Genomic DNA, 115,343 nt, shown 5'->3' on the forward strand with positions numbered 1-115,343 from the left:
TTAGCTTAGATGGACTTGGATATGAAATTTCATTTTCAATGCAAAGCTTAAAAGCTAAGATGAATGAATATATATTAAAAGCAATTTAAGGAGATTTGATGAAATTTAAAGCAGATGAAATTAGTTCTATTATAAAAGAAAGAATTGAAAAATTTGACTTTAATCTTGAAATAGAAGAAACCGGTAAAATTATTTCAGTTGCCGATGGTGTTGCTAAGGTATATGGCCTTAAAAATGCTATGGCTGGAGAGATGGTTGAATTTGAAAATGGCGAAAAAGGAATGGTTCTTAACCTTGAAGAATCAAGTGTTGGTATTGTTATCTTAGGTAAGAGACTTGGATTTAAGGAAGGAAGCTCAGTAAAAAGATTAAAAAAACTTTTAAAAGTTCCAGTTGGAGATGCGTTGATAGGGCGTGTTGTAAATGCTTTAGGTGAGCCAATTGATGCTAAAGGTGTAATTGAAGCGAGTGAATATCGTTTTGTGGAAGAAAAAGCAAAAGGCATTATGGCTAGAAAAAGTGTTCATGAACCATTACACACAGGTATTAAAGCAATTGATGCTTTAGTTCCAATTGGTAGAGGACAAAGAGAATTGATTATTGGTGATAGACAAACTGGTAAAACAACTGTGGCAATTGACACTATCATTAGTCAAAAAGGTAAAGATGTTATTTGTATTTATGTTGCAATTGGTCAAAAACAAAGTACTGTAGCTCAAGTAGTTAAAAAACTTGAAGAATATGGTGCAATGGATTATACTATAGTGGTGAATGCGGGTGCATCAGATCCTGCTGCATTACAATATCTTGCGCCATATGCTGGGGTAACTATGGGTGAATATTTTAGAGATAATTCAAGACATGCATTGATCGTTTATGATGATTTAAGTAAACACGCTGTTGCATATCGTGAAATGTCTTTGATTTTACGTCGTCCTCCAGGTCGTGAAGCTTATCCAGGAGATGTGTTCTATCTACATTCAAGGTTGCTTGAAAGAGCAAGTAAATTAAGCGATGAGCTTGGCGCGGGAAGCTTGACTGCACTTCCTATTATTGAAACTCAAGCAGGGGATGTTTCAGCTTATATTCCAACTAATGTTATTTCAATTACAGATGGTCAAATTTTTTTAGAAACAGATTTATTTAACTCAGGTATTCGCCCTGCGATTAATGTTGGTTTATCTGTATCTCGTGTTGGTGGTGCCGCGCAAATTAAAGCAACAAAACAAGTTTCAGGTACATTAAGACTTGATTTAGCTCAGTACAGAGAACTTCAAGCTTTTGCACAATTTGCAAGTGATTTGGATGAAGCTAGTAGAAAGCAACTTGAGCGTGGACAAAGAATGGTTGAAGTTTTAAAGCAACCTCCATATTCTCCACTTTCACCAGAAAATCAAGTTGTGATTATTTTTGCGGGTACTAAAGGTTATTTAGATGATGTTGCAGTTTCAAAAATTGGAGAATTCGAAGCAGCTTTATATCCATTTATTGAGGCTAAGTATCCAGAAATTTTTGAGCAAATTAGAACTAAAAAAGCTTTAGATAAGGATTTAGAAGAAAAATTAGCTAAAGCATTGAGTGAGTTTAAAGCAAACCATATATAAGGTTTTTAAATGTCTAATTTAAAAGAAATCAAAAGAAAGATAAAAAGTGTTCATAACACACAAAAGACAACCAATGCGATGAAGCTTGTCTCTACTGCTAAATTAAGAAAAGCAGAAGAGGCAGCTAAAAAATCAAAGGTTTTTGCTCAAAAAATTGATGAAGTTTTGTCAGAAATTGCGTTTAAGATCAATCAATACGAAGGGCTTGATGATAAACTTCCATTTTTTAGAAAAAAAGATAATATAGAAAAAATGGATATTATTTTTGTCACAGCCGATAAAGGCTTGTGTGGTGGATTTAATATTAAAACCATTAAAGCCGTAAATGAAATGCTTGAAGATTGCAAAACAAAAAAAATCAAAGTAAGATTAAGAGCTATTGGTAAAACAGGTATAGAATATTTTAATTTTCAAAATATAGAAATTTTGGAAAAATATTTAGATACAAGTTCAAGTCCAGATTATGATAAGGCTTGTGCTATTATCCAAAAAGCTGTTGATGATTTTGTAAATGGCGTGACAGATAAAATTGTAATCATTCATAATGGTTATAAAAATATGATTTCTCAAGAAATTCGTATTAATGAATTGTTGCCAGTAGAAGCTATTGTTAGTAAAGAAGAACAAAAGTCTGAATCTTTAATGGACTTAGAACCAGAAGATGAAGAAATTTTAAATGATTTGTTAAAAACTTATTTTGAATATAATATGTATTTTTCTTTAGTTGATTCTTTAGCGGCTGAACATAGTGCTAGAATGCAAGCTATGGATAATGCAACCAATAATGCAAAAGCTAGAGTTAAGCAACTTAATTTAGCTTATAATAAAGCAAGACAAGAATCTATTACCACCGAGTTGATAGAAATCATCAGCGGTGTTGAGTCAATGAAATAAATTTAGGAGTGATGATGCAAGGTTTTATTTCTCAAGTTTTAGGACCAGTGGTTGATGTTGAATTTAAAGACTATCTTCCACAAATTAATGAAGCTATTGTTGTTAATTATGAATTAGAAGGAAAAGAATGCAAGCTAGTTCTTGAAGTAGCTGCACATTTAGGCGATAATAAAGTAAGAACCATCGCTATGGATATGACAGATGGTCTTGTTAGAGGTTTAACAGCCGTCGCAACTGGAAATCCAATTAGTGTTCCAGTAGGCGAAAAAGTTCTTGGAAGAATTTTTAATGTAACGGGTGATTTGATTGATGAGGGTGAAGAAATCAATTTTGATAAGCACTGGTCAATTCATAGAGATCCACCTCCATTTGAAGAACAAAGTACAAAAAGCGAAATCTTTGAAACAGGTATAAAGGTTGTTGATTTGCTAGCTCCTTATGCTAAAGGTGGAAAAGTTGGTCTTTTTGGTGGTGCAGGTGTTGGTAAAACCGTTATTATTATGGAATTAATTCACAATGTTGCATTTAAACATAGCGGATATTCTGTTTTTGCAGGTGTTGGCGAAAGAACTCGTGAGGGTAATGACCTTTACAATGAAATGAAAGAAAGTAATGTATTAGATAAAGTTGCATTGTGTTATGGTCAAATGAATGAACCGCCAGGGGCAAGAAATCGTATAGCTTTAACAGGTCTTACTATGGCTGAGTATTTTAGAGATGAAATGGGACTTGATGTTTTAATGTTTATTGATAATATTTTTAGATTTTCTCAATCAGGTTCAGAAATGTCAGCGCTTTTAGGAAGAATTCCTTCAGCTGTTGGTTATCAACCAACCCTAGCTAGTGAAATGGGTAAGTTCCAAGAAAGAATTACTTCAACCAAGAAAGGATCTATTACTTCAGTTCAAGCAGTTTATGTGCCAGCAGATGACTTAACAGACCCTGCACCAGCAACAGTTTTTGCGCACTTAGATGCAACAACGGTTTTAAATAGATCAATCGCTGAAAAAGGTATTTATCCTGCTGTTGATCCACTTGATTCTACTTCAAGAATGTTAGATCCTCAAATCATAGGAGAAGAACACTATAAAGTGGCTCGTGGAGTTCAATCAGTATTACAAAAATATAAAGATTTGCAAGATATTATTGCTATTTTAGGTATGGATGAATTAAGCGAAGAAGATAAATTGATTGTTGAAAGAGCAAGAAAAATTGAAAAATTCCTATCTCAACCATTCTTCGTCGCTGAAGTTTTCACAGGTAGCCCTGGAAAATATATTAGCTTAGAAGATACAATTGCAGGATTTAAAGGTATTTTAGAAGGTAAATATGATGATTTACCAGAAAATGCTTTCTATATGGTTGGTAATATAGATGAAGCTATAGCAAAAGCTGAAACACTTAAAGAGGTTAGCAGAAAAGACGTTTGTTTAGATAATTGTAAAGTGGATAAGGCTAAAAAAGGTTAATTTATGCAAGATTTAATATCTTTAGAAATCATTACACCCCTTGGCATGATTTATCAAGGGGATGCAAGATTAGTAGTTCTTCCTGGAAGTGAGGGTGAATTTGGTGTTTTAAAAGGACATGCATCTTTAATTTCTTCTTTAAAAGCAGGAATTATAGATATAGAAAAATCAGATTCAACTCATGAATTAGTTGCTATTGATTCAGGTCATGCAAAAGTTTCTGAAACTAAAGTGAGTGTTTTAGCAAAAGGTGCTGTATGGGTTGGAGGAAATAGTGATAGCGAAATAGCAAAAAGATTAGAAGAAGCAAAAGATTTAATTAAATCTATGAGTAGTGATAGTATTGCACTTGCTTCTACTTTTGCTAAAATGGATAATAATGTAAGGCAAAAATAGTGGATTTTCAAGCAATTTTTCATTTTTTTGAAAATACAAGCTTAATCACTTATATAGTATTAGCTTGGCTTTCGGTGTATTTCATACTTAGTTTTAGTATATTATTTTCAAGGTTGATGCTTATTAATAAATGGACTCAAAATGAAAGCCAAGCTTTAGAAGCTTTAATGAGAGGCGAAAAAGATTTAAGTCAAAGTGCATCAATTTTAAAAAAATGTGTTGAAGTTGATGAAATAAAGATGAATATTTATAAAAATTCTGTTGAAAAAAAAGCTACAGTAGGGTTAACTTGGCTTAGCATTATCGCTTCAACCTCTCCTTTTATAGGTCTTTTTGGTACGGTCATTTCTATACTTGAAACTTTTGGTGGCTTAGAGATGCAAAATTCTTTAAGTATTATAGCTCCTAAAATCAGTGAAGCTTTGGTGGCTACAGGTTGTGGTATTTTAGTGGCGATTCCTGCATACAGTTTTCACTTGATTATTAAGCGTAAAGCCTATGAATTGATTAATATCTTAGATAGTGAGATCAAAGTATTGGTAAGCTCTACAAAGGCATAGTTAATGTTTTTAGAAGAAAAACCTGAACTCAATATTACACCCTTAGTAGATATTATGCTTGTGTTGCTTGCTATTTTAATGGTAACAGCACCAAGTATCACATATGAAGAAAAGGTTCAACTTCCTCAAGGTTCACAAAAAACTTCAAGTGCGCCAAACATTAAAAGTTTGATTATAACAATTAATGCAAAAAAAGAAATTTTTATAGGAAAAGATAAATTTGATTTTATAAGTTTTGCAGATAATATGAATGCTTTAAAAGTTCAGTATAATACTCAAGAGACAGTTTTTATAAGAGCAGATAAGAATCTAAAATATGATGATGTAATGAGTGTTTTAAGAACAATGAAACATTTAGGTTTCCAAAAAGTTGCCTTGCAAACTGAGTAAAAAATGGAAGAAAATTCTACACACAATCTTAAAGCTTTTATTTATGCAATTTTAGTCTATTTTTTTGTTGTTTTTTTGGTATTTTTTAAGTTGGTTGGGTATAAACCAAAAGCCATTGAATATACTGATGATCCTAATAGTTTTATCAATATAGAGCTTGGAGATAGCATCAATCAAAATCAAGTAAATATGATACAAGAATTACAAAAAGAAAATTTACAAAGTTTATTTGAAGAAAATCTTTTACAAAAATATACTACTAATAAAAACGTTAACACGCAAAATATAGAGCAACAAGCAAGTGTTTTTAATGAGTTGTTTGGTAAAATAGAAGATTACCAAGAAGAAAAAACGACAAAAGTGCAATCTTCCATGCCTTCAAAAAAACCTACTTTTGCCCAAAGAGAACAAATCAATGATTTTTCTAAACAGCTCAATGAAAATTTAAAAATAAATCAAGAATTAGGTCAGTCTGTTATGGAGCAAAAAATAGGGGTTTATGATCAATTCTTAGGCACTGTTAGAAAATACCTTGAAGATCGATGGAGAATTTATAATCCTAGTGGTAATTTAAGTATAGAAGTAGAATTTGTAATTGATAATAATGGTTATTTTTACTTGTTAAACACTACTAGTGCTCATAGTGATAATTTTGACAAAAAAGCAAAAGAATTTTTACAAAATTTAGAAGGAAAATACATAACTTTACCTCCAAATGGTAAAATAAGAAAAATTAAAATGCAACTTAGTGATATAATTGAGTTTAAAACGGAGAAACAATGAAAAAAATACTAGTATTTTTATTTTTTTGTTCAGTATTATTTGGACAAGATGCAACAATATCTGTTGTTAATAAAGGTATGCAATTGCCAAAAATTTACATTAAAGATCAGTCTAAATTGAATGATTTAGATCTTAAAAAAAGTTTTTATAATATGCTTGTTAATGATATAAAAGTAAGTTCAAATTTCGAGATAACTCAAGATGAAAAACAAGGTGATTATATTTTTTCTTATATATTAAATAAAAATGGTAAGCTTTTAGATATTGATGTTGAAATTTTAGCTGCAAATGAAACTAAAACAAGATTTTATGAACAAATTCTTTCTATCGAAGAGTATCCATTTTTAGCGCATAGAAGTGTTGCTCAAATGAATAAAAAATTAGGTTTTGCTCCGGTTGATTGGATGGACCATAAAATTTTAATAGCTAGAACTCAAGGTAGTAAGCAAAGTGATATTTTATTAGCAGATTATACTTTAACTTACCAAAAAGTATTGATTTCAAAAGGCTTAAATTTGTTTCCTAAATGGGCAAATAAAGAGCAAAATGCTTTTTATTTTACTGCCTATGAAGATGAGATTCCAACTCTTTATAAATATAATATGAAAAATAAAAATATAACAAAAATTATTGCTAGCAAAGGTATGATGGTTGCTTCTGATGTGAGTGATGATGGCAAAAAAATTTTACTTACCATGGCTCCAAAAGACCAACCTGATGTATATTTGTATGATGTAGACTCAAAAAATCTGACACAAATTACAAACTATATGGGTATTGATGTAAATGGCAATTTTGTTGATGGTGATAAAAAAATTATATTTGTGTCTGATCGTTTAGGTTATCCAAATATTTTTATGCAAAATTTAGATTCAAATTTAACAGAACAAGTTGTTTTTCATGGTAAAAATAATTCTTCGGTTTCTACTTATAAACACTATATGGTTTATTCTAGTAGAGAAATAAGTCAAAGCGGAGTTTTTAATCTTTATTTGATGTCAACCCAAAGTGATTACATAAGACAACTCACTGCAAATGGTAAAAATCTTTTTCCAAGATTTTCAAGTGATGGAGAAAGTGTTGTGTTTATTAAGTACTTAGGCTCTCAAAGTGCTTTAGGTGTTATTCGAATTAATGCAAATAAAGCTTTTCATTATGGCTTAAAAGTGGGCAAAATTCAATCAATTGATTGGTAAAATACTAAAATCACATTTTTTTTGTTATAATTAAATTATGATTTTTAAATAAATAAAAGGGGAAATCAATGAAAAAAATCATTTTTGCTTCAATTACTGCATTTGCTGTTATTGTAAGTGGTTGTGCTACTAAAAACACTAGTGTTAGTAGTTCAAGTAGTGTAGATGGCTCAAAAGGTAGTGGTGGATCTGATAGATTTGAAAATCTTGAATCTTTAAATTCTGTAGCAAATGTATATTTTGATTTTGATAAATTTAATGTTAGATCAGATATGCAAAAAGTTATTGCAAATAATGCTGAAATCTTTAATAAAGAAGCTGCTAATGCTGCAATAGTAGTTGAAGGAAACTGCGATGAGTGGGGAACTGATGAGTATAATCAAGCTTTAGGTCTAAAAAGAGCTAAAGCGGTAAAAGAATCTTTAGTAGCTCAAGGTGTTAGCGCAGATAGAATTAGCGTTAAAAGCTATGGAGAAACTAATCCTGTATGTACTGAAAGAACAAAAGCTTGCGATGCTCAAAATCGCCGTGCAGAATTTAAATTATCAAAATAAGTTTTAAATAAATGAAATTAAAATTATTATCAGTAGCTCTTTTAGGGGCTACTTTTTTACACGCTGAAATTTCAGCTTTTGATGCAGGAAAAGTAGATACAAAAACACCTTATGGCTTAACTCAAAATGAAAAATTACAATATGAAAATCAAGAACGCCTAAGGGCATTGAATGAATATTATACAAATTTAACAAGTAAAATAAATACAGCAGTAGAGAATATAGAAGGATTGCAAAGTGTAACAGAGGGTTTGAATGCTCAATATTCAAAAGCTAACACAAAATTGCTTTCATTAGAAGAAACTTATCAAAATTTTGATGCAAACATAACTCAAGAAATTCAAAATTTAAGAGCTTATGTGGAGGAAAATAGGCAAATTCAAGAAAAAAATCATCAAGAAATTCAAAAAGTTTTAAGTGAAATTACGACTTTGATTAATAAAATCAATGATGATTATATTTCAAAAGAAGATATGAATAAAACTATAAGTTTTTTTCAATCTGAAATAGCTAGAGTGCAAAATCAAACAAAAATTACTCCAGTTGTTCCTATTGTAAGTGATGATAATAAAACCGAAGAAGTCATTCAAGATGTAAATGAAACTCAAGATGAAGTGATTGAAGTAAAAGATGATAGTTGGAAAAAGTTGCAATCTAGTGAAATTTTGAAAAAAGCGATAGAAGAAACTAATAAAAATCAATTTGAGGATGCAAAAGAAAAATTTGAACATCTAATAAGTATTCATTATAAACCTGCTAGATCTACTTTTTGGCTTGGAGAGATAAGATATAAGCAGCAAGATTACGCAGGTGCTTTGGGATTTTATAAGAAAAGTTCTGCTATAAGCACTAAAGGCGATTATGTACCAAAATTGCTTTATCATACAGCTATTAGCCTAGATAAGGTTGGGGATCCAAAAAGTGCAAATAAATTTTATAAAGCTTTAAAAACGGCTTATCCTGATAGCCCTGAAGCAAAAGTTTCACCAGATAGAAAATAACAAAGGAGATAAAATGGCTATAGAAAAAAATAGTGTAGTTTCAATGTTTTATGAATTAAAAGATGCAAATACCAATGAAGTTTTAGAATCAAATATTTATGCTGAACCTATTTCTTTTATTTTGGGTAAAGGTCAAATTTTAGAAGGATTAGAAGAAGAAATTCAAAAACTTAATGCTCCTTGTAATGCTGATATTGTGATAAAAAAAGAAAATGCTTTGGGTGAATATGATGCAAATGCATTACAAACTTTACCAAAAGAGCAGTTTGCAGGGATTGATTTGCAAATTGGTATGGAGCTTTTTGGCGAAGGTGAAGATGGTAATACGGTAAGAGTAATTGTTAGAGAAATTACTGAAAATGAAGTTACTATTGATTACAATCATGCTTATGCAGGAAAAGACTTGTTGTTTTCAATCAATATCGTAGATGTTAGAGCTGCAAGCGAAGATGAAATTTTAACAGGAATTATTGCAGGTAGTAGAAGTTGCGGATGTGGTGGCGGAGAACATCATCATGATCATCATCACGGACATGGTGGCGGCGGATGTTGTGGAGGCCATGGACATGGTGGCGGCGGTTGCTGCGGTGGTCATTAATGAATAGTGCATTTATTTTCCCAGGTCAAGGCTCTCAAAGTGTTGGCATGGGTTTGAGCTTTTATGATAATTCTAAAAAAGCAAAAGAATTACTAGATAATGCTAGTGATTTTTGTAAAATTGATTTTAAAAATTTGCTTTTTAAAGAAAATGAAAATTTAAATAAAAGCGAATTTACGCAAATGGCCATAGTATTAAACTCGCTAATGGCTTATGAAGCTTTAAAAGAGCAAGTTGATATAGAAGCTAAGTATAGCCTAGGTCATTCACTAGGAGAATTTAGTGCTTTGGCAACTCAAGATGCATTTAGTTTTTTAGATGTTATAGCGCTTGTTAATAAACGCGGTCAATTCATGCAAGAAGATTGCTCTAAAATAGAAGCTGGTATGATGGTGATTTTAGGGCTTGAAGATAAAGTAGTAGAAGAACTTTGTCAAAAAGCATTAAGTGAGCAAAAAAGTATTTTTGCTGCTAATTATAATTGTGATGGGCAAATTGTAGTAGCAGGTTTAAAGCCTAATTTGGCTTCTTATGAGAGTGAATTTAAAAATGCAGGGGCTAAAAGAGCTATGCTTTTAAACATGAGTGTTGCAAGCCATTGTCCATTATTAAAAAATGCATCTTTAAAACTTACAAAAGAATTAGAACCTATTTTAAAAGAGAACTTTAAAAGTGTAGTGTCAAATGTTAATGCAAAAGTGTATAATGATAAAAATCAAGCTCTAATGCTTTTAAGTGAGCAACTTATCAAGCCTGTTCTCTATAAACAAAGTATTAAAGCAATAGATGAAGAAGTAGATTTTTATATAGAATTTGGCGCAAGTGTGTTAAAGGGTTTAAATAAAAAAATCACCCAGAAAGAAACTTATACTTTAAGTAAAATAGAAGACATTGATGAAATTTTAAAGGTAATTAAATGAAAATAGCCATTTTAGGAGCTATGCCTGAAGAGGTTACTCCTTTATTAGAAACATTAAAAGAGTATCAAACAATCGAATATGCAAATAATACTTATTATCTTGCAAAATATAAAAATCATGAATTAATTATCGCTTATTCTAAGATAGGGAAAGTAAATTCTACCCTTAGTGCGACTATTATGATAGAAAAATTTAAAGCTGAAGTTTTACTTTTTACTGGTGTTGCTGGTGCTTTTAATCCAAATTTAGATATAGGTGATTTAATCTATGCTACAAAATTAGCTCAATATGATTTAGATATCACTGCTTTTGGTCATCCTCTTGGCTATGTTCCTGGTAATGAAATTTTTATAAAAACAGACGATAAGCTTAATAATCTTGCTATAGAAGTTGCTAAAGAACTTGGTGTTAAATTACAATCAGGTATTATCGCTACAGGTGATGAGTTTATTTGTGATGAGAATAAAAAAGCAAAAATTAGAGAAATTTTTAATGCTGATGCTTGTGAAATGGAAGGAGCTAGTGTAGCTTTGGTATGTGATGCTTTAAAAATTCCATGCTTAATTTTAAGATCAATGAGTGATAAAGCAGGTGAGAAAGCTGAATTTGACTTTGATGAATTTGTTGAAAAATCAGCTAAAATTTCAGCTAATTTTGTCTTAAAAATTTGTGAGAAATTATGATAAATCTTAGTAAAAAACTAATCAGAGAAGTAGCTAAAGCTAATGCTAAATTTTCTTTAATAGGAGATAATGATAAAGTTTTATTAGGACTTAGTGGCGGTAAAGACTCTCTAGCTTTAGCTCATCTTTTAAAGCGTATGCAAGCGCATGCGCCTTTTAAATTTCAACTCAAAGCAGTAACTTTAAGTTATGGCATGGGTGAAGATTATACAAAACTTCATAATCATTGCAAAGAACATGGTATTAATCATGAAGTGATTGATTCTAATATTTATGAAATTTCAGGTGATACTATAAGAAAAAATTCTAGTTTTTGTAGCTATTTTTCAAGGATGAGGCGTGGTGCTTTATATACTTATGCTTTGGAAAATGGTTTTAATAAATTAGCCATAGCCCATCATTTAGATGATGCGGTAGAGAGTTTTTTTATGAATTTTATTTATAATGGCTCTCTTAGGAGTTTAGCTCCCAAGTATAAAAGTAAAAGAGGCGTAGAGGTTATTCGTCCTTTGATTTTTGTAAGAGAAAGACAATTAAGAGAAAATGCTATTAATAATGAATTAGAAGTAATTGGTAATGAATTTTGTCCTGGCATGAAGTTAAGTGAAAAAAATGTAAAATTTCCTCATGCAAGAGAAGAAGCTAAGCAGCTTTTAGCAAATTTAGAGAAAGAAAATCCAAAATTATTCACAAGCTTAAAAACTGCATTTGAAAATATCCACATGGATAGCTTTTTTATGGTTAAGGATAATGGCTAAGCTTTTAGTTGTTGTTGATTATCAAAATGATTTTATCGATGGTAGCTTGGGTTTTGAAGAAGCTGCCAAGATAAAAGATAATATTCTTGCTCTTTTAAAAAATCATCAAGGTGATATTGTTTTTACTTATGATACGCATGATGAAAATTATTTAAAAACTCAAGAAGGAAAAAATTTACCTATTCGTCATTGTATTAGAGATACTTTAGGTTGGCAAATGCCAGGTGATTTTGATGTGTATTTAAAAAATGCAAAAAAAATATTTTATAAGAATGCTTTTGGTAGCTTAGAATTAGCCAATTTTTTAAAGCAAAATTATTATGAAAGTATAGAATTTTGCGGTCTTGTTTCACATATTTGTGTATTTAGCAATATTATTTTCGCTCAAAGCGCTAGTATCAACTCAAAAATTATATTACATAAAAATGCAACAGCGAGTTTTAGTAAGTCTTTGGAAAATAGTGCATATGAAATTTTGCAAGCTTATGGCATAGAACTTTTATAAAATGCAAGGATATATTTTACACACTCAGAGTGTAAAAGATGAGGACTTAATCGTTTATCTTTTAAGTGCTAAAAAAGTTATTAAAAGTTATAGATTTTATGGCATGCGTCATTCTAATATACTAAGTGGGTATAAGATCGATTTTGAGCTTGAAGAAAGTTCGAGATTTTTACCACGTTTAAAAGATGTTTTACATATTGGTTTTTCTTGGATTTTAGATAGAGAGAGAATGTTTTTTTGGCAGGAGTTTATTAGACTTTTTTATTTGCATTTAAAAGATGTTGAAGAGATCGATAGTTTTTATTTTGAACTTTTAGAAGACTGTGCTAAGCGTTTTGAAAAGCAAGATTGCAAGCGTGTTATAGTGGATGCTTATTTAAAAATTTTAGATTTTGAAGGGCGTTTGCATAAAAGTTTTGTATGTTTTTATTGTGATGAGTATATTCAAAAAAATGTTGTACTAATAAGAGCTTTTTTGCCCGCTCATAAAAAATGCGCTTTTGGTTACGAGTTTAATGCTAAAGATCTTGTAAAATTATATAGGAGTTTTAATTCATCGCATTTTAGCGATGAATATATTGATAATTTATATAAAATTATCAAAGAGGGTTTTTAAGGGTAATATCATACATCATAATGACTTCTTGTCTCAATCTTGCAATGATATTTGCACTATCTTTGTGTATATTTTTTGTGATAGTATCTTGGCTATTTTTAATATTTTCAAGCAAATTTTCAAGTTCTTTTTGAGAGTTTTGTAAACAAGTTTTTATACATTTTGGTTGGGTTTGTTGTAAAACTTGCTCGAAATTTAAACTTTGATTGTTAAGCTTTGAAGCATGTGCTGCTAAATTATTCGCACTTGTTCTAATGCCACCTAATGCTTTGTAAATCCCTTTTGAATTGATATGAGCTGCCATGAACCTTCCTTGTTTTATGGTATCTCTTCATTCATATTGCTTGACAATTTACAAGCAAAAATCATTCCTTATTGAAAAATTCTTGAATATATTTTCGCATAATTTCTGCGTCATTAATGCGATTAACACAATCTCTAAAATTAGAAGCATCATCATAACCTTTAGAATACTCATGCAAATGTTTTCTAAAGATGCTTATGCCTTGTTCTTTATAATGCTTTAACATTTCTTCAAAATGTGCAAAAATGATTTTATTTTTCATAGCTTTTTCGATTTTTTTACCAGTTTTTATCTCATAAAATATCCAAGGTTTTCCTACACTTGCACGCCCTATCATCAAAGCATCACAATTTGTTATTTTAAACACCTCTTTTGCATTATCTTCGCTAATATCACCATTTGCAACTAAAGGAATTTTGATATTTTCTTTGGCTAAAGCTATGGCTTCATAATCAGCATTTCCACTATACATTTGTTTTCTAGTGCGACCATGCATACTGATAAAATCTACTCCAGCATTTTCACACGCTTTAGCGATGGCAATGGGATCTTTTTTATCAAATCCTAATCTTACTTTGACGCTAGTTGATTTTTTATTGCTTGTTTTTTTGATAAGTTCTAAAATTCTTTGTAATTTATCAAGATCTTGTAAAAGAGCGCTACCTGCACATTGTTTTATAACCTTATTCACAGGACAACCACAATTAAAATCAATACCATCTATAAAATCAAAACGATTTAAAATTTCTACTGCTTTGCAAATTACGCTTTCGTCTGAGCCTGCAATTTGAACTATGTAAGGATTTTCAAGTTCGGCTTTTTCTAGCATTTTAAGAGTTTTTGAGCTCTCATATACTAAGGCATTAGAACTTATCATTTCACTAATGGTTACATCAGCCCCAAATTGCTTTACTAAATTTCTTAATGGCAAGTCTGAAAAACCTGCCATAGGAGCTAAAAATAAAGGCTTTTTACTAAAATCTATCATTGTATTAATTTTTCAAGTTCTATTTTTTTATTATGGTCTCTTAAAAAGAGTAAGAGTCTAAAGTCCTTATGTTTATTTTGATCATTTCCTAATTCATTAAGCAATTCATCATACATGCCAAATTCTGCTAAAGTATAAAGATAAGCTCTTAAAGCTTGAGGATGATTATCTTTTAACTTTTTAAACAAAGCAATTAATACTTGAGGTTCTATTTTTTTACAAAGCATTTTAGCACAGCGTAAATATGACTTATCATCTAAAGTATTCATACTAAGTAAAACTTCAATTTCAGCATGATTTAATTCTAAATTTTCTTTTTCAAATCTACCCAAAAGTAATAAAACATCATCTTGTTTTTTTTGAGTTTTTAGTGTTTTAATCTGACTATAGGGTGCATTTTCTAACACCATTTTATAAGCAAAATTTTCTAGCTCACCTGTTAAGATATCTTTGTTTTTGATAAAAGAAAAAGCATAATTGCTATCATTTTGAAAGCGATTTTTTTCATTTAAAATGAAAATTTCATTATTTGAATCTAATTTATATTTTTTTAATTCTACAATTTCTTTTTTTTCTAAGTGCTCAAAAATATCAATAATTTCATCTATTTTAGGATTTTGAATTTTTTCTTTAAAACAAAGAGCTTGCGTATTTTTAGCTATATCTTGAAATTCTTGAGTTTTAAATTTAACCTTGCTTATTTTTTTTAAAAAAATATCAATAATAAAATTTTCATAATTTTTACTATCTTTAATTAGATTTTTATATTGTAAATGTTTTAAAAAGCCATAAAAACTCATATGTGCTAAAGCTAATATCATTAAAAATAAAGCAGGTAAAACAACCCATAAACTAATAGGCAAATTTAATTCAAAGGTGGAAATTTTAAAAGTATAATTTCCTAAATTTAGATTATAAACTAAGGCTGCGATGATTAGAAGATAAACTAAACTTGCAAAGAAAAATAATCTAATTTTCATAGCTCTTTCCTTTTTTCTAAATTTTCACGACAATTGATACAATATTTTGCATGAGGTTTAACCTTAAGTCTTTCAGGATGAATATCATCTTCACAATACTCACAAATACCATAAGTATTGTTATCTATTTTACTTAATGAATGTTTAATTTCTTCTAGTTCGGCTTTTAAATTTTCATTGATTTTAAAATCAATATGAGAACTATTGTCAATTTGTTGTAAGTCAACTTCATCTCTAGGTTCACTATCTTGTAGATTGTGGATATTGTCTATATTACCTTGAAGTTCTTGTAAAATTTCTTTTTGTCTTTGAAGTAATATATTTTTAAATTCTTCAAGATTTAATTCTTGCATAAACGCTCCTATTTGTGATATGGGTGATTTGTATTAATGCAAAATGCACGATAAATTTGCTCTAAAAGCATAGTTTTAGCAAATTTATGTACTAAGGTCATTTTACTAAGAGCTATGCTTGTATGCATTTGTGCGATAAATTCTTGCTCAAATCCATAAGCACCACCTATAAAAAATGTAATTTCATTTTTATCTTGCAATAATTTTGCAAATTCTACGCTTGTAAATTCTTTACCCTTTTCGTCTAATGCTATGCAAAAACCTTTTTTGTAAGGATTTAGTGCATTTGTATAAGATTTCTTTGCTTCTATAGAGTTAGTATTTTGTGCTTGATTAATTTTGTTATTAAAAACACATATTTCATTAAAACTACAAAATTTCTTAATGAGCTTAGTATAATGCTCATCTATCTTACTAAATTCATCATTATTATTTTTTTGAATGCTTAAAAGATTAATTTGCATTTTTAGTTTTTAGAAAAAAATCTTAAAAAGTCTGCTATAAATTTTTTATGTTCACTTCTTTCTACAATTGCATCGATTAATCCATGTTCAAGTAAAAATTCGGCCTTTTGAAAGCCTTCTGGCAAATCAGCTCCTATGGTTTGTTTAATTACCCTAGCTCCTGCAAAGCCTACTAGGGCACCAGGTTCAGCCATGATGATATCTCCAAGCCAAGCAAAAGACGCACTTACACCACCCATGGTTGGATCAGTTAAAACTGAAATATAAGGAAGTTTTTCTTCTGCTAATAGTTTTAATGCTGCACTTGTTTTGCTCATTTGCATTAAAGAATAAGTGCTTTCTTGCATTCTAGCTCCACCACTTGCACTCACTATAACAACAGGGGTTTTTTTCTCAATAGCTCTTTCAATAGCTCTAAGAATTTTTTCACCTTCTACTGAGCCTAAACTTCCGCCCATAAAAGAAAAATCAAAAACAACAAGTTGAGTTTTTATTCCATCTATAGTACATTCTCCGCTTATTATGGCGCTTTTTCTACCTGTTTTTTCTTCATTTTCTGCTAATCTTTTTTTATATGATTTACTATCTACAAATTTAAGTGGATCGATTGCATGTAAGTCTTTATCCATTTCCACAAAAGAGCCTTCATCGCTAAGTAATTCAATGCGTTTTAGAGGGTTTAATCTCATATGAAAATTACATTTAGGACAAACATTATAACAAGTTTCTATTTCTTTATAATACATCAACGCATGACAAGAATTACATTTTACCCAGTGATTTGGAGCTTCGCTTGGAGCGGCTTGCTTGCGTCTTATACTAGAAAAAATATCTAAAAAATTCATTATCTCTACCTAAAATAAAATTTTGAAATTATAGCAAGATTTTATTGCTTTTAAAATCTTGCACCCAACATAAACTCAAATTTACTCAAATCATCTTTTGAATTAGTATTAAATGGTTTAGCAAAAACCAAATTTAAAGCACCTAGCGGGGTTAGCCACTCAAAACCAACACCTGTACTCCATCTTTGAATTTGACTTAAAGAACTCTCTCCTATAGCACCATAGTCAAAAAACACACTACCTCTAAGTTTGATTCTATCAAAGATTGGAAAGCTAAGTTCTACAGAATTTGCAAAAGCCACTGTACCACCTGTCTCATCACCCCAATCGTTTTTAGGGCTAACGCTTCTTCTATCAAAACCTCTAATAGTTCCTATACCACCAAGATATAATTTTTCATTGATAGGTAAATAACCTTGATCCCATACCTTATAAAAACTTGCTTTGTAACGATAAATCAAATCCCAACCTATAAATTCTTCTAAGCCTTGATAATAATTAAATTTAGTAGTAGAGCTTATAAATTCTTGATCTCCTCCTAAACCTGCATATTCAAGCGAAGTTGAGGCGATAAAACCTGATCTTGGTAGATAATAATCATCTGTGTTATTAAACACTATCGAAGGGGTAATAGAACTTTTATAGGTTTTTCCAAGCTTATATCCTTGAGCGATTAAGCGATCACTCAAATGATAAATATCGCTTTGCTCAAGATTATAGGTTAAATCTATGCTAGTATATCTACCTAGTGTTTTTCCTACGCTTATATCAAAACCATAGTTTCTCTCATCATAGCTATCCCATTCTAAACGATCTGAATATAATGTTCCTCCAAGAGAATAATCACTATCATTTACTCTAGGATTTCTTAAAGATACTCTACCAGAAAGTGTATCATCGCCTTTGTCTATACTCACACTTCCTTTCATACCAGAACCTAAGATATTTGCATCAGATAATGAAGCGCTAAGTAAAATTCCATCACTAGTTCCATAACCAATACCACCTGAAATGGCTCCAGTTGAAGCTTCCTTGACTTCTACTATCAAATCAATATGCGTATCATCTACTCTTTGTTCTTTAATATCTACATTTTCAAAATATGCAGTTCTTCTTAGAGCATTTCTTGAGTCTATTAAATCAGTTCTATTATAAAGATTGCCTTCAGTTAAATAAAGCTCTCTACGAACAACTCTATCAACTGTTTTGGTATTACCTGAGATGATGACATCTCTTATATATACTTTTTCATTAGGTATGACTTTAAAAATAATCATAGCTTCATGATTTTCTTTATCTTTTTGTATATCAGGTATAACTTGTACAAAAGCATAGCCCAAATCAGCTGTTTTAGTTTCTATAGTCTTTATATCTTCTCTTAGTTTTTCTATATTGACTATTTTTCCAACACTCAATTTTAAATCATTTGCCAAAGCTTCATTTTCTTCATCACTAAAAATTGGATTAAAAATTTTAATTCCTTTGACCTTATAAACTTCGCCTTCATTGATAAAATAAGTCAAATCAGCTTGATAAGTATCTGTGTAAGTATTTAAAAAAGCAGGAGATACGCTTACATCAAGATAACCTTCTTTTAAATATACATCTGAAATTCTTGAGCTATCATTTGCTAAATCAAAGATTTTAAGCTTACCATCATTAAAACCCCACATCCAGCCTAGGGCTTCTCTTTGTTTATTTGCCACCGCAGGCTCAATATCTGAATAACTTAAATTTTTTGCACCACTTAAATGCACTTTTTCTATGATGATATTTTCCCCACGATTTACAACAAAGGTAAGTTTTAATGAACTTGAATTGCTTAATTTTTCATCTTTGATTTCTACAACAGTATCATAAAAACCTTTGGCTTGATAAAAAAGCTTGATTTTTTCAGCAGCTTCTTTAGCTGAATTTTCATCATATAAAATTCCAGGTTTTAAGCCAACAAGGCTTTCTATTTGTTTTCTATCATTACTTGCTATACCTTGAATATCTATTTTTCCAATGGAAGGTTTTTCTACTACTTTAAAAATTAGCACTCCATTTTTTTCTTCTACTACTATGTCTTTAAAATAATTTCTATCAAAAAGATTTTTAATCGCTGTATCTATACTAGCAGGATCAATTTTTTGTCCTATTTTTAATTTAGAAATCGCAATAGCACTTTCTTTAGAAAGTTGCGATAAGCCTTCAAATTTTATATCTTTAATCGTAGCTGCACATAAAGAACTTGAGAGTGCAAAGAAAACAAACCATTTTTTCATCAAATCTACCTAAATTTTTATATACAAAATCGTTATAATACCAAAATATTTTTAACTAATGCTTTTTAAGGAAAAATTATGAAAGTAGGTATAATCGGACTTGGCTTAATAGGTGGATCTTTAGGTCTTAGCTTAAGAGAGAATAAATTAATAGATTTAGTTTGTGGATATGATATAAACAAAGAATTTGAACAAATTGCACTAGAGCGAAAATTAATAGATAAAATTGTTACATTTGAAGAGTTAAAAAAATGTGATGTGATTTTTTTGGCTATTCCTGTAAGAGCTATTGTAAAAATCTTAAAAGAATTTCAAGGCATTTCTAAAGATTGCACTATCATTGAGCTTGGAAGTACAAAAGAAGAAATTATTAAAAATTTACCTTCTTATTTGCAAAGTCAATTTATCGCAGCCCATCCTATGGCAGGAACTGAAAATAGTGGTCCAAATGCAGCTATAAAAGATTTATATAAAAATGCAGTTTGTGTTTTGTGTGATGTGCAAAATGCTGACCATATCCATCAAAAAAGAGCTATAGAAATTTTTTCAGATTTAGGAATGAAGCTTGTGTTTATGGATAGTATTTCGCATGATCATCATGCTTCTATTATTTCACATTTACCACATGTGATTAGTTTTTCTTTGGCAAATTTTGTGATGAAAGAAGAAAATAAAAAAAATATAGCTCACTTAGGTGGACCTTCTTTTAAAGATATGTGTAGGATTGCTAAGTCAAACCCTCAAATGTGGAGTGGTATTTTTGAGCAAAATAAACAAAATTTATTAAATTCTATTGATTTATTTCAAAAAGAATTACAAGAATGTAAAAAAATGATAGAAAAATGTGATGTAAATGAGCTTGAGACTTGGATTAAAAGTGCAAATAAACTAAGAGAAATTTTATAAAACTTTTTATAATTTACTCTTAATTTGCTAAAGAATAATATATTTTTAAAAATATAGATTGAAAGTGGAAATATGGTTTTTGCGCGTAAAAGATCAAATAAAAAGTGGATTTTTGTAGTTTTTTTAATACTTTTAGCCTTTGTGGTGTTTGTTTTAAATACAAAGCTGTTTGAAAAAAATCCTCCGTTGATTCAAACAAAATCAGATGTAATTTATAGTAATCTAACAGACCCTATATCTATAGAAATAAGCGATGAAAGTGTTTTAAAAGATGTTAAAGTCACGCTATTTAAAGCAAATGAATTAAATGGAGAAATGCTTGTTAATGAGCATGTTAAGGGCAATCAAAAAAGCATTCATTTTGATTTAAAATTACCAAAACCAGCTTATAAAGAAAAAGTCGATTCGTATAAACTTGTAATAGAAGCAAGTGATAGTAGTTTTTGGAATTTCTTTTTAGGAAATCAAGCGCTTAAAGAAGTAAAAGTTATCATTGATACCAAAAATCCATTTGTAGAAATTTTAGATAATTCTTACCAAATCGAGCAAGGTGGAGTAGGTAGTGTGGTATTTAAAGCAAATGATGAGAATTTACAAGAAGTTTATATCACAACCGATAAAGATAAAATTTTTAAAGCAACTCCTTATGTGAAAGAAGGGTATTATGCTGCTTTAATTCCTTGGGAGGCAACTGATGAGCATTTTAGAGCTTATGTAGTGGCAGTAGATAAAGCAGGTAATGTAAACAAACAAAGAATTAGATATTATTTTACTAATAAAAAATACCGTGTATCAAATATAAAAGTAAGTGATAGATTTTTAGATGGCAAGATTGAATTTTTAGCACAAAAATATGCTCCAAAAGATAGAGAATTAAGCAGGCTTGAAAAATTTAAATTTGTTAATGAAGATTTAAGAGCTTCTAATGAAGTTATCATTCATGATATTACAAGTAAAGTTCCTGATACTATGATTAATAATTTTAAAGTTAATCTTTTCAAGCCTTTAAAAAATGGCCAAAAAGTAGCTGATTATGCTGATCATAGATTTTATTCTTATAATAATCAAGCATTTAGTAGCTCTTATCATATGGGGCTTGATTTAGCAAGCATAAAAGAAGCACCTATCATTAGTAATAACGATGGTGAAGTGGTATTTGTGCAAGAAAATGGAATTTATGGATTAAATGTTATAATCTATCATGGTTTTGGGATTTACACTCTTTATGGACACTGTACTAATTCAGATATGAATGTAGGCGATAGGGTAAAAGCAGGCGATGTTATAGGTACTACAGGTACTACAGGCTTAGCACTTGGAGATCATGTGCATTTTGGTGTTTTAGTGCAAGGGGTTGAAGTGCGTCCTGAGCAATGGCAAGATGCAAAATGGATAAAAGAAAATATCTATAATATATTAGAGTCAAGCAAAAAAAGAATTTTGAGTGAATAAAAATGAATCAAACAACAATAGCAAAAGAAGTTAAAGGTATTGGCATAGGTTTGCATAAGGGCGAGCCTATTAGTATAAAATTAGAGCCATTAGAAGCTGGTAGCGGCATAGTGTTTTACAGAAGCGATTTAGGAATTTCTTATGAGGCAAAACCTGAAAATGTCATCGATACACAAATGGCTACTGTAATAGGCGATCATAGGGGTTATGTTTCCACAATAGAGCATTTAATGAGTGCGATTAATGCTTATGGTATTGACAATGTGCGTATAGTTTTAGATGCTAATGAAGCTCCTGTAATGGATGGTAGTAGCATAGGCTTTTGTATGATGCTTGAAGAAGCAGGTATAAAAGAGCTTGATGTGGCTAAAAAAATTTTAGTGATTAAAAAAAGTGTAGAAGTAAAAGAAGGTAATAAATTTGTACGTTTAAGCCCTACGGATATGCCTATTATAAACTATACAATCGAATTTGATAATCCTATTATAGGTAAGCAAAATTATTGTTTTGAATTTAGCAAGCAAAACTACATAGAGCAAATAGCAAGAGCAAGAACCTTTGGCTTTTTAAAGGATGTTCAAGCTTTAAGAGCTATGAATTTAGGTCTTGGTGGAAGCTTAGAAAACGCTGTTGTGATTGATGATAATCGTATTTTAAATCCTGAAGGTTTGCGTTTCAAAGATGAATTTGTACGCCATAAAATTTTAGATGCTATCGGGGATTTAACCTTGCTTGGATGTAGAGTTTTTGGAGATTATACTTCTTATGCAGGTTCGCACAAGCTTAATCATCTTTTAACCAAAGAACTTTTAAAAGATCCTAGTGCGTATGAAGTGGTAAGTTTAGAAAAAAGTACATATAAAGTTTATGAAAAGGTTTTTGCATAAAAAAGGTTACTTTGCTTTTAAATGCCATAGCAAAACCTTTGATGCTTGGTATTTATGAAAATGATGTATTGATAAAAACCATTGAGAGTGATTTAAAAGTTAGTGAGGTTTTGCCAAAAATATTGCAAGATTTACTTTTACAATATGAGCTTGAAAAGCTTATTTATGCGCATGGACCAGGCTCTTACATGGGCATAAAGATTTCTTATGTTTCTTTTAAAACCCTAGCTATAGTTAAAAATATACCCTTAAAAGCTATTAGTGCTTTTGAGCTAAATAATAACACTCCTATAGCTGCTAATAAGCATTTGTGTTTTGTAAAAAAAGATGATGATGAGATTGTCTTAGAAAAGACACAAGCTGGAAGTTTTTTTATGCCCCAAAGTTTAAAAGGTTTAAATTTCAGTCAAGAAAATACACCTTTTTATGTTTTAGATGCGATTAATTAAGGTAAAAAATGAAGATTTTAGTTCCTGCAACAAGTGCAAATTTAGGTCCTGGTTTTGATTGTTTGGGTTTGAGTTTAAAATATTTTAATCAAACCGTAGTTGAAAAATCTAAATTTTTTAGCATTAGCATACATGGAGAAGGTGAAAATAATATCTATCTTAAAAAAAATAATAGTTTTGTTAATATTTTTTATGAAATTTATCAAAGACTTAGTGGTAAAAAAGATAATTTCCGCTTTGTTTTTCAAAATAATATCCCTTTAGCTAGAGGCATGGGAAGCTCTTCTGCTGTCATAATTGGAGCCATTGCTTGTGCTTATGAATTAAGTGGGTTTAAAGCGGATAAAAATACCATTTTAAATGAAGCTTTAAAATATGAAAACCATCCAGATAACATAGCCCCAGCAGCACTTGGGGGTTTTGTATGTGCATTAACTCATAATGAAAAAGTTCTAGCTATAAAAAAAGAAGTGGATAAAGACTTACAAGCTGTTATAACCATACCAAATGTAGCGATGAATACTCAAAAATCAAGAGCAGTTTTAGCTAAAAAAATCAACCTAGAAGATGGTGTTTTTAATCTTTGTCATGCTTCATTTTTAACTGCTTGTTTTTTAGAGAAAAAATATGATTTATTAAAATATGCAAGTTTAGATAAACTTCATCAAAATCAAAGAATGAAGCTTTTGCCCGAGCTTTTTGAGGTGCAAAAGCTAGCTTTAGATAATAATGCTTTTATGAGTACACTTTCAGGCTCAGGTTCGAGTTTTTTTACTCTTGCTTATAAAGATGATGCTAAAAAAATCAAAGAAAAAATCAAAAATAAATTTGCTAAATTTAGAGTCGAGCTTTTAGAATTTGATGATGAGGGCTTTAAAATTTGCTAAAAATTCCAAAAAAAAGATATAATTTTGAAAAATCATATACCCATTAGAATGTGCATTGTTTGCAAAGGCCGTTATGAAAAGCAAAGTTTGCATCAATTCCAAATAAAAAATTCTCAAATTATCACTAAAGTGGAATTTGGCAGGAGTTTGTATATTTGTAATTCATGTTTTGATAAAGATGAAAAAACATTGCAAAGGGCTTTTATGAGAGCTTGCAAAGGCAATTTTCATGGTAATATAAATCAGCAGGATTTAAAGGAGATATTTTTTAATGGCAGATGTAAAGATTAGCGAGATTGCTCAAGAGTTAGGATATACAAGTAAAGAAATTATAGAAAAAGCCAATGAAATGGGCTTAGAAGATATCAAATCCCCTAACAAAAAAGTATCTTCTGAAATCGCAGAAGCGATTTATCAATATGTTCAATCTGGTGAAATACTAGATGTGGTAAAAAAAGTAGCCAAGCCTAAAAAAGAAAGTACGGCAAAAAAAACTACTAAAAAAGATGAAGTAAAAAAAGAAGAGAAAAAAACTACTACTAAAAAAGAAAGTAAAAACCCTGCTAAAGCAGTGAGTGAAAAAAAAGATGAAGTAAAAAAAGAAGAAAAACAACCTGAAAATCCTATAAAAAATGAAGTATTAGAAGAGAAAAAAGAAGAAATTAAACTCGATGAAAAGCTAGGTTCTAATTTAAATTTAGCCAAAAGAAGAGGCTTGGTCATCGTTAAAAAGAAAAAAGAAGAAAGCAAAGAAATTCAAATAAACAAAGAAGAAAAACTTAGTACACAAACTACTCAAGGTTTAAGTCTTAGTATGATTTTTTCAAATTCAGATGAGAATTTAAAAAGAAAGAAAAAAGAAAAGAAAAATCATCCTGTAGCAAGCAAAAAAGAAAGCACTACTAAAATGGATCTTTTGGGAGATAAAGACTTTGCTGATATTTCTTTAGAAGATGATGATATGGTGGTTTTACCTGATTTTAGTGTAAAAGAAAATAAACCAGCACAACCAGCAAATAAAAAACAACCAAATATCTTAAAGCAATCTTTAAATAATTCTATCAATCCATTTGGCGAGGGTGGTATACAAAGAAGAAGTCGTAAAAAACCACCTAAAAAGGTAGAAAAAAAAGAAAGCGAAGCGATCACAAGTGTAAGTATACCTAAAGAAATTCGTGTGTATGAATTTGCTGAAAAACTTGGTAAAAACACCGGAGAAGTTATCTCTAAACTTTTCATGCTTGGTATGATGACGACTAAAAATGACTTTTTAGATGAGGATGCTATAGAAATTCTTGCTGCTGAATTTGGAGTGGAGATTAATATCATCGATGAAGCTGATGAGTTTGATTATGTAAAAGATTATGATGAAAATCAAACAGAAGAAAATTTAAGCCAAAGAGCTCCGGTTATCACTATCATGGGGCATGTGGATCATGGTAAGACTTCTTTGCTTGATTATATAAGAAAATCACGTATTGCAAGTGGTGAAGCGGGTGGGATCACTCAGCATGTTGGTGCATATATGGTAGAAAAAAATGGTAGAAAAATCACTTTTATCGATACTCCAGGCCATGAGGCATTTACTGCTATGCGTGCAAGAGGTGCCAGTATAACGGATATTGTTATTATCGTAGTAGCCGCAGATGATGGGGTAAAACCACAAACTAAAGAAGCGATCAATCACGCAAAAGCAGCTAATGTGCCTATAATCATAGCAATTAATAAAATGGATAAAGAAAATGCAAATCCAGATATGGTAAAAACTCAATTAGCTGAAATGGAAATCATGCCAGTAGAATGGGGCGGAAGCCATGAGTTTGTGCCAGTTTCAGCTAAAAAGGGTGATGGTGTAGAGGATTTACTTGAGATTGTATTATTACAGGCTGATATTTTAGAGCTTAAAGCAAATCCAAAAGCCCATGCTAAAGCAAGTATTATAGAATCTTCAGTGCAAAAAGGTAGAGGTCCTGTGGCCACTATCATCGTGCAAAATGGTACTTTAAGAGTGGGAAATACTGTTGTAGCAGGGGAAGCTTATGGTAAAGTGCGTGCTATGAGTGATGATCAAGGCAAAGCTTTAAAAGAAATAGGCCCAGGCGAGTGCGGGGTGATTATAGGTCTTAGTGAAGTAGCTGATGCAGGAGAAACGCTAATAGCTGTAGAAAGCGATAAGCAAGCAAGAGAATACGCTAATAAACGCCATGAATACAACCGCCAAAAAGAACTAAGCAAATCCACTAAAGTAAGCATAGATGAGCTTGGTGCTAAAATCAAAGAAGGTAATTTAAAAGCCCTTCCTGTAATCTTAAAAGCAGATGTGCAAGGTTCACTTGAAGCGATTAAGGCTAGTTTAGAAAAACTTAAAAACGATGAGATTAAGGTTAATATCATCCATAGTGGGGTAGGTGGTATTACTCAAAGTGATATAGAGCTTGCAAGTGCTAGTGAAAACTCTATCGTTTTAGGTTTTAATATACGCCCAACCGGTGAGATCAAAGAACGCGCTAAAGATAAAGGCGTAGAGATAAAAACTTATAATGTTATTTATAACTTGCTTGATGATGTAAAAGCCTTGCTAGGTGGTATGATGAGTCCTATCATCTCTGAAGAGCAACTTGGTCAAGCTGAAATTCGCCAAGTGATTAATGTGCCAAAATTAGGACAAATCGCAGGTTGTATGGTAACAGAAGGCACGATCAATCGTGGTGCGAAAATCAGGCTCATTAGAGATGGGGTTGTGGTATTTGAAGGTAATGTAAGCTCACTTAAACGCTTTAAAGATGATGTAAGAGAAGTTGCAAAAGGCTATGAATGCGGTGTAGGCATAGAAGGTTGCAATGATATGAGAGTGGGAGATTATATAGAAAGTTACAAAGAAGTTGAGGAACAAGTAAGCTTATGAACCCAGCTGAAATCAAAAAGCTACGCACAGAAAGCATTTTAAAAGAGCTTATTCCTGAAGCTTTGGCAAATTTAGACAACGAAGCTTTAAAAAATTTGTGCGTAGTGGATGTAGAGTGTAAAAAAGGCAGATATGATGCTTTTGTGTATTTAGATAAGATGTTTTTCAACACTCAAGAGCAAGAAAAAATACTAAATCAACTAAAAAAAGCCGCCCGTGCTTTGCAAAATTATTGTATGAGTGAGCAAGGTTGGTATAGATGTCCGAATTTTCACTTTAAATTTGATGATAGATTAGAATATCAAAATCACATGGATGCACTTTTTGAAAAGATAAAAAAGGAACAAAATGAATCTTGAAGCACTTTGTAAAGAAGCAGGGCTTAGCTTTTATGATGATGAGCTAGTAAGTGAAAATGGTAAAAAAATTTATAGAGTTTATGTGCAAAAAGAAGGTGGGGTAAATCTTGATGATTGTGCTAGGCTTAGTGAGATTTTATCGCCTATTTTTGATGTAGAGCCACCTGTGAGCGGGGAGTATTTTTTAGAAGTATCAAGCTGTGGGCTTGAAAGAAAACTTAGCAAAATTGAGCATTTTGTAAAAAGCATTAATGAACTCGTAAAAATCACAACTAGTGAAAAAGAAAAAATCGAAGCAAAAATCATCTCTATAGATGATGAAAATATCACTTTAGAAAATCTAAAAACTCAAGAAAAAACTACTTTGAAATTTAGCGATATAAGAAAAGCTAGAACTTTTGTGCAGTGGTAGAATTATAAATTTAAATTGTGTTTTATAATTTTAGCTTATAAAATTGATTTTTAAGTATCGAAATAATTTTAATTAAGGATTAGTAACGACTGCAAAAGAGTTAGGTTTAGAATTAAAAAATATGTATGAAAATGCACCTAAGGGAAATAAAGTTACTTATATTCATTATTTTGGCATTAAATTTGCAGAAGAAATTAGAAAAAATAGTCTCAATGAAATTGTTAAATATGCAAATATATCTAAAAGCTATGTAGCTGAAATAGCAAAGGCTATTTCTTTAGCTGATGTGTTAAATCAAAATAATATAATTCAATATAATCACAATAGTTATAAAAATAAAGAAAATCAAAATTTACCTTTAAATCAAATTCTTTATGGGTCTCCAGGGACAGGAAAAACTTATCATACATAGATAAGGCTTTAGAAATTTTAGATGAAAATTTAGTAGGTAGAGATGAGAAAAAATATGGCATATCGCAAAGTGATTTATATCAAATGTTTGCTTATGCAAATAAATACGAGATAAAGGAAATTTATCTCATTTATCCTCTATGTGAGAGAACTTTTGACTTAAGAGGGAAATTAAAAACCAAAGATATTAAGTTTTTAGCGCAAGGTTTTTTAAAAGCTTGCGATGAACATGTAAAGTTTAAGGTATTTTTCGCACCTTTACTTTTTAAAACAAGTAATCTTGATCTAGTTTCCATTTTTGTGCAATGCTTTTGTCAAGTTTATGGCAGTTTCTAAACATTTTATGCATATAATCAACTTTACTTGTATCCCAATTAGATAAGTCTTGGTTAAAATTAACGCAATTTTCAAACATAAAATCCATATTTTTTACTTTAGAAATATCCCAACTCGATAAATCCTGATTAAAATTTTCACAACCTTCAAACATTGAAGCCATGCTTTTTACATTTGAAACATCCCAATATTTTAATCCTTTAAAATCACTTCTTGTAGAATTTTTAAATAATTCACTCATATCTGTGATAAAGCGGGTATCTATATCTTTTAAATTAATTTCATCTTCAATCAATTCTTTTAATTCATCTTTTGTTTTTGGGTGATAATTTTTCAGATATAAAAATTTAGTATAAATATAATATAAAAATCCTATACTTGCAAAAATTGCTGTGATTATAAATATAATATCAACTATATAATCAAAAATAACAATAATAACTTTAACTATATTAAAGAAAATAATGATAATAACATCAATATTATAGTATATTAAAAGTCCTATTCCTATGATTGCTCCAATTATAAGTGTTGGGATTAATATAAATAAAGCTAAACCTAGCCATAATTCCCAAAAAGCTAAGAGTAAAAGTATAAATATCATTATTCCTACGATAGTCCAAATCATATTATTCCTAATTAATTATATTAATTTTATTATATTGATTATTTATTGATAAGTGATTAATATATTTTGCTATATTTTTAAAAATAAAATTATAGAAGGCAGTATGAATCACGAATTTTATATGAATTTAGCTATAGATGAAGCTTGGAAGTATCAGTTTTTAACTTATCCAAATCCAGCTGTGGGTTGTGTGATTTTAGATAAAAATGGCAAAATTTTAAGCATAAAAGCACATAAAGAAGCAGGAAAAGCCCATGCAGAGCTTGAAGCAGTGAGTAAAGCCTTAAAGGAGCTTAATCCAAATTTAGATTTACCACAAAATGCAAATGATTTGCATGAGTTTATTTGTAAAAATCACCAAGGTTTGCTAAAAGGTGCCATTGCTTATGTGAGTTTAGAACCTTGCAATCATCAGGGTAAAACCCCACCTTGTGCAAAACTTTTTAGTGAGCTTGGTTTTAGTGAAGTTTTTATTGCCACTAAAGATGAGCATAAGCTTGCAAGTGGTGGTGCGGAGTTTTTAAAAAGCAAAGGCATTAAAGTGCAAATTGGTATTTGTGAAAAAAGAGTTAAAGAGCTTTTAAAGCCATTTTTAAAATGGCAAAAATCAAGTTTTAAAATTTTTAAACTAGCACTTTCTTTAAATGGCTCAGCAAGTGGAAAAATAGTAAGTTCTAAAGCAAGTAGAACCTATGCTCACGCATTACGCTCAAAGCTTGATTTACTTGTAGTAGGCGGAGAAACTATAAGACATGATAGGCCTATTTTAGATGCAAGATTAGCTCAGGCTAAAGCGCCAAATTTATGCATACTAAGCCATCAAAATTTAGAAAGTTTTGATCAAAAAATTCCTTTATTTAATGTGCCAAATAGGAAGATTTTCTCAAATATTCCTAATGAAGCTAAATTTATCATGTATGAGGGTGGAGAGAATTTTTTAAAAGCTTTTAAAGATGATATGGACATGTTTTTGATTTTTTCAAGCTCAAATTTAAACACTTTTGAAAATGTTAAGTTAGACATGAAGTTAAAGCCTTTATACAAAGGCTTTTTAGAAAATGATACTTATGGAATTTATGAAAAAATTTAATATATTTTTTGTGAGTTTAAATGCGTGAAAAATTGTGTTAAAGCATTAGCAAAAAAGCTAGCGCTTTGCTCTTCTAATCTTTTTAAAAATTTATCTATAGCATCTTCTTTTTGCCAGATAGGGTTTTGTACTTTGGCTAGTTTTTCCACTTCTTTTTTAGCAAGCTCATAATTTCCTACTTTATCAATTAGTTTTAATTTTAAAGCTTCATTTGCCAAAAACACTTTTGCATCAGCCCATGATTTTGTTTGATTTAAGTCTAAACTGCGATTTTTAGCTACAAAATTTGTAAAAAGAATATAGCTTTGATTGGCTAAATTTTGTAAAAATTCTTTTTCTTCTTCGCTCCATTTACGCATGAAAGTCCCTGCTTCTTTATAAGTTCCAGCTTTTATGGTTTGATCGCTTATGCCTATTTTTTGCGCTAATTCGCTTGCATTAAAACCTTGCATAATCACGCCAATTGATCCTACAAAACTAGCAGGATTAGCAATTATCATATTAGCTCCAACTGCACTTAAATAACTCCCACTTGCTATAGTCCCACCAGCATATGCTACTACAGGTTTTTTAGCTTTTAGATCTTGTATGGCTAAAGCTATCTCCATACTTGGCGCAAAGGCTCCCCCAGGGCTATCTATAAAAAGCAAAACCCCTTTTATAGCATTATCATCTTTGAGTTTATAAATTTGTTCTAAAAGAGTGCTTGCATCGTTAATTTCACCTTTTAGGTTGATTTGTGCTAAGTTTGCATTAGAAAGCTTGGCATTATCCCCACTTGGAGCAAGGATTAAAAAAACTATAAATAAAAACACAAAGGTTTTAAAATAAGTGTTTATAAAAGAGATGATTTTGCCTATGCCTTTAAAAAATGATTTTATAAGTTGCATTCTTTTCCTTCGATAAATAATTTTGAAACTTCTTTGCATTGTAAAATAAACTGCAATGGAAGCTGTTTTAAACTTGTGCTATTTGGTAGTTTAAACACGCTAAAATCAGCGATTTTACCTTTTTTAATTTCGCCTAAGTTTAAATTTAAGGCTTTAGCAGTTTTGTTTGTTGCCATTAAAAGTAGTATTTTAGCAAAATTTTCTAACTCAAAATCATTATGGATTAATAAATTTGTTCGCATTTCATCTAGCATACTTAATGATACATTTGAGCTTAAACCATCACTTCCTAAGTGGATATTTACTCCATTTTTTAACGCTTGTTTTAATTTCAAAGTAGATTTACTCAAAAGTTTGTTTGAAAATGCACAATGAGTAATAGAGTGTAAATTTTTATCTAATAAATCCCATTCTTTAAAGTACACACAATGAGTAAATAAAGTCCTTTGATCTTTAAAAAGCTCTAAAAAACTTTGTGGGGTGTAAAATGGTGTGGGATTTTTGCTAAATTTAGCTAAACTTTTTTTAAATCCACCCTTTTTAAATCTTAACCAATTATTTTCATGGTTACTCTCAAGAAAATGCGTGCTTAACAAATGATCATTTTCTCTAGCAAGTTTTATAGCAAATTTGGCAAGTTCTGGATGGGTTGAATAGGGTGCATGTACTGAAATAGCAGGGATAAATTTAGAGTTTTTAAATTTCAAACTAGTTTCATATCTTTTTAAAAATTCATTTTGTTTTTCTTGTAAAAAAGCCTCATTTGAGCCTAAAATTTCATTAAAATAAATCACTCTAGCTTGTGAATTGACACAAGGGTTTAAATCACTCCCAAAACTTGAAATTTCACCTATGGTTGCAGTACCACTTTTTAGCATTTTATGGATATTTTGCAAGATTAATTTTTCTTTTGCTTTTTGGCTTAATTGCTCGCGGTTATTAAAAACGCTATCAAGCCATTTTAAAAAATCACCAAATTCTAAATTTCCATTATTTGCACTGAATTCTAAATGCGTGTGAGGGTTGATAAAAGCAGGCAAAAGCAAACTATCTTTTGGAATTTGTATAAGTTTAGCTTGTGGGTAGGATTTTTGTAAAATTTCTAAGCTATTAATTTCTAAAATATTATCATCAAAAAGAACTGCTTTGTTTTCTAAAATATTAAAATCATCATCGCAAGTTAAGATGATTTTAGGTGCTATTATAAACATTTTACCTCCTTTAAAAAGGGAAATTGTAGCTAAAATTTAGCTTTAAAATGCTATAATGTAGTAAATTTTACTAAATAAAGGTTAGATTATGAAAGTTATGGTAATACAAGGACCAAACATCAATATGCTTGGTGTGAGAGAAACTCATATTTATGGCAATATGAAAATGGAAGATATCCATGAGCAAATGAAACAAGCCGCAAAACAAGCTAATGTAGAGATTGAATTTTTTCAAAGCAATTTTGAAGGTGAATTGGTAGATAAAATTCAAGAATGTTTAGGTAGCGTTGATGGAGTGATTATAAACGCAGCTGCTTATGCACATACTTCTATAGCAATTCGTGATGCGATTACAGCGATTAATATGCCTGTGATTGAAGTGCATATTAGTAATACTTATAGAAGAGAAGAATTTAGACAAAAAAGTATGATAGCGCCAGTTTGTGCAGGTAGTGTGGTAGGTTTTGGTCCTTTTGGTTACCATATGGCTTTAATGGGACTTTTCCAAATTTTTGATCAAATCAATGCATATAAAGCAGCTCAAGCAAAAGCACAACAAGCAAATCAATGAATTTCATCTTAAAAAACGAAAATGCACTTTTTTATGAGTGTGGCTATTCTTGCGATAATGCTTTATTTTTAAAACTTGAAGATGAAGCATTTTTCATCACTGATGCAAGATATAGCTTTGAAGCTAGTGAAATGATAAAAAATGCTAAGGTGGTTTTAGCACAAGATCTTTTTGCTAGTGCTAGAGAGCTTTTAGAAAAAGTGGGAATTGATAGGGTGTGTTTTGACCCAAAAGACTTTAGTTATTTTGAATTTAAAGAACTTAGTAAAAGTGCAAATATCGTTTTTGAAGAAAAATTAGACTTGAGTAAAAACAAACGCATTATAAAAAATGCTAAGGAATTACAACTTTTGCAAAAGGCTGTAAATTTTGGAAAAGAATGCTTTGATGAATTTGCAAAATTTATAAGCTGTGAAGGCCATGGTAAAAGTGAGAAAGAATTACATTTTAAAGCATGTGAAATTTTTCAAAAAAAAGGCGCTTTAGGACTTTCTTTTTCGCCTATTGTAGCTATTAATGAAAATGCAGCTAAGGCTCATGCTTTACCTAGTGATAAATGTTTAGAATATGGAGATTTGTTATTAGTTGATGCGGGCGTGGTTTATCAAAGGTATTGTTCTGATCGTACAAGAACGGCTTGTTTTGATGAGAGTGGCATAGTGTTTGATAAAAATAAGCCAAATTTTAAAGACAAAGAAATTATGCAAATTTATGAAGTGGTTAAACAAGCTCAGCTTCAAGCTATAGAAAAAGCACGCGTTGGTATGATGGCAAATGAGCTTGATTTTATCGCAAGAGAAGTGATTAAAAATGCAGGTTTTGAAAAAGAATTTATACATAGTCTAGGTCATGGAGTAGGGCTTGATATACATGAGTTGCCAAACATTAGTCCAAGAAGTGATTATGAGTTAAAAGAAGGTATGGTATTTACCATTGAACCTGGAATTTATATCCAAGATAAATTAGGCATTAGGATAGAAGATATGGTCTATCTTGATAAAGAAAAGGCGGTGGTGTTATAATTTGTTAATTAAAGGAGCTAGAAGGATAGAAAAAAATTGTTTTTTTCCTTTTTATACAACTAAGAAAAAAAAAGGAAAATATATAGCCATTATAGGACTTGGAAGCAATATAGAAGATGAAAAAAAACGCTTTCGGAGTTTATTTAGACTTTTAATGCAAGATAAACGCTTGCAAGTATTGCAAACCTCGCCATTTTTGGTTAATAAAGCTTTTGGCTTTGAAGAGCAAAAAGACTTTACTAATGCAGTGATGGTTGTAAGTACAAGTTTGCATGCAAGAGCACTTTTAAAAGTTTTATTTTTTTATGAGTTTAAATTCAAAAGAAAAAGAACTTTTAAAAATGCTCCTAGAACGCTTGATTTGGATTTGTTGTATTTTTCAAAAAAAGCGCGTAAAGATGAGTATTGCACAGTGCCTCATGTGGGGGTAAATGATAGAATTAGCGTAACTTTGCCTTTGGGCTTGTTAAGATAAGGAAAAATATGGGACAATTGATTCATACTTTTACAGTTGAAAGCACAGATGAGATTATACCTAAGGTTAAGCAAGATTATGGCGATAAAGCTTTGATAGTAACTAATAAACAAATTCGTCCAAAAACTATCAATCAAAAGCCTTTGTATGAGGTTATAGTGGCGATTGAAGAGGCTGATTATGAAGAGCATTTAAAACAAAACAATTTACCTATGCCACCAAAGAAAAAGCCAAACACAGCAAGTTTTCCTGAGGCTAAAATTCAAGCCCCAAAACTTGAAGATGAAAAAAAAGAAGAAGATGTAGTGCTTGATTTTTCTTCAAAAGCTAAGCAAAAACCTATTAATCCTTATTTAAATACAAGCAAAAAAGATGATAATTTTTTAAATTTAAAAAATAAACTTTCTCAAGTTAGTTCAGAAATTAGCAAAGTTTCTAATTATCAAGATTTTTCTATGCCAAATAATGCAAATTATGATAAAAAAATCGAAGCTTTTGAAAAACAAATGAATAAACTTAATGATAAAATGAATTTACTTGTGGATATGATGTGGGATGATAAAGCAGATTTACGCAAAGAACTAGCTATACCACCTGAATTTGCAAGTATTTATAAGCAAGCTAAGGCAAGTGGTATGCAAGAAGCGCATTTGCAAGCTATCATGAAAGCAACTATTGAAAATATGCCAAGTTTCATGAAAGCAAATCAGGAAGCAGTGCAAAGATATTTTTACTCGCTTTTGCGCAATATGCTTCCATGTCGCATTGAAAGTGAGATTAAAAAGCAAAAAATTATGATGTTAGTAGGTCCAACAGGAGTGGGTAAAACTACTACTTTAGCAAAGCTTGCTTTTCGCTATGCTTATGGGGATAGACGCTATAAAACAGGCATTATCACACTTGATACTTATAGGATAGGCGCAGTAGAGCAGCTTTTTCAATATGCTAAAATGATGAAACTTCCTATTATAGATAGCATAGAACCAACTGATTTAGATGATGCAATTAGAAGTTTAAATACTTGTGAGGTTATTTTAGTAGATACGACTGGAAATTCACAATATGATAAAGCAAAACTTGAAAAAACAAAAGAGTTTTTATCGCATTCTAATGCGCAAATTGATGTAAATTTGGTGCTTTCTGCTAATACTAAATATGAAGATTTATTAGAAACTTATAATAATTTTTCATTTTTAAATATAGACACTTTAATCATCACTAAATTTGATGAGACAAAAGTTTTTGGGAATGTTTTTTCTTTACTATATGAAACTAGCACTCCGATGAGTTTTTTTTCCATAGGTCAAGAAGTTCCTGATGATATAGAAATAGCAAATAGTGACTTTTTGGTGCGTTGCGTGTTAGAGGGTTTTAAAAGGGATGAAAATGAGTAATCAAGCAGAAAAATTAAAAGATTTAATAAAAGATGAAAGAACAGGTGTTAAGCAAACTCATTTTATCGCTGTAACTAGTGGCAAAGGTGGAGTTGGAAAAAGTACTTTTAGTGCAAATTTAGGAAATATTTTATCTAAAAATGGCTATAAAGTAGGGCTTTTTGATGCAGATATTGGGCTTGCAAATTTAGATGTTATTTTAAATGTGCGCGTGGAAAAAAATCTTTTGCATGTTTTAAAGGGTGAGTGTTCATTAGAAGATATTTTAATCGAAGTGAAACCAAATTTATGGCTTATTCCAGGTGAAAGTGGAGATGAGATTTTAAAATATAATGATAAAAATATTTATGAGAGATTTTTAAATCAAACTAGTATTTTAGATGATTTGGATTTTTTGATCATCGACACTGGGGCAGGAATTGGTGGTAATATAGGAAATTTCTTAGAAATGTCAGATGAGGTTATAGTTATCACTGTGCCTGATCCTGCGGCTATAACAGATGCTTATGCGACTATAAAAACCACTTCAAAAACTAAAGAGAATTTATTGATGGTATTTAATGTTGTAAAAAATGAGAATGAAGCTTTAAGAATTTTTGATAATATTAAAAAAGTAGCAAGTATAAATATAAAACATAACTTAAATTTAGAATTTTTGGGTTATTTAGCTCAAAGTAAGGATATTAGTTCTAGTATAAAAAAACGAACTTTATTTAGCGATGAAGATACCAATGCAAGTGATGAGCTCAAAGTCATAGCTTCTAAGCTTTTGTATAGGTTGGAACAAAAAGTGCTTAATAGTGTGGGAGATAAAAGCATAATGAGTTTTTTCAAGAAGCTTTTGGATCGTTTTTGAGATTGAAGGAAATTTATGAGACCAGACAATTTTGTAGCTTTTTTTACAGTTTGTGGTTTTTTTATAGGATTAACATTTACTATAGTTAATATAGAAGATGCCATTGAAATAGTAGTTTATACTTGTTTGATTACTTTTGTTTTTTATGTTTTAATTCATGTTGTTATAATGATTTTTGTTGATATTCATAAAATTGGTGGTAGGCATTTTAATAAAGAAAAATACGAAAACGAAAATAATAAATTTATCGCAGAATTAGCTGCTAGAGAAAAGAAAATGGATTATTTACTTGAAAAACTTCAAGAAGAAAGAGAAGATCTTAAAAAGCTTGAAAGTTCAAACAAAAGGAAAAATGTAAAACATGCAGCCGCATAATGCATACGCATCTGCTTTAAAAAAAGAGCAAGATGATTTAGTCATTTCATATATGCCAGCTTTAAGAGCTATGGCATTTAGACTAAAAGAGCGTTTGCCAGCTAGTATTGATGTTAATGATTTAATTAGCATTGGTGTTGAAGAGATGATTAAACTCTCACGCCGTTATGATAAAGAACAAAATGATAATTTTTGGGGTTTTGCAAGAAAAAGAGTAAATGGGGCTATGCTTGATTATCTAAGAAGCCTTGATGTAATGAGTAGAAGCAATAGAAAAATTATCAAAGATATCGATGCTATAGTTGATGAATATTATCAAGAGAATGAAAAAGAGCCAGATGATGAGTATTTGGCACAAAAACTGAATTTAGAAGTAGAAAAAGTAAAAGAAGCAAGAGCGGCTCATGCAATCTCGCTTGTGATGCCTTTAGATGAACAGCTAAATTGCTTTAATGATAGCAATATAATAGAACAAATTGAAAAAGAAGAATTGATAGAAAAAATCAATGCGGTTTTAGAAGAATTTAAAGAAAGAGAAAAATTAGTTATACAGCTTTATTATTACGAGGAATTAAATTTAAAAGAAATCGCAGAGATTTTAGAGATAAGTGAGTCAAGAATTTCACAAATTCACAAACGCTTATTAAAGAAAATTCGTGAGAGGTTAGCTTAGATGGCTGAGATACTTTCCCAAGAAGAAATTGATGCTTTATTAGAAGTTGTTGATGATGATAGCGATGATAGTGCTGCTTCTTCAAAGCTAGAAGAATTAGAAGATAAAAGAGATATAGTAGTATATGATTTTAAGCGTCCAAATAGGGTTTCAAAAGAACAACTTCGCTCCATCAAAGGAATTCATGATAAATTAGCAAGAAATCTTGCTTCGCAAATTTCATCTATGATGAGAAGTATAGTTGAGATTAAACTACACTCAGTGGATCAAATGACTTATGGTGAGTTTTTGATGTCTTTACCATCTCCAACTAGTTTTAACGTTTTTTCTATAAAACCTTTAGATGGAAATTGCGTACTAGAAATAAATCCAAGCATTGCTTTTCCAATGATAGATAGGCTTTTAGGTGGGCAAGGCGATAGTTTTGATACTTTAAGGGAATTGACAGAAATCGAGCTTAATTTGCTTGATTCTATTTTGCGTATTATCATGCAAAGGCTTAAAGAAAGTTGGATGAATGTTACTGAAATTTATCCAAGTGTTGAAGCAAAAGAGTCAAGTCCAAATGTCGTACAAATAGTTTCACAAAATGAAATTGTTATCATGGTTGTTATGGAGATTATCATCGGAAATTCAAGTGGTATGGTAAATATATGCTATCCTGTTGTGCATTTAGAAAGTATTTTGAGCCGTTTGGCAAACCGTGATATTATGATGGGTGAAACTTCGGCTAAAAAATCAAGAAACAAAGAGCTTAAAACCTTAATAGGCCGTGCAGAAGTGATTTATGAAGCTATGCTGGGTAAGACTTTTATCAATGTGAATGAATTTTTAGATTTAAAACAAGGGGATATTTTAAAGCTTGATAGAAGTGCAGACGATAAGGCTATAGTGGCTATTGATAAAAAAGAAGTATTTTTAGCTCAAGTGGGGCTTCATAGATTTAGAAAGTCAATTAAAATCTTAGAACTTATCAAAACCGATAAGGATGAGATTAAAGAAATGCTTGAAAAATATGAGGATGAAAGAAGAGCAAAAGCAAATTCTTATGATGAAAATGAAGACATAGAAGAGGAAGACGATGATCAATGATTTTTTAGGCATATTTGTCAATGAATGTGTAAGTACAATAGAAGGTTTAACAGGAAAAACTGCTGAATTTAGTGAGTATTATGAGTATGATGTAAATTCTCAAGATTCTATGACTCCGCCATTAGTTAGTGCTACTTTTAGCGTTAATAATGAAATGAAAATCAAAATCCTAGCCAGTGCGGTTTTAATGAGTGCTATTGGTGAGTGGATGATGGGAGAAGAGGAAATCTCCAAAAACAGTGAGCTAAATGAAGATGAAATGGACGCTGCTAAAGAAGCTATACAAAATATCATTTCAGCATTTTCTACTACTTTAGGTGCGCAAAAAGAAATTCCAAAAATGGAGTTTAGTCTAGAAAATTGTGAATTTGTTGCAGATAGCTTAGAGCTTGGCGGTTTTCATAAATTATATTTATACAATGTAAAAATAGCTGATTTAGAAGAAAAAATTTCTTTGGTTTTTGATGAGAAAATTTATAAGATTTTAACCAAAACTGACTTAGAAGAAATCGTAGCACCAAGTGAAGATCATACACAAGATCATAAAGCCTTGACCAATGTAGAAGAGCTAAGAAATATCGGTTTGATCATGGATGTGCGCTTGCCTATAAGAGTGCGTATAGGTAGTAAAAAAATGCTTTTAAAAGATGTTTTGACTATGGATATAGGCTCTGTTATAGAACTTGATCAATTAGCAAATGATCCTTTAGAAATTTTAATAGGTGATAAAAAAATTGCTTATGGGGAAGTGGTTATCGTAGATGGAAACTTTGGAGTGCAAATAACTGAAATTGGTTCTAAGAAGGAAAGATTAGAGCAATTAAGATGAAAGAATATATCATTGAAGATGTTGCTTATCTTCAAGAATTAGAAAAAATCCAAAAAGGCATAACTTTTTTTGGCTCTGCAAGATTAGCTCAAGATAATGAGTATTGTATTTTGGCTTCAAAATTAGCCCAGAAGTTAGCAGATCTTGGTTATAGTATTATTAGTGGTGGTGGAGCAGGGATAATGCAAGCTGCAAATTATGGAGCTATGCAAAGTCAAGCTTCGCATTTAAAATCTTTTGGATTTAATATACATTTACCATTTGAGCAAAAAGCAAATGACTTTTTAGAGTATAATATCACTTTTAAGAGCTTAGCCATTCGCAAAATGGCTCTTATTCAAAAGAGTCTAGCTTTTGTGATTTTCCCAGGCGGCTTTGGAACATTAGATGAATTCTTTGAAATTCTTACTCTTAAACAACTTAGTTTTAAAAAAAATGTTCCTATTATTTTAGTCGGGCAAAAATTTTGGCAACCTCTTGATAAATTTATCAAAACCTCTTTATTAGAACTTGGTGTTATATCTAAAAATGATGAATTAAAATATAGCATAAGTGATGATTTAGATGAGATTATAAGAATGATAAAGGAAAATGATGAAAATTCTAGTTGCCATGAGCGGGGGTGTAGATAGTACTGTTACTGCTTATAAACTAAAACAAGCTGGACATGAAATAATAGGCTGTTATATGAAACTTCATGGAAAGCCAAATTATCACGAAGAAAATATACAAAAAGTAGAAAAAGTTGCAAATTTTTTAGGTATTAAATATCATATTTTAGATTTGCAAGAAGATTTTAAAAATCAAGTTTATATGCCTTTTATAAATACTTATAAAGATGGAAAAACTCCAAATCCTTGCGCCTTGTGTAATCGTTTTATAAAACTTGGAAAATTATTAGAATTTGCTAAAAGTTTAGGTTGTGAAAAATTAGCCACAGGTCATTATGCAAGGATAGAAAATGGCTTGATAAAAACTGCATTTGATGATAGCAAAGATCAAAGTTATTTTTTAGCAAATGCAGATAAAGAGGCTTTAGAGTATTTGATTTTCCCTCTTGGAGAGATGAAAAAAGAAGATGTGAAAAAATTTGCATCTACTATAGAGGTGCTGAAATCTTTTGCAACACAAAAGGAAAGTTCTGAGATTTGTTTTGTGGAAGATACATATGTACAAGTTTTAGATCAGTTTATGGATACTAAAATTCCAGGTATAGTTAGAGATAGTAGCGGTAAAGAAGTAGGAAAACATGAAGGTTATATGCACTATACCATAGGTAAAAGAAGAGGTTTTGAGGTAAAGGGGGCTCATGAGCCACATTTTGTATTAAAAATTGATCCTAAAAAAAATGAAATCATAGTGGGTAAAAAAGAAGAACTTAAAATAAGTGGATTTGATTTAGAAAAGATAAATTTATTTATAGATGCTAAAGAATTAGATTGTGAAGTAAAAATACGCTATAGATCAAGATCAACCCCATGTAAAGTAATGATAAATGATGATAAAAGCGCTAAGGTAATATTAAAAGAGCCTGTTTATGGACTTGCTAGCGGACAAATGGCTGTGTTTTACGATAAAGATTTAGTGCTTGCAAGTGGATTTATAAATTAACGTTAAAGGGTTGCAACCCTTTAGCGTTGAACCCTTTATACTAACTTCTTTTAAAAAATTAAAATTATTTTATTGTAATAAAAAATAAGAAGATTATAGTTGAGATTTTTCTAAGATAGATTAAGTAAATCTTATCTTAGAAAAATTATATTGTGTTAGATAAGTTGATCTTATTCAGTCATATCAACAATCGCTCCTCTACTTTCACATCTTTCTTTATTCCATTTTCTTGTATCACATGCTCCATAAACTATTTTATGTTTATTCAAGTCGCCATTTTTATAGTTGATATAAACAACATCGCCATATTCTATTTCGCCTCTTGCAACATCTCCTAGTAAGCCATCTTGTTCTATTTTAATTCCTTCAAAATCTTCAGCTACTTCTGGGTGTCTTTGCTTTAAAGCATTTAAATCAACATCTTTAAGGCTTTTTATCACAACATTAGAACCATAATCTTTTTTTAAAGTTTTAATGAATAAATCATAACCACCCTTAGAACCTCTACTTGGATCATATTTATAATCCACTCCATTAGCACATGCCATAAAAGAAATTAACGCTAAAGCACCAAACATTGTTTTTTTAATCATTTTTTATCCTTTTCGCTTTAGTTTGTAAAGTTTATCATAAATGAAGTTAAATCAAAAAAATTACGAATTAAAATATCTCCATTATACTCATATCAAACCACAAAAGATCAAATTTAAGTAAAATTCCATAAATGACTGCGCTAAATAATCCTGCGAAAATTCCTGCTAAAACATCATCTAGCATTACGCCTAAACCACCTTTGGTTTTTTTATCAATTTTTCCGATGATAGAAGGTTTTGTGATATCAAAAAATCTAAACAAAACAAAAGAAAGCAAAAAAGTAAAAACACTTTGCCCGCAAATTGCCAAAGCTAAAAATACCCCAACAACTTCATCTATTACAATGTGCTTATCATCGTGTTTGCCTGTTTCTTGTTCGTATTGATCGATGATTTTTATAGAGATTAAAAAAAGCAAAATTGCAAGTAAGATTAAAGTTCCTATGCCCAAATACCTTAAAATAAAAAATGCAGGGATTAGCGCTGCTATTGTGCCAAAAGTTCCTGGAGCTTTATTAACACTACCTGAATAAAAAAAAGTTAAAAATAATTTTTGCATGATTACACCATATATGACATTTGATGGAGTTTTATAAGTTGCTCATAAAATTCTTTATCGCCTCTATATTCTAAAATACCATGCGTAGGGAAAAGATTGCTGTAGATATTTTGTTTATTATGGAAACGATTTGGAAAAAGCTCTGATAAAATCAAAGCAGAAATTTCTCTTCTTATAAAAACTGCTGGTGGAATGATACCAAGTCTGAGTAAATTTTTTAAAGAATCCCCGTGGTATTTCATATGATGATGAGCTCCATGTGGGCATGATTTGGTACTTACTATCATTTTACACTCATCACAAAATACAAATTCAGGAAGTATGGTTACTTCTATATTGTAATCTTTTGCAAAATCATCAAGCACTGTAAAGGCTCTGTTTTGATTAAAATACATTCCAAGCCCTGCGTGATTTTGCCCTACAAAAAGTTTATTACAATCAAAACTTTTAGCCAAAGCACACTCAAGTACTGGATTTAAATGCGAGGCAAAAATTTTGATATTATGCAAAGGTATGAGTAAAACTCTAGAAGATGGTAAATAATTTTGCGCAAAAACATCAAAGCAACGCTTTTTAAGTTTTAAACTTAAACCATTACTTTCATAAGATTCTATAAGGAAAATAATTACTAGATCAGATTGCTCTATGGCCCATCTTAAAATTCTCTCATGTGCTCTATGAAAAGGATCAAAGCTTGAAACAATAGCAGTAATATTAGAAGGGTTTAATCTTTTTTTGATTTTTTCAAAATCTTCTTTTATAGCCTTGATACGATTGTGATAAATTTCAAATTCACCACTAATGCAAATTTCTCCAAAATCATCAATCAAGCATGTATTAGGTGTAAAAATATCATTAATGTTTTTATCGTTTTTAAATTTACTTTCTAAGATAATGTGACCTACTATTTGATCGTTGCATACAAAATCTATTTTGTCTTTAACTTTGGCATTTTCTATGATTTTTTTGTTTTCATTGTGCGGAGCAAAAGTTAAGGCATAGGGAAATTTATATCCGTTTATTGCTTCGTTTTTTAAAAATTCATCTCTTTCTTGTTCGTTCATCAATTTTGTAAAAGAAGCAAAAATTCCTTCTTTAATGAAACATAAAACTTCGTATTCTTCTTCTGAGATTATAATGCTATTTTTTCTTTGTAATGCCATATTTTTTCCTTTTTTCCCATAAAGATTTTCTTGAAATTCCTAATTTTTTGGATAAATCCGTATCAGGAAAGATATTTTGATAACTAATGATAATATGCTTAACATAATCATCAATGGTTAAAATTCCATTACTTTCAAAACTTTTCTCATCTTCACCTAGCTCTAAAATTTGAAAATTGCTATGCTCAATATTCGTACTTGTGTGTATAATAACAGCCTTTTTTAAAGCAAGGTTTAACACCTTTTCTTTTTCTAAAGGCTTTAGGGTTTGAAAATTAACCAAATAATACAAAGAATTGTCTTTGAATATTTTATCTAAATTTTGCTGGTGTGAAAGGTCTATATAAACATTTGCAATGTTGTGCTCATTAGTATAATTAAATACAAAATGATCAGCAAAAATTTGATTATTAGTTTTTAAAATCAAAGGTAGTTTGAATTTTTTATAATCAAAAGTTGGTAGTTTTGCTGTTTCAAATTTATGTTTTAAATATGCTTGATAGGTACTATTTAGCATGGTGATTTTTTTAAATTCTTGAAAATGCTTAATCTTGCGCATTAATTCTTCTATCATGAAAGGTTTTTGTATGTAATCACTAGCACCAGATTTTAAAGGAGCTAAAACGGTATCTGAACTTATGTAAGATATGAGCAAAATAATGATTTTATGCTTAAAAATTTCTATAATATGTTCAAAATTAGCCATACTAGTAGAAAGCAAAATGATTTCATAATCATGATGAGTAAGCTCATTAACATTTGCGATAATATCACAATCATAACCTATAGAATTAAGCTTTGATCCTATACTTTGGGCTAAATAAAATTCATTTTCTACTATTAAAACTTTCATAATTTCATCCAATCAAAATATTTTAAATTTACACTTGTTAAAACAGCAATCCCTTCTTTTCTTCCTACAAAACCTAGATGTTCTGTAGTGGTGGCTTTGATATTGATTTTATTTGGCATGGTTTTTAATGTTTTAGCGATATTAAAAGCAATAGCTTCTTTAAATTCTTTCATTTTAGGTGTTTGAGCTATGATAGTAATATCAGCATTTACAAGCTCAAAACCATAATTTTGCACCAAAGCATAAGCATTTTGTAATAAAAACATAGAATCAGCATTTTTATACTGCATATCATTATCTGGGAAAAGTTCTCCTATATCTCCAAGCCCTGCTGCACCCAAAAGTGCATCAATTAGTGCATGAGCTAATACATCTCCATCAGAATGGGCTTTTAAACCCATACTTTCATGCACTTTTACCCCGCCCAAAAGTAAGGCTCTTTGCTCTCCAAATTCATGCACATCAAAGCCATTTCCATTAAAAATATCCCAAGATGGTTTTGGTAAATTTAAGCTTTTCAAATCTTCTTTAAAGGTGATTTTTTTAGCTAACTCATCACCTTGCACATACCAAATTTTACCGCCAATAGCTTGTATAGCTGTGCTATCATCAGTGAAATTTGAGCTTTGCTCTAAAGCTTTTTTTAGCATACTCGTGCGTGAAAGTTGAGGGGTTTGTATGAGTTTGATTTTATCTCTATCAATAGTTTCTTGAGCATAAATTGTAGTATCGCTTACTTTTAAAACAGGTGTAATACAATCAGCTTTGTCGTGATTTTCTATGATATTGTTAAAAAGATTTTTAGAAATTAAAACTCTTGCAACATCACTAACTAAAACATATTCACTCTCAACCATACTTAAAGCATTGAGTAAAGATTGGGCTCTAGTTGCACCACCTTGGACAAATTTATATTCAGGGGCAAACTTTTTCATATAAGAAATATTACCAGAAGTAACAACTATTTGTTTAAAAGGATAAAAAGAACTTAAATTTTTAGTAGCATAAAGCCATAAAGGTTGTTCGCCTAGTCGCAAAAACTGCTTTTTTACCGGAGCATTAAATCTTGATGATTCTCCAGCAGATAGCATAATCAAGGAAATATCTAACATTTGTTACACCTTAATTTCTTATTAATGTTACGATATTATACACCATAAAAGCCAAAATTTATATTTTTGTTAGTAGAATTAATCATTTTAAATAATAAGGAGAAAAATTGAAGGAAAAAATCGAAGAAAGACTAAAACAAGTTGTATATCCAGGTTTTAAAAAAGATATAGTTAGTTTTGGTTTTGTAAAAAAAATTGAATCAAATGATCAAAAAGCTCATATAGTAGTTGAAATTGTTTCAGCTAATGCTCAAATTGCACAAGAGCTTAGACTAAACATCGCAAATGCCTTAAAAGATTTAAATTTAGAGCTTGATTTAGAAATCATTCAACCAAAAATTCCTGAAGAAAAAAGCAATTCAAGAAGTGGTAAAAATATCGCTCCGCAAATTAAAAATTTCCTTATGATTTCAAGTGGTAAAGGCGGGGTAGGTAAAAGTACTACGACTTTAAATTTGGCTATTTCTTTAGCTAAAATGGGCAAAAGAGTAGGGCTTTTGGACGCAGATATTTATGGGCCAAATATACCAAGAATGCTTGGTGAGAGTAAAAGCAAACCTGAAATTGTAGGCCAAAAAATTCGTCCTATTTTATCTCATGGGGTTTATATGATGAGCATGGGCGTTTTGATAGAAGAGGGTAAGGGTTTGATGTGGCGTGGTTCTATGATCATGAAAGCGATTGAGCAACTTTTAGCTGATGTGCTTTGGCCTGAACTTGATGTATTGTTACTTGATATGCCTCCTGGAACGGGTGATGCGCAAATTACCTTAGCTCAAAGCGTGCCAGTGAGTGCAGGTGTGTGCGTAAGTACTCCACAAGTAGTGTCTTTAGATGATAGCAAAAGAGCGCTTGATATGTTTGAAAAATTACACATTCCTGTTGCAGGTATTATAGAAAATATGAGCGGCTTTTTATGTCCTGATAATGGCAAAGAATATGATATCTTTGGTAAAGGCACCACAGAAGAAATGGCAAAAGCTTATAAATGTGAAGTTTTAGCTCAAATTCCTATCGAAATGAGTGTAAGAGAAGGTGGAGATAGTGGTAAGCCTGTAAGTTTTTATATGCCTGAGAGTGTAAGTTCAAAAAGATATTTACAAGCTGCTGAAAAAATTTGGGAATTTATAGAAAAGGTTAATCAAGAAGGTAAAGTAGATAATTCAGCAATTCAACCTGTAATGAATGGTAAAAGTGCGTGCTCGCAATAAGGAGGAAAATATGCCAATAGAAAGTAAAGAAGAATTTTTAAATCTAATCAAACAAATCGAACAAAGGATTAATTATAAAAAACCTAAAGCTTTTGCTATAGCAAGACTTGATCTAAGTCAGCTTGATCCTAGTAAAAAACTTCAAGCTAATTTTGGTGTGATTAATTTTGAGCAAAATTATGCTGCCGCAGCTGTTATGTTTGAAGCTTTTTTTAGAAGAGGGGTTGATGTTGATTTTAATGAAAGTGAGTTTGTAGCTACTTTGATTAAAGAAGATTTGGATTTTGCGCTTGAATGTTTTGCGCCATTTTTACAAGAGCAAGGCCATAAAAATATAGAAGCAATCAAAGCAGCAAAGGAAAATTTTAGAGAAAATGCTTTTTCTTTTGTTTGTATTTTTGAAGATGAAGCACCAAAAAGTTTAGAAAGTGTGTATTTAAAACTTCACTTGCTTTCTAATAAAAAAGTACCTTTAAGAAGTTTAAATTTAACAGGTGCTTTTGGGATTTTACCAAATGTTGCATGGAGTGATAATAAGCCTATTGATTTGGACTTTTTAAGAGAAAATGAGATTGATTTAAAAATGGGTGGAAGATATCCAAGAATTGATTATGTAGATAAATTTCCAAGATTTTTAGCTCATGTAATACCTGAAGATAATACTAGAATTTTAGAAAGTTCTAAAGTAAGGATGGGCGCGGTTTTAGCTGCAGGTACTACTATAATGCCAGGGGCTGCTTATGTGAATTTTAACGCAGGTACAACTGGAGCTTGTATGGTAGAAGGGCGTATTAGTTCTTCAGCTGTTGTGGGCGAAGGTAGCGATGTAGGAGGTGGTGCTTCTATACTTGGAGTTTTAAGTGGAACAAGTGGAAATGCTATTAGTATAGGTAAAGCTTGTCTTTTGGGTGCAAATTCAGTTACGGGAATTCCTTTAGGGGATAATTGTATCGTTGATGCTGGAATTGCTGTATTAGAAGGAACTAAATTTGCGCTTAAAAATAAAGAAGAATTACAAAAAATCAATCCTGATTTTAAATTTGATAAAGATATATATAAAGGTTTAGAATTAGCAGGATTAAATGGCTTGCATTTTAGACAAGATTCTCAAAGTGGAGTTATGATAGCAGCTTTTAATAAAAAGGCTGTAAAACTTAACGAAGATTTACATTAAAAGTAGGGAAATTCCCTACTTTTTATAAAGAGCAAGTATTTTGGATAGTTGAATTAAGCATCCAAAGAACTTTTTCATATTTTGCAATATTTTCTTGAGCAAATGCTGCTGTTGTAGTATCGCTTGCTTTTTCAGCTTCTTCATTTAGCTTTTTAAATTCAGCTAAAAGATATTTATAATCTTCTCTAATAAGCTCTAAAACTTCTACTGGTGTAAAGCAATCTTTTTGAGCCTTAGGTGCTTTTGCATTTTCTAGTAATGTTTTTGAACAAACAATAGCTTTTTCTCCAAGTTGTAAAGTTCTTTCAGCGCAATCATCAAATAACTCTGCCATTTCTTCATAAGCTTTTTCTGTGTATTCATGAATTGAGAAAAACTGTAAACCTTTTACATTCCAGTGATAATTATGAAATTTAATCCATAAACTATGAGCATCCGCTTGTAATTGTAATAATTGTTTTGTTACTGACATGTTATCTCCTTTTTTATTTTTAAAATTATAACATAAAATTCTTAAATAATAATTATTATTATCTAATAAATTATGATGTTATAATTTGTTATATTTTCATTATACTCTTTTTTTGCAATAAAGCAAATTTATTTACTTAACATATTTTTGAGTATTAATTTTCCCACTTCTACACCAGGTTGATCATAAGTATTAATTCCAAGCATAATGCCACATGCAGAAGTAAATAACTCATAATAATACATCAAATATCCACAATGATAAGCATCTAATTTCTCAAGTTCTATGACATCAACACTTAAATTTTCAGCAATTAATGCATGCATGGTTGCATCACATTGAGCGTTTAAAAGATCATGTAAATTAACCTCATTAGTAAAATCACAATTTTGCAAATGATTAAAGCTTATATTTGGGATGCTAGGAGATTTTTGACTATCTTTGATTTTTAAAAAAGTAACAGTTTTATCTTTGGGTCCATCCATGATAAGTTGTAAAAAGCTATGCTGATCTCTAGCACCAATTAAAGCAATAGGAGTTAAACCTATGCGTTTGAAGCCCTGTTTTTTACCTAGACTTTCAGCAATGAGTTGAATGTACCATTCATTAAAGCCCTTAAAAGCATCACCATATGAAAAAAGCACATTAATATGCGCACTTTTATGCGTGCAATAATGATAAGCCTTTTGCAAAATTTGATCACATTTTTTCTCAAAAAAATCCACATAACAAGCTTTTGCGCCTTCTAATAAGGCTTTGGTGTCATACCCGCAAAAGCTCAAAGGAACAATACCAATAGCCGATAAAACACTAAATCTTCCTCCGACATTTTGAGGTATAAAAAAGCATTTTATATTTAATTCTTCTCCTAGTTTATGAAGTTTTGAATTTAAATCTGTAATAAATACAAAATTTTCATGCAAATTTTCATTTTTAAAATCAAAATGAGCAATGATGAGTTTAAATAAAGAAATCACCTCTATAGTTGTGCCTGATTTACTTGCTATGATGAAAAGTGTTTTTTGGGGATTTATTTTTTGCATAGTTTGGGTAAAAGTATGTGAGGAGGTATTGTCAATAATAAAAAGTTTTTTTTCTTCTACTTGATCAAATAAAAGCTCTTTTAAAGCTTTAACCCCACAACTTGATCCACCCATACCCACTAAAACGATATTTTCTATATGAGTTTTAGTTGCGATAAATTCTTTGCTTTCTTCGATTAAATCAAAGCTAGTATCTACTAAGTGATAATATCCTATATCGCCACTTTCTAGCTCATCATTCATTCTATTTGCATAAGCGGTAATTTTTTTAAAATCTTGGGTTTTAAAAAATAAAGTATTATTTAGCATTTTTACTTTTCTCATAAAAATAATTTGTCGCTTCCACAAAGCCTTCCACGCTTCCACAATCAAATCTTTTTCCTTTAAATTTATAAGCTAAAACCATATTGTTAGTTGCTTGTGAAAGCAATGCATCGGTTAGTTGAATTTCTCCATTTTTACCTGCTTTGGTATTTTCTAAAATGCCAAAAATATCAGGTGTTAGAATGTATCTTCCTATGATGGCTAAGTTGCTTGGAGCATCTTTTGGATCAGGTTTTTCTACCATAGAATTTACCATGATTAAATCCTCTTCTACAGCATTTCCAGCTATAACCCCATAGTTTGAGACTTGATCAGCTTCAACTTCCATTACAGCTATAACAGAGCAGCGGTATTTTTCATAAATTTTTACCATTTGAGCTAAAACATTTACCCCATCTTCATTTACACATAAATCATCTGCCAAAATTACCCCAAAAGCTTCATCTTGCACTAAAGGTTTTGCTTTTAAAACTGCATCTCCCAAGCCTTTCATTTCATTTTGTCTTGTAAAAGTAAAAGTGCAGCGATCTATGAGTGTTCTTATTTCACTTAAAAGATATTCTTTTTTAGTACCCGCAATTTGATGCTCAAGCTCATAAGAAATATCAAAATAATCCTCCAAAGCTCTTTTCCCACGCCCTGTAACAAAGCCCATAGTTTCCATACCAGCTTCTAAAGCCTCATCTACACCATAGTGAATTAAAGGTTTAGTTAGTATAGGTAGCATTTCTTTAGGTAGGGTTTTTGTAGCAGGTAAAAATCTAGTACCATAGCCTGCTGCAGGAAAAATACAAGTTTGAAGCATAATTTATCCTTAAATTTTTATAAGTTGTTTTGATTATAATTTTATTTACATATTATAGCTAAATTAAGGAAAATATGAAAACCATTGATCAAATTTATCAAGCAAAAATAGAAATCAAAAAATCAACTTTTTTGTCTTTTTTATGTCCTTTTGAAGATTTTCAAACTTTAATGCAAAAGCTAAGAAATGAGCATTTAAAAGCCGTGCATTTTGTATATGCTTATAGGTATTTAAACGAATTTGATCAAATCATAGAAGATAAAAGTGATGATGGGGAGCCAAAAGGAACTTCGGCAATGCCTTGCTTGAATGTCTTAAGAGGGGCTTTGCTGGTTAATTGTGCGGTGATTGTGGTGCGTTATTTTGGTGGGATAAAACTTGGCACAGGTGGGCTTGTTAGAGCTTATAGCGATGCAACCAATGAAGCTATTTTAAATGCAACGCTTTTAGAATTTGAAGCTAAAAATATTTTAAATTTAAACATTCCTTTTCATCTTTATGCAAGATTTGAGCATTTTTTAAATAAAAATAACATTTCATACGAAAAAAAATTTCAAGAAAATGTTGAACTAGTTTTAAGCGTTAATGCAAAAGAAGAAGAGGAATTTAAAAAATTTGCAAAAGAGTTCGAATTTAGCGGACTTATTTGGAAGTAAGCATTTGCTTACTTCATTTTTATAAAGAATTTAAAAGATCTTTTACCATGTCCTTTTGTGGTTCTTGTTTTTCTTCCATATTAGCTTGCATAGGAGTTTCGTTTTGTCCTCTAAAACGATAATTATAAATATTTGACATATTGGAACTAAAAATTCCTGTGCTAAATTGATCTTGGCTCATAGCTTTTGAAAAAAGCTCATCAAGTTTTATGCTTTGCTCATTTAAATTTTCGCCACTATTTTGACTAAGTAAAGACATAAAGTCTTCATTAGCTCCTTGAGTACTTTTATAAGCACTACTTTGACCATATCCATACTCTTTAACCGATAAACTATCATGGTTAACTTGCATGTTTTCTCCTTTCAAAATATTACAAGGAGAAAACAAGCAAAAATCATTCCTTAATCACCATGAGTTGGGTAGTATTCAGCTTCTATTTCATTGTTTTTGATAAACTCTTCTCTAGCTTTATTACAGCGCTCATCTCTTAGCTTTCTATAATCATTTCTACTTTCTAATTCTTGAGAAGTTAAAGGGCGATCTTCTAAAAATGAAATATGAAAATAAGTATCATCTTCTTTGCTGAATTTTTCATAAAATTCAACATAGTCAAAATAATCTTTTTCACTTTGAAAATCAATACTTTCTTCTACATAAATAGTTGGGCCAAAGCCTCTGTGATTTTGAGTAAAATGTCCAAAACCAGCTGCATATTTTATCTTAAACGAATTCATTCTAAACCTCCTAAAAATTCGTCATAACTTCCTTTAAAGTCTGTTAATTTCCCATCTTCTAAAAACCATATACGATTAGCAAAAGCGCTAATTAACTCTCTATCGTGGCTTATGCATATTACACAACCTTTGAAATTATACAAGGCTTCACCTAATGCAATGATACTTTCAAGGTCTAAATGATTATCCGGTTCATCTAAAAGCAAGAAATTTCCGCGTTCTAACATTAATTTTGAAAGCATTAAGCGGTGTTTTTCACCCCCACTTAAACTAGAAGCCATTTTTTCTTGATCGCTTCCGCTAAAGAGCATTCTACCAAGACATTTGCGAATTTCATCCAAATCTTTGAATTTTTCACTCATTAGCCATTCATAAAGTTTCAAATTTTCATTGATTAAATTCGTTGTATCTTGTGAAAAATATCCCATTTCTATGGTAGCACCAAGGTGGATGTGGCCACTATCGGGTTCTAATTTTGATGCGATGATTTTAGCCAAAGTGCTTTTTCCAGCACCATTTGCTCCAATTAAGGCTATTTTATCACCTTTTTCTAATTTTAATTCTAAATTTTCAAATAAAGTTTTATCATAAGCCTTGCTAATACCTTTTAATTCTAAAACTTCATTTCCTATTTCTCTATTTGTTCTAAAAACTATGCTAGGATCACGCCTGCTTGAGGTTTTAATCTCTTCAAGTTCAAGTTTTTCTAAAGCTTTGGTTCTACTTGTAGCTTGTTTGGCTTTTGAAGCATTAGCGCTAAAACGGCGTATGAAATTTTCTAATTCTTCTCTTTCTTTTAAGGTTTTATCGCGTTTGAGTTCAGCTTGTTTAGCAAGCAAGGTTGAAGCCATGTACCAATCATCATAATTTCCAGCAAAATCGCGTATTTGTTTAAAATCCACATCTAAAATTCTTGTACAAACTTTATTTAGAAAATGTCTATCATGGCTAATTACTACTAAAGTTCCCTCATGTCTTAAAAGCTCATTTTCAAGCCAAGAAATAGCTTCTAAGTCAAGGTTGTTTGTAGGCTCATCTAAAAATAACACATCAGCACCTAAAAATAACACTTGTGCTAATAAAACTTTAAATTTATCCGCACTTTGTAAAGTACTCATGAGAGCATTAAAATCTTTTATATTTAAAGAGCTAAGAATTTTTTCACATCTAAGCTCACAATCATAGTTTGGATCCTCTTCTGCTGTTATGATTTCAAGCTCGCTTAATCTATCATTGATTTCATCGGTAAATTCTTCACTCATATAAAGTTTTTCTTTTTCTTTTAGTGCATCATATAATCTTTTATTTGCACACATTACTGCATCTTTAATGGTGTAGTTTTCAAAAGCAAATTGATCTTGTCCTAACACTGCGATTTTTAAATTTGGATCTATGCAAATTTCTCCACTGCTTGATTCTATTTGGCCTGAGAGAATTTTTAAAAAGGTTGATTTTCCTGCGCCATTTGCGCCTATAAGTCCATATCTTTCACCACGGTTTAATTTTAAATTTACATCTTCAAATAAAAGTTGGTTTGCAAAACGCATAGTGAGATTTTTTACTTCTACCATTAATATCCTTAAAATATTTTTGCTATAATTTTAACAAAAAAAGGTTTATTATTTTGGATTTTTCGTATTTATTGTTAAAAACATTGCCTAGTATGACTTTAGTTTTTAATATCTTAGCTTTATTTTTAGCTTATTTTTTTAAGCAAAATAAGATTTTTTTCTTACTTTTGTTAATTTTATGTGCTAGGGCTTTATCTTTAGTAGCAAGTGAGTATCAAGCGCATTTGTTTATTTCGGTGTTTTTGCCTTTTTCTTTTGTGCTTTTTGTGTTTTTGCAAGATAGCAAACTTGTTTTTGAAAGAATTAATTTTATTAAATTTGCGTATTTAGCCTTTATGGGTTTTGTAGCGTTAATACTTAGCACAAGTACTAATTTTAATGCAAGCATTACAAGTGAGATTTTTGGTCTTTCAACGCAATTTTTTAAGCCTATTAGTGAGTTAAGTTTTTGTGTGTTTTGGGCGGGAATGATATTTTTATTATTTTCGTATTTTAAAAACAATGATTTTCATTTTTTACTAGCTTATATGGGCTTGAGTGTGCAGTTTTTATTTTATAATAGTGTTGATTTGGGTTATTATGAATTTGCTTCTTTAGTTTTAATAGGATTTTTAGCGTATAAAGCTTATAAAATAGCCTTTTTTGACACTTTAACTAATTTGCCGAATTTAAAAGCCTTAAGAAGATATACTCAAGGCCTTGAAAATTTTCATTTAGCATTAGTGGAAGTTAAAAACATCAATGAAATTTATCATCAAAAAGGCTCAAAAATGGGCGAGTTTATAATGCATGAATTTGCTAGGATTTTGAAAAAAGCTTTGCACGCTAGGGTTTTTAAAGATGATAAGGATTATTTTATTATTATATTTGAAAATGAAAATATTGCTTTTGTGCAAAGCAAGCTTCAAATGCTTGAAAATTTTATGCAAAAATACACTTTTGAATTTAAAGAACAAAGTGCAAAATTAGAGATTAAGCTTTGCTTATCAAGTAAAAATGAAAATGTTGAAGATAGTTTAAAACAAGCTAAATTAGAGCTTAGAAAACAAAGGGATTAAAATGTTAGATTTGATTTTTAGAGAGTATGATATAAGAGGACTTTACCCAAGTGAGTTAAATGAAAAAAGTGTAAAAGCTATAGGCTATGCTTTGGGCTTAGAAATGAAGACAAGAGGTTGTGAAAAAGTAAGTATAGGTTATGATGCAAGATATAGTGCAAATGAGCTTTTTAATTATTTAATAAGTGGTTTAAATAAGGCTAATCTACAAGTTTTTAATATAGGCTTAGGGCCAACTCCTATGGGATATTTTAGTTTGTTTTTTGATGATATTTTTGATGCAAATATCATGATAACAGGCTCGCACAATCCAAAAGAATACAACGGCTTTAAAATTACAATTAATAAAGAAAGCTTTTTTGGCGCTGATTTGAAAAAATTATCTTTAAAAGTGCAAGAGTACTTAAATTTAAATATTGAAGATGATTTAAGATGTGAAAATTATGATATTAAAAGCTTATATATAGAGTTTTTAGCTAAACATTTTTCACATCTTAAAAACTATAAAGAAAAAATCATTATTGATTGTGCAAATGGTGCTACTGGGGTGATTATAAAGCCTTTGGTGGAAAAATTAAATCTTAATGCACAAATTTTATTTGAAAATCCTGATGGAAATTTTCCAAATCACGCACCCGATCCAACAGAAATTGAAAATTTGCATGCCCTTCAAAATGCTTTAAAAAAAGATGAAAATGCCAAGATGGGTTTTGCTTTTGATGGAGATGGGGATCGTTTAGTGGTTGCAAGTAAAGATTATGTATTTAAAGGCGATGAGCTTTGTTATTTATTTGCTAAAAATATAAAAAATCCTAGAGTTTTAGGTGAGGTAAAATGCTCTAAAAATCTTTTTGATGAGGTAGCTAAATTTGGTTTTATCATGATGGGTAAAACAGGGCATTCAAATATAAAAACAATGATGAAAGAACATAATATCGATTTAGCTGCAGAGCTTAGTGGGCATATTTTCTTTAAAGATAGATATTTTGGCTATGATGATGGAATTTATGCATTTTTAAGAACCTTAGAGCTTTTGGCAAAAAATTATGATCTTAAAGCCTTGGTTGATGAATTACCAAGGCTTTATGCAAGTGAAGAGATTAAGCTTAAAGTGAGCGAAGAAAATAAATTTAAAATCATAGAAAAATTTAAAGAAAAAGTTAAAGCAAATGCTTTTGAAAATGTGCTTGAGTGTAATGAAATTGATGGGGTAAGAATTATTTTTGAAGATGGCTGGGCACTTTTGCGTGCTTCTAATACAAGCCCTTATCTTATCATGCGCACAGAAGCTACAAGCGAGCAATTTAAAAACTTTTTGGAATTAAGAGTAAAAGAGCTTTTTGAAGATATCATAAAAGAGCTTGTATAAACTCTTTTGTGTTGATATTATTTGTGTATAAATAAGCCCTCAAGAGTTTTGGAATTTTATTTATCCTATATTCTTCTTTAAATTCTTTAGGGATTTTTTCACAACATACAAAAGGAAAAATCAAAGCTTTTTCTTGCATATAAACAATGCCAATTTTATGCGAAATCACCCCATCGCCCTTTAAAGCTTCTTGCCTTTGTTTAGCGCTTAAAAGTATTCCAAGTTTTTTAAAGCATTTTGCGATTAAACTTTCATCTTTATGAGTAATGTAAATATTTTTAAATTCACAAATATTTTCTTCTTTTAAGTCTTTTTCTAGGTATTTAAAGCTCTTTTTTACTCCATTTGGATAAAGCTTTAAAAACTCATTGGCAAAATTTTTGCGTATGAAATTTCTAAAATATTTTTCATCATCATTACTCTCATCATGAAAATAAGCGATATTGTTGTCTTTTAGGTAGTTTGAAATTTCTTCTTTTGGAATTTCAAGCAAGGGTCTTATGATAGTAAAATATTTTCTTTTTTCAATATCTTTAAAACCAAGTAATTCTCTAAGTCCTGCGCCTTTGGAAAATTGCATTAAAAACCATTCTAGTTTATCATTTAAATGATGAGCTAGTAAAAGATTATCATAAGAGTGATTTTTGCAAAGTTCTTCAAAAAATTCATAACGCAAAGCTCTTGCACAAGCTTCGAAATTTTTTGTTATCTTGGGTGCGGTTTTGATGTAAATTTTTTTATGAAAACGCTTGGCTAATTCTTTAGCACTTTGCTCTTCTTTATCGCTATTTTTGCGAGTTTTGTAGTTTATAAAAGCAAGATCAAAATCTATATTTTTTTCTAAAAGCATGAAAAATAAAGCACTAGAATCACTCCCGTGAGAAAATGCTAAAAGATTTTTCCCTTGCTTTAAATGATTTAAATATTTGCTATCAATCATCAAACTTTCTTAAGGCTTTTGCAATGAGTTTTTTATCTAAGCTCTGCGTGATTTCACACTCATAAAGCTCGCCCATTTCTAAATTTCCACAATCACTTTCATTGATGAGAATTTCTCCATCAATATTTCTATCCCAACGCAAATCTTTTACACCGATGAAAAATTCTCCTTCAGAGCTTTGACCTTCACAAAATGCTAAAGTCTTTTTACCAACTTGTTGATTAAAGCTTTTTTCTATGCAATCATCAACGATTTTTTCTATTACTTTTAATCTTGCATTGATGATTTTACTAGGAATTTGTTCCATTTCAAAAGCTGCAGTATCTTCTTCTTTGGAATAAGCAAAAACACTAATTCTATCAAAATCAAATTCTTTTATAAAAGTGCATAATTCTTCAAAATCCTCATCACTCTCTCCAGGGTGTCCTACTATAAAACCTGTGCGTAAAAATGAATTTGGAGCTTGTTTCATTAAATTTAAAAGTTCGATTAATTTTGCTTTGTTAGCTCCGCGTTTCATGATTTTAAGCATATTATCACTGATGTGTTGTAAAGGCATATCAAAATAATTAACAAAAACTTTTGACTGAATGATTTTTTCTATCACTTCTTTACTAATGCTTGTTGGATATAGATATAAAATTCTAGCAGCCTTTACACCTTGGATATTTTCTATAGCTTCAATAAGCTTTAAAAGTCCATCTTTTTGACCTTGATCAAACAAATACGAGCTTGTATCTTGAGCAATAAAAGAAAAGTCTTTATAGCCTTTTTTAACAAGTTCTTTTACTTCATTTATAATACTTTCTAAGCTTCTTGATTTAAGTTTGCCTTTAAAACTTGGTATAGCGCAAAATGAACATTTTTGATTGCACCCTTCAGCTATTTTGATAAAAGCATGATAGTTTGATCCTGTGATCACACGATTGGTATTTTTATCTTGTAAGTAAGTAGAATTTGAAAATAGATTAGTTTTTTTAAGTATCATTTCATCAATTTTTTCATAATCACCCACACCACTAAATAAATCAACTTCAGGCAATTCTTTCATCAATTCTTCGCGGTAGCGCTGCATTAAACATCCTGTTACAACCAGCAACGAGTCCTTTTTTCTTTGCTCGTGTAAATCTAAAATCGCATTTATGCTTTCTTTTTTAGCACTATCTATAAAACCACAGGTATTTACAATCAAAACATCAGCTAAGCTTGGCTCATCACAAATTTCATAATCACTTAATCTTCCAAGCATGATTTCACTATCAACTAAATTTTTATTACAACCTAAAGACATTAAAAAAAGTTTTGGCATATTTCTCACTTTAAATGTTTTATTTTTTGCTAAAATTATAAGATTAAATTATATCAAAATTAGAAAGAAAATTTTTATGGATAATTACGAATACAGCGAACTTTTAAAAAAATTAAAAAACAAAGTTGGAAATATCGCTTCTATCATTAAGCCTGAAGAGATAAAAGCAAGATTAAAAGAAATAGAAAATTTAGAAAATTCCCCTTCTTTTTGGAGTGATGTAAAACAAGCAGGCGTTATAGGTAAAGAAAAAACTAAAATTTCAAATTTACTTAAAAATTATGAAAATGCAAATAATGCTTTAAATGATGCTAGCGAGCTTTTTGATCTAGCAAATAGCGAAAATGATTTAGACACTATACAAGCTTTATTTGACGATGCTCCAAATTTAGAAGATCTTATAGTAAGTCTTGAAATTTCTATGCTTTTAAGCGGGGAAAATGATGGTAAAAATGCTATAGTTTCAATTCACCCTGGAGCTGGTGGGACTGAGAGTAATGATTGGGCTAGTATGCTTTATAGGATGTATTTGAGATTTTGCGAAAGAGAAGGCTTTAAGGTAGAAACGCTTGATTTTCAAGAAGGCGAAGAAGCAGGGCTTAAGGATGTGAGCTTTTTGGTAAAAGGTGAAAATGCTTATGGGTATTTAAAGGCTGAAAATGGAATTCACCGCCTTGTTAGAACTTCTCCTTTTGACAGTGCTGGGCGTCGTCATACTAGCTTTTCAAGTGTTATGGTATCACCAGAATTAGATGATGATATAGAAATAGAAATTGAAGATAAAGATATAAGAATTGATTATTATAGAGCTAGTGGGGCTGGTGGGCAGCATGTTAATAAAACAGAATCAGCAGTGCGTATAACTCACATGCCAAGTGGTATAGTAGTACAATGTCAAAATGATAGAAGCCAACACAAAAATAAAGCCACAGCTTTTAAAATGCTAAAATCACGCCTTTATGAACTTGAGCTCATGAAGCAACAAGATGAAGCAAATTCAAGTGAAAAAAGTGAGATAGGCTGGGGTCATCAAATAAGATCTTATGTGCTTTTTCCTTATCAACAAGTCAAAGATACACGCTCAAATGAAGCATTTTCTCAAGTTGATAATATCTTAGATGGAGATATTAAAAAAATGATAGAAGGTGTTTTAATAGCGCAAAAAGCACAAGATTAGTATTACAAAAAGGATATTAAATGGAAAAAATTCTAGTTTGTGTGGATGTTTTAGAGCCTTGTAAGGAAAGTTTGCATTATGGGGTGTATTTAGCTAAAAAGCTAGATTTGCCTTTAATGTTTTTATACACTATAGAACCAAATTTTACTAATGCTGAATTAGCTTGTAGTTTTGGCATAGGTGCTAATGGGTGTGTGATTGAAGATTTAGTAGAAGAACAAAGCCAAAAAAATGAAAATCTTTACAAAAAAGGGCAAAGAATTTTAAAAGAATTTTGCGCTTATGCAAAAGAACAAGGCGTAAAAGAATGCTTTAGCGTGCAAAGAGATGGAGATTTAGAAGAGGTTTTAAAAGAATACAATGATCAAATAAGATTAGCCATAGCAGGTTTAAAAGGTGGAGGTAAGAAAAATAAAATAGGCATTCATACAGAAGAATTAGTAAGAGCTTTAAATGTGCCTATTTTGCTTGTAAATTCTGCATTTAAAGAGATTAAAAGTGTGATGATGGCTTATGATGGGAGTAATTTGGCTAAAAAGGCTATAGAGCAAGCTATCAAAAGACCTATTTTTAAAGAAGCAAAGCGTTATGTAGTAAATATATCTAAAGATAAAAAAGCTTCTTGTGAGTTGTTGGCTCAAGTAAGTCAAATTTTTAAAGAAGCAAATTTAAATGTGCAAACTCAGCATTTAAATGGAGAGATTACTCAGGCTTTGTTTGATTTTGGTGAGCAAAATGATATAGATTTATTGATCATGGGAGCTTATTCACATCACTGGTTAAAAAGTATTTTATTTGGTAGTTTGACAAATGATATTTTAACCAAGGCCAAAAAACCTTTATTGTTGATTCGCTAATGCTATATCATAGACTTTTAAATCATTATATTAGTATTTATCACAAAAGCACCAAACAATTTCTTTTTATTTGGACTTTGCTTGCTATGGTGCCTTTGTTTTGTAGTTTTTTATTTGATGAGCTTGCTATTTATGCAACAGGTAAAATCACTTCTGAAATTTTACTTTTAACTTTAAATATTATTCCTATTATGGTGGCTGTAGCATTGATGGTTTTTTTGCTTATTAGTATTTGGGCTGCTTTTAGTGGAAAGATTAATATTAAAGAAAAATTTTTTATTATTTTATACGCTTATGTTTTGATATGGTTTGCGTATGGGAATTTGTATTATTTTTCTTGTGATGTAGATAATTACAATAGAATGTTAATTGCTACTCAAAAAAATAAAAGTCAAGACATTATAAATTTACAAGAAAAAGTTATAGAAGTGCAGTTTCAAACTCCTATAAGAGGAATTCATAATTTTTGGTCTTTGGATGATGAGTTAAAACCTCAAATTCAAAATAGAATAAAAGGCTTGGTTGATTGTTATTATTTTAGTGGGGTTACTATGCTTACCATAGGCTTTGGTGATGTAACGCCTGTTAGTTCTTTGCTAAGATTATTTAGTGTATTTCAAGGATTTTTAGGGCAGGTTATTGTTGTGATTGCTATGGGGCTTTGGATTAACCAAGCAGGTAAGCAATAGCTTACCTTGTATTCTAATGTTTTATAGCATATTTATTTTGTATTTCTTTGTGTCCTAGTATTTTTTGGACATTGCAATTTTTATTAATATCTAATTTTTTAACATCATAGTGAAAATTAGTACAATTATGCAATAAAAATGCCATTGTTTTAGCATTGTGTACATCCCATCTTGATAAATCTTGATCAAATTGTTTACAGTTTTCAAACATATGTGCCATTGTAATGGCATTATGCACATCCCAATTTTCTACTTTATGGTTAAATTTAAGACAATTGCAAAACATATATTTAGTATCTTTAACATTTGACATATTCCAAGAAGATAAGTCTTGATCAAAAGATTCACAATCAAAAAACATCCCCTCCATGTTTTCAACATTTTTAACATTCCACTTAGAAATATCATGATTAAAACTTTTGCAGCAATAAAACATATAAGACATATTTTTAACATTTGACACATCCCATTTTTCTATACCATCAAAGTTAGTTCTGGTAGAATAGTAGAATAAATAAGACATATCCGTAATTAAGCTTACATCAATTTCATCTAAGGCAATAAGCTCTTCTCTAACAAGAGCAACTAATTCACATTTTGTTTTAGGCGTAAACATGTTCGCTCCTTTTTGTATTTGTTTCAATATAATTATAATATTATTTAAATATAAAGTATTAAAAAATAAATATTAAATTAATAAAAAACTATAAAATACTATAATATGTTTCATTATGAAACATATTATAAATTTAATAGGAAAATTAATATAGATTTGATATAGTAAAAATATACAAAATAGATATAGGCTGATAAATAATGAAAAAATATAATGTTGTTTTGCTTGGTGGTAGTAATTCTGTCATGGTTAATGGCTTACAAAAAGGACTAAGACAAGAAAATGTAAATTTGACAAATTTGGCTTTAGGATCCACTAATTCTATACAAAAATTTATATGAATTAAAAAGAAAAAGAAATCAAAAGAGTATAAATGAAGCAGATTTGATTATTACAGATATTTGAGATTAGGAAGTTAAAAAAAGAATTTAAGAAAGTGTAATTTCCTGATGCTAGGAAATTACATTAATACTTTTACAAGAAAAATTCCTGATCCTATAAGCCATGCAAATAATATTAAAGCCATAGCAAATGGTTTTATACCGGCTTTTAAGATCACACTTTTGTGTATATTTACCCCTAAAGCTACCATAGCAACAGAAAGTAAAAGTGTATCTAAGGTCGCAATGCTTGATTTTATATAAGTTAATGCAAATTCAGTATTTAAAACATCTAAAGAACTAATTCCACTTGCTACTAAAAACCATAATGCAAAATAAGGAATATTATCTTTTATAGCTACTTTTTCTCCATTTTTACTTAAAAATTTTAATGAAAAAAATGCAAGGAAAATCAAAAATGGCACAAGCATTAAAACTCTAATCATTTTTTCAATCACAGCGCTATCTCCAGCCTGTATAGCCTCACCTGCTGCAACAGCATGTGCAACCTCATGTAAAGTAGCTCCCATGAAATAACCCATTTGATTTATATCAAAAAAGTTAAACCATCCTAAATTCCATGCAATTGGAAATAAAAACATTCCCAAAGTCCCAAAAACAACAACGGTACAAATAGCAACACCAACTCTATCAGGCCCACCTTTTACTATACTTTCACTAGCCATAACAGCAGCTGCGCCACAAATGCTTGAGCCACTGCTTATAAGCATACTTTCTTTAAGATCAAGTTTAAAAAGTTTTCCAAGCAAAAGTCCTATGAAAAAGGTTGAAAAAACTATAATCAATGCTATGCTTATACCATTAAATCCAACTTTTTCTATATCATGAAAAGTAATTCTAAAACCATAAAGAATTATCCCAAGTCTTAAAACTTGTTTTGTAGCTATGTTTAAAACACCTGTTTTTTTAAGTAAAGTAGTATTTTGATGAGCAAAATTTCCAATCATTGCTCCAAGCAATACAGCTATAATTAAAGCTGAAATTCCAAAACTTTTAAAAATTGCAAGTTCAGATACAGCATAAGAACAAAATGCTAATACAATTAAAAGCATAGAGCTTTCAAATTTTCTTCCCTTATAGATATTTTTTCTTTTATGATGCATGTATTCTCCTTTTTTTGTAAATATTTTGAATGATTGTATCTTTTTTTTTATGATTAGAAAAATTAATTTTATTTGATATAATGATTAAAAATATTTATCAAAAGATTGCTTATGACTTTTAAACAAATAAAATATTTTCAAAGCTTGTGTAAAAATTTAAATTTAAGAGCTTGTGCTAAAGAATTAAATATAACTCAATCTGCTTTGTCTTTAGCTATATTTGAACTTGAAAAAAGTTTAAACACTAGACTTTTTGATAGAAAAGCTAAATTTTTAAGCTTAAATGAAAAAGGTAAAGTTTTTTTAAAACAAATTACTCCTTTGATTTTAGAATTTGAACGCATTGAAAAAGCAATGCAAGATGATCAAAGCTATGAATTAAGCATGAAAGTTAGTCAAAATGTTGGTACTTATTTGCTAGGATCTTTTTTGGATCAAAAGGCAGAAAATATCAAATTAAATTTGTCTTTGGATAATAGTCAAAATATTATCAAATATGTTTTAAATAAAGAAATCGATATAGGTTTGATTGAAGGGATTTGCAAAGATAAGGATATAAAAAAGATTAAAATTTGCGATGATGAGCTTATTGTTGTAAGCAAAAATGATTTAAAAAAAGAATTTTTCATAGATGAGTTAAAGGATTTTAAATGGATAAGTCGCGAGCAAGGTTCAGGCGCAAAAGAAGTGTTTTTAAATGCTTTGCCTAAAGATGTAAAGCTTAATTTAGTTTATGAGTTAAACTCAACTGCTATGATAAAAGAGTTAGTTAAAAAAGGTAAATTTTTAGCAGTTTTACCTAAATTTAGTGTCAAAGAAGAGCTTGAAGCTAAAAGCTTATTTGAAGTAAGATTAAAAAATTTTAAAATTTCAAGAGAGCTTTGCTTGATTTATCATAAAAATAAAGAGCCAAGCAAAAAATTTGTAAATTTATGTGAATTTTTAAAATTTTGCATTCAAAATGATTTAGCTTAACTCTTGAATACATTTTTTAAAAAGTTCCCCTCTTTCTTCATAAGATTTAAACTGATCTAAGCTTGCACAAGCAGGGCTTAGCAGGGCTACTTCATTATTAGTTAAGTTTTGATTGATTTTTTCTACCGCTTTAGGTAAAAACTCGCAAAAATGTGCTTTTAAATTAGCATTTTTAGCATATTCAAGCATTTTGTTAGTGCTTTTTCCTATGGCATAAAGCTCTATATTAAGCTCTTTCATAAAGGCAAATAAAGCACTTAAATCCACTCCTTTATCATCCCCACCTATAATAAGATGAATTTTTTTATCCTTATAGCGTTTAAGAGCAGCTAAGCTAGCATCAAGATTAGTTGCTTTAGTATCATTTACCCAAAGTCTATTTTTATGATCAAATATTTCTTCAAGTTTATTTTTTTCTATCTTAAACTCATTTAAAAGCTCATAAGAGCAACGATCTAGTATGATTTTTTCTATACTTAAGGCAATAAGCGCATCAAGTAAAAATGGGGTTTTGAAATGAATTTTTTCTATATCAATTTGCATTTTTTTAGCTAAATCTTGCTCATCTTCATAGCTTATAACATAAGCATGAGTTGGATAATTTTCGTATTTTTTAGGTAAAATTACCACATCATTTTCATTCATTCTTTCAAGTACACTAAGCTTTGCTTGCTCATAATTTTCAAAGCTTTTATGCCAAGAAAGATGATCAGGCGTGATAGGTAAAAGCGCATAAATTTCAGGTTTAGCTATTTTAGTGTAAAAAAGTGAAAAAGATGAGCTTTCTAAAATCCATAATTTAGCACTAATATCCATTTGTGCTAAAGGAATTCCTATATTTGCTCCCATTTGTGCGTTGATGCATTTTAAAAGATGATGTGTCATTTGAGTGGTGGTGGTTTTGCCATTAGTTCCGCTTATCCAAACACTTTTTGGCATACCATCGTAAAAAAAATCATACTCGCTACTTAAATTTCTTGCTTGCTGTATGAGAGAATGATCACTTGGAAAACCAGGGCTTGGAATTTCTAAATCACTTTTTAAAGGATTAAACTCATGTGGTGGTAAGAGGGTATTGTCAAATTCATCTTTACTTATACTTGTAAAATGATCATCATAAATATCACAATTACCAAAACGCTGTGCAAAAGCTTTGGTTGTTTTGCCATATCCAAAAAGTGAAATTTTCATTATCTTAACTTTATGCTAATTAATGCAATAATATTTGCAAGCAAGGCTATCATCCAAAAACGAACGATGATTTTATTTTCTACCCAGCCTATTTTTTCAAAATGATGATGAATAGGTGCCATCTTAAAAACTCTTTTGTTAAAAATTTTAAAACTACCTACTTGTAAAATCACTGAAATAGTTTCTAAAACAAAAACAAAGCCTATTAATAAAAGTAAAATTTCATTTTTACTTACTATACCAAGATAGCCTAAAAATGCCCCTATGCTTAAACTCCCACTATCTCCCATAAAAACTTGTGCAGGATAGCAGTTATACCACAAAAATCCCATAAGCGCACCAACTAAAGCCGCGCTTAGCACCACAAGTTCTCCTAGGCCTTGAATTTTAGGTAAAAATAAATAAGAACTATAAATAGCATTTCCACTTAAATACAAAAAAGCACTAAGGCTTAAAAGAGAAAATATAGAAGGTACAGTTGCAAGACCATCAAGTCCATCGGTTAAATTTACAGCATTAGAGCTTGAAATAATGACTAAAATCCACAAAGCGAGCATGAAAATTCCACCATCAAATAAAGCATGTTTGTAAAAAGGTAAATAAAATTCAGTATTTATATCAAACAAATATAATAATCCAACACAGATAAAAGCAGCGCAAAATTGTCCTAGAAGTTTCATTTTTGGGCTTAATCCTGCATGATTGTCTTTTTTTAAAATCTTACCCAAATCATCAACTAAGCCTATAGTGCAAAATAATACCAAACACAATAATCCAACAATTACAAAGCTATTATTTAAATCAGCGCTTAAAACACTTGCTATGATAGTAGCAAAGATAAAAACAAGCCCGCCCATGGTAGGAGTGTGAGATTTTGCTTGGTGTGATTGTGGTGCGTATTCGTATATGGGTTGATTAGCTTTTTTATTTTGAGCCCATTTGATAAATTTTGGCATAAAATATAAACTTAAAAATAAAGCAATAAAAAAAGCAAATCCAGCGCGCACACTTATATAAGAAAAAAACATATAATCAGTATAATTTGTAAGATAAAGCAAAATTTTTAACCTTGTATTTGTTTTTTAAAAGCATAATTTTAGTAAAATCACATAAATAAATTATAAAAAAGAGTAAAAAATGAGCCAAAAATGTATTTTGATAATAACAGATGGTATAGGACATAATGAAAATAAAGAATTTAATGCATTTTTCCACGCTAAAAAACCAACTTATGATGAGCTTTTTAAAAATACCCCTAATGTTTTGATAAAAACCAGTGGTTTGGCTGTTGGTTTGCCAGAAGGTCAAATGGGAAATAGCGAAGTGGGGCACATGTGTATAGGTAGTGGGCGCATAATCTATCAAAATTTGGTAAAAATAAATAAAGCCATAGAAAATGATACTTTAAAAGACAATAAGGCTTTAAAAGAATTACTGCAAAAATGCAACAGAGTGCATATTATAGGGCTTTATAGTGATGGTGGAGTGCATTCTATGCATACGCATTTTAATGCGCTTTTAAAAATTTGCAAAGAAGAAAATAAAGAAGTCTTTGCTCATGCTATTAGTGATGGTAGGGATTGCTCTCCAATTTCAGGATTAAATTTTATAAAATCTTTGCAGGAATTTTGCGAAAAAGAAAAGATTAATCTTGCTTCTTTATCAGGAAGATTTTACGCTATGGATAGAGATAAACGCTATGATAGAATAAAACTTTATTATGATGCTTTATTTGCTAAGGCACCAAAGAGTGATGATTTTATAACTTATATACAAAAAAGTTATGATGAAAATATCACAGATGAATTTTTAACCCCAGTTATTAACCCAAGTTTTGATGGGATTAAGGCTGAAGATGGGGTAGTTTTTATAAATTTTAGAAATGATAGAATGCGCCAATTAGTCGCTTCTTTAACCCAAGAAAATTTTGATGAATTTCCAAGAGAATTACTTGTAAAAAATGCCATTACTATGAGTTTGTATGATGAGAAATTTAATTTATCTATAATGTTTGAAAAAGAAGAATTAAATAATACCTTAGCTTCTGTGATAGCTAATGCAAATTTAAGCCAGCTTCATACAGCTGAAACTGAAAAATATGCTCATGTAACCTTTTTCTTCAATGGAGGCAAAGAGGAATTAGAAGTTAATGAAACAAGAGTTTTAATACCAAGTCCTAAGGTAAAAACTTATGATGAAAAGCCTTGTATGAGTGCAAAAGAAGTCGCAAATGAAGTGATTAAGGGGATAAAAGGTGGTATTGATTTTATCGTGGTAAATTTTGCAAATGGTGATATGGTAGGGCATACTGGTGATTTTGAAGCTGCAATTAGAGCTGTTGAAAGTGTAGATGGGTGCTTAGGAGAAGTGATAAAAGTAGCAAGGGAGAATGATTATGCTTTTATCATCACTTCAGATCATGGAAATTGCGAAGCAATGAAAGATGAAAACAATAACTTACTTACCAATCACACAACTTTTGATGTTTTTGCCTTTGTGGAAGCTAAAGGAGTAGAAAAGTTAAAAGAAGGTATGGGGCTTAGCAATATAGCACCAAGCGTGCTTAAAATTTTAAACTTGCCTATTCCAAAAGAAATGGATGAGGCTTTATTTTAATTTTAAAGGAGAATAATGAAATTTAGTGGAAAAAATGTTTTAATAACAGGTGCAAGTAAAGGCATAGGTGCTGCAATAGCTAAAGAATTAGCAAGTAATGGTTTAAAGGTTTGGATTAATTATAGAAGCAAACCCGAGCTTGCTGATGCATTAAAAGAAGAGATAGAAAAAAATGGTGGCAGCGCAGCTGTGATTAAATTTGATGCAAGTGTTGAAGAAGAATTTATAAATGCTATAGCTACTATAGTAGAAAGCGATGGTGAGCTTAGTTATTTGGTAAATAACGCAGGTATTACAAATGATAAATTAGCACTTAGAATGAGTATGGATGATTTTTCTTCGGTAATTAATGCTAATTTAAATTCAAGCTTTTTAGGATGTAGGGAAGCTTTAAAAACTATGAGTAAAAAGCGTTTTGGCGCTGTTGTGAATATCGCTTCTATAGTTGGAGAAATGGGAAATGCTGGGCAAACTAATTATAGTGCTAGTAAAGGTGGTATGATAGCATTAACAAAATCATTTGCCAAAGAAGGCGCAGCTAGAAATATAAGATATAACTGCATTACTCCAGGTTTTATAAAAAGCGATATGACTGAAGTTTTAAGTGATGAGATTAAACAAAATTATATTAATAATATCCCATTAAAACGTTTTGCTGATGCTAGTGAGGTAGCTCAAGCTGTGGCGTTTTTATTAAGCGATCACTCTTCTTATATTACTGGTGAAATTTTAAAAGTAAATGGTGGTCTTTATATGTAAAAAGCAAGGTTATCCCTTGCTTAATTTTTTTCTATAGCAACTATAGCTATGGCAAAGCCCCCATCATGAGCTACGCTAACACTTGCTGATTTTATATCAAATTCTTTCATAACTTTTGTAGAAAATTTAATGTGTGGTGCGTTTTTGTTGTCTTTAAAAATGACAATATCAAAAAAAGAACATTCTTTAGAAATTCCAACCCCTAAAGCTTTAGAAGCTGCTTCTTTTATAGCCCAAAATCCTGCTATAGTGTTAGTATTTTTAATGTAAGCTTGCTCTTGCTTGGATAAAAATTTATCCAAGAAAAGCGTATTGTGTCTATTATAAATGCTTTCTATGCGAGAGCATGCAACTATGTCACATCCTATCATTAAGATACAACAAAGTCAGTAAAATAAATATTTTTTATAAAACCATCAGTTAAAACTTCATTGATTTTACCGGTTAATTCATCTTTTAATCTTTCTTTGCCCTTTGTAGTGCTTACTTCTTCAAAGGTCTTTGAAGTTAAAGTTCTAATGATAATATCTCTAATGATAGCAGATTTTTTATCAAGTTCAGGCGTTAGTGTTTCAACATTTTGTTCAAGTTGAATGGTGCATTTTACATATCTTGCGCCACCATCACTTAATAAATTTAAAGTAAAAGGTGCTAAAGGATACATCACACCAATATTTGCATAATCACTTCCCCTAGCTGCTACTGAATTAGTTTTTTTAGGAGCTGGTGTTGTTGCTTGCTGTGCTTGTTGTTCTTCTTGTGGAGCAGGATTTTCTTCAGAATTTCCACTGAACATTAAGTAAGCAATCGCACCTACAATCACAAGTAAAAATACAAATAAAAATACAACGATAATAATTACTAAAGTATTGCCACCTTTTTTCTTTGATTCGCCTTGTTCGTCTATCATATCATCAGCCATATTTTTCCTTTTATAAAATTTAAAGTGTTATTGTATCAAAAATTATATTTTTTTTTAAATTATGATTATTTAATTTTTTGTAAATGTCTATAAACACTAGGCTCAGAAATACCTAAAAGTTCAGCAACCTTAGGAATAACACCTTTTACATTAAACACGCCTTTTTCATATAAACTAGCTATCATTTTTTGCTTTTCTTTTGGTTTTAAGCTTTTATTTTTAAAACTTTCTATATCCATACCAGAAATATCTTCAACAATTTCTTCTAAATCAAGTTTAATATATTCTTTATTTTCTTGCTCAGGGTTTTCATAAGCATTATCATAAATATTTCCAAGATTTAAAATTTCATCAGAGATTTTTTTAAATGCTGAAGTATCATGATTAATACAAAGCAAACCTTCAAGTTTTTCATCTTTTTTAATAAAAAAAGTAGAACCTGACATTATTTGTGAACTTTTAGCTGAAGTTTTATAATGTGTTATATAATCACGCTCTAAATAGATTTTATTTTTAATCATCTCAATAGCAAAACCAGTTAGAGGTGAGTTTATAGTTCTTTTACTAATATGATTATTAGCAATTTCTGCTATATTAGCTCCATCTTCACTTACATCGTGCAAGACTATTTCATAATTTCTACCCAAGGCTTCTGCAAGAAATTTAACTAATTTAATATAATAAGTTCTTGTTTCTTTGTCCATAAAACTCTCCTTTTTTATTAATTTTGTAGTAAAAATATTTAAAATAAGAATGTTTATTCTTATTTTTAACAATTTTAATACAAAATAAAAATATTTATGCTTAAAAAAAGATTATTCTCAAAAAAACTAATAATTTCATAATCATTTTTTAAATAATGATAATTTTTATCGTTTAATTTTATTTTAATAATACAGGGATATAATTTATCAAATAATAAAAATTATTATCTAAAGGAGACACAATGAAAAAATTAACCAATGATTTTGGAAATATCGTAGCTGATAATCAAAATTCATTAACAGCAGGTTCTAAAGGCCCACTTTTAATGCAAGATTATATTTTGCTTGAAAAACTTGCTCATCAAAATAGAGAAAGAATTCCTGAAAGAGCAGTGCATGCCAAAGGAAGTGGTGCTTATGGTGAGCTTAAAATCACAGCAGATATTTCTAAATACACTAAAGCTAAAGTTTTACAACTTGGAGAAAGCACACCTTTATTTATAAGATTTTCAACCGTTGCAGGCGAAGCAGGTGCAGCTGATGCAGAACGCGATGTGAGAGGTTTTGCGATTAAATTTTATACTAAAGAAGGAAATTGGGATTTAGTTGGTAATAATACTCCGACATTTTTTATAAGAGATGCGTATAAATTCCCTGATTTTATCCATACTCAAAAAAGAGATCCAAGAAGTAATTTAAGAAGCAATAACGCTGCTTGGGATTTTTGGAGCCTTTGTCCTGAAAGCTTGCATCAAGTTACTATTTTAATGAGCGATAGGGGGATTCCTGCAAGTTATCGTCATATGCATGGTTTTGGAAGTCACACTTATAGTTTGATTAATGATAAAAATGAAAGATTTTGGGTGAAATTTCATTTTAAAACCAAGCAAGGCATTAAAAATTTAACCAACGAAGAAGCGGCAAATTTAATAGCCAATGATAGAGAAAGTCATCAAAGAGATTTATATGAGGCTATTGAAAAAGGAGATTTTCCAAAATGGACTTTCCAAATTCAAGTTTTAAAAGAAGATGAAGCAGAAAAATTAGGTTTTAATCCTTTTGATTTAACTAAAGTTTGGCCTCATAGTATTGTACCTTTAATTGAAGTAGGCGAGTTAGTGCTTAATAAAAATGTACAAAATTATTTTAATGAGGTAGAACAAGCTGCATTTAGTCCAAGCAATATAGTTTCAGGTATTGGTTTTAGTCCTGATAAAATGCTTCAAGCTAGAATTTTTTCATATCCTGATGCACACAGATACCGCATAGGGACAAATTATCATTTATTGCCAGTTAATCGTGCAAAAAGTGAAGTAAATACTTATAATGTAGCAGGAGCTATGAATTTTGATACTTATAAAAATGGGCCAGCTTATTATGAACCAAATAGCTATGATGATAGCCCAAAAGAAGATAAAAGCTATCTTGAACCTGATTTAGCACTTGAAGGTAATGCTCAAAGATATGCTCCGCTAGATGATGATTTTTATACTCAACCAAGAGCCTTATTTGATATAATGAATGAAAGCCAAAAAGAGCAATTATTTAAAAATATCGCAGCTTCTATGAATGGGGTTGATGAAAAAATTATTGCTAGAGCATTAAGTCATTTTGAAAAAATTTCAAGTGAATATGCAAATGGTGTTAAAAAAGCTTTAAAAATGTAATTTTTACTTGCCACTTTCGGGTGGCAAATTAAAGATTATAAAGGAAAAATATGTTTAGCAGCGAAGAAGAAAAAAGAATTCAAGAACTTTGCACTATGGCTTTTGATTATGCAAGAAAAAATGATGTGCAAAATTTAAAGATTATGATAGAAGCTGGTTTGAGTGTGAATTTAAAAAATCATAAAGGTGATAGTCTTTTAATGCTTGCAAGTTATCATAATTCTTATGAATGTGCTAAATTTTTATTAGAAAATAAAGCTAGGGTGGATGAAAAAAATGATAGAGGTCAAACTCCACTAGCTGGAGTATGTTTTAAAGGGTATTTGCCTATGTGTGAGCTTTTGGTTAAACATGGAGCAAATATAGATGAAAATAATGGTTTAGGCATGACTCCATTTGCTTTTGCATTAATGTTTGGGCATAGAGATATAGTAGAGTTTTTAACAAAGCACTCTAAAAAAAGTTTTCTTAAAAAAATATGTTTTGCTATGCTAAAAATTTTTAAAAGAAAAGAAAAGTTAAACTCTTTGAAAAAATAAAAATTATAAAATTATCCTTTTATTTGTAAATAGAAGGATAGATATGTCACAAAAAGCAGAGAAATTATGGGGTGGAAGATTTGATTTACCTACAAATAAACTTGTAGAAGAATATACTGCTTCATTATTGGTTGAGCCAAGACTTGCTCCTTTTGATATACAAGGAAGTATTGTTCATGCTAAGATGCTTGCAAAAGAAGGCATTATAAAAGAAGATGAAGCAAAAACTATCATCAAGGGTTTAGAGCAAGTTAAAGAAGAAATTCAAAATGGAAGCTTTGTTTTTGATATAGCTGATGAGGATATTCATATGGCTATAGAAAAAAGAATGACACAAATTGTAGGGAGTGTTGGTGGTAAACTTCACACTGCAAGAAGCAGAAATGATCAAACTACGCTTGATTCAAAAATGCATATGAGAGCAGTTATAAAAGAAATTCTAAATCAAATTATTGCTTTGCAAGAAGAAATTATAAATCAAGCTCAAAAAAATATCAAAGCTATTATGCCAGGTTATACACATTTACAAACAGGTCAGCCAGTGCTTTTTTCACATTGGATCATGGCGTATTTTTGGATGTTAAGTAGGGATTATTCTCGTTTTGAGGATTTATATAAAAGAATGAATGAGTGTCCTTTAGGAGCAGCTGCACTTGGTGGAACCACATTTAATATAGACAGACATTTTTGTGCCAAAGAATTAGGTTTTGCAAAACCAACAGAAAATAGCATTGATAGCGTTAGCGATAGAGATCATATGGTGGAATTTACTTCTGTGGCTGCAATGTGCTTTATGCACCTTAGTCGTTTTTGTGAAGAGCTTATACTTTTTTCAAGTCAAGATTTTAAATTTATAGAATTAAGTGATGATTTTTGTACAGGCTCAAGCATAATGCCTCAAAAGAAAAATCCTGATGTGGCTGAAAAAATGCGTGGTAAGACAGGTAGAATGTATGGCAATGTTATGGCAATGCTAACTATTATGAAAGGTATTCCACTAGCTTATAATACTGACATGAGTGAAGATAAGGCTCAAGTTTATGATTCTATGGATACTTTAATGGCAAGTTTAAAAATCATAACTCCTATGATAGAAAAAATGCAAGTAAATGCTGATAATACAAAAGCAGCGGCTGCAAAAGGTTTTTCAAATGCCACAGATATGGCTGATTATTTAGTAAGAAAAAATATACCTTTTAGAAAAGCTCATGAGATAGTGGGTTTGGCGGTAAATTATTGTATTAAAAATGGAAAAATGCTTGAAGAGCTTAGCATGGAAGAATTTCATCAATTTAATGAAAATATTCAAGATGATATTTATGAGGCAATTGCTTTGCAAACTTGCGTAGATGCAAGGCTTTCTTATGGTGGTACAGGAACAAAAGTGGTATTAGAGCAAATTAAACATGCAAAAGAATTTTTAGAGAAACTAAAAAAAGATTGAGTTTAACAATCATGATTATATCATGCATGTTATATATAGATTATTTTTTAAGTTTTTGCAAATACCTATAGACGCTAGGTTCTGATATATTAAGTGATTTAGCAACTATAGGTATACTTCCTTTTATATTAAAAATTCCCTTCGAGTGAAGCTTTTTAATAATCTCATCTTTTTGCTCAGTGCTTAAGCTATATCCTGAATTTAAATATTTTAAGTCTATGTTTTCAGCTAAAATATCTTCTATAGAATGGCTAAGTGTTTCTATATTACTCACATTGTGTAAATTTACATTGTTTTGATTGTGAATATCTAACAAATCACTAAAATCATTGATTTTTTCAAGTTCTATGATTTTGCTAATAGCGTTCCTAAGCTCTGTGGTATCATGATTTATACATAAAATTCCCACAATTTTATTTTGATTTTTAATGAAAAAAGTTGATCCAGTAACAATCTTAGACTTTCCAACCTTTGCTTTATAATCACATAAAAAATCTTTATTTAAATACTCTTTTTCTTGTATAAGCTCACTTGCAAAAGAAGTTAATGGAGAATTAATTGTTCTTCCACTAATGTGGTTATTTGCAATGGCTGCTATATATGAACCCTCAGGTGCAATCACATGAAAAACTATTTCATATTGATCCCCAAGTACCTGTCCCAAAAACTGAGTAAGCTTGATAAATAATTCTTTTTGTTGTTCATCCATGATCTAGACCTTTTTGTTGTTTTTTGTTATTTTACAAAATATTTTCATCAAAGTTGTTAATAATTATAACAATAAAAAAAATTATTATTATGATAAAAAAATATTGACAATTTATTATTATGATGATAATATTATATTATGATTTCATTTAAACAAAAGGAGTATACATGGCAAATTATCCAAAGGCTATAGGACCATATTCAGCTTATAGAGAAGCTAATGGTTTGTTATTTATTTCAGGGCAACTTCCTATTAATCCAGAAAGTGGAAATATAGAAAGTGAAGATGTAAAAGAGCAAACAAGACAATCATTGTTAAATATTAAGGCTATATTAGAAGAAAATAATCTTTATTTTAACAATGTAGTTAAAACAACTTGCTTTTTAGCAGATATCAATGATTTTGTGGCTTTCAATGAGGTTTATTCTGAATTTTTCGCAGCTCCATATCCTGCAAGAAGTGCTTTTGCGGTAAAAGATCTTCCTAAGGGTGCTAAAGTGGAGATAGAGGTTATAGCTCATAAAGGATAGAGCATGTTGGGTTTATTTTTTGCAGGATGTTCTGTATTTTTACTTGTATTTATGCTCTATAAAAAAATCAACGCCCATATGGCGTTGCTTTTAAGTGGTTTATTCTTGCTAGCTTTAGCAGGAATTTTTGGACTTTCTCCTATTATTAGTGAAAAGCAATCTTTACATTTAGGTCTTTTTGATATTTTCCAAGTAGTAAATACCAAAATGTCAAGCACTCTAGCAGGACTTGGACTTACTTTAATGTGTATAGCAGGGTTCTCTGCTTATATGGATCATGTGGGTGCAAGTTATGCTTTATTTAAAGTATTTGAAAGACCTTTAAAGGCAGTAAAATCACCTTATATTTTATTGCTAGTTTCATATTTTGTAGTGCAATTTTTAGTTCTTTTTATACCATCGCATGCGGGTTTAGCACTTTTACTTATGGTTACTATGTATCCTATTTTGGTGCGCTCAGGAGTTTCTAAACTTTCAGCACTTTCAGTAATTGGAATTTGCCAATATATTGATCATGGCCCAGGGAGTGGTAATGTGATTTTGGCTGCAAAAACAGCTGAAATTGATCCTGCGGTGTATTTTGTACATTATCAATTGCCAACTACTATACCAATCATAATAGCAGTAGGTATTGCAATTTATTTTTGCTCAAAATATTTTGATAAAAAAGAAAATTTCACATTTAACCGTGATGATGTTGAAAAAGAATTAGCAGAAAATGATGGCAAAAGTGAAGAGCTTAAAAAGCCACCTAGAATTTATGCTATTTTACCTATTATACCTTTAGTATTGATTTTGGGCTTTAGTAGTGTTTTAGATAGCATTATGGTGCTAATGGGACTTACTACTATGGAAGAAGTTAAAGCAGCTTCATCTACTGCTATTAAAATGAATGTACCAGTTGCTATGATGATTTCAACCTTTATAGCGATTATTTTTGAAATCATTCGTTATAGAAGTTTGATTGATACTTTAAATTCTATTATGGTATTTTTCAAAGGTATGGGACATTTGTTTGTAATTACAGTTTCTTTGATCGTTTGTGGTCAAGTTTTTGCAAGCGGACTTTTATCAGTTGGTTTTGTAGATACTTTAATAGGTTTTGCAAAAGATGCAGGTTTTGGAGTGCTTGCTATTATTATAGCAGTTTCTATTTTGCTTGCTGTATGTGCATTTTTAATGGGTTCAGGAAATGCAGCATTTTTCTCTTTTGCACCACTTATCCCAAATATAGCAAAATCTTTTGGCGTTGAAACCATAGCTATGATAGCACCTATTCAAATCATGACAGGTTTTGGTAGATGTGTTTCACCTATTGCACCTGCTATTTTGGCAATTTCAGCTATGGCTAAAGTAAATCCATTGCAAGTTGTAAAAAGAACAGCTATCCCTATGCTTGTAGCTGCTATTGTTAATGTGATTATGACTTATATTTATCTATAAAAAGGAGTACAAAATGAATAACAAAACTAAATTAATCCACCTAGGAAGAGGCGATCAAAGCGCCGAAGTAAGATCAGTTAATCCAACCTTAATGCGTGCATCAACTATACTTTTTAAAGATCATGCAACTTGGCAAAAATACCGCGAGCTAAGAAAAACCGATCGTGTTTTAAGTTATGGCGCTAGAGGAACAGCTACAAATTTCGAACTTGAAAAACTAATTTGCGCGCTTGAAGGTGGCCATAGAGCGCAACTTTTCCCAACAGGACTTGCAGCACTAGCTATGGTGCTTTTAAATTATGCTAGCAAAGATGCTCATTTTTTAATCACTGATGCTATTTATGGACCTGTTAGAACAATTTGTGATTTATTTTTAACTAAAATGGGTGTAGAAATTGACTTTTTAAAAGCTGATGCTTCTGATGTAGAAGAAAAAATTAAACCAAACACAAAATTAATCCTTTGTGAAAGCCCAGGTTCTATCCTTTATGAAATCATAGATTTGCCAAAACTTTGTGAAATCGCGCACAAACATAATATACCAGTAGCGATTGATAATACTTATTCAAGTGGGTATTTTTTAAATCCGCTTGAACTTGGCGTGGATATTTCAGTGATTGCAGCGACTAAATACTTAAGTGGGCATTCAGATGTTACTATGGGTATAGTAGTAATTAATGAAAAAGAATGGAAAAATTTTGACAAATTACCAGAAGCTTTAGGATTTACTACAAGCCCTGATGATGTTTATTTAGTGCTTCGTGGTATGAGAACTTTGGATGTAAGAATGAAAGCTCATGAAAAAAGTGCAGATGAGGTGGTAGAGTTTTTACAAAGTAGAAAAGAAGTTAAAACAATTTTTTATCCAAAATTAAAAACTCATCCAAATCATGAAGTTTTTATGCGCGATCATAAAGGTGCTAATGGTATGGTAACGATTGAATTTGCAGATGGTATTTCAAAAGAACAAGCTATTGAGTTTGTAGATAATTTAGAATATTTTTCAATCGGTGCAAGCTGGGGTGGATATGAGAGTTTAGCTACTGTTACTACTCCACCAAGAACGGCAACAGACTGGAGTGCTAGAGGGCCTTTTGTGAGATTTCATATAGGTCTTGAAGATAGTAAGGATTTGATTGCTGATTTAAAACAAGCATTTGAAAAAATAAATTTTAAAGGATAAAACATGGGTGTGAGTGTATTTGATATGAGGTTGCTTCAAGATTCTTGGAGCACTCCTGCAATGAGAGCTATTTTTAGTGAAGAAAATAGAATTCAAAAATGGCTTGATGTAGAAGCTGCTCTAGCAAAAGCTCAAGCAAAACTTGGTATTATTCCTAACGAAGCAGCTACAGAAATAGCTAAAAAAGCGCATTATAAATTTATGGATATGGATTTTATTTTTGCTGAGTTTAAAAAGACTAAGCACCCTTTAGTACCTACTGTGCGTGGTTTGGAAAAAGCTTGTGAAAATGGTCTTGGTGAATATGTACACTTTGGTGTAACAACGCAAGATATCATTGATACAGGCTTAGTTTTACAATTTAAAGAAGCTATGGCTTTAATCAAACAAGATTTAAAAGATATAGCTAAAAATTTAGCAAAAATCGCAAAAGAGCATAAAAACACTGCAATGATGGGAAGAACCTTAGCTTTGCAAGCTTTACCTATAACTTTTGGACACAAAGTTGCAATTTGGCTAAGTGAGCTTAATCGTCACTATGAAAGAATTATCGAGCTTGAAAAAAGATTATATGTAGGATTAATCGTAGGTGCAGTGGGAACTAAAGCAAGTTTGAGTGATAAGGCTAATGAAGTAGAAAAACTTACTTTAGAAAGTTTAGGTTTAGAAGTTCCTGATATCTCATGGCAACCAGCAAGAGATCGTTTCATTGAGCTTGGCTATGTTTTAGGCAATATCAATGCAACCTTTAACAAAATCGCACATCAACTTTTAATCTTAGCTCATAATGAAATCGATGAAATTGCTGAGCCTTTTGGAAAAGGTCAAGTAGGAAGTTCTACCATGCCTCATAAAAGAAATCCTGCAGTAAGTGAAAATGCAGTAACTGTAAGTAATGCTCTAAGAGCTAATATTGCAATTTTAAGCGATATAGAAAGACATGAGCATGAAAGAGATGGTCAAGTTTGGAAAATGGAATGGAAGCTTTTGCCAGAAGCATTTTTAATGCTTTCAGTGGTATTGGCAAATATGAAATTTGTCTTTGAAGGTTTAGAGGTTAAAAAAGACAAGATGATAAAAAATCTTAACACGCTTAATGGTTTTGTATTAGCAGAACGCGTGATGTTTGCTTTGAGTGATCATTATGGTAAGCAACATGCACATGAAATTGTTTATGAAAATGCTATGAGGGGTATAGAAAATCATAAAACTTTCAAAGAAGTTTTACTTGAAGATGAGCGTGTGAGTAAGGTTTTAAGTGAAAAAGACATTGATGTTTTAATGGATGCTACAACTTATGTAGGTTATGCACCAAAATTAGTTGATGAGTTCTTAGAAAAAATCGCTAATGCACCAATTCTAAAGTAGGAAAAAATGTATTTAAGTGAAAAACTAGCCGAATTTATCATAAATTTAGACTATGAAGCTATTCCTAATGAAGTAAAGCAAAGAGCAAAAGAGCTCATGCTTGATGCACTAGGAACAGCTCTAGCTGCTAAAAATGAAGCTTGTGTTTTAAACGCAACTAAGGCTTTTGAAGCTTTAAGCGTAAATCCTAGTGAAAAAATTTGGAGTGGGGATAAAAAGCTTGATGTAATTTATGCTGCGATGGTAAATGCTATTGCAGCGCATGCCCTTGATTTTGATGATACGCATACTGAAGCTATTTTGCACGCAAGCGCTATTTTAACTCCACTTTGTTTAACTTATGGATTTAGCGTAAGTAAAGATGGAAAAAAAGTTTTAAAAGCTTTTATAGTTGGTTGGGAAATTGCTGCTAGAGTGGGTATAGCAAGCAAAGGAAGTTTCCATAAACGCGGCTTTCATACTACAGCTATAGCAGGAATTTTTGGTAGTGTAGCTGCAAGTTGTGTTTTACTTGATTTAAACAAAGAACAAATCATCAATGCACTAGGTTTAGCAGGAAGTTTTGCAAGTGGGGTAAATGAGTTTTTATCTAATGGTTCTAATTCTAAAGTTTTACACATAGCTAATGCTTTGAAAAATGGAATTTTAGTAGCAAATTTTGCAAAAGCTAATATGAGTGGTCCTTTGAGTATATTTGAAGGAAGGGATAATATTTTTAGAACTTTTGGCTTAGAAGAGGAGTGTGATAAAAATGAACTTTGTAAGGGCTTGAATGAAATTTGGCAAGTAATGCAAGTATCATTAAAACCTTATCCAAGTTGTCATTTTGCACATGGGCTTATTGATTGTGCTATGAGTTTAAGAAATGATGGCTTAAAAGCACAAGATATCAAAAGTTTGCATTGCTTTGTAGATGAAGTGCCAATTTCATTTATCTGTGATCCAATAGAAGTAAAATACACTCCACAAAGTGCTTATGCGGCCAAATTTTCCATGCCTTTTTTAATGGCCTTGGCATTTTTTGATGGCAAAATTACTTTAAAATCTTATGAAAATTTAAATAGAGCTGAACTAATAGAATTTGCTAAAAAAATTAGCTATGAAAAGAAAAAATCTAGCGGTTTCCCTAAATACTTTCCAGGACATTTAGAAGCTGTTTTAAATGATGGAAGAGTAATTAAAAAAGATGTACTGATTAATAAAGGAAATTTTGATAATCCTTTAAGTTTTGATGAATTAAAAGATAAATTTCTTTCCAATGCTAGTATAGCACTTTCTTTAGAAAAGGCTGAGGAATTAGTCAAAAAGCTTCAAAATTTAGAAAATCTAAATGATTTTGATTTCTAGCAATCTCATTTTTTGAGATTGCTTATTATTTTAAAAAAGAAATAATTTAATTTTTTATATAATGTTTTATCTTAGTTTTTGTAAGGAAAAACATGACTTTAGATACATTAAAAGATAATGAAGAAGCTATTATAGTAGGCTTTGAAGCAGATAAACAACTCCGAGCAAGACTTTTTAGTTTTGGTTTTGCAAAAAACAAAAAAGTTAAAAAAATTCGCTCTTCTATAGCAAATTCTACTATCATGGTAGAACTTGATACAACTTGCGTGATTTTACGCTCAAGTGAAGCAAAAATAATACAAATTTCAAAAGAGTTTTAATGAAAGAAATCATCATTGCTTTAGTAGGTCAGCCAAATGTCGGTAAAAGTTTATTAATTAACGCACTTTGCAAAGCTAATATGAAAGTTGGAAATTTTAGCGGTGTCACGGTTGAAAAAGCTGAGGCTAGCTTAGTTTATAAAAATTATGAGTTTAAATTTATAGATTTACCAGGAACTTATGCATTAGATGGTTATAGTGAAGAAGAAAAAATCACAAAAGATTTTCTAAAAAAAGGTGAATTTGATCTTGTAGTAAATGTGCTTGATTCTACAAATTTAGAGCGTAATTTGATTTTGAGTGCATCTTTAATAGAAGCTAAAATCAAAATGATTATGGCTTTAAATATGCAAGATGAAGCTAAAAATGAGGGTTTTAGTATAGATTTTAAAATTTTATCCCAACTTCTAAATACACCTTGTCTTGGGGTGTGTGCTAAAACTAAAGAAAATCTAAATGCGCTTTTGGATTTAATCATTTTAACGCATGAAGCCAAATTTGAAGCCAAAGAGCGTGTTTATAGTGATATTATAGAAGAAGAACTTGCAAAAATAAGTGAATTTTTAAATCAAAATGAAATTACATATTTAGATTTTTCTACAAAAGATTTGGCGCTTGCTTTACTTAAAAATGAAGCCAATATAGTCATTTCACACGCTTTGAGAGAAATACTTAATGAAGCTTTAGAAAAAATTTACATGGCATATCATAGCAAAGATATGGAAAGTATTTTTAAAGAAGAGCTGATTGCTTTTGCAAATGGTATATGCGCTAAGGTTTTAAGCAAGGGCGTTAAGTATAAAAATCATACCAAGGAAATAGATTCTATTTTAATTAATAAATTTTTAGGAATTCCTATATTTTTGTTTTTTATGTGGGCTTTGTTTCAGCTAACCTTTACTTTAGGTCAAATCCCTATGGATTATATAGAAATGTTTTTTGCTAATTTAGGTGATATAGTAAAGAATAATATTAGCAATGAATTTATCGCTTCAGCCTTAGCTGATGGTGTTTTAGGTGGAGTTGGTGCGGTTATAACTTTTTTACCAAATATTATGATTTTATTTTTTGGTATAGCCTTGCTTGAAACAACTGGATATATGGCTAGGGTTGCATTTTTATTAGATGGAATTTTATACAAATTTGGCTTACATGGTAAAAGTTTTATCCCTTTAATCACAGGTTTTGGCTGTTCAGTGCCTGCATTTATGGCTACAAGAACTTTAAAAAATAAAAAAGATAGATTATTAACGCTTTTTATTATTAATTTTATGAGTTGTGGCGCAAGACTTCCTGTGTATGTGCTTTTTGTTGGAGTGTTTTTTCCTGCTGAAGTAGCAGGAAATTATCTTTTTGGAATTTATCTTTTGGGTGCATTTTTGGGTTTGATTGCAGCTAAGATTTTAAGAATGAGTGCTTTTAAAGGACAAGATGAGCCCTTTGTAATGGAAATGCCAAAATATAGAATGCCAAATTGGAATTTAGTATGGTTTATGGTGTTTAACAAAGCCAAAATGTATTTAAAAAAAGCCGGAACATTTATTTTGATAGCTTCTTTGCTTATTTGGTTTGCGAGTAATTTTCCTGTGCAAGAAAATAATACTCAAGATGCTTTAACTCAAGAGCTTCAGATAGAAAATAGTTATCTTGGACAATTTGGCAAAGCAATAGAACCTATTTTTGCTCCACTTGGTTTTGATTGGAAACTTAGTGTGTCTTTGGTAAGTGGTTTAGCGGCTAAAGAAGTGATGATTTCTACTATGGGTGTGCTTTATTCTTTAGGTGATGAGGTTGATGAGACAAGTTTAAATTTACAAGAGGCTATAAAAGAAAACATCCCTTTTAGCACAGCAGTAGCTTTTATACTTTTTGTTATGATTTATAATCCTTGCTTTGCAGCAACTATAGTTTTTGCTAAAGAAGCAGGAAATAAAAAGTATGCATGGTATCTTTTTATATTCACATCTTTATGTGCGTATTTGGTCGCTTTTTTTGGGATTAATATTACTAAATTGATAATTTAATCATCTTTATGATGATTAAATTTCCATTTTTTGCTCTAAAGAGTGTTGCCAAAAGGCCGTTTCAAGTCTTATAGTAGTATAAAAAATTTCGTTTAATTTTTTAAATTTTTCTTCACTAATGCTATTTGTATAAGAATTAAAAAAGTCTTTAAATTCTTTAATTTCATCTTGAAATTCTTTACCTGCATAGGTTAAAATCCACTCTTTGTAAGGATGATTTTCTAAGCTTTTTTCATTAAGTCCTTTATAAATTTCTTCCCCTATATATGCATAACCTATAGCACAAGCACTCAAAGCACACAGCATATCCAAATAATCACCATTTTGCCCCACACTTAGTAAGTATCTTGTATACGCAATATTAGTTAAGCTTTCATCTTTATAGCTAAGTTTTTCTACATCAATACCTAGTTTTAAAATACTTCTGTGAAGTTCTAATTCTCCTTCTAAAGTGTAGTTTTGATTTTTAATGGCAAATTGAATTTCTTTAGCGTTATTTGCATTTAAAGCAAGCAAAGCATAGCATTTTGCATAATTATTTAAAAAAATATAATCTTGTTTAAGATAAAACAAAAATGTATCTTTTTCTAAAGTACCATTTTGAAGTTTTTTTACAAATTCATGGTGGATGTATTGCACCCAAGTTTTTTTATTTTCTTTTATAAGTTTATCTAAAAGCATAAATTTCCTTTGCTAAAATTTAAGCTTTTATTTAAACACAGATAATTAAATTTTTCGTAATAATCTTTAATTTTTAACTTTTTAAACAAGAAATTTATTTTTTTATTGTAAAATGTGGTTTAATTTTTTAAACTAGGAGATAAAAATGGCAATTTTTGATGATGTAAAAAAAGTAGTTGTTGAGCAACTTAGTGTTGATGAAGATGCAGTTAAAATGGAATCTAAAATCATTGAAGATTTAGGTGCAGATTCTTTAGATGTTGTTGAATTAGTTATGGCTTTAGAAGAAAAATTTGATGTGGAAATTCCAGACAGTGATGCTGAAAAACTAGTAAAAATCGAAGATGTTGTTAATTATATAGAAAATCTTCAAAAATAATTTTAATTTTTAATAAGGAGTGCGGTTTGAAACGCGTTGTAGTAACAGGTATAGGAATGATCAATGCCCTTGGTTTAGACAAAGATAGCTCATTTAAAGCAATTTGTGATGGTAAAAGTGGCGTTGATAAAATCACCCTTTTTGATACCACTGATTTTCCAGTGCAAATTGCTGCTGAAGTAAAAAATTTTGATCCTTTAAGTGTTTGTGATGCTAAAGAGGTTAAAAAAATAGATCGTTTTATACAACTTGGTATTAAAGCAGCAAAAGAAGCTATGGAAGATGCTAAATTTGATGAAACTTTAAACAAAGAAGAATTTGGTGTAGTTTCAGCAGCTGGTATAGGTGGTTTACCAAATATAGAAAAAAATTCCGTTACTTGCGCACAGCGTGGACCACGCAAAATTACTCCTTTTTTCATACCATCAGCTTTGGTTAATATGCTTGGTGGGATTATTTCAATCGAACATGGATTACAAGGACCAAATATTTCTTGTGTGACAGCTTGTGCTGCTGGAACTCATGCTATAGGCGAAGCTTATAAAAGCATAGCTTTAGGTAATGCAGATAAAATGCTTGTTGTAGGAGCAGAAGCTGCTATTTGTGCTGTAGGTATTGGCGGGTTTGCTGCGATGAAAGCTCTTTCTACTAGAAACGATGATCCAGCTAAAGCTTCAAGACCATTTGACAAAGAAAGAGATGGTTTTGTAATGGGTGAGGGTGCTGGTGCTTTAGTGTTTGAAGAGTATGAGGCTGCTAAAAAGCGTGGAGCTAAAATTTATGCTGAGTTAGTAGGTTTTGGTGAAAGTGCAGATGCACATCATATCACTTCGCCTACTTTAGAAGGGCCATTGCGTGCTATGAAAAAAGCTTTAAAAATGGCAGGAAATCCAAAAGTAGATTATATTAATGCACACGGAACTTCGACTCCAGTAAATGATAAAAATGAAACAGCAGCTATTAAAGAGCTTTTCAAAGATCAAATTCCTTTAGTTAGTTCTACAAAAGGTCAAACAGGCCATTGTTTGGGTGCTGCTGGTGCTATTGAGGCTGTTATTTCTTTAATGGCACTTGATCAAGGTGTATTGCCACCAACTATCAATCAAATCGTAGCAGATGAAAATTGCGATCTTGACTATATATCAAATACTGCAAGAAAAAGCGAAGTTAATGTTGTAATGAGCAATTCTTTTGGTTTTGGTGGAACAAATGGTTGTGTGATTTTCAAAAAAGTAGATTAATATGGCTTCTTATTTAGATTTTGAAAAAAATATCCAGCAAATTGATGAAGATTTAGCAAATGCTAAAATCAAAGGCGATGATGAAGCGGTAAAAATTTTAGAAAAAAACCTTGAAAAAGAAACTCAAAAAGTTTATAAAAATTTAAGCGATTACCAACGCTTACAGCTTGCAAGACATCCTGATCGTCCTTATGCGCTTGATTATATTCAAGCTATATTAAGTGATGCTTATGAAATTCATGGTGATCGTACTTTTAGAGATGATCCTGCTATTGTGTGTTATGCAGGCTATATAGGTGGTAAAAAAGTTATTGTTATAGGTGAGCAAAAAGGTAGAGGTACTAAAGATAAGCTTCATAGAAATTTTGGTATGCCTCATCCTGAAGGTTATAGAAAAGCTCTAAGAGTAGCAAAAATGGCTGAAAAATTTGACATACCGGTATTATTTTTAGTAGATACTCCAGGTGCTTACCCAGGAGTAGGTGCTGAAGAGCGTGGTCAAAGTGAGGCTATAGCTAGAAATTTATATGAGTTAAGCGCCCTTAAAACAATCACTATAGCAGTAGTTATAGGTGAAGGTGGAAGTGGTGGTGCTTTAGCCATAGGAGTAGCTGATAAACTTGCTATGATGAAAAATTCAGTTTTCTCTGTGATTTCACCTGAGGGTTGTGCTGCTATTTTATGGAATGATCCATCAAAAAGTGAAGCTGCTACTAAGGCGATGAAAGTAACTGCTGATGATTTAAAAACCCAAGGTTTAATAGATGATGTTATCGAAGAACCAATGAGTGGAGCTCATAGAGATAAAGAAAATGCGATTAAAAATTTGAGTGATTATGTCTTAAAAGCTATAGAAGAGTTAGAACAATACGATAAACGCGAATTAGCTGCATTAAGAATGCAAAAAATCTTTAAATTTGGAGCTTTTGCTGAATGATTTGCATTTTTATGCAAATTTCAACTTTTTTTAAAAAAACTATTGTATAATTACAACTTCAATTCAGTGGTTGGATAGCTCAGTCGGTAGAGCAGCAGACTGAAAATCTGCGTGTCGGCAGTTCGATTCTGCCTCTAACCACCATCTTCATTTTCTATTATAAAAATCATCTAATTCTTGAAGTTCATTTTCACTAAATCCTGCTTGTATTCTAGCTGTTTTATTATATACTTTTCCTAAAAGATTAAATTCTTTATATTTAGCGCAAAGATCAAGGTAATCATCATTTTCATTTTTTGCATAATTCCACCAAAAATCTCCTTTATTTACATGTTTAATCTCATCATTTAATATAATGGTAAAAATTTCACCAAATAAACTTTTTATAGGATGATTAGTTGTGTTTAATTTTTCTAAGACAAAAGGATTGGCATCAAGTCCTTTTGCTTCAAGTCCTCTATGCACTATGCCCATTCTGTGAGCAAGATTATCTTTGGTTAAAAATAAGGCTTTTTCAAGATTATCATGGGCATGAAAATCTCCATATTTAAAACCAAGTTCATTTAAAGTTTTTTCTAAAAGTAAAAAATGCTTAATTTCCTCATCAGCTACCTCAAGCCAATCTTGATAAAATTTCAATGGCAAATTTTTAAATCTATAACTAGCATCTAAAGCCAAATTTATAGCACTATATTCTATATGCGCAACTGAATGTAAGATTTTAGCTAAAGATAAAGTACTATTTGCTTCTTTTGGACGCCTTATTTTCATAGGATGAAGGATTTTAACTTGTGAGTTTTCACAAATGATCGCTTCATGGGAATGATTAAAATCATATAAATTAGCTTTAAAATTTTCATAAAATTCATTAAATAATTCAATCTTTTTAAAAATGTCTTTATGATATAAAATTTTTTCTAATTCTTCAAAGAAATTTCTTTTCATTTTTAAACCTTGTTAAATATTATATAAGATAAAAAAGTATAATATAAAAATTTTGAAAATTTAAAAAGGTTTGCTAAAAATATGTTTAATGTCATACATGCTCTTTTTTTTAGAGAGTTAAAGACAAGATTTGGTATTAATAAATATTTGGGCTATTTTTGGGTAATCGGAGAGCCTATGATGGTAATTTTAGTGATTACTTCTATAATCACACTTATTAGAGAGTTTCGCCATCAAATCATGCCCGAGGGTGTTTCTATCTTTTTATTTTTAGCAGTAGGGATTATACCTTTTTTTATGTTTAGAAGTATTATTAATCAGCTTTTAAATGGCATTAGTTCTAATCTAACTTTATTTGCTTATAAGCCAGTAAAACCTATACATGTCTTTATTGCTAGGACTATGCTTGAGTTTTGCATTTATTTTACTATTTTTATTTGTGTGATGTTTTTAGCTGGATGGTTTTTGCATATGCAAGTTATACCTAAACACTTTTTAGAAGTGATGTTTTCACTTTTTTTACTTATAGTGTTTGGTTTTGCTATGGGAATGTGTTTTGCTATAGCAGGACATTTTGCAGAACCTTTAAAAATGGCATTGGGTTATTTAAATGCTATTTTATATTGGACTTCTTTGGTGGTATTTCCTGTTTGGATAGTACCCAAACCTATTTTAGATATTTTATATTACAATCCACTTTTGCATATTATGGAGCTTTTAAAATATAATTTTTTTCAAAATTATCCATTACTTGATGATTATAATTATTACTATCCTATTGTATGTTTGAGTGTGATTTTATTTCTAGGTTTGTTTTTTTACTATTTTACTAGAGAAAAGTTGATAGCGGTACGATGATAAAATTAGTTAATTTAACCAAATCTTTTCCTTTACGCAATGGTGGAAGGCATTATGTTTTTAAAAACTTAAGTTTTGAATTCCCTGAAAATTGTAGTATAGGTTTAATGGGACGCAATGGTGCTGGAAAATCAACCTTAATGAAACTTTTAAGTGGTTCCTTGCTTCCTGATAGAGGTAAGATTATAACTAATAAAAAACTATCTTGGCCTCTAGGCTTAGCAGGTGCGTTTCAACACAGACTCTCAGCAAGGGACAATGCGCGCTTTGTGGCTAGAGTATATGGTTATAAAGGAAAGGCTTTAGAAGAAAAGATTAAATTTGTTGAAGATTTTGCTGAGCTTGGTAAATTTTTTGATGAGCCTATGAATACTTACTCAGCAGGTATGAGTGCTAGAATATCTTTTGGTTTAAGTATGGCATTTGATTTTGATTATTATTTAATTGACGAAGCAGGTGCTGTGGGAGATCCTAAATTTAGAGAAAAAAGTTCTAAAATTTATAAAGAAAAATTAAGTCAGTCAAAAGTTATCATGGTTTCACACAATGTAGCTGAAATTAAACAATGGTGTGATAAAATTATATTTATGCAAGATGGACAAGCTACTATATATGATGATGTAGATGAGGGTATAGCGGTATATCAAGGAAAAATAAATGCAAAATGAATTATTAAAAAAGTTTAAAAATTTAGAAATATTTAATTCTTTTAAAATAGTATTGATTTTGACAGCATTTGTTGTATTTTATTATATTTTTATAGCAGCAAATCGCTATGTGAGTGAAAGTGTTTTAAGTGTGAAATCAACCACAGGAGATAGCGGAGCTATTACTGGAATTGCCGCATTTTTGACTAATAATTCTTTTTCAAGCGAGGATATTAATTATTTAAAATCTTATATTCATTCTTTAGATATGTTAAATATCTTAGAAGAAAAAATTCAAATTCGCGAGTTATATCAAAAACAAAAACTTGATTTTTTTTATAGTATTTCTTCATCAGCTGACCAAGAGGATTTTTTAAAGTATTATCAAAACCGTGTTAAGATTACTCAAGAAAACTCAGCCAATGGGCTTTTGCGTGTAGAAGTAGAAGGTTTTGACCCACAAAGTGCACATTTGATAGCTTCAACTATAGTTAAAGAAAGTGAAAAATTTATCAATGAAATTTCACATAAAGCCGCAAGAGATCAAATGCAATTTGCTGAAGAAGAGCTTTTACAATTTAAAAAAAGATATCAAAAGGCTAAAGATGAGCTTTTAGCTTTTCAAAATAAATATGGAGTATTTGATCCACTTAAACAAGCAGAAGGTACTCTAAAACTCATAGCTGAACTCGAATCAAAAATAGCAGCCAAAGAAGCTGAACTTTTGATGATGCAAAGTTATATAAATGATAATGCACCGCAAATTGTCACTATAAAAAGTGAAATAGATGCATTGAAAAAACAGCTTCAAAAGGAAAAATCCAAAGTTTCATCGCCAAAATCTTCTCAAAAGCTTAATGATCTTGCAGCTAAATTCCAAGATCTGACTATAGAAGCAGGTTTTGCAGAAAGTGCTTATACAGCTGCTTTAAAAGCATATGAGAGTGCTAGGATAGAAGCTTTAAGAAAGATAAAACAAGTGGTTATAGTGCAAAGTCCAAGTTTACCTCAAAGTGCTAAATACCCAGAAGCTTTGTATAATATACTCACAGCTTTTATGATTTTATCTTTGATTTATGGAGTTGTTAAATTTATTAAAATGATTATAGAGGAGCATAGATACTAATGAAAAAGATATTTATATTTTTACTTTTACCTTTGTTTTTATTTTCTGCGGTAGATGTTTCTCAAATTGCAAAAACACAAGCAGATAGTATAAAGCAAATTCAAGATAAAGAATTTTTACAAAATGATTTAAATAAAACAACAATTATAAATGCTAAAGTATTTGGTGCGCATTTGTTTAATGGAAACTTTACTAAATTTACTCAACATGTTTACAATCCTGACTATAAACTAGCAGTAGGCGATAGGATTAATGTAAAAATTTGGGGTGCAGTAGAGTTTATACAAACCTTAACAGTAGATTCTCAAGGAAATATTTTCATACCAAAAGTAGGAGCGATTAATCTTTTAGGTGTGAAAAATAGTGCTTTAGTGCAAGTTATCACAAAAGCTATTAATAAAATTTATAAAAGCAATGTCTATGTATATGCGGACATGGATATTTATCAAAATGTATCGGTATTTGTTACAGGAAATGTAAATCAACCTGGTCTTTATCAAGGACTAAGTTCAGATTCTATCATACAGTATTTAGATAAAGCAAGTGGAATTAATTTAGAATATGGTAGTTTTAGAGATATTCAAATTTTAAGAGATAATAAAGTCATTAAAAAAGTAGATTTATATGACTTTTTACTTAAAGGCCAACTTGATCTTTTTCCTTTTAGAATGGGTGATGTGATTTTAGTGGGTAGTGTGCAAAAGTATGTTTTTGTAGAAGGAGATGTGCAAAAACCTTTTAGATTTGAGCTCAGTAATGATATTTTAAATTTAGAAGATATAGCAAGGGTTGCAGGAGCTAAGCCTATAGTTACTAATGCGGTTGTAAAAAGCTATAGAGAAGATCACAAGCTTCATGTGCAAGCTTATAGTAAAAAGCAGTTTTTAGGCGTGAAATTATATAACGGTGATGAGATAGAGTTTAGACCTGATTATACTGCGCAAAATATTAGTATTAGTATAGAAGGTGAGCATAACGGTTTGCACTCTGTGGTGGTAAAAAAAGGCACAACCTTAGCAGAGCTTGCTAAAATGATTACAGTTAATGATCAATCAAACATTAATGCCTTACAGGTTTTTAGAAAAAGTGTAGCAGCTACTCAAAAACAACTTATAGAAGCCCAACTTAAAGAGCTTGAAACACTAGCTCTAACAAGTTCTTCAGTCAATGCTGAGCAAGCTAGCATTAGAGCTACTCAAGCTAAGACGATTTTAGAATTTATTGCACGTGCAAAGCAAGCCCAACCAAAAGGACAAATCGTTATAGATAATGTCAAAGCGTATAATTCTATAGTATTAGAAGAAGGTGATGTAGTGAATGTACCTAGTAAAAATAATCTTGTTTTGGTTCAAGGTGAAGTTTCTATACCAGGTGCATTTGTATATATGGATAAAGAAAAATTAAGATATTACATCAACTTAGCAGGTGGTTTTAGTGATAGGGCTGATATATCAAGAGTTTTGGTAATCAATGCTAATGGTAAAGCAACTAAATACAGCGGTAGAAGTTCAGCAGATATCAAAGCAGGAGATTCTATTTTGGTTTTACCAAAAGTAGATAGTCAGAATTTACAAATTTTTAGCATGTTAACACAAATTTTATATCAAATAGCTATTGCAACTAATGTAGTGTTAAATATATAGGAATTTAGATGAGCCAAATAGATGCGATTAAAATAGCCAAAGAAGTTTTTGAGATAGAATCAAAAACGATTTTAGATTTATGCGATAACTTAGATGAAAATTTTAGTAAAACCATTGATCTAATTTTATCTATCAAAGGTAGATGTGTGATAAGTGGCATGGGTAAGTCAGGCCATATAGGAGCTAAGATAGCTGCAACTTTGGCTAGTACAGGTACTCCGAGTTTTTTTATGCATCCAGGTGAAGCATTACATGGAGATCTTGGTATGCTTACAAGTGAGGATGTGCTTTTGGCTATTTCAAATTCAGGAGAAACTGAAGAGGTTTTAAAACTCATACCAGTGATTAAAAAAAGAAAAATTCCTTTAATTGTTATGGCAGGAAATCAAAACTCTACCCTAGCCAAGCAAGCAGATATTTTTATAAATATAGCAGTAAAAAAAGAAGCTTGCCCACTCCAGCTTGCTCCTACTTCTTCTACTACGGCTACTTTGGCTATGGGTGATGCTATAGCAGTAGCTTTAATGAGAGCAAGGAAATTTAGACCCGATGACTTTGCTTTATTTCACCCAGGAGGAAGCTTAGGTAGAAAGCTTTTAACTAGGGTGGGTGATTTGATGGTATCAAATAATCTACCTATAGTAAGTCCTGAGAGTGAATTTAATGAGCTTGTTGATGTGATGACTAGTGGTAAATTAGGACTTTGTATAGTACTTGAGAATGAAAAACTAGTTGGGATCATTACAGATGGAGATTTAAGAAGAGCATTAAGAGCAAACGATAAGCCAAGATTTGATTTTAAAGCCAAGGAAATCATGAGTGAAAAACCTAAAACTATAGAAGCAAGTGCTATGGCAAGTGAAGCAGAAGAGCTTATGCTAAAACATAAAATCAAAGAAATAGTTGTCACTCAAGATAAAAAAATAGTGGGTATTATACAACTTTATGCGATAGGAAATGTGTGAAACTTTCTATTATTATACCTTTTGGTTTAAGTAAAGAAAGAATTTATATAAAAGATCGTGTTATTCAAAAAGCATGTGAGTTTAAAAGTGATGATAGAGTTGAATATGTGTTTGTTGAAGGATATTCTTCTTTAGAAAATGATTTAAAGTGTATCATCGAAGAAAATGGGCATATTTATCTTAAAGATGAAAGCCAAAAAAATTTTTTCTCGCAGGGAAAATGTCGCAATCTAGGTGCATCTTTTGCAAATTCAGACGTGGTAATGTTTTTAGATGCGGATTATTATTTATCACAACAATCTTTGGAATATATTTTAGAACTTATTGATATTAAAGAAATAGCTTTAAAACCAAATCATATTTTGTCTTTACCAGTTGTATTTTTAAACCAAAAGGGTAGTGAGTTTGTTTATACTCAAGATAAAAAATTATGGGATGGCTTGATAAAGAATGATTTAATTAGCGGAAAAAAAGAGTGGATTAAATTTTTTGCTCCAAGTTCTACCTCTAGTATAGTGATTAATAAACATAAATTTTTAACACTTGGTGGAAATGATGAGCGGTTTATAGGTCATGGGTATGAAGATTTTGATCTTTTAGCAAGAATTTTATACTCTTGTATTGATTTAGAGCAAATACCAGCTAATTTAAACTATGATGCAAGAAATTGGAATTTTAAAAATTTTGAAGGTTTTAGAGCCTGGTTTGCCTTGCTTGGATATGAAGCAAGTTTTCATGGGGTGTATTTATATCATTTTCATCATGATGAACCAAATCAAAATGGCTACATGGATAATAAGCACAAAAATCATCAAAGATTTTACAAGCATATATCAAATATCAAAGCACATTCTATAAAGCATTTATGTGATAAAAGTGTTTATCAATGTAATGTTTTATTTATTCACTCTAAGAAAACATTGTACTCTATAAAAGAAATACTACCTTATATAGGTAATATTGTGTGTATAAATGAAGATAATTTAATTTGTAAAAGCCAAAAAGAACTCGAAAGTATAATCGCGGAAAAACAAATTCATAAAGTTTTGCTTTTAAATGAGTACATTAAAAACAAAAATCTATTATACTTTTTTCAAAAACTAGATTTAGAGATTGTTTATTTTGAAAAAGGAATTTTGCCCGAGTCGTATTTGATAACTAGTAGCAAAAATAAAATGTTAGAATTTGATAAAACTTTATATCAAGATGAAATAACGCAAGCAAGATTGTATTTAAAAAGCTTGTCAAAAGAAGACAATGATAAAATTTTAAATCTTATGGTAGAAAAAAATATAGATAAAAATGATTTAGATTTTTTTGTAAATTTTTTAATTAATGATTTATACTGTTTTGGTAAAAAAGAACAAGAAGCTATAAAATTTTATAAGATAAATCTAGAAAATAAAAAAATATTTTTTAAAGATATTCAAAAAAGCAAATATAGTTTAAATTCTTTGATTTATAAGCCTTTTATATATGAGATTTCATCATTTTCATTTATAAAAATGTTTAATAGATATATAGGTTTAAAGCTTATACAAACTAAATTTTCTCACACAAAATTTTATCGTTTACTTCAAAAATTTTTTTATAATCCAAAAGCGTTTTTTGATGATTCTAAATTTTTTAAAAAGTTTAAAAATGCAAACTAAAACCACCGGCGTAGTAATCCCCATATACAATGTAGAAAAATATCTAAAAGAATGTTTAGATAGTGTAATCAATCAAACTTATACTAACTTAGAAATCATACTAGTAAATGATGGTAGCACAGATGAAAACTCACTTAATATTGCAAAAGAATATACTCTAAAAGATAAAAGAATCATTCTTTTTGATAAGAAAAATGGTGGACAAAGCACAGCTAGAAATGTAGGTATAGAATATTTTAGCGGAGAGTATAAACTTAAAAATAAAACTCAAGCCATAAAAGAAAATTCTTTAATAGAATTTAATATAGAGGGTAATAATCCTTATGAAATATATACTGTATATAAAAGCTATAAAGCTTTTAATAATGAACAAGATTTAACAAGCTTTACTTATCCTATTACAGATTATATTATCTTTTTAGATTCTGATGATTATTGGGAATTAAACTGCATAGAAGAATGTGTACCTAGAATGGATGGGGTAGATGTGTTGTGGTTTGATTATAGGCCTTTGTATGATAAAGTTAAAAGAAGGCACATTAGCCAAATGACTTATTTTGATTATAAAAATGAGATTATCATCACACCTAAAGAATGGCTAGAGAAGGCTAGAGAAAGAAAACTTTTTTATTTTTGGTTTGCTTGGCAAGGTATGATAAATTTTAATTTTTTAAAAAATGTAAAATTAAAATTTATTAATGGGATTTTTGCAGAAGATTGTCATTTTGGAGTGATATTATTTGCATTAAGTAAAAATATTTATATATTTCCAAAGCAAATATATTTTTATCGCTTAAGAGAGTTAAGCTCTATGAATTTTACTAATAAAAAATGGATAATACATCCTAATTCATATCTTAAAAAAATAGATGTTTTTGAGAATTCAAGTATAACTAGACTATACTATGAAAGCGCAAGTTGGATGCAAATTGCATTAGATTTTATAAAATTTATTAATTCTAATCATTATTTAAGTGAAGATATAAAAGCACATTTTTTGCCAGTAGTATGCAATAAAGCTTTAACTTTACAAAGGTTCGATAAAGATCCATTGTGTTTAAAAAAATATTCTAAAAATTTAAAAATATATATACAAAATCAACCCTTAGGAGCAGTTGATAGAGTGAAAGAATATCTTTCGTATAAACTTACAAAAGAACTTTCTAAAAAAAAAGGTATATTAAGATTAACTTTGCCCTTTAGCATTATTAGAGTATCTTTGCAATATCGAAAAGACGCTATAGAATACAAAAAAAGTATTAAAAGAGATGTTTTAAATAAAAGATTGCCATTAGAATTTTACAGAGATTACCAGCAATCTTTGAGCTTAAAAAATCAAAAGTTAATTCAATCGTTGCATGATATTGGACTAAAAATCATGTCGCTTAAAGGTTAAGTTATGATTTTAAATTCTAAAAAATTAAGAAAACTTAGAACTAACCCAAAACTATTCTTCAAAGATGCTATAGAAAAAAAAGTTTTTTGGTTGAGCGGTATATATAACAAATACCTTCCCAAAAAACACAAAGGTTTTACTCAATACACAATAATCTCCGCTGTATATAATGTAGAAAAATATTTAGATGATTATTTTAATTCTATCATAAATCAAAGACTTGATTTTAAAAAAAATATCTTTATGATATTAGTGGATGATGGTTCTACTGATAATTCTGCAAGTATTGTTAAAAAATATCAAAAAAAATATCCAAAAAATATTGTTTATCTTTACAAAGAAAATGGTGGTCAAGCTAGTGCTAGAAATTTGGGCTTAAAATATATGCAAGAAAATAATTATAAAACCCCTTGGGTTACTTTTACTGACCCAGATGATTTTTTAGATAGAAATTATTTTTATGAAGTAGATAAATTTTTATCAACTCATCAAGATGATGATATTTGTATGATAGGGTGTAATATAATTTTTTATCATGAAAAACAAAGAATGTATAAAGATGATCATTCGCTGAATTGTAAATTTAAAAAAGGTATACAAGTTAGAGAAAATTATGATCTTGATAATTTTATACAATTATCCGCTGCGAGTTGTTTTATGAATATCACATTTTTAAATAATTTAATATTTGATGAGAAATTGAAACCAAATTTTGAAGATGCTAAATTTATAAACGAGTATTTACTAGAAAACATTAGCTTAAAAAGTACTTTTTTGTCAAAGGCAAAATACTTTTATAGAAAAAGAGAAGATGGTGGTTCAACTTTGGATTCAAAATTAAAATCAAAAGATTATTATTTGAATGTGACTAGAAATGGATATTTAAAGATTTTAAGTGATTGTGTAAAAAATAAGAGAAGTATTCCTTTGTTTGTGCAAAATTTGGTTTTATATGATTTATGCTGGCAAATCAAATCTCTTGTTAATTCTCCTGAAAAATTATCTTTTATGAGTAAAAATGAAAAACAAAGATATTTAGAACTACTAGATCAAAATTTTTCCTATATAGATACCGAAACAATTCTTAATTTTAATTTAGCAGGCTTATATTTTGACAAAAAAGTAGGTATTTTAAATTGCTTTAAAAATGAAAAACCACCATTTCAAATAACTTATATAGAAGATTATGATCCTTATAAAGAGCAAATTTTAATTACTTATTACACTGGAGATGATAAAGATATAGAAAGCATTAGAATAGATAATGAAGTAATATATGCAGATTATGAAAAGATAGTTAAATACGATTTTTTAGATAGAGTATTTTGCTACCAAAAAAGATTGTGGGTTTCTATACCTATTGATATTAAGGGTAAATTGGAATTTTTTATAGATGGAATAAAGACCAGAATAACTTTTAATAAGAAGCAACTTCAGAATGTAAATATCCAAGATATCCGAAAAGAATTTCAAAAAAGATTACCAAAAAGTAATATTTGGCTTTTGATGGATAGAGATTATGAAGCAGATGATAATGCAGAACATTTATACAGATATATTATGCAAAATCATCCTGAGCAAGAAATAGTTTTTGCATTAAGAAAAGAAAGTTCAGACTGGAAAAGATTAGAAAAAGAAAGGTTTAATTTAATAGAATTTGGAAGTTTTGAATTTGAAAGAATTATAAAAAAAGCTTCAAAAGTTATTAGTTCTCATTGCGATGAGTATTTAACTAAATATATTACAAATAGAAGTCAATTTGTTTTTATACAACATGGGGTTATATTAAATGATCTTTCTAGATGGCTTAATTCTAAAAAAATAAATTTGTTTATAACCTCAACTCAGGCAGAGTATGATTCTATAGCAAATAATTATAGTCGCTATAAATTTGGAAAAAAAGAAGTGCTATTAACAGGTCTTGCAAGACATGATGCTTTGTTGAAAAACAATCGATTTAATATTAAACAAATCCTTATAATGCCAACATGGAGAAAAAATATAGTTGGCAATGTTGCTAAATCTGACATAAGAAATTTAAGAGAATATTTTAAACAAAGCGAATATTTTCAAAAATGGAATTCTCTGTTAAATAGTGTTAGTTTAAAAAAACTATGTGAGCAATATTCTTATATTATAGTCTTTAATCCACATCTTAATATTATGCTATATTTAAAAGAATTTAATATCCCATCTCATATAAAAATAGCCAATCAAGATGAAAGTTTACAAGTACTATTTTGTAATTCTTCTTTAATGATTACAGATTACTCTAGTGTGGCTTTTGAGATGGCGTATCTAGAAAAACCAGTAATTTATTATCAATTTGATAAAGAGGAATTTTTTACTTCCCACACATTGCAAAAAGGATATTTTGATTATAAAAAAAATGGTTTTGGGCCAGTTCTTGAGAATGAAGAAAATCTACTGAAAGAGCTTGAAATTTTATTGAAAAATAATTGTAAACCTTTTGGTATTTATAAAGACAATATCGATTCAACTTTTGTTTTTAAAGATAGTAGATGCTGTGAAAGAATTTATAAAAAATTAAATTCAATTTAATGTTAAGTATTTTACATTATAATACAAAATTTTATTACTAAAAAAGGTTGTTTATGTCTATTTTAAAAAAAACAAAAAAATTATTTAAAGACCCAAAACTATTCTTCAAAGATGCTATAGAAAAAAAAGTTTTTTGGTTGAGCGGTATATATAACAAATACCTTCCCAAAAAACACAAAGGTTTTACTCAATACACAATAATCTCCGCTGTATATAATGTAGAAAAATATTTAGATGATTATTTTAATTCTATCATAAATCAAAGACTTGATTTTAAAAAAAATATCTTTATGATATTAGTGGATGATGGTTCTACTGATAATTCTGCAAGTATTGTTAAAAAATATCAAAAAAAATATCCAAAAAATATTGTTTATCTTTACAAAGAAAATGGTGGTCAAGCTAGTGCTAGAAATTTGGGCTTAAAATATATGCAAGAAAATAATTATAAAACCCCTTGGGTTACTTTTACTGACCCAGATGATTTTTTAGATAGAAATTATTTTTATGAAGTAGATAAATTTTTATCAACTCATCAAGATGATGATATTTGTATGATAGGGTGTAATATAAAAATATATCGAGATGAAACAGGAGTGCTTCAAGAACATTTTACAAATTTTCAATTCACCTCAAATTTATATGAAAAAATATCTTCTATGAAATGGGGTATAACAACATCAACGAGATCTTTTTTTAGCTATAATATTATTTTAACAAATAATATTTTATTTGAAGAAGGTTTTAGCTCTTTTGAGGATGCACAGTTTGTTTTGATGTATTTAGTATTAAATAATACAAAAAATATAGCTCTTCTTCGAGATGCATTATATTTTGCAAGAAAGAGAAAAGGATCAACAACCAATCTTCAAGTTAAAACAACTCATTATTATATAGACTCTTTGACTAGAACAATTAATGTTTTTTGTGGAATTTCCAAGTTAAATAACATCCCATTATATGTCCAAAATTCTATTTTAGCACATCTAGTTTTTAATATCAAAGATCTAATCAACTCTCCTGAAAAATTATCTTTTATGAGTAAAAATGAAAAACAAAGATATTTAGAACTACTAGATCAAAATTTTTCCTATATAGATACCGAAACAATTCTTAATTTTAATTTAGCAGGCTTATATTTTGACAAAAAAGTAGGTATTTTAAATTGCTTTAAAAATGAAAAACCACCATTTCAAATAACTTATATAGAAGATTATGATCCTTATAAAGAGCAAATTTTAATTACTTATTACACTGGAGATGATAAAGATATAGAAAGCATTAGAATAGATAATGAAGTAATATATGCAGATTATGAAAAGATAGTTAAATACGATTTTTTAGATAGAGTATTTTGCTACCAAAAAAGATTGTGGGTTTCTATACCTATTGATATTAAGGGTAAATTGGAATTTTTTATAGATGGAATAAAGACCAGAATAACTTTTAATAAGAAGCAACTTCAGAATGTAAATATCCAAGATATCCGAAAAGAATTTCAAAAAAGATTACCAAAAAGTAATATTTGGCTTTTGATGGATAGAGATTATGAAGCAGATGATAATGCAGAACATTTATACAGATATATTATGCAAAATCATCCTGAGCAAGAAATAGTTTTTGCATTAAGAAAAGAAAGTTCAGACTGGAAAAGATTAGAAAAAGAAAGGTTTAATTTAATAGAATTTGGAAGTTTTGAATTTGAAAGAATTATAAAAAAAGCTTCAAAAGTTATTAGTTCTCATTGCGATGCTTATCTTGGAAGATATTTAAAACAGTTTAATAAGGATTTTATCTTCTTACAACATGGGGTAACATTTGCAAGTGATGTGTCTGCTTGGTTTAATTGTAATCCTTGGATTAAAATGATAACCGTTGCAAATACTTTAGAGTGGCATAATATAGCAGATAATTATAGTCGCTATAAATTTGGAAAAAAAGAAGTACTATTGACGGGTTTTGCAAGACATGATAGTCTTTTAAAAAAAAGTAAAAAAGAAAATAAACAAATCCTTATAATGCCAACATGGAGAAAAAATATAGTTGGCAATGTAATTCCTAATACAGGGATTAGAGAAATAAATTTGGAATTTTTAGAATGTGAGTATTTTAAAAAATGGAAAAGTGTTATACAAAGTTCTCAGCTTGAGCAGCTTGTGAAAAAATATGATTATAAAATTTATTTTTTTCCTCATTTTCAAATCCGTCCTTACCTATCTTATTTTCAAGTACCTTCTTATATTCAAGTGGATGTAAGAAATAATGGTATGAGTTTGCAAAATATTTTTGCTAATGTGGATCTTATGATAACTGATTATAGTACAGCATGTAGTGAAATGGCTATACAAAATAAACCTACTATTTTTTATCAATTTGATGAAGAAGAAAATTTACAAGGTATTCACCATCAAAGAGATTATAATTTTGATTATAGAAAAAATGGATTTGGACCAGTTATAAATAATGAATCAGAATTGATGGTAAAATTAGATGAGTTGCTTAATAACAAATGTGAGTTAGATGATTTTTATAGTAAAAATATTACACAAACTTTTATACATAGAGATATAGAGAGTTGTTCTAGAATTTATAATTCTATAATAAAAATGTCAAAACAGGAACACAATAAAGCGTTTGCTACAAAAGAAAAAGCTCTATTGGCACAGAATAAACAATTATATTATGAAGCATTTGAAAAATGGTTAAATATTATAAAAAATGATTTTATATCAGAAGATGTAGTGTATAATTTTGCTTTTTGTGCATATAATAGCAGCTGTTATATTTTTGTTAAAGAATTTATTGAAGATCAACAAAGCATAGAGAAATATTGCATTAAAACAAAGATAGAAATACTTAAAAATTTAGTCGAGATTAAAGACGTAAAAAATGTATTCATTTTGGCTGAACAGTTGTTGGAAGGTGAAGCAATTATTCAATTTAAATTAAGATATTCTTTATATATTGATAATGAAGAATTATTTTATGAAAATTATAAAATATTAATTAATGATTTTGCAAAAAGTAAAGAAAGTATTTTTGAGAAATTATTGTTATTTCAATCATCTTTGATAAGTCGAGCATTTGAGCAAAATAATAGTAAAAAATATAATTGTTTTGAAAATTTTTTTAAGGAAATTATATGAGCATGATTATAGCTAACAGAACAGATGGTACTGGTTCTAGATTGATATCTTTGATGAATGCTATGTATCTTGCTAAAATATTAAATAAACAAGTTAAATTTACATGGAAAAATTATATTCCCTTTACTAAAGATTCTGATACTAATAATTTTAGAAAAGTTGAAAATGATAATGTTAGTATTTTAGGATTATGTGTTGAGTCGCATACCGAAATATTTTCTAAAAATTTTATTGATAAATATTTTTTAGAGAGTATAAATGGTTCAATTTTTAGAATTGATGGTAAAGTTTATACAAATTTTGATTTTTTTTTAAAAGAATTAAAAGTTAATAAATATGATTATATTTCAGTACCTCTTTCTGATCTATCAACAAGAGTTTTTAAAGATATAGATGATTTAGAGTATAGAAAATATATGCAAAATATTTGGAAAGATATTGAATTTTCAGAATCTGTAAAAAAAATAGTTAATATGGCAAAGCAAACTTGTATGAAATTTAAAGATTTTATATGTATTCACATTAGAAGTGGTGATGCTATTTATGATTATGCTGAGTTTAGGAAATTTAATTTACAATCTATTTATCATGCAACACCATGTGAAATAGCTATCGGAATTATACAAAAAAATAAAGATAAAAATATTGTATTGGTTGGGGATGACTTGCTATCCATTCGTCAAATCGCTAAATTTTGTAACTTTAAAAATGTTTTTGTAATGGAAGATTTTAGAAATTCAAACCAACTTTCAAATATGGAATTATTCTTTTACGATGTAATATTCATGTCATATGCTAAAATATTGTATGGAACAAATTCCGCTGTTGTAAGACTAGCTAATTATATAGGAAATCAAAAATTTATTAATAATTATTCTGTTTTTAATGAAAAAGAGTTATATGATATTATAAAAGAAAATATAGAAAAATTTAATACATCTAACTCACAGAAAGCATTTAGCTATTTTCATTTATTTATAGTGTCTAAAAAAATAAATATTTCTAAAGAAAATTTAATCGAATTTTTGGAAAAAGCATTAGAGTATGATTATGAAAATGACAAATATAGAATACATCTTATTGATGTTTTATTAAATCATAATGAATTTTCAAAAGCAAATGAAATGTTAAAAACAATATTATTGACAAGAGAGAGCGAATATTTAAAAACTTTATTTTTAAAGGGATGGATAGGGGTTGTTTATTCTAATTTGTTTGATATATATTTAAAAAGTAGTTGTTTGCAATATCCTTATATTGCATATGTTGCTATGCATATTTTAAAATTTAGAGTGAATTTACAAATTCAAACTTCTAATAATACTCTTAACAATACTATCAAAGAAAAAGATAGTATTATAAAATCCAATATAACTCAACTCAATCAAATCCAATCTAAATTATCTTTCCAAACTAAATATGGCACAGCTAAAACAAGAATTCAAAACCAACTCTCTTATAAACTAGGTCAAGCTATGATAGTTAATTCTAAATCTTTCCTAGGTTACTTAATAATGCCTATGGCATTATTAAGTATAATGATTTCACATAAACAAGAACAAAAAGTCTATCAAGAAAAAATAAAAAAAGTTCCTTCTTTAAAACTACCTATATTAGAAGATTATCCTGATTACAAAGAAGCTTTAAAATTAAAAAATCATCTTTCTTATAAACTAGGACAAGCTCTTATACAAGCTAATAAAACTTGGTATAAGGGTGGATATGTTAAGATGTGGTTTGAGATTAGGAAATTGAAAAGGAGAGAATTATGGCAATAGAATTTAATATAGAAGAATCAAAAAAAATAAAAGGTCTTTATATTATTACTCCGAATAAATTTAAAGATTTGAGGGGTGAAATTTGGACGGCTTTTACTGAAGATTTGCTAGGTGATATTATTCCAAACGGTTTAAAATTTAAACACGATAAATTTATAAATTCACATTTTAATGTTTTGCGTGGTATACATGGTGATATTAAGACATGGAAGCTTGTTACTTGTGTTTATGGTGAAGTGCATCAGGTTGTAGTTGATTGCAGGAAAGAATCGCCTACATATTTAAAATGGGAAAAATTTATTATTAATCAAGATAATCAGCAGTTAATTTTACTACCACCAAATATGGGAAATTCACACTATGTTAGTTCTAAAGATGCTGTTTATTACTATAAGCTTGCATATGATGGTGAGTATTTAGATGCACCTGATCAATTTACTTATGCTTGGAATGATGAAAGAATAGGTATTGATTGGCCAACAAATTCGCCAATTCTTTCAGAAAGAGATATTTTGGCTGTAAAAAAGGAAAATAAATGAATAAGGATTCGAAAATTTATATTGCAGGGCATACAGGGTTAGTTGGATCTGCATTGCTAAATGAATTAAAAAGACAAGGATACTCTAATATATTAGTTAAAACACACAGAGAATTGGATTTATTAAATCAACATGATGTTGATGTTTTTTTTAGAGAAGAAAAACCAGATTTTGTATTCTTTGCTGCGGCAAAGATGGGTGGAATGATGGAACAAATTCAAAGAAGGGCAGATTTTCTATATTTGAATTTAATGATGCAAACAAATATTATACAAAGTTCTTATATACATAATGTAAAAAAAATGCTTTATTTTGGAAGTATTTGTGTTTATCCTGAAAAAGCACCTTTGCCTATTCATGAAGATAGTATGTTGACTGGAGAATTACAATATATTAATGAACCTTATGCCTTGGCCAAAATTACTGGTTCTAAGATGTGTGAATTTTACAATCAACAATATAATACAAATTTTATAAGCTTAATGCTTACATCTATATATGGTCCTAATGATAATTTTAATCTTGAAACAGCTCATGTTTTTCCAGCTATTTTTAGAAAAATTTATTTAGGAAAATTACTAAATGAAAAACAATATAATTCTTTATTAAATGAGCTTCAGATTGAATATCTAGAACAGGCAATAGAGTATTTATCTAAAATAGGAATTACTGAAAATTTTGTGACATTATTTGGTACTGGTGATCCAAAAAGAGAATTTATTTATATCGATGATGTGGTTTCAGCAGCTATTTTTTCTATGTGCAATATTGATTACAAGGATCTTAAAAAAGATAAAAATACACATATTAATGTTGGAACTGGGGTTGAATTTTCTATTAAGGAAATTGCTTATGAAATTGCTAAAGTTATGGAATATGATGGAGATATCTTGTTTGACTCTTCGAAGCCAGATGGCACTATGAGAAAAATCATAGATTGCTCTAGAATTAATTCTTATGGTTGGAAATGTAAGAATAGCTTAAAAGAGGGTATTCAAAAAACTTATAGTTGGTATTTAAAACAAAAAAATATTATAAAAAAGTAGAGATATACATATGAGAACAGTATTAATTACAGGCTTTACAGGTCAAGTTGGTTCGCAAATGGCGGACTTTTTGCTGGAAAACACAGATTATGATATTATAGGCATGATGCGTTGGCAAGAACCTATGGATAATATCTATCATTTAAGTGATAGGATTAACAAAAAAGATAGAATCAGTATTTTTTATGCTGATTTGAATGATTATTCGAGTATTCAAAAGCTTTTTGAGAGCAAAAGACCAGATGTAATTTTTCATTTAGCTGCGCAGTCTTACCCGAAAACTTCTTTTGATATACCTATAGAAACTTTGCAAACTAATATCATAGGTACAGCAAATATTTTAGAAAATATTAGATTATTAAAAGATAAAGATGGTTATGATCCTGTAGTGCATGTGTGTTCTTCTAGTGAAGTTTATGGTAGGGCAAAAGTAGGTATTAAGTTAAATGAAGATACAACTTTTCATGGTGCGAGTCCTTATAGTATAAGTAAAATCGGTACGGACTATTTGGGAAGATTTTACGGTGAGGCTTATGGTATAAAAACTTATGTCACTAGAATGGGAACTCATAGTGGCCCAAGACGCTCTGATGTATTTTTTGAAAGTACTGTTGCAAAACAAATCGCATTGATTGAAGCAGGTTATCAAGAACCAGTTATTAAAGTAGGAAATTTATCAAGCGTAAGAACTTTTCAAGATGCCAGAGATGCTATAAGGGCTTATTATTTACTTTCATTAGAAAGTGAAAAAGGAAAAATTCCTTGTGGTGAAGCTTTTAATATAGCAGGTGAAGAAGCTTTTAAACTTCCTGAGGTTATCGACATACTTTTGAGTTTTTCTACAAGAAAAGACATCAAGGTAGAACAAGAAGAAGAAAGATTGCGTCCTATTGATGCAGATTATCAAATGTTTGACAATACTAAAATCAAAAGCTATATCAACTGGAAGCCAGAAATTCCAGCTAGGCAGATGTTTGAAGATTTACTAAATCATTGGAGAAAAGAAATCTCTATGGGTAGAATTCCACTTAATAGGTAGCAATCATGATAATTCGTTCTCAAACCCCATTGCGTTTAGGTTTGGCTGGTGGAGGTACTGATATAAATTTATATTGTGATCAGTATGTAGGTTATGTTTTAAATGCGACGATATCTTTGTATGTGCATTGTACTTTAGTAGAAAGAAATGATGAAAAAATCATCTTTGATTCTTCGGATACAAATATAAAAGTAGAATATAAAAGTAAAGATTTTTTAGAGAATGATGGTAAACTAGATCTTTATAAAGCAATTTATAATCGTTTAGTAAGAGATTATGTTAAAAAACCTTTAAGTTTTTCATTACATACTTATTCAGATGTACCAAGTGGTAGCGGGCTTGGTGGTAGCTCTACTTTGGTGGTGGGTATTATCAAAGCATTTGCTGAGTGGCTGAATTTGCCTTTAGGTGAGTATGAGATCGCACGTTTGGCGTATGAGATTGAGCGAGAAGATATGGCTATAGTAGGCGGTGCACAAGATCAATACGCTGCAACTTTTGGTGGGTTTAACTTTATGGAATTTTATGATCAAAAAAGAGTGATAGTTAATCCTTTGCGCATTAAAAATTGGATAGCAAGTGAACTTGAGGCTAGAGTTTTACTTTATTTTACAAATATCACCAGAGAAGCTAAAGATATAGAAGAACATAAAAAAGGAAAACTAGGAGATAAAAATTCACTTAATGCTATGCATGCAATAAAACAAGATGCGCTAAATATGAAAGAAGCATTATTTAGAGCTGATTTTGATAAAATAGCTCAAATCCTAGGTAAATCATGGCAGTCAAAAAAGATCATTTCTGATATAGTAAGTAATGATGAGCTTGAGAGAATTTATCACTTAGCCATGGAAAATGGTGCCTATAGTGGCAAAACAAGTGGAGCTGGTGCTGGAGGGTTTATGTTTTTTATGGTTGATCCTATAAAAAAATATAAACTTAAAAAAATTCTAAATGATCAACAAGGATATGTGCAAGAATTCTACTTCACCAAAGAAGGAGCAAAGTCATGGAAAATTTAAATTTATATATAAAATCTCATTTTAGTGATTCAATTGATATTAAAACTAAGATTTTAAATGATAATGATATGATCAGTTTGATTAAAGAGGTATCTTTAAAAGTGATCAATGCTTATAAAAATGGCAATAAAACTTTACTAGCAGGCAATGGAGGAAGTGCAGCTGATGCACAGCATATAGCTGGGGAGTTTGTGAGTAGATTTTACTTTGACAGACCTGGTATTGCAAGTATTGCTTTAAGTACTGATACGAGTATTTTAACAGCCATTGGTAATGACTATGGTTATGAAAATTTATTTGCAAGACAAGTACAAGCACAAGGTGTGAGTGGAGATGTATTTATAGGAATTTCTACAAGTGGAAATAGTAAAAATATCTTAAAAGCTTTAGAAATTTGTAAAGAAAAAGGAATTTTAAGCATAGGTTTAACCGGAACTAGTGGTGGTACTATGAATGAACTTTGTGATTATTGTATTAAAGTGCCATCAACTTGTACACCAAGGATTCAAGAAGCGCATATTTTGATAGGGCATATCATCTGTGCTATAGTAGAAGAAGAGCTTTTTGGTAAGGGATTTGATTGCAAGCTATAGTTTTAGCAGGAGGTCTTGGCACAAGGTTAAAAAGCGTAGTGCAAGATCTTCCAAAGCCTATGGCGCCTATTAATGGAAAACCATTTTTAGCCTTTGTTTTAGAGTATTTAAAAAAACAAGGAATCACTGAAGTTATTCTAAGTGTTTCATATAAATATGAACTCATCCAAGAGTGCTTTAAAGATGAATTTGAAGGTATGAAAATACGCTATAATATTGAAAAAGAGCTTTTAGGTACAGGTGGAGCTATAAAAGATGCTTTGAAATTGATACAAAATCAAGCTTATGTTTTAAATGGTGATACTATATTTGATATTGATCTAAAAAAACTTGTTTTAAATGATAGTAAAATTTGCATCGCGCTAAAGCAAATGCAAAATTTTGATCGGTATGGTACTGTAAATGTTAATGATCAAGGGATTGTAATATCTTTTGAAGAAAAGGTATTTAAAAAACAAGGTTTAATCAATGGTGGTGCATACTTGCTGAAAAAAGATTTGTTTGATGAATTTGATTTGGAGAAAAAATTTTCTTTTGAAGAATTTTTGCAAGTAAATCATAAGATATTAGAAATACAAACTCAAATTTTTGATGATTATTTTATTGATATTGGGATACCTGAGGATTATTATTTATTTTATTCTAGATTTAAGGAATTTTAATGTTGCATATTGCTTTTTCATGTAGTATTGAGTATATTAAGTATTGTGCTGTTGTAATTACAAGTATATTAATGCATGGAAGTCATAAAGAAGAGTATCGTTTTTATATTATAACTTCGTCTCTAATAAGCAAGTCAATGTTGGAACAAATTAATATTTTTGAAAAAAAGCTTAATGAAAACTATACTGTCAATATTTCATTATTTTTTATTAATGAAGATGAGTACAAAAATCATCCAATTTATGCAGGTTCTACTGCAAGTTTTTGGCGGCTAAAAATTGCAGACGCATTACCTAGTGATGTTGATAAATGTATTTTTTTAGGTGTTGATGTTTTAGTACTTGGGGATATAAAAAAACTCATTGAAGTGGATTTGCAAAATAAAACAGTTGGCATGGCGCCAGATTGCTTTAATTTTAAAGGCTTTCTAAGAAGTATGAAATCAAGGGACATAAAAAAACCAGATTTTATTTTTCCTTATCCAGAGTGCTATTCAAATGTAGATGTGATGTTGATTGATCTTAAACAATGGAGACAAAAGAATATTGCGCAGCAATGCGAATTATTATTTCAGCATTATATTCCAAAATGGGTAGAACAAGATTTGATAAATGCTGTATTGGGTGATGATATTTATGAATTATCACCAAGATGGAATTTTTGGATAGGTGGTCATTATGTTATAGGTAGATTAGGAAAAAAAGTAACTTTTAAAGGAGAAAGTTTAAAACCATATTGGAAATATACACGTAGTGAATTTGAACAGTCTGAAAGGAATATTCAAATTGCTCATTTTACGCATTGTTGTAGAAAGCCTTGGGTTACACCTTATTCTCACCTAGATCAAGACTTTAAATTTATAAAATATCCTTATTATGATACTTGGTGGCATATCGCAATGCAAACTCCAGTATTTAAAGAAGAATTAATTGAGATATATAAAACAATTGAAAATAACAAAGTAGATGTTTATCAAAATACTGTTATTTCTCAAATAAAATCCTTACAAGTAAAAATAAAAGACAATGAATTAAAATTAGTACAAATTCAAACTTCTAATAATACTCTTAACAATACTATCAAAGAAAAAGATAGTATTATAAAATCCAATATAACTCAACTCAATCAAATCCAATCTAAATTATCTTTCCAAACTAAATATGGCACAGCTAAAACAAGAATTCAAAACCAACTCTCTTATAAACTAGGTCAAGCTATGATAGTTAATTCTAAATCTTTCCTAGGTTACTTAATAATGCCTATGGCATTATTAAGTATAATGATTTCACATAAACAAGAACAAAAAGTCTATCAAGAAAAAATAAAAAAAGTTCCTTCTTTAAAACTACCTATATTAGAAGATTATCCTGATTACAAAGAAGCTTTAAAATTAAAAAATCATCTTTCTTATAAACTAGGACAAGCTCTTATACAAGCTAATAAAACTTGGTATAAGGGTGGATATGTTAAGATGTGGTTTGAGATTAGGAAATTGAAAAGGGTGGTTGGAAAGGTATAAAATGAAAGTGTTAATTTTGGCAGGTGGTCTTGGAACAAGGCTTTCTGAGGAAACAGGTTTAAAGCCAAAACCGATGGTAGAAATAGGTGGAAAACCTATTTTATGGCATATAATGAAAATTTATAGTTATTATGGATTTAATGACTTTATTATTTTGACAGGGTATAAAGGACATATTATAAAAGATTATTTTATAAACTACTATACACAATACAGTGATATAACGGTAGATATGTCAGATAATTCTGTTCAAATTCATAATACTAGACATGAACCATGGAGAGTAACTATGCTTTATACTGGGCAAGATTCCATGACAGGTGGTAGGATTTTGCATGCTAAAGATTATGTGGGTGATGGGACTTTTATGCTTACTTATGGTGATGGTGTTAGTGATGTAAATATCAATGAACTAATAAAATTTCATAAAAACCACGGCAAAGCTATCACAATGACTTCTGTGCTTCCTGAGGGAAAATTTGGCGCTTTGGATATTGATAATTCAACAAACCGTATAAAAAGTTTTACAGAAAAACCAAAAGGTGATGCTAGTTTAAATAATGCAGGATGGATAAACGGTGGTTTTTTTGTATGTGAACCTAAAGTGTTTGACTATATTAAAGAAGGCGATATGACAGTTTTTGAACAAGCACCATTAAGAAATTTAGCACAAGATGGTGAGCTTTATAGCTACCAACACCATGGTTTTTGGAAATGTATGGATACTTTAAAAGATAAAAACGATCTTACAAAAATGTGGATGGAAAATAAAGCTCCATGGGCTTTATGGAACAATTAAAAATAAAGGGGATTGAATGAATTCTGATGCATTAAAACAAGATATTTTAAATAAAGTCAAAGAGTACTATAAGTTATATCATATAAATAAACAAACACGGTTTATAGAAGGAAAAACTAAGATAAATTATGCAGGGCGTGTTTTTGATGAGAAAGAAATGGAGAATTTAATTGATAGTTCATTAGATTTTTGGCTCACTGCTGGAAGATACTCTGAACAGTTTGAAAAAAATCTTGCTAATTTTTTAGGAGTGAAATGGGCCTTTTTAGTTAATTCTGGTTCATCTGCAAATTTATTGGCCTTTTATACCTTAACTTCGCCATTGCTAAAGGAAAAACAAATTAAAAGAGGCGATGAAGTTATAACTGTAGCTGCAGGATTTCCAACAACAATTGCCCCTGTTGTCCAATATGGAGCAGTTCCTGTTTTTGTTGATATGGAATTGCAATTTGCTAATGTTGATGTAACTCAACTTGAAAAAGCTTTAAGTTCTAAAACTAAAGCGATTATGATCGCACATAGCTTGGGTAATCCTTTCAATATTAAAGCTATTAAAGAGTTTTGTGATAAAAATAATCTTTGGTTGATTGAGGATAATTGTGATGCATTAGGTTCTAAATATGATGATAAATATACTGGTACTTGGGGAGATATAGGTACAAGTTCATTTTACCCAGCTCATCATATAACCATGGGAGAGGGTGGAGCTGTTTATACTAACAATCCTTTGCTTAAAAAAATTATATTATCTATGAGAGATTGGGGGAGAGATTGTTGGTGTAAAGGAGGAAAAGATAATACTTGTGGTTGTCGCTTTACTCAGCAGTTTGGAAGTTTACCAAAGGGATATGATCATAAATATGTATATTCTCATTTTGGTTTTAATTTAAAGGCTACAGATATGCAAGCTGCGATAGGTTGTGCTCAGCTTGAAAAGCTTCCTGAATTTATAGAAAAAAGACAAAAAAATTATCAAAAACTATATAATGGACTAAAAAATCTTAGTGAACTTCATTTGGTAGAAACACAGCCAAATTCTCAACCAAGTTGGTTTGGTTTTATGATTACTCTAAAAGATGGTGTAAAATTTACTCGTAACGAATTTACTAGTTTCTTGGAAGAATGTAATATTCAAACAAGAACATTATTTGCGGGTAATATTATAAGACATCCTGTTTTTGATTCTTTAGAAAAGGATAGGGATTATAGAGTAGTAGGAAATTTAGAGGTAACAGAAAAAATAATGAATGATAGTTTTTGGATCGGGGTTTATCCAGGTATGAGTGAAGAAATGATTGAATATATGATATGCAAAATTCAAGAATTTTGTGCAAAACAAAAGTAAGTTGGAGGTTGTTATGAATTCTTATAATTGCTTAGATAATCCAATAGTAATAGAGGATTTAGAGTATATTTATAATTCTCTAACCAAAGTTGAAAAACAAAAATTTGATAACACTACAATTTTATTTACAGGGTGTGCAGGTTTTTTGGGATTTTATTTTATTAATTTTTTTGTAAAATATTCAAAAGATTTAAATATAAAAAAAATTATTGCATTAGATAACTTTATGCTTAGAAAGCCAAAATGGTTAGAACACTTATCGAATGATTATTCTGATATTTTAGAGCTTCATAAATTTGATATTATAAATGATAAAATCGATCTTTTAAAAGATGCTCATAGTGCTGATTTGATAATTCATGCTGCAAGTATTGCAAGTCCTATGTTTTATCGTACTTATCCTATAGAGACTCTAGATGCAAATATCTGGGGGTTACGCTCTTTGCTTGATTTTTATAAAAATAAAAACATTAAAGGATTTTTATTTTTTTCTAGTTCTGAAATTTATGGTGATCCTGATATTAGTCAAATTCCAACTGATGAGGAATATAGAGGTAATGTAGCTTGTGTAGGTCCTAGAGCATGTTATGATGAGTCTAAAAGATTTGGAGAGACAATGTGTTCTTTATTTGCACAAAAGTTTAATATGCCAATTACTATAGCAAGACCTTTTAATAACTATGGTCCAGGAATGAGTATAGGAGATAAAAGAGTACCTGCAGATTTTGCTAAAGCAGTTATAGAAGGTAAAAATATAGAAATTCTTAGTGATGGATCTCCAAAAAGAACTTTTTGTTACATTGCTGATGCTATTGTAGGATATTTAAAGGTTTTAGTCCATGGAAAATTTGATTATTTTAATATAGGCATTGATAAACCTGAAATTTCTATAAAAGAGTTATCATATATATATGCTAAATATTCAAAAGAAATTTTTAATTTTGAGCCACAAGTTAACTTTGCTGTTTCAGAAGATAAAAATTATTTAAAAGATAATCCAAATCGTAGATGTCCAATTATTGATAAAGCTAGAAATAAATTGCAATATAATCCTACTATTTTAGTCGGAGATGGTGTGAGAAGATTTTTAAAATTTTTGAAAATTGAAAAAGAAAACGGAGAGCTTTTATGAAGTCGTTAAAAGTAGCAGTTTTTGGATTGGGTTTTGTTGGTCTTACTACAGCAGTTGGATTTGCAAAAAAAGGCTTTGATGTTATTGGATATGAGATAGATAAAAATAAAGCTTTGTTGCTTAACGATGGAAAAATACCATTTCATGAAGAAGGATTACCAGAAGCATTAAATGATGTTTTGGAAAAAAAATTGAAAATCACTAATGATGTAACAGAAGCATTAGAAGAAGCTAAAATTATATTTTATTGTATTGGTACACCTATGAGTGAAGATGGAAGTGCTGATTTGAGTTTTTTATTAGATGCACTTAAGACAACTGCAGAAAATTTAGATAAATGCCAAAAAGAGCCGATTTTGGTAATAAAATCTACAGTTCCACCTTCAAGTTGCAAAGAAGTTTTTATCCCACATTTAGAATTTTTAGGTCTTAGTGTAGGGCAAAAATGCCATCTTGTAAATAACCCTGAATTTTTAAGAGAAGGGTTTGCTTATAGTGATTTTATGAATCCCGATAGGGTGGTTATTGGTAGTCAGGATGCACAAATTTTTCAAGAGTTAGAAGATTTGTATAAGCCTTTTAATTCGCCTATATTTTTTACTTCTTTAAATACAGGTGAATTTATTAAATATCTTAGTAATACTACTTTAAGTCTAAATATAAGTTATGCTAATGAAATGAGCATGATTGCGCAAAATATAGGTGATATAGATGTTATAAGTGCTTTTAAAATATTACATAGTGATAAAAGATTTAGTGGAAATCCTAGTGATATAACTAGTTATTTATATCCTGGAATGGGTTTTGGTGGATATTGCTTACCTAAGGATACTCTTGCTTTATATAAAAAAAGCAAAGATAAAGGATATGAAGCAAAAATTTTAAATGATATTTTAAAAATTAATGATGAAATTCTTGATTTTTACGCTTATAAAATACAAAAAGAAGTTTCTAAGGATAAAAAAATTGCAATTTTAGGTCTAAGTTTTAAGCCAGGAAGTGATGATGTAAGAGATACTAAATCTGCTACCTTGATTTCTAAACTTTTAAATTTGGGTTTTGAAAATATATATGCTTATGATCCTATAGCAAATGATGTGTTTGCTAAGACTTATGATTATAAATTGTATTATAAAAATAATCTTGATGAGATCGTTTCTGAATGTGATGTTTTAGTTATAGCTACAGCTTGGATGGAGTTCAAACCTTTGATCGAAAGACAAGATAAGATTGTTTATAATTTAAGATGGATAAAATAAGTGAAAATTTTAGTAACTGGTGCAACTGGTTTTATAGGGACTAATTTTATACTACAAATGCATGATAGATACGAGATTGTTGCATTAGTAAGAAAGAACAGCAATATAGATAAAATCAGAGATTATTGCAAAATTTGCTATTATGAAGATTTTGCTGTGCTAAAAGAAAACCTTCAAAAAGAACAAATAGATGGAGTTTTACATCTTGCGACTTTATATTTAAAGCATCATAGGTCTGAAGATTTAAAAGATTTAATTGATTCTAATATTTTATTTGGTGTTGAATTATTGGAAATTTTATATTTAATTGGTTTTTCTGGTTGGTTTATAAATATTGGAACTTTTTGGCAATTCTATCAAAACTTGTCAAACAATCCTCTTAATTTATATGCAGCAACAAAAACAGCTTTTTTAAATATTGCAAATTATTATATTCAGATTGCTAAATATAAATTTGTAACTATTTTATTAAATGATACATATGGACCAAATGATTGGCGTCCAAAAATTATTAATTTATGGAAAAAGTCTTTAGAGACTAAAGAAGTTATCAGAATGAGTGGTGGAGAACAAATTATTGATATGCTTTATATTGACGATGTTATTAATGCTTTTGAAAAATGTATTAATAACTTTGAGAATAAAAAAAATATAAATAATACAATTTATGCTTTACATTCAAAAGAAAGAATTACCTTGAAGCAGTTATCAAATATCTTTGAAGAATGTGTTCAAGAAAAATTAAATATTATTTGGGGTGTATTACCTTATTCTAATAGAGAAAATTTTATACCTTTTGAAGGTGGAGAAAAGCTACCAAATTGGGAACAAAATATAAGCCTTAGAGAAGGTTTTTTAAAGATATTATGTTAGTAGAGGTTATTAATGGTTGCATATGTACATATTGGGACACCTAAAACAGGGACAACAACTATCCAAAATTTTCTTTTTGAAAATAGGAGTAAGTTAAAACAAAATAAATTTTTATATCCTTTAAGTATAGAAAAAGATAAACAACATTGGAAATTGGTTACTTTGTCTTGTGAATTTCAAAAAAAAGCAGATAGTTATAATAATGTTTTTTTTGATAAATTAAAAAATGAAATAGATGATAAAATTAGCACTATATTTTCATCGGAAGGATTTGTATGGTCCATAGGGGATAAAAAAAATATACTTGGGTTAAAAAATCTTTTAATTTTGTTAGGTTTTACTAAAATTTTTATTATACTTTATATTAGAAATCCAGCTGATTTAATGATCTCATTTTCATCGCAAGATATAAAAAATGCACATCAGTATATTTCTTATGAAACTAGTCCTGAAAAACATTTTAAAAAATATAACTTTGATTACAAATGGATTTGCGAATCTTGGGGAGAAGTTTTTGGTAAAGAAAATTTAATTGTAAGATTATTTGATAAAAATGAATTTTATCAAGGAGATTTATTAAAAGATTTTATACATAGTATAGGCTTAGAATGGGATGATGAGTTTATTATACCTCCAAAGCAAAATGAGAGTTTAGATTTATTGGGAATAGAGTTGCTTAGAAGAACTAATAAAAGTTGCAAGCATTTGCTTCCAAGTACTATTTCTGGTGCATATTTATGTACCTCTAAAGACCCTCATCTTAAATTTCAACCTCCAAAAGAAATAATGCAGTCTTATATAGATTATTTCGAGGAATCAAATGAATGGGTAAGAAAGGAATTCTTTCCCCACAAAGAAAGATTGTTTCCTAAGAAAGATTTAAGTAATTATAAAGAAAATTACGAACTTAAGGAAATGAAACCAGAGTATTGGGATAGGATAGCTGAATTTATAGCTTATATTGTGAAAACCAAAAATCAAACTATTGCAGATAAAATCAATATCGTTCAGAATAAAGATAAAATTATTATTGATCAAACTACTCAAATAAAATCCTTACAAGCAACATTAAAAGATAATGAAGCAAAATTGATACAAATAAGCAATCTTAACAATACCATCAAAGAGAAAGATAATATTATAAATTCCAATATAAATCATATCAATCAATTGCAAAG

The 115,343-nt window shown here is 29.8% G+C and carries 120 protein-coding genes, 1 tRNA gene and 1 pseudogene (2 of these 122 running past the window's edge); 89 read left to right on the top strand and 33 right to left on the bottom strand.

The features are described from left to right. From CLLT_RS00965 to recO, 17 genes are all read left to right on the top strand, one after another. A protein-coding gene (locus CLLT_RS00965; protein ID WP_074692533.1) for a F0F1 ATP synthase subunit delta crosses the window boundary here: on the top strand, positions 1-89 show its end. It extends 433 nt beyond the left edge of the window; 89 of the gene's 522 nt are visible here — the last part of the coding sequence; its start codon lies off the left edge, out of view; the stop codon is at positions 87-89. Between the two features lie 9 nt (positions 90-98). Continuing rightward, a complete protein-coding gene (atpA, locus tag CLLT_RS00970; protein WP_074692531.1) occupies positions 99-1,604 on the top strand; it encodes a F0F1 ATP synthase subunit alpha in 1,506 nt (501 codons plus the stop codon). A gap of 9 nt (positions 1,605-1,613) precedes the next feature. Beyond that, positions 1,614-2,498 (top strand): ATP synthase F1 subunit gamma, encoded by an 885-nt coding sequence (gene atpG / locus CLLT_RS00975; RefSeq protein WP_012660941.1) that lies wholly within the window; start codon positions 1,614-1,616, stop codon positions 2,496-2,498. Positions 2,499-2,512: 14 nt separating this feature from the next. After that, positions 2,513-3,967: a F0F1 ATP synthase subunit beta gene (gene atpD, locus CLLT_RS00980; RefSeq protein WP_012660942.1), complete on the top strand. Its 1,455-nt coding sequence runs from the start codon at positions 2,513-2,515 to the stop codon at positions 3,965-3,967. A 3-nt stretch (positions 3,968-3,970) separates the two neighbouring features. Then, the gene (gene atpC, locus CLLT_RS00985) at positions 3,971-4,363 is read left to right on the top strand and encodes an ATP synthase F1 subunit epsilon (RefSeq protein ID WP_012660943.1); all 393 of its coding nucleotides are present in this window, start codon (positions 3,971-3,973) and stop codon (positions 4,361-4,363) included. After that, positions 4,363-4,923: a MotA/TolQ/ExbB proton channel family protein gene (locus tag CLLT_RS00990; RefSeq protein ID WP_074692530.1), complete on the top strand. Its 561-nt coding sequence runs from the start codon at positions 4,363-4,365 to the stop codon at positions 4,921-4,923. The genes atpC and CLLT_RS00990 overlap by 1 nt, the downstream gene beginning before the upstream one ends. 3 nt (positions 4,924-4,926) lie before the next feature. Next, positions 4,927-5,313, top strand: coding sequence for an ExbD/TolR family protein (locus CLLT_RS00995; protein WP_012660945.1), 387 nt, complete (start codon positions 4,927-4,929; stop codon positions 5,311-5,313). 3 nt (positions 5,314-5,316) lie between these two features. Beyond that, positions 5,317-6,096 (top strand): TonB C-terminal domain-containing protein, encoded by a 780-nt coding sequence (locus CLLT_RS01000; protein ID WP_074692528.1) that lies wholly within the window; start codon positions 5,317-5,319, stop codon positions 6,094-6,096. After that, positions 6,093-7,292, top strand: a complete 1,200-nt coding sequence (gene tolB, locus CLLT_RS01005; protein ID WP_074692527.1) for a Tol-Pal system protein TolB — start codon at positions 6,093-6,095, stop codon at positions 7,290-7,292. Before CLLT_RS01000 ends, tolB begins: the two co-directional genes overlap by 4 nt. Before the next feature lie 68 nt (positions 7,293-7,360). Next, positions 7,361-7,846 (top strand): peptidoglycan-associated lipoprotein Pal, encoded by a 486-nt coding sequence (gene pal / locus CLLT_RS01010; protein WP_012660948.1) that lies wholly within the window; start codon positions 7,361-7,363, stop codon positions 7,844-7,846. Between the two features lie 11 nt (positions 7,847-7,857). Then, positions 7,858-8,847: a tetratricopeptide repeat protein gene (locus CLLT_RS01015; RefSeq protein WP_074692525.1), complete on the top strand. Its 990-nt coding sequence runs from the start codon at positions 7,858-7,860 to the stop codon at positions 8,845-8,847. Between the two features lie 13 nt (positions 8,848-8,860). Beyond that, entirely contained in the window at positions 8,861-9,445 is a 585-nt protein-coding gene (locus CLLT_RS01020; RefSeq protein ID WP_074692524.1) for an FKBP-type peptidyl-prolyl cis-trans isomerase, read from the top strand. Beyond that, positions 9,445-10,365 carry an ACP S-malonyltransferase gene (gene fabD, locus CLLT_RS01025; RefSeq protein ID WP_074692522.1) on the top strand — a complete coding sequence of 307 codons (921 nt, stop codon included), beginning with the start codon at positions 9,445-9,447 and terminating at the stop codon, positions 10,363-10,365. The genes CLLT_RS01020 and fabD overlap by 1 nt, the downstream gene beginning before the upstream one ends. Continuing rightward, a complete protein-coding gene (locus CLLT_RS01030) occupies positions 10,362-11,048 on the top strand; it encodes a 5'-methylthioadenosine/adenosylhomocysteine nucleosidase (RefSeq protein ID WP_070256284.1) in 687 nt (228 codons plus the stop codon). Before fabD ends, CLLT_RS01030 begins: the two co-directional genes overlap by 4 nt. Then, complete coding sequence (locus CLLT_RS01035) at positions 11,045-11,806, top strand: tRNA 2-thiocytidine(32) synthetase TtcA (RefSeq protein WP_012660953.1); 762 nt, start codon at positions 11,045-11,047, stop codon at positions 11,804-11,806. The genes CLLT_RS01030 and CLLT_RS01035 overlap by 4 nt, the downstream gene beginning before the upstream one ends. After that, the gene (locus CLLT_RS01040) at positions 11,799-12,311 is read left to right on the top strand and encodes a cysteine hydrolase family protein (RefSeq protein ID WP_012660954.1); all 513 of its coding nucleotides are present in this window, start codon (positions 11,799-11,801) and stop codon (positions 12,309-12,311) included. The genes CLLT_RS01035 and CLLT_RS01040 overlap by 8 nt, the downstream gene beginning before the upstream one ends. A gap of 1 nt (position 12,312) precedes the next feature. Further along, positions 12,313-12,927, top strand: a complete 615-nt coding sequence (recO, locus tag CLLT_RS01045) for a recombination protein RecO (RefSeq protein WP_074692521.1) — start codon at positions 12,313-12,315, stop codon at positions 12,925-12,927. Here recO and CLLT_RS01050 read toward each other — a convergent pair. From CLLT_RS01050 to bamA, 7 genes are all read right to left on the bottom strand, one after another. Continuing rightward, on the bottom strand, positions 12,911-13,231 hold the full coding sequence (locus CLLT_RS01050) for a hypothetical protein (RefSeq protein WP_070256278.1): 321 nt from the start codon (positions 13,229-13,231) through the stop codon (positions 12,911-12,913). The genes recO and CLLT_RS01050 overlap by 17 nt on opposite strands. A gap of 61 nt (positions 13,232-13,292) precedes the next feature. Further along, positions 13,293-14,219, bottom strand: coding sequence for a tRNA dihydrouridine synthase (locus CLLT_RS01055; RefSeq protein WP_070256275.1), 927 nt, complete (start codon positions 14,217-14,219; stop codon positions 13,293-13,295). After that, positions 14,216-15,199: a hypothetical protein gene (locus CLLT_RS01060; RefSeq protein ID WP_070256272.1), complete on the bottom strand. Its 984-nt coding sequence runs from the start codon at positions 15,197-15,199 to the stop codon at positions 14,216-14,218. Before CLLT_RS01060 ends, CLLT_RS01055 begins: the two co-directional genes overlap by 4 nt. Then, a complete protein-coding gene (gene dksA, locus CLLT_RS01065) occupies positions 15,196-15,552 on the bottom strand; it encodes an RNA polymerase-binding protein DksA (protein ID WP_012660959.1) in 357 nt (118 codons plus the stop codon). Before dksA ends, CLLT_RS01060 begins: the two co-directional genes overlap by 4 nt. A gap of 8 nt (positions 15,553-15,560) precedes the next feature. Beyond that, positions 15,561-16,016, bottom strand: a complete 456-nt coding sequence (locus CLLT_RS01070; protein ID WP_012660960.1) for a 23S rRNA (pseudouridine(1915)-N(3))-methyltransferase RlmH — start codon at positions 16,014-16,016, stop codon at positions 15,561-15,563. A gap of 2 nt (positions 16,017-16,018) precedes the next feature. Next, a complete protein-coding gene (gene accD, locus CLLT_RS01075) occupies positions 16,019-16,861 on the bottom strand; it encodes an acetyl-CoA carboxylase, carboxyltransferase subunit beta (RefSeq protein ID WP_012660961.1) in 843 nt (280 codons plus the stop codon). A gap of 50 nt (positions 16,862-16,911) precedes the next feature. Continuing rightward, positions 16,912-19,128 (bottom strand): outer membrane protein assembly factor BamA, encoded by a 2,217-nt coding sequence (bamA, locus tag CLLT_RS01080; protein ID WP_074692520.1) that lies wholly within the window; start codon positions 19,126-19,128, stop codon positions 16,912-16,914. A 78-nt stretch (positions 19,129-19,206) separates the two neighbouring features. Between bamA and CLLT_RS01085 the strand changes: the two genes are divergently transcribed. From CLLT_RS01085 to CLLT_RS01135, 11 genes and pseudogenes are all read left to right on the top strand, one after another. Continuing rightward, entirely contained in the window at positions 19,207-20,034 is an 828-nt protein-coding gene (locus CLLT_RS01085; protein ID WP_012660963.1) for a prephenate dehydrogenase, read from the top strand. A gap of 72 nt (positions 20,035-20,106) precedes the next feature. After that, positions 20,107-21,486 (top strand): peptidoglycan metallopeptidase Pgp6, encoded by a 1,380-nt coding sequence (gene pgp6 / locus CLLT_RS01090; RefSeq protein WP_074692518.1) that lies wholly within the window; start codon positions 20,107-20,109, stop codon positions 21,484-21,486. A gap of 2 nt (positions 21,487-21,488) precedes the next feature. Beyond that, positions 21,489-22,373, top strand: a complete 885-nt coding sequence (gene lpxC / locus CLLT_RS01095) for a UDP-3-O-acyl-N-acetylglucosamine deacetylase (protein WP_012660965.1) — start codon at positions 21,489-21,491, stop codon at positions 22,371-22,373. Positions 22,374-22,414: 41 nt separating this feature from the next. Continuing rightward, positions 22,415-22,822: a glycoprotease gene (locus CLLT_RS01100; RefSeq protein WP_041570321.1), complete on the top strand. Its 408-nt coding sequence runs from the start codon at positions 22,415-22,417 to the stop codon at positions 22,820-22,822. Positions 22,823-22,830: 8 nt separating this feature from the next. Further along, entirely contained in the window at positions 22,831-23,709 is an 879-nt protein-coding gene (gene thrB / locus CLLT_RS01105; RefSeq protein WP_070256265.1) for a homoserine kinase, read from the top strand. Positions 23,710-23,757: 48 nt separating this feature from the next. Further along, positions 23,758-24,000 carry a YlxR family protein gene (locus CLLT_RS07985; protein WP_069099694.1) on the top strand — a complete coding sequence of 81 codons (243 nt, stop codon included), beginning with the start codon at positions 23,758-23,760 and terminating at the stop codon, positions 23,998-24,000. Next, positions 23,981-26,614: a translation initiation factor IF-2 gene (gene infB / locus CLLT_RS01115; protein ID WP_074692517.1), complete on the top strand. Its 2,634-nt coding sequence runs from the start codon at positions 23,981-23,983 to the stop codon at positions 26,612-26,614. Before CLLT_RS07985 ends, infB begins: the two co-directional genes overlap by 20 nt. Beyond that, on the top strand, positions 26,611-26,973 hold the full coding sequence (gene rbfA, locus CLLT_RS01120) for a 30S ribosome-binding factor RbfA (protein ID WP_070256259.1): 363 nt from the start codon (positions 26,611-26,613) through the stop codon (positions 26,971-26,973). The genes infB and rbfA overlap by 4 nt, the downstream gene beginning before the upstream one ends. Beyond that, positions 26,963-27,385 (top strand): ribosome maturation factor RimP, encoded by a 423-nt coding sequence (gene rimP / locus CLLT_RS01125; protein ID WP_074692515.1) that lies wholly within the window; start codon positions 26,963-26,965, stop codon positions 27,383-27,385. Before rbfA ends, rimP begins: the two co-directional genes overlap by 11 nt. A gap of 100 nt (positions 27,386-27,485) precedes the next feature. Beyond that, positions 27,486-27,668: pseudogene (locus tag CLLT_RS08040) on the top strand (HTH-like domain-containing protein); the annotation flags it as partial. A 212-nt stretch (positions 27,669-27,880) separates the two neighbouring features. Next, positions 27,881-28,132, top strand: coding sequence for a hypothetical protein (locus CLLT_RS01135; protein ID WP_074692512.1), 252 nt, complete (start codon positions 27,881-27,883; stop codon positions 28,130-28,132). Here the strand turns inward: CLLT_RS01135 and CLLT_RS01140 are convergent. Beyond that, complete coding sequence (locus CLLT_RS01140; RefSeq protein WP_074692510.1) at positions 28,062-28,760, bottom strand: BspA family leucine-rich repeat surface protein; 699 nt, start codon at positions 28,758-28,760, stop codon at positions 28,062-28,064. The two genes, CLLT_RS01135 and CLLT_RS01140, sit on opposite strands and share 71 nt — an antisense overlap. 103 nt (positions 28,761-28,863) lie before the next feature. Here CLLT_RS01140 and ribD point away from each other — a divergent pair, with 103 nt between their 5' ends. Beyond that, positions 28,864-29,850: a bifunctional diaminohydroxyphosphoribosylaminopyrimidine deaminase/5-amino-6-(5-phosphoribosylamino)uracil reductase RibD gene (ribD, locus tag CLLT_RS01145; protein ID WP_074692509.1), complete on the top strand. Its 987-nt coding sequence runs from the start codon at positions 28,864-28,866 to the stop codon at positions 29,848-29,850. Here ribD and sppA read toward each other — a convergent pair. Both sppA and mqnF read right to left on the bottom strand, forming a co-directional pair. Beyond that, complete coding sequence (gene sppA / locus CLLT_RS01150) at positions 29,847-30,740, bottom strand: signal peptide peptidase SppA (RefSeq protein WP_074692507.1); 894 nt, start codon at positions 30,738-30,740, stop codon at positions 29,847-29,849. The genes ribD and sppA overlap by 4 nt on opposite strands. Further along, the gene (mqnF, locus tag CLLT_RS01155) at positions 30,728-31,951 is read right to left on the bottom strand and encodes an aminofutalosine deaminase family hydrolase (protein WP_074692505.1); all 1,224 of its coding nucleotides are present in this window, start codon (positions 31,949-31,951) and stop codon (positions 30,728-30,730) included. Before mqnF ends, sppA begins: the two co-directional genes overlap by 13 nt. A gap of 88 nt (positions 31,952-32,039) precedes the next feature. Between mqnF and aroQ the strand changes: the two genes are divergently transcribed. Genes aroQ through mnmA form a run of 11 tightly spaced genes read left to right on the top strand, consistent with a single transcriptional unit; the run spans position 32,040 to position 40,849 of the window. Next, complete coding sequence (aroQ, locus tag CLLT_RS01160; protein WP_012660977.1) at positions 32,040-32,522, top strand: type II 3-dehydroquinate dehydratase; 483 nt, start codon at positions 32,040-32,042, stop codon at positions 32,520-32,522. Continuing rightward, entirely contained in the window at positions 32,519-33,544 is a 1,026-nt protein-coding gene (locus CLLT_RS01165) for a M24 family metallopeptidase (RefSeq protein ID WP_074692501.1), read from the top strand. Before aroQ ends, CLLT_RS01165 begins: the two co-directional genes overlap by 4 nt. 1 nt (position 33,545) lies before the next feature. Next, positions 33,546-34,019, top strand: a complete 474-nt coding sequence (gene folK / locus CLLT_RS01170) for a 2-amino-4-hydroxy-6-hydroxymethyldihydropteridine diphosphokinase (protein ID WP_074692500.1) — start codon at positions 33,546-33,548, stop codon at positions 34,017-34,019. Between the two features lie 8 nt (positions 34,020-34,027). Next, positions 34,028-35,413, top strand: a complete 1,386-nt coding sequence (flhF, locus tag CLLT_RS01175) for a flagellar biosynthesis GTPase FlhF (protein ID WP_074692498.1) — start codon at positions 34,028-34,030, stop codon at positions 35,411-35,413. Continuing rightward, positions 35,406-36,269, top strand: a complete 864-nt coding sequence (locus CLLT_RS01180; RefSeq protein ID WP_070256244.1) for a P-loop NTPase — start codon at positions 35,406-35,408, stop codon at positions 36,267-36,269. Before flhF ends, CLLT_RS01180 begins: the two co-directional genes overlap by 8 nt. Positions 36,270-36,284: 15 nt before the next feature. Then, positions 36,285-36,644 (top strand): OmpH family outer membrane protein, encoded by a 360-nt coding sequence (locus tag CLLT_RS01185; RefSeq protein WP_012660982.1) that lies wholly within the window; start codon positions 36,285-36,287, stop codon positions 36,642-36,644. After that, positions 36,631-37,317 (top strand): RNA polymerase sigma factor FliA, encoded by a 687-nt coding sequence (locus CLLT_RS01190; RefSeq protein WP_074692497.1) that lies wholly within the window; start codon positions 36,631-36,633, stop codon positions 37,315-37,317. Before CLLT_RS01185 ends, CLLT_RS01190 begins: the two co-directional genes overlap by 14 nt. Continuing rightward, positions 37,318-38,409 (top strand): flagellar motor switch protein FliM, encoded by a 1,092-nt coding sequence (gene fliM / locus CLLT_RS01195; RefSeq protein ID WP_012660984.1) that lies wholly within the window; start codon positions 37,318-37,320, stop codon positions 38,407-38,409. It abuts the gene before it with no gap. After that, a complete protein-coding gene (gene fliY, locus CLLT_RS01200; protein ID WP_074692495.1) occupies positions 38,399-39,238 on the top strand; it encodes a flagellar motor switch protein FliY in 840 nt (279 codons plus the stop codon). Before fliM ends, fliY begins: the two co-directional genes overlap by 11 nt. Next, positions 39,235-39,870 carry an LOG family protein gene (locus tag CLLT_RS01205; protein WP_074692494.1) on the top strand — a complete coding sequence of 212 codons (636 nt, stop codon included), beginning with the start codon at positions 39,235-39,237 and terminating at the stop codon, positions 39,868-39,870. The genes fliY and CLLT_RS01205 overlap by 4 nt, the downstream gene beginning before the upstream one ends. Next, positions 39,833-40,849, top strand: a complete 1,017-nt coding sequence (mnmA, locus tag CLLT_RS01210; protein WP_074692493.1) for a tRNA 2-thiouridine(34) synthase MnmA — start codon at positions 39,833-39,835, stop codon at positions 40,847-40,849. Before CLLT_RS01205 ends, mnmA begins: the two co-directional genes overlap by 38 nt. A 170-nt stretch (positions 40,850-41,019) precedes the next feature. On the opposite strand, the gene CLLT_RS01215 is transcribed toward mnmA, so the two are convergent. From CLLT_RS01215 to CLLT_RS01235, 5 genes are all read right to left on the bottom strand, one after another. After that, positions 41,020-41,442 (bottom strand): hypothetical protein, encoded by a 423-nt coding sequence (locus tag CLLT_RS01215; protein WP_074692492.1) that lies wholly within the window; start codon positions 41,440-41,442, stop codon positions 41,020-41,022. A 67-nt stretch (positions 41,443-41,509) separates the two neighbouring features. Next, a complete protein-coding gene (locus CLLT_RS01220; RefSeq protein WP_070256236.1) occupies positions 41,510-42,001 on the bottom strand; it encodes a phosphatidylglycerophosphatase A family protein in 492 nt (163 codons plus the stop codon). A gap of 2 nt (positions 42,002-42,003) precedes the next feature. Continuing rightward, the gene (locus CLLT_RS01225) at positions 42,004-43,164 is read right to left on the bottom strand and encodes a sulfate adenylyltransferase (RefSeq protein ID WP_070256233.1); all 1,161 of its coding nucleotides are present in this window, start codon (positions 43,162-43,164) and stop codon (positions 42,004-42,006) included. After that, the gene (locus CLLT_RS01230) at positions 43,142-44,017 is read right to left on the bottom strand and encodes a DNA-binding transcriptional response regulator (protein WP_039667971.1); all 876 of its coding nucleotides are present in this window, start codon (positions 44,015-44,017) and stop codon (positions 43,142-43,144) included. The genes CLLT_RS01225 and CLLT_RS01230 overlap by 23 nt, the downstream gene beginning before the upstream one ends. Next, the gene (locus CLLT_RS01235) at positions 44,014-45,129 is read right to left on the bottom strand and encodes a bifunctional 2-C-methyl-D-erythritol 4-phosphate cytidylyltransferase/2-C-methyl-D-erythritol 2,4-cyclodiphosphate synthase (protein ID WP_074692491.1); all 1,116 of its coding nucleotides are present in this window, start codon (positions 45,127-45,129) and stop codon (positions 44,014-44,016) included. Before CLLT_RS01235 ends, CLLT_RS01230 begins: the two co-directional genes overlap by 4 nt. 107 nt (positions 45,130-45,236) lie before the next feature. Between CLLT_RS01235 and CLLT_RS01240 the strand changes: the two genes are divergently transcribed. Next, positions 45,237-46,340 (top strand): Mrp/NBP35 family ATP-binding protein, encoded by a 1,104-nt coding sequence (locus CLLT_RS01240; protein ID WP_074692490.1) that lies wholly within the window; start codon positions 45,237-45,239, stop codon positions 46,338-46,340. A gap of 10 nt (positions 46,341-46,350) precedes the next feature. Beyond that, a complete protein-coding gene (locus CLLT_RS01245; RefSeq protein ID WP_074692489.1) occupies positions 46,351-47,514 on the top strand; it encodes a tetrahydrodipicolinate N-succinyltransferase N-terminal domain-containing protein in 1,164 nt (387 codons plus the stop codon). A gap of 22 nt (positions 47,515-47,536) precedes the next feature. Here CLLT_RS01245 and CLLT_RS01250 read toward each other — a convergent pair whose 3' ends face one another. The 3 genes from CLLT_RS01250 to galU all read right to left on the bottom strand — a co-directional run bounded on the left by CLLT_RS01250 (position 47,537) and on the right by galU (position 50,158). Next, a complete protein-coding gene (locus tag CLLT_RS01250) occupies positions 47,537-47,986 on the bottom strand; it encodes a Dps family protein (RefSeq protein WP_012660995.1) in 450 nt (149 codons plus the stop codon). A 128-nt stretch (positions 47,987-48,114) separates the two neighbouring features. After that, positions 48,115-49,338 (bottom strand): glucose-6-phosphate isomerase, encoded by a 1,224-nt coding sequence (locus CLLT_RS01255; protein ID WP_012660996.1) that lies wholly within the window; start codon positions 49,336-49,338, stop codon positions 48,115-48,117. Beyond that, positions 49,328-50,158, bottom strand: a complete 831-nt coding sequence (gene galU / locus CLLT_RS01260; RefSeq protein ID WP_039667975.1) for a UTP--glucose-1-phosphate uridylyltransferase GalU — start codon at positions 50,156-50,158, stop codon at positions 49,328-49,330. Before galU ends, CLLT_RS01255 begins: the two co-directional genes overlap by 11 nt. A gap of 74 nt (positions 50,159-50,232) precedes the next feature. On the opposite strand from galU, the gene CLLT_RS01265 reads away from it, so the two are divergent. Beyond that, positions 50,233-50,814 carry an IMPACT family protein gene (locus CLLT_RS01265; protein WP_012660998.1) on the top strand — a complete coding sequence of 194 codons (582 nt, stop codon included), beginning with the start codon at positions 50,233-50,235 and terminating at the stop codon, positions 50,812-50,814. A 19-nt stretch (positions 50,815-50,833) separates the two neighbouring features. Here the strand turns inward: CLLT_RS01265 and CLLT_RS01270 are convergent, their stop codons facing one another. Genes CLLT_RS01270 through CLLT_RS01280 form a run of 3 tightly spaced genes read right to left on the bottom strand, consistent with a single transcriptional unit; the run spans position 50,834 to position 53,120 of the window. Then, positions 50,834-51,166, bottom strand: a complete 333-nt coding sequence (locus tag CLLT_RS01270) for a hypothetical protein (protein ID WP_012660999.1) — start codon at positions 51,164-51,166, stop codon at positions 50,834-50,836. 50 nt (positions 51,167-51,216) lie between these two features. After that, positions 51,217-51,549 (bottom strand): hypothetical protein, encoded by a 333-nt coding sequence (locus tag CLLT_RS01275; RefSeq protein ID WP_012661000.1) that lies wholly within the window; start codon positions 51,547-51,549, stop codon positions 51,217-51,219. Then, complete coding sequence (locus CLLT_RS01280; RefSeq protein ID WP_074692488.1) at positions 51,546-53,120, bottom strand: ABC-F family ATP-binding cassette domain-containing protein; 1,575 nt, start codon at positions 53,118-53,120, stop codon at positions 51,546-51,548. Before CLLT_RS01280 ends, CLLT_RS01275 begins: the two co-directional genes overlap by 4 nt. A 53-nt stretch (positions 53,121-53,173) precedes the next feature. Here CLLT_RS01280 and CLLT_RS01285 point away from each other — a divergent pair, with 53 nt between their 5' ends. Beyond that, positions 53,174-54,178 carry a diguanylate cyclase domain-containing protein gene (locus tag CLLT_RS01285; RefSeq protein ID WP_070256208.1) on the top strand — a complete coding sequence of 335 codons (1,005 nt, stop codon included), beginning with the start codon at positions 53,174-53,176 and terminating at the stop codon, positions 54,176-54,178. 1 nt (position 54,179) lies between these two features. Continuing rightward, positions 54,180-55,547 carry a phosphomannomutase/phosphoglucomutase gene (locus CLLT_RS01290; RefSeq protein ID WP_074692487.1) on the top strand — a complete coding sequence of 456 codons (1,368 nt, stop codon included), beginning with the start codon at positions 54,180-54,182 and terminating at the stop codon, positions 55,545-55,547. Here the strand turns inward: CLLT_RS01290 and tilS are convergent. Beyond that, positions 55,528-56,490: a tRNA lysidine(34) synthetase TilS gene (gene tilS / locus CLLT_RS01295; protein ID WP_081352019.1), complete on the bottom strand. Its 963-nt coding sequence runs from the start codon at positions 56,488-56,490 to the stop codon at positions 55,528-55,530. The genes CLLT_RS01290 and tilS overlap by 20 nt on opposite strands. Continuing rightward, on the bottom strand, positions 56,480-57,796 hold the full coding sequence (rimO, locus tag CLLT_RS01300) for a 30S ribosomal protein S12 methylthiotransferase RimO (protein WP_074692484.1): 1,317 nt from the start codon (positions 57,794-57,796) through the stop codon (positions 56,480-56,482). The genes tilS and rimO overlap by 11 nt, the downstream gene beginning before the upstream one ends. Before the next feature lie 76 nt (positions 57,797-57,872). On the opposite strand from rimO, the gene prfB reads away from it, so the two are divergent. Genes prfB through CLLT_RS01315 form a run of 3 tightly spaced genes read left to right on the top strand, consistent with a single transcriptional unit; the run spans position 57,873 to position 60,519 of the window. Next, a complete protein-coding gene (gene prfB, locus CLLT_RS01305; RefSeq protein WP_074692562.1) occupies positions 57,873-58,973 on the top strand; it encodes a peptide chain release factor 2 in 1,101 nt (366 codons plus the stop codon). A 20-nt stretch (positions 58,974-58,993) separates the two neighbouring features. Further along, on the top strand, positions 58,994-59,830 hold the full coding sequence (locus tag CLLT_RS01310; protein WP_074692482.1) for a universal stress protein: 837 nt from the start codon (positions 58,994-58,996) through the stop codon (positions 59,828-59,830). Continuing rightward, positions 59,830-60,519: a potassium channel family protein gene (locus tag CLLT_RS01315; RefSeq protein ID WP_012661008.1), complete on the top strand. Its 690-nt coding sequence runs from the start codon at positions 59,830-59,832 to the stop codon at positions 60,517-60,519. The genes CLLT_RS01310 and CLLT_RS01315 overlap by 1 nt, the downstream gene beginning before the upstream one ends. A gap of 13 nt (positions 60,520-60,532) precedes the next feature. Here CLLT_RS01315 and CLLT_RS01320 read toward each other — a convergent pair whose 3' ends face one another. Then, on the bottom strand, positions 60,533-61,135 hold the full coding sequence (locus CLLT_RS01320) for a BspA family leucine-rich repeat surface protein (RefSeq protein ID WP_012661009.1): 603 nt from the start codon (positions 61,133-61,135) through the stop codon (positions 60,533-60,535). Between the two features lie 200 nt (positions 61,136-61,335). Here CLLT_RS01320 and CLLT_RS01325 point away from each other — a divergent pair, with 200 nt between their 5' ends. Further along, on the top strand, positions 61,336-61,476 hold the full coding sequence (locus CLLT_RS01325; RefSeq protein WP_234944982.1) for a hypothetical protein: 141 nt from the start codon (positions 61,336-61,338) through the stop codon (positions 61,474-61,476). 119 nt (positions 61,477-61,595) lie between these two features. Here the strand turns inward: CLLT_RS01325 and CLLT_RS01330 are convergent, their stop codons facing one another. Next, on the bottom strand, positions 61,596-62,639 hold the full coding sequence (locus tag CLLT_RS01330; protein ID WP_081352018.1) for a YeiH family protein: 1,044 nt from the start codon (positions 62,637-62,639) through the stop codon (positions 61,596-61,598). A gap of 111 nt (positions 62,640-62,750) precedes the next feature. On the opposite strand from CLLT_RS01330, the gene CLLT_RS01335 reads away from it, so the two are divergent. Beyond that, complete coding sequence (locus CLLT_RS01335) at positions 62,751-63,614, top strand: LysR family transcriptional regulator (RefSeq protein ID WP_070256193.1); 864 nt, start codon at positions 62,751-62,753, stop codon at positions 63,612-63,614. Here the strand turns inward: CLLT_RS01335 and murD are convergent. Together murD and mraY are read right to left on the bottom strand one after the other, a co-directional pair. Beyond that, on the bottom strand, positions 63,606-64,805 hold the full coding sequence (gene murD, locus CLLT_RS01340) for a UDP-N-acetylmuramoyl-L-alanine--D-glutamate ligase (protein ID WP_074692481.1): 1,200 nt from the start codon (positions 64,803-64,805) through the stop codon (positions 63,606-63,608). The two genes, CLLT_RS01335 and murD, sit on opposite strands and share 9 nt — an antisense overlap. Next, positions 64,805-65,863, bottom strand: a complete 1,059-nt coding sequence (gene mraY / locus CLLT_RS01345; RefSeq protein WP_070256188.1) for a phospho-N-acetylmuramoyl-pentapeptide-transferase — start codon at positions 65,861-65,863, stop codon at positions 64,805-64,807. Before mraY ends, murD begins: the two co-directional genes overlap by 1 nt. Before the next feature lie 79 nt (positions 65,864-65,942). Here mraY and gpmI point away from each other — a divergent pair, with 79 nt between their 5' ends. Both gpmI and fabG read left to right on the top strand, forming a co-directional pair. Further along, on the top strand, positions 65,943-67,421 hold the full coding sequence (gpmI, locus tag CLLT_RS01350; RefSeq protein ID WP_074692479.1) for a 2,3-bisphosphoglycerate-independent phosphoglycerate mutase: 1,479 nt from the start codon (positions 65,943-65,945) through the stop codon (positions 67,419-67,421). A gap of 15 nt (positions 67,422-67,436) precedes the next feature. Beyond that, a complete protein-coding gene (fabG, locus tag CLLT_RS01355) occupies positions 67,437-68,180 on the top strand; it encodes a 3-oxoacyl-ACP reductase FabG (protein ID WP_074692478.1) in 744 nt (247 codons plus the stop codon). Positions 68,181-68,200: 20 nt separating this feature from the next. On the opposite strand, the gene acpS is transcribed toward fabG, so the two are convergent. The 3 genes from acpS to CLLT_RS01370 all read right to left on the bottom strand — a co-directional run bounded on the left by acpS (position 68,201) and on the right by CLLT_RS01370 (position 69,806). Then, positions 68,201-68,551, bottom strand: coding sequence for a holo-ACP synthase (acpS, locus tag CLLT_RS01360; RefSeq protein WP_074692476.1), 351 nt, complete (start codon positions 68,549-68,551; stop codon positions 68,201-68,203). Next, on the bottom strand, positions 68,551-69,102 hold the full coding sequence (gene fliL / locus CLLT_RS01365) for a flagellar basal body-associated protein FliL (RefSeq protein WP_012661018.1): 552 nt from the start codon (positions 69,100-69,102) through the stop codon (positions 68,551-68,553). Before fliL ends, acpS begins: the two co-directional genes overlap by 1 nt. A gap of 65 nt (positions 69,103-69,167) precedes the next feature. Next, entirely contained in the window at positions 69,168-69,806 is a 639-nt protein-coding gene (locus CLLT_RS01370; protein ID WP_012661019.1) for a helix-turn-helix transcriptional regulator, read from the bottom strand. Between the two features lie 242 nt (positions 69,807-70,048). Between CLLT_RS01370 and CLLT_RS01375 the strand changes: the two genes are divergently transcribed. Genes CLLT_RS01375 through argH form a run of 3 tightly spaced genes read left to right on the top strand, consistent with a single transcriptional unit; the run spans position 70,049 to position 73,456 of the window. Next, positions 70,049-71,473, top strand: coding sequence for a catalase (locus CLLT_RS01375; protein WP_012661020.1), 1,425 nt, complete (start codon positions 70,049-70,051; stop codon positions 71,471-71,473). Between the two features lie 50 nt (positions 71,474-71,523). Continuing rightward, positions 71,524-72,012: an ankyrin repeat domain-containing protein gene (locus CLLT_RS01380; protein ID WP_012661021.1), complete on the top strand. Its 489-nt coding sequence runs from the start codon at positions 71,524-71,526 to the stop codon at positions 72,010-72,012. Positions 72,013-72,055: 43 nt separating this feature from the next. After that, positions 72,056-73,456 (top strand): argininosuccinate lyase, encoded by a 1,401-nt coding sequence (gene argH, locus CLLT_RS01385; RefSeq protein ID WP_070256170.1) that lies wholly within the window; start codon positions 72,056-72,058, stop codon positions 73,454-73,456. Between the two features lie 40 nt (positions 73,457-73,496). Here argH and CLLT_RS01390 read toward each other — a convergent pair whose 3' ends face one another. Next, on the bottom strand, positions 73,497-74,165 hold the full coding sequence (locus CLLT_RS01390) for a helix-turn-helix transcriptional regulator (protein ID WP_070256167.1): 669 nt from the start codon (positions 74,163-74,165) through the stop codon (positions 73,497-73,499). A 167-nt stretch (positions 74,166-74,332) separates the two neighbouring features. Here CLLT_RS01390 and CLLT_RS01395 point away from each other — a divergent pair, with 167 nt between their 5' ends. The 7 genes from CLLT_RS01395 (at position 74,333) to feoB (ending at position 82,380) form a co-directional block, all read left to right on the top strand. Beyond that, the gene (locus CLLT_RS01395; protein WP_070256156.1) at positions 74,333-74,695 is read left to right on the top strand and encodes a Rid family detoxifying hydrolase; all 363 of its coding nucleotides are present in this window, start codon (positions 74,333-74,335) and stop codon (positions 74,693-74,695) included. A 3-nt stretch (positions 74,696-74,698) separates the two neighbouring features. Further along, the gene (gene dcuC / locus CLLT_RS01400) at positions 74,699-76,138 is read left to right on the top strand and encodes a C4-dicarboxylate transporter DcuC (RefSeq protein ID WP_074692475.1); all 1,440 of its coding nucleotides are present in this window, start codon (positions 74,699-74,701) and stop codon (positions 76,136-76,138) included. 13 nt (positions 76,139-76,151) lie between these two features. Next, the gene (locus tag CLLT_RS01405) at positions 76,152-77,321 is read left to right on the top strand and encodes a trans-sulfuration enzyme family protein (RefSeq protein WP_074692473.1); all 1,170 of its coding nucleotides are present in this window, start codon (positions 76,152-76,154) and stop codon (positions 77,319-77,321) included. 3 nt (positions 77,322-77,324) lie between these two features. Further along, positions 77,325-78,689, top strand: a complete 1,365-nt coding sequence (gene purB, locus CLLT_RS01410; protein WP_074692471.1) for an adenylosuccinate lyase — start codon at positions 77,325-77,327, stop codon at positions 78,687-78,689. A 6-nt stretch (positions 78,690-78,695) separates the two neighbouring features. Next, positions 78,696-80,036 carry an MmgE/PrpD family protein gene (locus tag CLLT_RS01415; RefSeq protein WP_074692470.1) on the top strand — a complete coding sequence of 447 codons (1,341 nt, stop codon included), beginning with the start codon at positions 78,696-78,698 and terminating at the stop codon, positions 80,034-80,036. A 92-nt stretch (positions 80,037-80,128) separates the two neighbouring features. Continuing rightward, positions 80,129-80,356, top strand: coding sequence for a FeoA family protein (locus CLLT_RS01420; protein ID WP_074692468.1), 228 nt, complete (start codon positions 80,129-80,131; stop codon positions 80,354-80,356). Continuing rightward, the gene (gene feoB / locus CLLT_RS01425; RefSeq protein WP_074692466.1) at positions 80,356-82,380 is read left to right on the top strand and encodes a ferrous iron transport protein B; all 2,025 of its coding nucleotides are present in this window, start codon (positions 80,356-80,358) and stop codon (positions 82,378-82,380) included. The genes CLLT_RS01420 and feoB overlap by 1 nt, the downstream gene beginning before the upstream one ends. Before the next feature lie 15 nt (positions 82,381-82,395). Here the strand turns inward: feoB and tenA are convergent, their stop codons facing one another. After that, positions 82,396-83,061, bottom strand: a complete 666-nt coding sequence (tenA, locus tag CLLT_RS01430; protein WP_074692465.1) for a thiaminase II — start codon at positions 83,059-83,061, stop codon at positions 82,396-82,398. A 145-nt stretch (positions 83,062-83,206) separates the two neighbouring features. Here tenA and acpP point away from each other — a divergent pair, with 145 nt between their 5' ends. The 4 genes from acpP (at position 83,207) to CLLT_RS01450 (ending at position 85,762) form a co-directional block, all read left to right on the top strand. Beyond that, a complete protein-coding gene (gene acpP / locus CLLT_RS01435) occupies positions 83,207-83,440 on the top strand; it encodes an acyl carrier protein (protein ID WP_039617517.1) in 234 nt (77 codons plus the stop codon). A 26-nt stretch (positions 83,441-83,466) separates the two neighbouring features. Beyond that, a complete protein-coding gene (locus CLLT_RS01440; RefSeq protein ID WP_074692463.1) occupies positions 83,467-84,681 on the top strand; it encodes a beta-ketoacyl-ACP synthase II in 1,215 nt (404 codons plus the stop codon). Position 84,682: 1 nt separating this feature from the next. After that, positions 84,683-85,618 carry an acetyl-CoA carboxylase carboxyltransferase subunit alpha gene (locus CLLT_RS01445; protein ID WP_070256134.1) on the top strand — a complete coding sequence of 312 codons (936 nt, stop codon included), beginning with the start codon at positions 84,683-84,685 and terminating at the stop codon, positions 85,616-85,618. Positions 85,619-85,686: 68 nt separating this feature from the next. Further along, positions 85,687-85,762: transfer RNA gene (locus tag CLLT_RS01450), tRNA-Phe, on the top strand. Between the two features lie 3 nt (positions 85,763-85,765). Here CLLT_RS01450 and CLLT_RS01455 read toward each other — a convergent pair. After that, entirely contained in the window at positions 85,766-86,563 is a 798-nt protein-coding gene (locus tag CLLT_RS01455) for a ferritin-like domain-containing protein (RefSeq protein WP_070256131.1), read from the bottom strand. Between the two features lie 81 nt (positions 86,564-86,644). Between CLLT_RS01455 and kpsM the strand changes: the two genes are divergently transcribed. The 23 genes in view from kpsM to CLLT_RS01570 are tightly spaced (at most 53 nt apart) and all read left to right on the top strand, a layout consistent with a single transcriptional unit that may run on beyond the window. After that, entirely contained in the window at positions 86,645-87,421 is a 777-nt protein-coding gene (gene kpsM, locus CLLT_RS01460) for a capsule polysaccharide transporter KpsM (protein WP_070256128.1), read from the top strand. Beyond that, the gene (locus CLLT_RS01465) at positions 87,418-88,089 is read left to right on the top strand and encodes a capsular polysaccharide export system, ATP-binding protein (protein WP_039617525.1); all 672 of its coding nucleotides are present in this window, start codon (positions 87,418-87,420) and stop codon (positions 88,087-88,089) included. The genes kpsM and CLLT_RS01465 overlap by 4 nt, the downstream gene beginning before the upstream one ends. Beyond that, a complete protein-coding gene (locus CLLT_RS01470) occupies positions 88,079-89,194 on the top strand; it encodes a KpsE/RkpR family capsule polysaccharide export protein (protein WP_074692461.1) in 1,116 nt (371 codons plus the stop codon). Before CLLT_RS01465 ends, CLLT_RS01470 begins: the two co-directional genes overlap by 11 nt. Continuing rightward, entirely contained in the window at positions 89,194-90,837 is a 1,644-nt protein-coding gene (locus CLLT_RS01475) for a polysaccharide biosynthesis/export family protein (protein ID WP_074692460.1), read from the top strand. Before CLLT_RS01470 ends, CLLT_RS01475 begins: the two co-directional genes overlap by 1 nt. An 8-nt stretch (positions 90,838-90,845) precedes the next feature. After that, on the top strand, positions 90,846-91,802 hold the full coding sequence (locus tag CLLT_RS01480; RefSeq protein ID WP_074692458.1) for a KpsF/GutQ family sugar-phosphate isomerase: 957 nt from the start codon (positions 90,846-90,848) through the stop codon (positions 91,800-91,802). Next, on the top strand, positions 91,799-93,454 hold the full coding sequence (locus tag CLLT_RS01485) for a glycosyltransferase (RefSeq protein WP_074692456.1): 1,656 nt from the start codon (positions 91,799-91,801) through the stop codon (positions 93,452-93,454). Before CLLT_RS01480 ends, CLLT_RS01485 begins: the two co-directional genes overlap by 4 nt. Next, positions 93,444-94,850, top strand: coding sequence for a glycosyltransferase family 2 protein (locus CLLT_RS01490; protein WP_074692559.1), 1,407 nt, complete (start codon positions 93,444-93,446; stop codon positions 94,848-94,850). Before CLLT_RS01485 ends, CLLT_RS01490 begins: the two co-directional genes overlap by 11 nt. Before the next feature lie 3 nt (positions 94,851-94,853). Continuing rightward, positions 94,854-97,412 carry a CDP-glycerol glycerophosphotransferase family protein gene (locus tag CLLT_RS01495; protein WP_115613973.1) on the top strand — a complete coding sequence of 853 codons (2,559 nt, stop codon included), beginning with the start codon at positions 94,854-94,856 and terminating at the stop codon, positions 97,410-97,412. A gap of 53 nt (positions 97,413-97,465) precedes the next feature. Continuing rightward, positions 97,466-100,558, top strand: coding sequence for a bifunctional glycosyltransferase/CDP-glycerol:glycerophosphate glycerophosphotransferase (locus tag CLLT_RS01500; protein ID WP_115613974.1), 3,093 nt, complete (start codon positions 97,466-97,468; stop codon positions 100,556-100,558). Further along, the gene (locus CLLT_RS07875; protein WP_115613975.1) at positions 100,555-102,336 is read left to right on the top strand and encodes a DUF8374 domain-containing protein; all 1,782 of its coding nucleotides are present in this window, start codon (positions 100,555-100,557) and stop codon (positions 102,334-102,336) included. Before CLLT_RS01500 ends, CLLT_RS07875 begins: the two co-directional genes overlap by 4 nt. Next, a complete protein-coding gene (locus CLLT_RS01510; protein ID WP_072221876.1) occupies positions 102,327-102,875 on the top strand; it encodes a dTDP-4-dehydrorhamnose 3,5-epimerase family protein in 549 nt (182 codons plus the stop codon). The genes CLLT_RS07875 and CLLT_RS01510 overlap by 10 nt, the downstream gene beginning before the upstream one ends. Beyond that, positions 102,872-103,921, top strand: coding sequence for a GDP-L-fucose synthase family protein (locus CLLT_RS01515; RefSeq protein WP_074693097.1), 1,050 nt, complete (start codon positions 102,872-102,874; stop codon positions 103,919-103,921). The genes CLLT_RS01510 and CLLT_RS01515 overlap by 4 nt, the downstream gene beginning before the upstream one ends. A 10-nt stretch (positions 103,922-103,931) precedes the next feature. Then, on the top strand, positions 103,932-104,960 hold the full coding sequence (locus tag CLLT_RS01520) for a GDP-mannose 4,6-dehydratase (RefSeq protein WP_074693099.1): 1,029 nt from the start codon (positions 103,932-103,934) through the stop codon (positions 104,958-104,960). A gap of 2 nt (positions 104,961-104,962) precedes the next feature. Continuing rightward, on the top strand, positions 104,963-105,982 hold the full coding sequence (gene hddA / locus CLLT_RS01525; protein ID WP_115613976.1) for a D-glycero-D-manno-heptose 7-phosphate kinase: 1,020 nt from the start codon (positions 104,963-104,965) through the stop codon (positions 105,980-105,982). After that, the gene (gene gmhA2 / locus CLLT_RS01530; protein WP_074693102.1) at positions 105,970-106,575 is read left to right on the top strand and encodes a D-sedoheptulose 7-phosphate isomerase; all 606 of its coding nucleotides are present in this window, start codon (positions 105,970-105,972) and stop codon (positions 106,573-106,575) included. Before hddA ends, gmhA2 begins: the two co-directional genes overlap by 13 nt. Then, positions 106,563-107,237, top strand: coding sequence for a D-glycero-D-manno-heptose 1-phosphate guanosyltransferase (hddC, locus tag CLLT_RS01535; protein WP_074693103.1), 675 nt, complete (start codon positions 106,563-106,565; stop codon positions 107,235-107,237). The genes gmhA2 and hddC overlap by 13 nt, the downstream gene beginning before the upstream one ends. Continuing rightward, positions 107,237-108,757 carry a glycosyltransferase family 8 protein gene (locus CLLT_RS01540; RefSeq protein WP_115613977.1) on the top strand — a complete coding sequence of 507 codons (1,521 nt, stop codon included), beginning with the start codon at positions 107,237-107,239 and terminating at the stop codon, positions 108,755-108,757. The genes hddC and CLLT_RS01540 overlap by 1 nt, the downstream gene beginning before the upstream one ends. Before the next feature lies 1 nt (position 108,758). After that, a complete protein-coding gene (gene rfbF / locus CLLT_RS01545) occupies positions 108,759-109,556 on the top strand; it encodes a glucose-1-phosphate cytidylyltransferase (RefSeq protein ID WP_074693106.1) in 798 nt (265 codons plus the stop codon). 16 nt (positions 109,557-109,572) lie between these two features. Then, positions 109,573-110,901, top strand: a complete 1,329-nt coding sequence (rfbH, locus tag CLLT_RS01550; protein WP_074693108.1) for a lipopolysaccharide biosynthesis protein RfbH — start codon at positions 109,573-109,575, stop codon at positions 110,899-110,901. Between the two features lie 13 nt (positions 110,902-110,914). Further along, positions 110,915-112,033: an NAD-dependent epimerase/dehydratase family protein gene (locus CLLT_RS01555; protein ID WP_074693110.1), complete on the top strand. Its 1,119-nt coding sequence runs from the start codon at positions 110,915-110,917 to the stop codon at positions 112,031-112,033. Then, positions 112,030-113,292, top strand: a complete 1,263-nt coding sequence (locus tag CLLT_RS01560; RefSeq protein WP_074693112.1) for a UDP-glucose dehydrogenase family protein — start codon at positions 112,030-112,032, stop codon at positions 113,290-113,292. The genes CLLT_RS01555 and CLLT_RS01560 overlap by 4 nt, the downstream gene beginning before the upstream one ends. After that, a complete protein-coding gene (locus tag CLLT_RS01565; RefSeq protein WP_074693113.1) occupies positions 113,293-114,165 on the top strand; it encodes an NAD-dependent epimerase/dehydratase family protein in 873 nt (290 codons plus the stop codon). Between the two features lie 12 nt (positions 114,166-114,177). After that, positions 114,178-115,343, top strand: the 5' portion of a protein-coding gene (locus tag CLLT_RS01570) for a DUF8374 domain-containing protein (RefSeq protein WP_176316450.1). It continues 400 nt past the right edge of the window; only the first 1,166 of its 1,566 coding nucleotides appear in the window; its start codon is at positions 114,178-114,180; the stop codon falls past the right edge of the window.

Source organism: Campylobacter lari subsp. lari, from assembly GCF_013372185.1.
In the GTDB taxonomy this organism is placed as follows: Bacteria; Campylobacterota; Campylobacteria; order Campylobacterales; family Campylobacteraceae; genus Campylobacter_D; species Campylobacter_D lari.

Excerpts from the sequence above, each read along its gene's own strand:
- argH (WP_070256170.1), top strand. The coding sequence starts at position 72,056 with ATGTCACAAAAAGCAGAGAAATTATGGGGTGGAAGATTTGATTTACCT.
- CLLT_RS01275 (WP_012661000.1), bottom strand. The coding sequence starts at position 51,549 with ATGAATTCGTTTAAGATAAAATATGCAGCTGGTTTTGGACATTTTACT.
- CLLT_RS01055 (WP_070256275.1), bottom strand. The coding sequence starts at position 14,219 with ATGATAGATTTTAGTAAAAAGCCTTTATTTTTAGCTCCTATGGCAGGT.
- CLLT_RS01280 (WP_074692488.1), bottom strand. The coding sequence starts at position 53,120 with ATGGTAGAAGTAAAAAATCTCACTATGCGTTTTGCAAACCAACTTTTA.
- CLLT_RS07985 (WP_069099694.1), top strand. The coding sequence starts at position 23,758 with ATGTGCATTGTTTGCAAAGGCCGTTATGAAAAGCAAAGTTTGCATCAA.
- CLLT_RS01215 (WP_074692492.1), bottom strand. The coding sequence starts at position 41,442 with ATGATTAAAAAAACAATGTTTGGTGCTTTAGCGTTAATTTCTTTTATG.
- fliL (WP_012661018.1), bottom strand. The coding sequence starts at position 69,102 with ATGGCTGATGATATGATAGACGAACAAGGCGAATCAAAGAAAAAAGGT.
- atpA (WP_074692531.1), top strand. The coding sequence starts at position 99 with ATGAAATTTAAAGCAGATGAAATTAGTTCTATTATAAAAGAAAGAATT.
- CLLT_RS01050 (WP_070256278.1), bottom strand. The coding sequence starts at position 13,231 with ATGGCAGCTCATATCAATTCAAAAGGGATTTACAAAGCATTAGGTGGC.
- CLLT_RS01015 (WP_074692525.1), top strand. The coding sequence starts at position 7,858 with ATGAAATTAAAATTATTATCAGTAGCTCTTTTAGGGGCTACTTTTTTA.
- CLLT_RS01235 (WP_074692491.1), bottom strand. The coding sequence starts at position 45,129 with ATGTTAGATATTTCCTTGATTATGCTATCTGCTGGAGAATCATCAAGA.
- CLLT_RS01060 (WP_070256272.1), bottom strand. The coding sequence starts at position 15,199 with ATGAAAATTAGATTATTTTTCTTTGCAAGTTTAGTTTATCTTCTAATC.
- CLLT_RS01180 (WP_070256244.1), top strand. The coding sequence starts at position 35,406 with ATGAGTAATCAAGCAGAAAAATTAAAAGATTTAATAAAAGATGAAAGA.
- CLLT_RS01320 (WP_012661009.1), bottom strand. The coding sequence starts at position 61,135 with ATGTTTACGCCTAAAACAAAATGTGAATTAGTTGCTCTTGTTAGAGAA.
- infB (WP_074692517.1), top strand. The coding sequence starts at position 23,981 with ATGGCAGATGTAAAGATTAGCGAGATTGCTCAAGAGTTAGGATATACA.
- feoB (WP_074692466.1), top strand. The coding sequence starts at position 80,356 with ATGAAAGAAATCATCATTGCTTTAGTAGGTCAGCCAAATGTCGGTAAA.
- kpsM (WP_070256128.1), top strand. The coding sequence starts at position 86,645 with ATGTTTAATGTCATACATGCTCTTTTTTTTAGAGAGTTAAAGACAAGA.
- gmhA2 (WP_074693102.1), top strand. The coding sequence starts at position 105,970 with ATGGAAAATTTAAATTTATATATAAAATCTCATTTTAGTGATTCAATT.
- CLLT_RS01470 (WP_074692461.1), top strand. The coding sequence starts at position 88,079 with ATGCAAAATGAATTATTAAAAAAGTTTAAAAATTTAGAAATATTTAAT.
- fliM (WP_012660984.1), top strand. The coding sequence starts at position 37,318 with ATGGCTGAGATACTTTCCCAAGAAGAAATTGATGCTTTATTAGAAGTT.
- CLLT_RS01480 (WP_074692458.1), top strand. The coding sequence starts at position 90,846 with ATGAGCCAAATAGATGCGATTAAAATAGCCAAAGAAGTTTTTGAGATA.
- CLLT_RS01555 (WP_074693110.1), top strand. The coding sequence starts at position 110,915 with ATGAATTCTTATAATTGCTTAGATAATCCAATAGTAATAGAGGATTTA.
- CLLT_RS01100 (WP_041570321.1), top strand. The coding sequence starts at position 22,415 with ATGCTTGGTATTTATGAAAATGATGTATTGATAAAAACCATTGAGAGT.
- mnmA (WP_074692493.1), top strand. The coding sequence starts at position 39,833 with ATGAAAATTCTAGTTGCCATGAGCGGGGGTGTAGATAGTACTGTTACT.
- thrB (WP_070256265.1), top strand. The coding sequence starts at position 22,831 with ATGAAGATTTTAGTTCCTGCAACAAGTGCAAATTTAGGTCCTGGTTTT.
- lpxC (WP_012660965.1), top strand. The coding sequence starts at position 21,489 with ATGAATCAAACAACAATAGCAAAAGAAGTTAAAGGTATTGGCATAGGT.
- atpC (WP_012660943.1), top strand. The coding sequence starts at position 3,971 with ATGCAAGATTTAATATCTTTAGAAATCATTACACCCCTTGGCATGATT.
- purB (WP_074692471.1), top strand. The coding sequence starts at position 77,325 with ATGGGTGTGAGTGTATTTGATATGAGGTTGCTTCAAGATTCTTGGAGC.
- CLLT_RS01265 (WP_012660998.1), top strand. The coding sequence starts at position 50,233 with ATGAAAACCATTGATCAAATTTATCAAGCAAAAATAGAAATCAAAAAA.
- CLLT_RS01270 (WP_012660999.1), bottom strand. The coding sequence starts at position 51,166 with ATGCAAGTTAACCATGATAGTTTATCGGTTAAAGAGTATGGATATGGT.
- aroQ (WP_012660977.1), top strand. The coding sequence starts at position 32,040 with ATGAAAGTTATGGTAATACAAGGACCAAACATCAATATGCTTGGTGTG.
- CLLT_RS01500 (WP_115613974.1), top strand. The coding sequence starts at position 97,466 with ATGTCTATTTTAAAAAAAACAAAAAAATTATTTAAAGACCCAAAACTA.
- fliY (WP_074692495.1), top strand. The coding sequence starts at position 38,399 with ATGATCAATGATTTTTTAGGCATATTTGTCAATGAATGTGTAAGTACA.
- CLLT_RS01325 (WP_234944982.1), top strand. The coding sequence starts at position 61,336 with ATGAAAAAATATAATGTTGTTTTGCTTGGTGGTAGTAATTCTGTCATG.
- CLLT_RS01390 (WP_070256167.1), bottom strand. The coding sequence starts at position 74,165 with ATGGATGAACAACAAAAAGAATTATTTATCAAGCTTACTCAGTTTTTG.
- CLLT_RS01220 (WP_070256236.1), bottom strand. The coding sequence starts at position 42,001 with ATGCAAAAATTATTTTTAACTTTTTTTTATTCAGGTAGTGTTAATAAA.
- CLLT_RS01250 (WP_012660995.1), bottom strand. The coding sequence starts at position 47,986 with ATGTCAGTAACAAAACAATTATTACAATTACAAGCGGATGCTCATAGT.
- gpmI (WP_074692479.1), top strand. The coding sequence starts at position 65,943 with ATGAGCCAAAAATGTATTTTGATAATAACAGATGGTATAGGACATAAT.
- atpG (WP_012660941.1), top strand. The coding sequence starts at position 1,614 with ATGTCTAATTTAAAAGAAATCAAAAGAAAGATAAAAAGTGTTCATAAC.
- CLLT_RS01070 (WP_012660960.1), bottom strand. The coding sequence starts at position 16,016 with ATGCAAATTAATCTTTTAAGCATTCAAAAAAATAATAATGATGAATTT.
- CLLT_RS01290 (WP_074692487.1), top strand. The coding sequence starts at position 54,180 with ATGTTAGATTTGATTTTTAGAGAGTATGATATAAGAGGACTTTACCCA.
- rfbF (WP_074693106.1), top strand. The coding sequence starts at position 108,759 with ATGAAAGTGTTAATTTTGGCAGGTGGTCTTGGAACAAGGCTTTCTGAG.
- CLLT_RS01190 (WP_074692497.1), top strand. The coding sequence starts at position 36,631 with ATGCAGCCGCATAATGCATACGCATCTGCTTTAAAAAAAGAGCAAGAT.
- CLLT_RS01315 (WP_012661008.1), top strand. The coding sequence starts at position 59,830 with ATGCTATATCATAGACTTTTAAATCATTATATTAGTATTTATCACAAA.
- CLLT_RS01490 (WP_074692559.1), top strand. The coding sequence starts at position 93,444 with ATGCAAACTAAAACCACCGGCGTAGTAATCCCCATATACAATGTAGAA.
- acpP (WP_039617517.1), top strand. The coding sequence starts at position 83,207 with ATGGCAATTTTTGATGATGTAAAAAAAGTAGTTGTTGAGCAACTTAGT.
- fabD (WP_074692522.1), top strand. The coding sequence starts at position 9,445 with ATGAATAGTGCATTTATTTTCCCAGGTCAAGGCTCTCAAAGTGTTGGC.
- pgp6 (WP_074692518.1), top strand. The coding sequence starts at position 20,107 with ATGGTTTTTGCGCGTAAAAGATCAAATAAAAAGTGGATTTTTGTAGTT.
- mqnF (WP_074692505.1), bottom strand. The coding sequence starts at position 31,951 with ATGTTTATAATAGCACCTAAAATCATCTTAACTTGCGATGATGATTTT.
- CLLT_RS01395 (WP_070256156.1), top strand. The coding sequence starts at position 74,333 with ATGGCAAATTATCCAAAGGCTATAGGACCATATTCAGCTTATAGAGAA.
- CLLT_RS01020 (WP_074692524.1), top strand. The coding sequence starts at position 8,861 with ATGGCTATAGAAAAAAATAGTGTAGTTTCAATGTTTTATGAATTAAAA.
- CLLT_RS01375 (WP_012661020.1), top strand. The coding sequence starts at position 70,049 with ATGAAAAAATTAACCAATGATTTTGGAAATATCGTAGCTGATAATCAA.
- CLLT_RS01205 (WP_074692494.1), top strand. The coding sequence starts at position 39,235 with ATGAAAGAATATATCATTGAAGATGTTGCTTATCTTCAAGAATTAGAA.
- CLLT_RS01405 (WP_074692473.1), top strand. The coding sequence starts at position 76,152 with ATGAATAACAAAACTAAATTAATCCACCTAGGAAGAGGCGATCAAAGC.
- CLLT_RS01560 (WP_074693112.1), top strand. The coding sequence starts at position 112,030 with ATGAAGTCGTTAAAAGTAGCAGTTTTTGGATTGGGTTTTGTTGGTCTT.
- CLLT_RS01140 (WP_074692510.1), bottom strand. The coding sequence starts at position 28,760 with ATGATTTGGACTATCGTAGGAATAATGATATTTATACTTTTACTCTTA.
- sppA (WP_074692507.1), bottom strand. The coding sequence starts at position 30,740 with ATGCAACTTATAAAATCATTTTTTAAAGGCATAGGCAAAATCATCTCT.
- CLLT_RS01040 (WP_012660954.1), top strand. The coding sequence starts at position 11,799 with ATGGCTAAGCTTTTAGTTGTTGTTGATTATCAAAATGATTTTATCGAT.
- CLLT_RS01165 (WP_074692501.1), top strand. The coding sequence starts at position 32,519 with ATGAATTTCATCTTAAAAAACGAAAATGCACTTTTTTATGAGTGTGGC.
- CLLT_RS01415 (WP_074692470.1), top strand. The coding sequence starts at position 78,696 with ATGTATTTAAGTGAAAAACTAGCCGAATTTATCATAAATTTAGACTAT.
- CLLT_RS01330 (WP_081352018.1), bottom strand. The coding sequence starts at position 62,639 with ATGCATCATAAAAGAAAAAATATCTATAAGGGAAGAAAATTTGAAAGC.
- acpS (WP_074692476.1), bottom strand. The coding sequence starts at position 68,551 with ATGATAGGATGTGACATAGTTGCATGCTCTCGCATAGAAAGCATTTAT.
- CLLT_RS01185 (WP_012660982.1), top strand. The coding sequence starts at position 36,285 with ATGAGACCAGACAATTTTGTAGCTTTTTTTACAGTTTGTGGTTTTTTT.
- prfB (WP_074692562.1), top strand. The coding sequence starts at position 57,873 with ATGGATAATTACGAATACAGCGAACTTTTAAAAAAATTAAAAAACAAA.
- flhF (WP_074692498.1), top strand. The coding sequence starts at position 34,028 with ATGGGACAATTGATTCATACTTTTACAGTTGAAAGCACAGATGAGATT.
- tenA (WP_074692465.1), bottom strand. The coding sequence starts at position 83,061 with ATGCTTTTAGATAAACTTATAAAAGAAAATAAAAAAACTTGGGTGCAA.
- CLLT_RS01475 (WP_074692460.1), top strand. The coding sequence starts at position 89,194 with ATGAAAAAGATATTTATATTTTTACTTTTACCTTTGTTTTTATTTTCT.
- CLLT_RS01540 (WP_115613977.1), top strand. The coding sequence starts at position 107,237 with ATGTTGCATATTGCTTTTTCATGTAGTATTGAGTATATTAAGTATTGT.
- dksA (WP_012660959.1), bottom strand. The coding sequence starts at position 15,552 with ATGCAAGAATTAAATCTTGAAGAATTTAAAAATATATTACTTCAAAGA.
- CLLT_RS01465 (WP_039617525.1), top strand. The coding sequence starts at position 87,418 with ATGATAAAATTAGTTAATTTAACCAAATCTTTTCCTTTACGCAATGGT.
- CLLT_RS01510 (WP_072221876.1), top strand. The coding sequence starts at position 102,327 with ATGGCAATAGAATTTAATATAGAAGAATCAAAAAAAATAAAAGGTCTT.
- pal (WP_012660948.1), top strand. The coding sequence starts at position 7,361 with ATGAAAAAAATCATTTTTGCTTCAATTACTGCATTTGCTGTTATTGTA.
- atpD (WP_012660942.1), top strand. The coding sequence starts at position 2,513 with ATGCAAGGTTTTATTTCTCAAGTTTTAGGACCAGTGGTTGATGTTGAA.
- CLLT_RS01225 (WP_070256233.1), bottom strand. The coding sequence starts at position 43,164 with ATGGCATTACAAAGAAAAAATAGCATTATAATCTCAGAAGAAGAATAC.
- rimO (WP_074692484.1), bottom strand. The coding sequence starts at position 57,796 with ATGCCAAAACTTTTTTTAATGTCTTTAGGTTGTAATAAAAATTTAGTT.
- CLLT_RS01370 (WP_012661019.1), bottom strand. The coding sequence starts at position 69,806 with ATGGACAAAGAAACAAGAACTTATTATATTAAATTAGTTAAATTTCTT.
- bamA (WP_074692520.1), bottom strand. The coding sequence starts at position 19,128 with ATGAAAAAATGGTTTGTTTTCTTTGCACTCTCAAGTTCTTTATGTGCA.
- CLLT_RS01135 (WP_074692512.1), top strand. The coding sequence starts at position 27,881 with ATGTTTGCTTATGCAAATAAATACGAGATAAAGGAAATTTATCTCATT.
- CLLT_RS01455 (WP_070256131.1), bottom strand. The coding sequence starts at position 86,563 with ATGAAAAGAAATTTCTTTGAAGAATTAGAAAAAATTTTATATCATAAA.
- CLLT_RS01000 (WP_074692528.1), top strand. The coding sequence starts at position 5,317 with ATGGAAGAAAATTCTACACACAATCTTAAAGCTTTTATTTATGCAATT.
- CLLT_RS01035 (WP_012660953.1), top strand. The coding sequence starts at position 11,045 with ATGATAAATCTTAGTAAAAAACTAATCAGAGAAGTAGCTAAAGCTAAT.
- rfbH (WP_074693108.1), top strand. The coding sequence starts at position 109,573 with ATGAATTCTGATGCATTAAAACAAGATATTTTAAATAAAGTCAAAGAG.
- CLLT_RS07875 (WP_115613975.1), top strand. The coding sequence starts at position 100,555 with ATGAGCATGATTATAGCTAACAGAACAGATGGTACTGGTTCTAGATTG.
- rbfA (WP_070256259.1), top strand. The coding sequence starts at position 26,611 with ATGAACCCAGCTGAAATCAAAAAGCTACGCACAGAAAGCATTTTAAAA.
- CLLT_RS01310 (WP_074692482.1), top strand. The coding sequence starts at position 58,994 with ATGGAAAAAATTCTAGTTTGTGTGGATGTTTTAGAGCCTTGTAAGGAA.
- CLLT_RS01520 (WP_074693099.1), top strand. The coding sequence starts at position 103,932 with ATGAGAACAGTATTAATTACAGGCTTTACAGGTCAAGTTGGTTCGCAA.
- CLLT_RS01445 (WP_070256134.1), top strand. The coding sequence starts at position 84,683 with ATGGCTTCTTATTTAGATTTTGAAAAAAATATCCAGCAAATTGATGAA.
- dcuC (WP_074692475.1), top strand. The coding sequence starts at position 74,699 with ATGTTGGGTTTATTTTTTGCAGGATGTTCTGTATTTTTACTTGTATTT.
- murD (WP_074692481.1), bottom strand. The coding sequence starts at position 64,805 with ATGAAAATTTCACTTTTTGGATATGGCAAAACAACCAAAGCTTTTGCA.
- CLLT_RS01380 (WP_012661021.1), top strand. The coding sequence starts at position 71,524 with ATGTTTAGCAGCGAAGAAGAAAAAAGAATTCAAGAACTTTGCACTATG.
- CLLT_RS01030 (WP_070256284.1), top strand. The coding sequence starts at position 10,362 with ATGAAAATAGCCATTTTAGGAGCTATGCCTGAAGAGGTTACTCCTTTA.
- CLLT_RS01245 (WP_074692489.1), top strand. The coding sequence starts at position 46,351 with ATGCCAATAGAAAGTAAAGAAGAATTTTTAAATCTAATCAAACAAATC.
- fabG (WP_074692478.1), top strand. The coding sequence starts at position 67,437 with ATGAAATTTAGTGGAAAAAATGTTTTAATAACAGGTGCAAGTAAAGGC.
- ribD (WP_074692509.1), top strand. The coding sequence starts at position 28,864 with ATGAATCACGAATTTTATATGAATTTAGCTATAGATGAAGCTTGGAAG.
- tolB (WP_074692527.1), top strand. The coding sequence starts at position 6,093 with ATGAAAAAAATACTAGTATTTTTATTTTTTTGTTCAGTATTATTTGGA.
- CLLT_RS00995 (WP_012660945.1), top strand. The coding sequence starts at position 4,927 with ATGTTTTTAGAAGAAAAACCTGAACTCAATATTACACCCTTAGTAGAT.
- CLLT_RS01255 (WP_012660996.1), bottom strand. The coding sequence starts at position 49,338 with ATGCTAAATAATACTTTATTTTTTAAAACCCAAGATTTTAAAAAAATT.
- CLLT_RS01085 (WP_012660963.1), top strand. The coding sequence starts at position 19,207 with ATGAAAGTAGGTATAATCGGACTTGGCTTAATAGGTGGATCTTTAGGT.
- recO (WP_074692521.1), top strand. The coding sequence starts at position 12,313 with ATGCAAGGATATATTTTACACACTCAGAGTGTAAAAGATGAGGACTTA.
- CLLT_RS01420 (WP_074692468.1), top strand. The coding sequence starts at position 80,129 with ATGACTTTAGATACATTAAAAGATAATGAAGAAGCTATTATAGTAGGC.
- accD (WP_012660961.1), bottom strand. The coding sequence starts at position 16,861 with ATGAATTTTTTAGATATTTTTTCTAGTATAAGACGCAAGCAAGCCGCT.
- CLLT_RS01495 (WP_115613973.1), top strand. The coding sequence starts at position 94,854 with ATGATTTTAAATTCTAAAAAATTAAGAAAACTTAGAACTAACCCAAAA.
- rimP (WP_074692515.1), top strand. The coding sequence starts at position 26,963 with ATGAATCTTGAAGCACTTTGTAAAGAAGCAGGGCTTAGCTTTTATGAT.
- CLLT_RS01335 (WP_070256193.1), top strand. The coding sequence starts at position 62,751 with ATGACTTTTAAACAAATAAAATATTTTCAAAGCTTGTGTAAAAATTTA.
- CLLT_RS01515 (WP_074693097.1), top strand. The coding sequence starts at position 102,872 with ATGAATAAGGATTCGAAAATTTATATTGCAGGGCATACAGGGTTAGTT.
- CLLT_RS01230 (WP_039667971.1), bottom strand. The coding sequence starts at position 44,017 with ATGAAAGTTTTAATAGTAGAAAATGAATTTTATTTAGCCCAAAGTATA.
- galU (WP_039667975.1), bottom strand. The coding sequence starts at position 50,158 with ATGCTTCAAACTTGTATTTTTCCTGCAGCAGGCTATGGTACTAGATTT.